The sequence below is a fragment of the Lapidilactobacillus salsurivasis genome (assembly GCF_054785215.1).
The window spans coordinates 230687-346029 of the sequence record NZ_BAAABI010000001.1 but is presented as its reverse complement, the minus strand read 5'-3'; the positions used below and the strand labels follow the sequence as shown (position 1 = coordinate 346029).

The following is a 115343-nucleotide window of genomic DNA, read 5'->3' as shown; positions in this document are numbered from 1 at the left end:
TTTGATCAGCGCCTTGACCATGATTCGCTCTTTTATCAGCTCGCTCCTAGGTCACCAGCCGGAAGACGCCTTGCTGGCGAAAATGACCACTCTTTTGGACGACTCCGAGGCGATCCTGGGCTATCATGACCTGATGGTGCACCAGTACGGTCCCAATAGTATTTTCGCCACGGTCCATATTGAGTTGGACAGTGGTTGGTCCTTGAACCACGCCCATAAGGTGATCGACAAAATCGAACATGATTTCTGGCATCAGCAACACATTCATATGGTCTGCCATGTGGATCCCATCGATATTCGGAGCCGGAAATCCGCTCAGATCTATGAAGCGGTCCAAGCTGTCATTGGTCATTATCAGTTGGGCTTGCAAACCCACGACTTTCATGTGGAGCGGTTAGTCAACAGCGATCATCTGATCCAGTTTGATGTGATCGTTCCCGATTCTGTCAAGGTTAGCGATGATGAATTGCTGGTGGGCATCAACCACGATCTGCGGAAGATCCTCGGCGATGTTACCGCCGAGATCACCTTTGACCACAATTATGCGATGCATGATCATACCTTGATTTAGCATGTTGATTTAGAACGGTTGAGCCATTTTGGCCGGGGTATGGTTAGAAGTGTGTGTGGTTTGTCAGGTGCGGCGGGGTAGCATCGCGCTACCGCCGTCTGAGGACGTTTGTCAGGGCTGAGGGTTGTTTCTTGCCCGTTAGACAAGTAAAATGAAAAGCGGATAGATATTTTTAGGAGGACGAGAGATGGAACGCGAAGCAATCAAACAATACGCTGATTGGTTACAAACCAATACTAATGAAATCGTGGCGCAAAAAATCAAATTTGAGGCCGACAAGGTTTATCAACTGATCGACACGCTGCATATTTTCGAACAGCCCGTGACGACTTATTTGACCATGTCACAGGAGACCTACTATCGGACGGTTTCCGATCACAAGCTGACCTTACCAGGTGAGCGCGACACCATGAGCAAATTACAGGACCGGGTGCTGGTCAATCACGTTGACGGCGCCTTAGCCGATGGTGAGATCCAGTTTGAATATAATCACGAGGATAGCTATTCCGAAGGCTACTCGCCGCGTAAGGACCTGCAAATCATCGCGTATAGCTTCAAGGTGTTGGGCGCGGTCGTGGCCATCAGCAGCACGGAGCTGGTCCGCCAGAACTTATCGAAGGATGCGGCCATCAGTATCGCGCTAGCGGCCGATGCGTTGACCCAGTGGCAAGCGGCTTAATTGAAAAATGTGCATCAATCAGACGTCCCTGGTAGGGGCGTTTTTTTGTTGCTGGGCTAATGCTCAAAGTCAAACCCGTTGTGTTCCGCACTCTGAAACGTGGTCGGCATTGTTTGCTTTCTGTTCTTGAATCCGTGTTTAATTGCAGGCTTTTGGTGGGTGTTGCGCGTGAGCGCAACCGGCTGGGACTGCTGTTGCGGACTGGAACGTGGTGGGCGTCGTTTGAAGCCAATCCGCAGGCCCAGCGGCTTGTCTTCAAATCGAGCCTTGTCCTAAGCGGCAAAGCCGCCAAGGACAATTTCACCACTGAGCCGCGCAGTCCCAGCCGGTTGCTAGGCAGAATTGCGATTATCAGCAATCGAAGCGAAGGATTTGGCGAAGTGCTTTTGCAAGCTAGAGGTCAACCAATTGCCCACTTTTTGGTGGTACTGTAACACCAACGGATTTGAATTAGGTGGTCGGTATATTTGGGTAGTCTGAACATCTCTATTTGTTTTCGCAACAAACCATGGGTGATGGATCGGTTGTTCTAAATCTTTTGCTTGATTGCAGGTGCGGGGGGTGGATGGGGACGCAACCGCCTCAGGACGTTTGTCGTGGCTGGAAACGTAGCTCCCTGCGCTTAGCTACGTAACTATTCCGGGAGGCATAAACCCGCCTCCAAAATAGTTGCTAAGCTAATGCTCAGAAACTGACCAGGTCCGCTCTCACTCTAGATAGAGCCACACGTCCTGAGGCGGTTGCTAGGCAGAATTGAGCCGATCTGCAATTGAAGTTGGGTATCTGACGAAGTGCTTTGGCAAGCTAGAGGTCAAACAATTCCCACTGTTTTGGTGGTACGGCAATATCAACTGACTCGGATTGGGAGACCGGAATACTTTGCGTAGGCTGAACGTGTCAACTGTTTCCTTAACAATCTGTGGGTGGAAACCGACCGATTCAGTTGATTCACTGAGAACTAGGTTTGTTCATCAGACAGACTGCACTGGTGTCACCAATTTAAAGCTTGTAACCACTAGCCATGGTCGTCATTTGCGTGGCTCCCCATCAAGTAGCCATAGCTTGCCAGTTGGCGTGAGTGCTCAAACGTCTATTATAATGTTGAGCGGCTGGAGCGGAGAAATTCGGGGTGAGATCGCCGTGAAATTGTCCTTGGCGGCTCTGCCGCTTAGGACAAGGCCTGATTTTGAGACAAGCCGCGCACTTTGAGGATTGGCTCAAAACAGCGCCCACAGCGAGCTCACCCCGAATTTCGCAGCGCAAGCTGCGGCCAACCTACTTTTGCTAGGCAAATGCTCAGGAGCTACCCGGATCGGTTCTCACTCTGGATAGAGCCGCACAGTCCCCGTCGGTTGGTATAGTTTGCGTTGGTTGAACATCTTTACCTGCCCCCTAGATAATCCTCGATGAAACCGACTGATTCAGTTGATTCTCAAGAACCTGCCCCAGTTCATCAGACAGACTGCACTGGTGTCACCAATTCAAAGCTTGTAACCACTAACCACGGTCGTCATTTGCGTGGCTCCTCATCAATTGGCCATAGCTTGCCAACTGGCGTGAGCGCTCAAACGGCTGTTATAACGTTGAGCGGCTGGAGCGGAGAAATTCGGGGTGAGATCGCCGTGAAATTGGCCTTAGCGGCTCTGCCGCTTAGGCCAAGGCCTGATTTTGAGACAAGCCGCGCACTTTGCGGATTGGCTCAAAACAGCGCCCACAGCGAGCTCACCCCGAATTTCGCAGCGCAAGCTGCGGCCAACCTACTTTTGCTAAACAAATGCTCAGGAGCTACTCAGATTGGCTCTGAACAAAAAAAGCTCGTCAGAGGAGTTCTCTGACGAGCGGGGGAAGCATTCAAAATTTACTCACCGAGATTGTATTCTTCGGCGGCGGCTTGATAACCGGCGACTTCTTCCTCGGTAGCGAGGACAAAGTGCCCGGGAACGATTTCTTGCAACGAACGAATCTGGCCATCATTCTCGATACTATTGTCATAGTTCTTGCGATGACGATTCCGTTCGTAAAACGGATCAGGCAAAGGTACAGCCGAGAGCAAGCTCTTGGTGTACGGATGCAGGGGGTGATTGTAAACCTCATTGGCGGTGGAAAGCTCCATCAAGCGACCATTATGCATAACCGCGATGCGATCACTGATGTATTTAACCATTGATAAATCATGGGCGATAAAGAGATAAGTTAAATTTTGCTCTTTTTGGATGTCGCGCAGCAAGTTGACAACTTGCGCCTGGATCGACACGTCTAAAGCGGAGATCGGCTCATCAGCGATGATAAAGCGTGGTTCCACCGCTAAGGCGCGGGCGATCCCGATCCGTTGCCGTTGTCCACCGGAGAACTCGTGGGGATAGCGGGTGGCGTGATCGTGGCTTAAACCAACGAGATCCAGCAGTTCGTTGACGCGCGCATCGCGTTCTTCGTCGGTTTTGACCAGATGATGGATGTCCAAGCCTTCAGCGATAATGTCCTTAACCTTCATTCGTGGGTTCAGTGAGGCATAAGGATCTTGGAAGATCATTTGCATTTCCCGTCGGAATTGTAACATATCTTTATGCTTGATCTTGCTAATGTCGGTACCGTTGAATTTGATTTCACCGCTGGTTGGATTATACAGCCGGATGATACTGCGGCCGGTGGTGCTTTTGCCGGAGCCGGATTCACCAACAAGCCCGAAAGTTTCACCTTCATAAATATCAAAACTGATATCGTCGATGGCTTTGACTTCATTGCGGCGACCAGCGTTGAAGTATTGTTTGAGATGCTTGACCTCAATCAGCTTCTTGCGCTCGTTAGGTTGCGGATTATTCTGCATCGTCCTTCACGCCTCCTTCGTCATTTTCAGGTTGAGTGATCTTACCTTCAGCGACCAAACGTCGGAATTCTTCCTGGCGCTTTCTAATGGCGACTGGCGGTTCGGTCTTGGGTGCGTCGGGATGAAGGAGCCAAGTTGCCGCATAATGAGTATCAGAGACCTTAAAGAAAGGTGGCATGGCCTGATAGTCGATTTGCATCGCATAAGGATTACGTGGTGCGAACGCGTCACCCTTAGGTGGGTTCAGCAAGTTCGGCGGCGTCCCGGGAATCGCGTATAAACGATCGGAATCAGTATCCAGGGTCGGCATAGAATTCAGCAGCCCCCAAGTGTAAGGATGTTGCGGATTGTAGAAAATCTCGTCAACGGAACCATATTCGATGATCTTGCCGGCGTACATGACCGCGACCCGATCGGCGATCCCAGCAACCACACCCAGGTCATGGGTGATGAAGATGATCGATGTTTCGATCTTGTTTTGTAATTCTTTCATCAGGTCGATGATCTGCGCTTGGATCGTCACGTCCAGAGCGGTCGTGGGTTCATCGGCGATCAGGATCTCTGGGTAGTTGACAATGGCGATGGCGATGACGATCCGTTGCCGCTGCCCACCAGAGAATTGGTGCGGATAGTCCTTCATCCGATTCTTCGCGTTGGTGATCCCAACCAGTTCCAGCACTTCTTCAGCGCGGGCCATCGCCTTCTTCTTCGACACATTGCCATGGATCAACAGTGGCTCCGCGACTTGTTTGCCGATCGGCATGGTCGGATCTAACGAGGTCATTGGATCTTGGAAAATCATCGAAATATCGTTCCCGCGAATCTTTTCGATCTCACGATTACTTAATTTCAAAATATCGCGGCCCTTGAAATCGATCGAGCCACTGGCGATTTTGGCGTTGTTGGCCAATAAGCCCATGATACTACGGACTGTGACCGATTTGCCAGAACCGGATTCACCAACGATTGCCAAAGTTTCGCCTTTGTTTAAATGAAAATTGACGTTACGAATAGCTTTCACTGAGCCGGCGAAGGTATCAAAATCTATTTGTAAGTCGTTCACTTCTAGAATTTTTTCCATCTTGTGCCGCTCCTATTCCTGTGTTTTTGGATCAAAAGCATCACGTAAGCCGTCAGCTAACAAGTTGAAAGCAATCATAATGATACTGATGACTGCCGCTGGATACCACATTTGATAAGGCAAGAAGCGGAAGGTCTTTTGCCCATCTGATAATAAGGTACCCAACGAAGCGTTTGGCGCTGGGATCCCGATCCCAATGAAGCTTAAGAAGGCTTCAAAGAAGATTGCCGTGGGAATCGAGAACATCGTCTGGATAATGATCGTTGAGGATAGATTCGGGATCAGATGCTTTAGGGCAATCCGGAAAGGCGATTCGCCCAAAGTTTGCGCCGCCAGAATGTATTCCTGGGTTTTCAAGGTCAACGTTTCTGCCCGGACTAGCCGGGCCATGGTGATCCAGCCAGTGATCCCCATGGCGACTACGATTGAACCTAGTCCTGGTGTGAAGAGTAGCAACATCAAGATCACCACGACCAAGTTCGGGATCGAAGAAATGATTTCAATGATCCGTTGCATGATCGTATCGGTTTTGCCGCCTTTCCACCCGGAAATGATTCCGTATGGCACCCCGATCACCAAGTCGAACAAAGTCGCCAGTAAACCGATCAACAGGGATAAGGCCACACCTTTCATTAGCCGCGAGAACAAATCACGGCCTAAATAGTCGGTGCCTAAAACATAGTAAGTTCCCTTAGGAACCTTCGCCGCCGCATATTTATCGACGATATTGCCGCCGACATTGGCCTTCCCGGTGAAACCAGGGATGTTACCATTCGCGATTTTCGGTGGTAAGTTCGCGTAGGCGACATGCTGCGCGTTGGGATCGCTAGGGGTCCACCAAATCGAGACGATCGAAATGAAAATAATGATCGCCAACAACCAGAAAGAGAAAACCGCCGCTTTGTTTTTCCGTAGCCGGCGGATCGCGTCTTGGAAGAAGGTCAGGGAAGGCGCAGAAATCTTCTCTTGTTCGTCAACGTTATTGGCCGCGACAGGTTTGAAACTGTCCGCGTTTAGTTTGATATCAGAAGTATTATCAGCCATTAGTTAGAGCCCTCGTTTCCGCTAAGTCTGATTCGTGGGTCGATGAATCCGTAAAGGATATCAACGATCAGGATCACAACAACCAACATGAATGAGTACAACAAGGTCAGTCCCATGATTGTTGGATAGTCATTGGTTGTGATTGATTTGACGAATTGATCGCCGATACCAGGAATCGAGAAGATATTCTCGACGACCATTGAACCAACCATCAGATCGACCGCCATCGGTCCGATGATCGTGATAACAGGAATCAGCGAATTACGTAATGCGTGCTTAGCCACGGTTTGCCAAGGGGTATTCCCCTTAGCCCGCGCTAATTCAATATAATCCGAGTTCAAAACATCGACCATTTCTGTCCGCATGAACCGGGCAGTTGTTGCCAGTGGGGCCATTGACAAAGCAATCGTTGGTAGAATACTCGAACGAAATCCTTCATCCCACAAAGCGATCGGGAAAATTTTGAGCTTGAATGCTAAGTAGAACTGGAGTAAAACGGCGAAAACAAAGTTCGGGATCGAACGTCCCAAAATCGCGAAAAAGGTGGCCAGTGTATCGACCCAAGTATTCTTCCGGATCGCGGCTAACGCGCCCAAAAGAATGCCCAAGACCGTACCCAAAACAATCGCCTGAGCCCCAATTTGCATGGAAGGCCCGATCCGACTAGAAATCAAGAACGACACTGGTTGGTTATTGAATTGGAATGATGTCCCAAAGTTACCTTGGACGATTCCAATCAAATAAATGAAATATTGCTGGTAAACGGGTTTATTCAGCCCATATTGCGCATCCATGATCGCCCGTTGCTCTGCCGTCATTTTTGCTTGGTTCGCGTAAGGCGAGCCCGGCATCAACTTCATTAGAAAGAAAGTTGCCGTCGCAATGATAAACAGGGTCAAGATCATGTACATGATACGTTTGAAAATATATTTCCTCATGTTTTACACTCCCTATATGCCTCAATAAATAAAATGATCGCCGAATCACCTGCTACTTAATTCGCATGTTCCTATCTTACAGTAAAACGATCAAATTGTAAATTGAGTTTTTAATTAATTTCTCATCTGATTTCGGATTGATTGGACGAAGTTGTGCTGTGACAAAGTTTAAATGAGCGCGCCAGACTAAGTGAATAATGAGAACCGCCATTTTGACGCCTGATCGGTGTGAAAATAAAGCCCGCTCCACCAACGCGTTGGCCGCCCCCGGGGTTGCCGCAAAAGTCTCCACCTCTTATATAGGTAGAAAGAAAGGCAACTTCGCGTCGTTGGCCGTGCTTGTCAGCGGTGGCGCTGGCGGACGAACTACGCGCCAACTTTTAAAACAAAACCGCAAACTGGCGGTGTCCAGCTTGCGGTTTAGGAGAGGTTTAGGAACTAATTGGGAAGTCAGCTCCTGAAGCAAAAATGCTTTGCTTGTTACTTGCCAGCAATATAGGTGTGTACGAAGTTGTACATATTTGCTGGCGAGTACGCCAAGTTCTTGATCTTTGAGTTGATCAGGTGGCCTTGAGCACGTTGATAAATTGGAACGATCCCTTGTTCTTTCGTCAAGATCTCTTGTGCTTTCAACAGATCTTGGGCACGAGCGTCTTCGTCAGTGACATCAGTGGTTTTGCTAGCTTGGATCAGCTGATCATATTCAGGGCTGTTCCATTTACCATTGTTGTATGAGTTGTCGCTGGTAAACAAGTCGAGGAAGGTGATTGGGTCTGGGAAGTCAGCGCCCCAAGCGGTCATGACAATGTCGAAATCGCCGTTTTCAGAACGGGTCAAGCGGCTCTTGAATGGCACGGTGGAGATCGTCAGCTTCAAGCCAGGGAGATTCTTCTCTAATTGACTTTGGAAATATTCAGCGGATTTCTTAGCGCCTTCAGAATCATCGGTTAGGTATTCCAAGTTCAAGCTTGACACACCGGCTTCTTTCAAGCCTTCTGTCCAAAGCTTCTTGGCTTCGGCGGCGTCATACTTCGTTGAGTTGCCGGCGTTTTTGGCGGCTGCTTTCGAGAAGTCAGTGCCGTCTGGCGTTTGGGCCAAATTCTGCGGCGTAAGGTTAGCGGCAGGAATCGAAGAATCACCTAAAACGTTATTGACGAATTCCTTACGATTGATTGCTTTGGAAATAGCTTGCCGCACTTTTTCGTTCTTGAAGGCGGGAACTTTCTTCTCGTTGAGTTCGAGGTAGAAGACGGTCGCTTGCGCCAATGGCTTGTAACTTGGATCGTTCTTCATTTGTTGCGCGGTTTCGCCGCTGATGGTGACGTCATCCATCTTGCCACTTTGGAACAAGTTCAAAGCGGTTGAGCTGTCTTTGACAACTTGGACTTTAACTTCATCCAATTTAACAGCTTTCGCGTTCCAATAGCTCTTGTTCCGCACTTCACTCCAACTGTTATTGGTTCCAGTCCACTTAGTCAACTTGAATGGGCCATTGTAAACTGCCTTATCGGAAGAAGTACCATATTTATCACCGTACTTCTCAACAACCTCTTGATTTTGTGGGAAGAAGGCTGGGTTCACGACCATCGTCTTGAAATAAGGAATAGCGTGTTCCAATTCGACTACCAGCGTGTGACTATCCTTGGCGCTGACGCCCAAGGTGCTGGCTTCCTTCTTGCCGTTCATGATATCGTCGGCGTTTTTGATACCCGAATACAGATAAGCGTATTGTGACTTGGTCGCGGGATCAACGGTTCGCTGCCAAGCGTAGACGAAGTTCTCCGCGGTGACCGCGTCGCCATTGCTCCACTTGGCATCCTTCCGCAATTTGTACGTGTAAGTCTTGCCTTCATTGGTGGGCTCAACGATCTTGGTCGCGATCGCCGGTTCCAACGTGGCACCGTTATAACGATAGAGACCATCCATCGTATCGACCGCTGCCTGTCCGGAAATCGCGTCTGTCATGACTGACGTGTCCATCGTACTGATGACATCGCCTTCCATCCGCGTCAAAACTTGTTTGGCGGCGGAACTACTTGTTGATGAGCTACCTGAGCCGGAATTGTTCGATCCACAGGCAGCCAGAATGGTTGCCGCAGCCAGGGCCACGGTTGTTAATTTTGCTAATTTTTGCCACTTCATCATGATTCCTCCTGTAAATAGTACTTCGAATCTGAGAGAAAGAAGAATAGTTGTCCAGGCTATTATCATTCTCTCATCTGTTTATTGGACATTTACCTTGCCAAGCCTGATTTATCACGCTGAACTAATGTGATTAGGCAATATCATACAACATCGAGATTAAAAAGTAAATAATAAACTTCAAAAATATCTCATTTATCTTTTTATTTACGGTAGAATCACCTGATTATGACGCAAAATAGCAGTTTCTTTCTGAGAAAACAAAAAGAAACCCCGAGCATGACCATACTCGGGATTTCCTTTCAGCATTAAGGAGATATAAATAATTATAAAAATAATTATTTATCAAAAATAAGGAGAAAACGGATAACGAAAGATGTGGTTTAAATCAGCGGTAACGCACACCCTTTTTTTAAGCACTTCAACAAAATGAAATGGGCTCTCATTTAAACGTCCAAGGCTTAAAGCGTAATCAGGAAATTGATTACGTGTTTTTATAATACCCCGCTTTGATTAAAAAGTAAATAGCATTTTCATATTTTCTTAATTTTAACAAATGGCTTGGTGGCGCACGTTTGGATAAATGAAGCACCTGAATTCATCCTTTTCACAAAACTAACGAATTCTATTATGAGAAGAAATTAGGCCGCAACATTAATTAGCCATTTGTTACTAGCTGGCACTGCGGTTGATGCGACCACTAGTTTCGTTCCAGTTTTAAACGTGTTCGCCACCCCCTGATCCCTCTGCTTAGCTTCGTAATTGTTCCGAAAGTGAAACCCACTTCTAAAATCTTGGCTAGGTTAATGCTCAAGCGCTACCCGGGTCGGTTCACACTGTTTCGAACGCGGTGGTCAGGAAATTGCGCACTTTTAAGGTGGGACGGTAATGCCAACGGATTCCAGCAGTCTGTGCTTGATTGCAGGTTTGCTGGGTTTGGATGGGGACGCAACCGGCTGGGACTGCTGATGCGGACTGGAACGTGGTGGGCATCGTTTGAAGCCAATTCCAAAAGCAGGAATTGGCTTCAAATCGAGCCTTGTCCTAAGCGGCAAAGCCGCCAAGGACAATTTCACCACTGAGCCGCGCAGTCCCAGCCGGTTGCTAGGCAGAATTGAGCCTATCAGCCATCAAGTTGATGGATTAGACGAATTGCTTTTGCAAGTGCGATGGTCAAACGATTACCCACTTTTAAAGTGGTCCGGCAGTGCCAACGGATTCAACCAGACTTGCCTTAGTTCATCAAGCAGACTTTTTGGTGTCACCAATTTAAAGATTGCAACCACTAACCACGGTCGTCAATTCCGTGGTTCCCAATCAATTGGCCATAGCTTGTCAATTGACGTGAGTGCTCAAACGGCTGTTATAACGTTGAGCGGCTGGAGCGGAGAAATTCGGGGATAGCGCCCACAGCGAGCTCACCCCCAAATTTCGCAGCGTAAGCTGCGGCCAAGCTACTTTTGTTAGGCTAATGTTCAGGAGCTAATCCGTTATGTCCTGCACTCTGTTTTCCCCGGATTACGAAATAATTGCAATGATGGCTTTCTATTTGTGCTGAGCTTAAGCGATCGCATGAATCATTCGGATACATTTATTTATTATTGGAAAATAACATTGATAATATAAATGGGTATGTTATCGTTATTATTGTAAACGTTCACAAAAAACGTTGGGGCGCAGATTTAGTGACTATCAACTGCAAAAAGTTTAGTTAGGAAAGCAATGGGCGTCACAATACTGGCATCGGCATTACTCGTATTTATGACGCCAGCAGGTGTTCAGGCTACATCTGGGAATTGGAACTCGGTCACCGGCAAAGATATGAGTGGCATCTCCGAAGAAATGACTGTAAATCGGGCGGAAACTACCATTTTTTCGGGTTTTTTATTACAAATGGAAGTGGGGAGCAGTTAGAGATGGAACTAGAGCTGGTAGGATTAACCAAAAGATATGGCGAGAAAGTTGTCTTGAGCAACTTGAACCAAAAATTCGATTTAAATGGTAAAATTACCGCAATCGTCGGAAAAAGCGGGGAAGGGAAATCAACCCTACTAAATATTCTTTTCGGAATTGACCAAGATTACGAAGGAAAATATTTGATCGATCAGAAAGACGCACGTAAATATTCTGATCGTGAATGGGACGATTTGCGACGCCAGCAAATCCAAATCGTTTACCAAGACTTTAAACTACTGGAAAGCTTTACTGTGCGGGAGAACTTATCCTTTTCAAATAATAGCGACCAAGATTTTCTGCCACGCTTCACCAAGCTAATGAAATTGCTTGGTTTGGAAGATATCAGCAACACTCAAGTTCGCAACATCAGCGGCGGACAGAAACAAAGAGTCGCGGTGGCTAGAGCTTTACTCAATGAGCCTAGCGTTATTTTGATGGATGAACCAACCGGGAACCTCGATAAGACACATACAGAAGAGTTATTAGTCTATCTCGAAAAAATCAAACAGACTGGGATCAGTATCGTGATTATTTCCCATGATGATCGTGTTCTACCATTTGCGGATAATATCTACCGCCTGACAGAAGGAAAGCTCGATTTGGAGCAGCAGGCCACAAGTGGGACCCCGGCCAATGAAGATCATTCAAAGCCGATTCTGAAGAAAACAAAGAAATCGCTGCTGACTCTGGGGAATTATTCGCGACTAGATGTTCTGCACAACCTCAAAGAATTTATCCTGATCAGTCTCCCGATGGTGCTTATTTTGGCTGTCTTTATGCTGGTTTTATCGGCCTACAAACAGGTGTCATTAGATAGTTTAACCGATATTTTTAAAGGATTACCCGACAATGTCATTTATTTAGATTCACAGACGCTTAAGGAGCCATATCAGAAGAAACTAAGTAAACAGCACATTGAATCCAGCACAGATGGCGCCCGAATCTATTTCTCAAAACAGGATTTAAAGGACGTCAAGACAATTGCCCAAGTAAAGAAAGTATTGGCCTTTGATACAACCATTTCCATCTTGGACCGTTCTGACAATGAGTTACAAGAGCGACTGGAAAAGAAAGACCTGCCTGAAATTTTCAAATCCTATCGTAGCTACGGTTCTGTTCCTGAGCAAACGCCGATCGTCTTTCAAAGTATCATGCTACCAGCGCAGGATTTAAAGGACTATAATCCTCAAGAAATCCAACTTAGTGAAGGTGAGTTTCCTAGCAAGAATGACGATGTGCTGATTCCTGACTTTTATAAAATTTACCTCACTCAGAAAAAGCAAAATACGAAAAATATTTCTCTGAAAATCAGAACGGAACATGACGACTTTCGCGAAAAAAAGTATCATGTTTCGGGCACGTATGTAACGGATTATCAAAATGATCTTAGGCCAGCGACCAAATTTGGCGGCACTAATGTATTCGCTTTTTATACAAAGTTTCATGACCTCACAGATCTCACCGCGATGAAATCAAAAGAATCATATAAGAACTATAAGACGTCATTCTCTGTTAATGAGGCCACCAAGAATTACTCGCAGCAGATTATTGGCTCTTATCAACAATATCGCAAAAGTGTTGGAGTTGGTAAGCCTGGTCTGCTAGTTGTTGCCAACAATAAAAGTGATGTTGCGACAATATCCAAACAATTAGAGAAAATGTTTCCGTATTACCAACAAAAGTCGCGTTACGCGTTAAAGAATGGTGACTTTTCCGCTATCTACCGCAAGCTAGTCCTGTCCTTAGTTTTGGGCGTTTCGGTTGTTGCTGTGTTGTTAACGGTCATCTTCGTTTTATTGAATAAACAGACGATTTCGCATAAGAAGAAAGAGTTGGCGATTTTATTTAGTCTGGGCTATTCAAAAAGTAACGTCAAATCAATTCTATCGATGGAAATATTCACCCAATTCATCGTCATTTACCTTGGTTCTATCGGAATTCTAGCATTAGCGCGATATTTTATTTTGGATCATCTTTCATATCGTCGCTTTTTCATCAACCTCTTCTCGGGGTCAAACCAGTTGCTTATGCTAATTATTATTATTCTCGCCACACTTGTGTCAGTTGTTTGGGGAACGGCCAGTATTAAGAAAAACAAATTAATCGAAAGTCTTAAGTAGAGGAATGAAAATGAAAAAAACAATTATCATTATTACCACGATCATTGCTTTAATTGCCGTGTTTGTCCTCTATGCCCAGAAGACAACCAAGCTATCCGTGGCTAACCGTAATGATGTGACTATCAGTGTTGTCCAAAAGGAAGATGAAACAGAAATTGTGATTAAGCCAAAGAAAAAATTTGTTTATTTAACAACGGCGACCGACGATTCAGATAACTATTTAATTTACCAAAGCGGTCGTTTCTTCTGGGAATTCTCCGCGAAGAACAATATCGTTTTAAGCTATAAAAATAAAAGTGATGATTTCGTCGAACGTCCGAGTGGCTCAAAAGTAAAAGCAAGCGAGATCAAGAAAATAATCATCGAGTTTTCAAAGAATGAATCAGAAGAATTGGCGCTAACACCTGAATCCTGAGTGGCGTGATTGGAATTTGGGTTTGGGATTGGAATTTGGAATCAAAATTTGGGATCGAAGCGCGAGTACTTTTACGGTGGCCGCGATATTAGCAGGATAAGCAGAGTCCAATGCGGCTTTAAATAGTGTCAAATTTAAAAGAAGATCAAGCTGTCAAGACTACTCCGGACAGCCCAATCTTCTTTTCTGCTATATCTGGCGAAAACCGACATCTTGGCCTGGCGCCAAATCCTGGCATGGTCGTTAAGACATAAGCACCCTTTAAACTTCGGCGGGACATCAGTAACTGCTTTATAAAAACTGGGTATCGCGTGCTTTAACACAGCTTTTTTGAAGTAATCTCGGTAGCTGGAGACACTCATTTGCACGACCTCAATAAATTGCTGTCTTTTTTTCGTCCAAAAAAGCACCGCGGCTTTTTTACCACGGTGCTAACTGGGTCTGTTACATTCGCAGATCTGCTTGAATTGCGATTATTTGGCGATATAGGTGTGGACGAAATTGTATTGGTTTGATGGTGAGTAAGCGACATCTTTGACATTGGGGTTGACCAAGTGAGCTTGGGCAGTCTGATAAACCGGAATGATCCCGGCCTCATCTGTCAGAATGTTCTGGGCTTGCAATAGATCATTGAACCGCTTCTTTTCGTCGGTTACATCGGTGGTCTTGCTAGCTTGGATCAATTTGTCGTAGTCTGCGTTGGACCATTTACCATTGTTGCTTTGGTTGCCGGTGGTGAAAAGATCCAGATACGTGATCGGATCAGGGAAGTCAGCGCCCCAAAGCGTGATACAAATATCGAAGTCGCCACTTTCAGAGCGCGTTAGCCGCGATTTGAACGGCAATGAGGTGATCTTCATTTTCAGGCCGGGCAGCACACTTTCCAATTGACTTTGGAAGTATTCAGAGGACTTCTTAGCGTTTTCTGAGTCGTCAGTCAAGAAATCAACGTTAAGACTGGTGATCCCGAGCTCCTTCAAGCCTTGCTTCCAAAGCTTTTGGGCTTCTTTCTTGTCGAAAGTTGTTGGGTAGTCATGACCCTTAGTCGCCGCTTTTGCGAAATCGGTCCCGTCAGGCATTTGCGCCAGATTCTGTGGTACAGCTGTGTGGGCCACCAGTGAAGAGTTACCCAGAACTTGGGTGACAAATTCTTTCCGATTGATGGCTTTAGACATGGCCAGCCGAATATTCTTGTTACGGAAAGCGGCCACTTTCTTTTGGTTCAATTCTAAGTAGAACGTTGAGGCTTGCGGTTGCGCCTTGAAGGATGGGTCCTGCTTCATTTGCCGCGCGGACTCGCCACTTAAAATAGCGTCGTCCAATTTACCGCTCTGGAAGAGGTTCAAGGCGGTGGAAGGCTCCTTGACGACTTGCACGTCGATCCGGTCTAACTTCACGGCTTTCGCGTTCCAGTAACTCTTGTTTTTGACTTCGCTCCAACTTAAGTTCGTTCCGGTCCATTTAGTCAGTTTGAAAGGACCATTATAAACAACTTTATTATAGGCGGTGCCATATTCGCTGCCATATTTCTTAACGGCTTTTTCGTTTTGTGGGAAAAAGACGGGGTTGGTCAGCAGGCCATCCATATAAGGAATAGCGTAGTCTAGATCAACCTTTAAGGTGTGGGCATCGACAGCGGTGATCCCTAAATTCTCAGGCTTCTCGCTACCTTTCATAATGGCGTCCGCATTCTTGACGCCAGCGAACAGGTAGGCATACTGTGATTTAGTCGCGGGATCAACGGCCCGTTTCCAACCATAGACAAAATCTTGAGCTTGGACAGGATCGCCGTTGCTCCATTTCGCGTTCTTGCGCAGGTCGAAGGTGTAGGTCTTGCCATCGTTGGTCGGCTTGACCACCTTGGTTGCCACGGCCGGTTCTAGTTTGGCGCCGTTGTAACGATAGAGCCCATCCATCGTGTCAACTAATGCTTGTCCCGAGATCGAATCGGTGACAGCGGCGGAGTCCATGCCGCCAATCACGTCACCCTCCATTCGGGTGAAGACCTGTTCACTCTTGCCCGTACTGCTCTTTTTGCTATTGCCGCCACAAGCGGTCAGCAAAGTTAAGGCCACGAGGGAGGTCAGCCCCACTTTAGCCCAATTTGTTAACTTCATATTCAGTTTCCTCCTTAATGCGATGTAACACTTGCAATTTTACCTGTTTTCACGGTGTTTGTAAATCGTTGGTGGATAGTCCACATGCGTGCTTTGACAAAAAGTAGCTTGGCCGCAGCTTGCGCTGCGAAATTCGGGGTGAGCTCGCTGTGGGCGCTGTTTTGAGCCAATCCGCAAAGACCGCGGCTTGTCTCAAAATCAGGCCTTGGTCTAAGTGGCATAGCCACTAAGACCAATTTCACGGCGATCTCACCCCGAATTTCTCCGCTCCAGCCGCTCAACGTTTTAACAGCCGGTTGAGCGTTCACGCCATTTTGCGAGCTATCGTCAATTGATGGGGAGCCACGCAATTGACGACCGTGGTTAGTGGTTACCAGCTTTAAATTGGCGACACCAGAGCAGTCTGTCGGATAAATTGAGGCAAGTTCTTGATGAGTCAGCTGAATTGGTCGTTTCCCCCCCCAAACGGATTGTTACGAAAACTAGTAGAGATTTTCAGCCTATGCAAAATATCCCGACCTTCTGATCCAAATTAGTTGGCATTGCCGTACCACCCGAAATGGGAGTTGGTTTGACCGCTAGCTCGCAAAAACACTTCGTCAAATCCTTCGCCTCGATTACAGATAGGCTCAATTCTGCCTAGCAACCGCCTCAGGACGTGTGGCTCAGCGGTGAGATTATTCTTAGCGATTTATCGCTTAGAATAAGGCTCGATTTGAAGACAAGCCGCTGGGCTTGCGGATTGGCTTCAAACGATGCCCACCGCGTTCCAGCCACGACAAACGTCCTGAGGCGGTTGCGTCACCACCCAAACCCACCTACACCTGCAATCAAGCGCAACTCTTGTCAACACTCGACCAATCTTCACAAACTCGGAGTCAATGTTCGGATTGCCTGGTTGCGAGAAGGCCGCGGATCTTGAGATTATTAAAGCTTAATAAGGTCTTAATGCGGATGATTCGCTTTTTATAACGCCGGTGAATTTTATTTAACATAAAAAATGAATTCTGCGGGAGAGAAAAATAAAAAATAAGTACTCATTATCCTTGCTGTTGTGCTATGATTAGACTATTCATAATCATTTGGAAACAAGCAAAATCGAAAAATTTTAATCAGTACTGTGATTTTTTTCTTGCAAGAGTTGGTCTGCTTCAATTAAGATAAAAAGAGCAGTATTTTTTAGTATCATGGGTCACATATAAATAATGTTCAGGCGCTAGCGAACATTCACTGATCTTTATGAGAATTTGGAGGTAATTTTATGTCAATGATCGAATTCCACAACGTTGAGAAATATTACGGGAAATTTCAGGCGTTGAAAGCTATTAATTTAACGATCGAGCGGGGCGAAATCGTGACGATCATCGGTCCCTCGGGTTCCGGTAAAAGCACGTTATTACGGACAATCAATGGGTTAGAGCTGGTTTCTGGGGGGCAGCTGATCGTCGATGATTTCGACTTGGCTGATCGCAAGACCAATATGAATAAGATTCGCAAGAATGTCGGAATGGTTTTCCAGCACTTTAATTTGTATGCCAACAAAACGGTTTTGCAAAACATCACGCTCGGACCGGAGAAGGTCTTGAAACATTCAAAGACCGAGGCGGAAGCGGAGGCCATGCAGTTGTTGAAGCTGGTTGGCTTGGAAGACCAGGCGCAAAAGTTGCCGAGTATGCTCTCTGGGGGGCAGAAGCAGCGGATCGCCATCGCGCGTTCATTGGCGATGAAACCTAAGGCCTTGCTGTTTGATGAACCAACTTCGGCGCTGGATCCAGAAATGATCGGCGATGTTCTGGACGTGATGAAGAAGGTCGCGAAGCAGGGCATGACGATGATTGTGGTTACTCATGAAATGGGCTTCGCGCGCGAGGTCGGCAATCGGGTGATTTTCATGGCGGATGGTCAAATCCGCGAAGACAGTCATGAGCCGAAAGAATTCTTTGCCCACCCACAAGATATTCGCGCGCAGGAATTTCTCAGTAAAATCATTCACAACAGCTAGGAGGGCCAGCGATGCAACGGAAAAAGAAGAAATTGATCGCCCTTTGGTTGACCTTGGCCAGTTTATTGCTGGTTTTAGCTGGCTGTGGTGATGATCTGGCCAGCCAAGATGTGCTGACTCGGGTCAAAGCCAGTAATGAAATTTCTTGGGGCGTTAAAAGTGATACCCGTTTGTTTGGGTTGATGAGCATCAAAACCGGTAAAGTCGAGGGGTTTGATGTGGATATCGCCACGGCGGTTTCTAAGGAGATCTTCGGCGACCAAGTCCAGGTCAATATTGTCCCGGTGACGTCCAATACGCGGATGTCTTTACTGAAGAACGGCAACGTGGACGCCTTGGCCTCAACCTTGACGATCACCCCTGAACGTAAGAAAGAAGTGCTCTTTTCAGAAGTTTACTTCAATGCCGGCCAGGCGCTGATGGTCAAGAAGGGCAGTCAGATCAAAAGCGTTAAAGATCTGACTAAGGGCACCAAGGTTATTGGGCTGCAAGGCTCCAACTCGGTGGAGAACGTTAAAAAAGCCGCGCCGGAAGCGAAGATTTTGCAATTGCCTGATGCCGCGCAGGCCTTTGCCGCTTTGAAATCGGGTCAAGGTGATGCCATGACCAGTGATAACGCGATTCTTTACGGTCTGGCCGCGGATGATTCGGATTATGAAATCGTCGGTGGGACTTTTACCAAGGAACCTTATGGCTTGGGCATTAATTTGGGCCAAGAGAAGTTCCGCCAGGCGGTTGATCAGGCGTTGCAAACCATCGAAGCCGATGGCACCTACGCGAAAATCGTGAAAAAATGGTTTGGCAAGATCGACGGATTTGATGGAGGTGTGGTGAAATGATAACGATTTTAACAGATCATTGGGCTGATTTAGTCGCTGGACTGCGCATCACCTTATCCGCCAGCTTGTTAGCGTTGTTAGGCAGCTTGATCATTGGCGTGATTTTCGCGCTATTTGTGATCAGTCCGCTGAAACCATTGCGGGTGATCGGCAACATTTACGTTGAAATTTTCCGCAACATTCCTTTGCTGGTAGTGGCGCTGTTCTTCTACATTGTGATCCCACAATTTGTGGTGCAGATCGATGGCTTCACCGCCGGCACCATTGGGCTGACCATTTACACCTCGGCGTTTATTGCCGAAACGGTTCGCGCCGGGATCGAAAGCGTGGATATTGGGCAAATGGAGGCCGCTCGGAGTAATGGCATGACCTACTTACAGGCGATGGGGTATATTGTGTTGCCTCAAGCAATTAAAATCGTGATCCCACCTTTGGGCAACCAATTCGTCAACCTGGTCAAGAACTCGTCCGTCTTAGCCTTTTTGGCAGGCTTTGATTTGATGTATCAGGCCAACTTGATCGTGTCCTCAACCTTGAAAACCACGGATACCTATTTGGCGGTGGGACTGCTCTACCTGTTGATGACCATGCCGTTAAGCTACTTGATGCGCTATTTGGAAAAACGGTGGGCAAAACAGCCTGCCAATGATTAAGGGAGGACTTGTTGATGCAAAATTTTATTGACGCTTACAGTCTGCTCAACCTGCGCTTCCTCTTCGAAGGCTTGTGGGTCACCATTTATGTCTCCGTGATCTCGGTGGTGTTGAGCTTCATTATTGGCGCGATCCTTGGTTTTGTTCGCTATGTCAAAGTTAAATACTTGTCGATGATCGTCGGCTTTATCATTGACCTGATTCGCAATCTGCCGTTGCTGTTGATTATCTTCTTCATGTACTTCGGGCTGCCCAGCACGTTAGGAATTCGGTTAAACACCGTGACCGCGGCGATTGTGGCCTTGACCGTCTTTGAATCGGCGATGCTGGCGGAGATCATTCGCAGCGGGATCGCTTCTGTTGATCATGGCCAAATGGAAGCCGCCCGGAGCAACGGGATGACCTATCTACAGGCGATGTGGTACATTATTTTGCCCCAAGCGCTCCGCCGCATGGTTCCGCCAATCGTGAGCCAGTTCGTGTCGCTGGTCAAGGATTCCTCATTAGCGACGATCATTCTCTTGCCAGAGTTGATGTACCACGCGCAAATTATTTATGGGCAGAATAGTAACTATATGATTCCCATGTTTGTGGCTTTAGCGGTTTTGTATTTCGCGATTTGTTTCCTACTCAGCCGTTTGTCGCGGGCGTTGGCCAAGCGGCTGAAGTAAGTGGGCCGGCTAGTTTTGATTTGAAAAGTTGGATTTCTCTTTTTGAGTCTACGCTTGATGGCAGTAGAGTTGGGTGTTGCGCGTGAGCGCAACCGGCTGGGACTGCTGATGCGGACTGGAACGTGGTGGGCATCGTTTGGAGCCAATCCGCAAAGTGCGCGGCTTGTCTTCAAATCGAGCCTTGTCCAAAGCGGCAAAGCCGCCAAGGACAATTTCACCACTGAGCCGCGCAGTCCCAGCCGGTTGCTAGACAGAATTGAGCTCATCTGCAATTGAAGCGAAGGATTTGACGAAGTGGTTTTGCGAGTTAGATGTCAAACAATTGCCCATTTTAAGGTGGTACGGCAATGCCAACAAATTTGGATTAGTTGGTTGGTACAGTTTGCATTGTTTGGACATCTTTACCAGTTCTCTAGACAAGCTTCGGTGAAAACGACCGATTCAGCTGCTTCATCAAGAAGTTGCCTCAGTTCATCAGGCGAACTGTGCTGGTGTCACCAATTTATAGCTGGTAACCACTAACCACGGTCGTCAATGGCGTGGTTCCTCATCAATTGACCATAGCTTGCCAGTCGGCGTGAGTGCTCAAACGGCTATTAAAACGTTGAGCGGCTGGAGCGGAGAAATTCGGGGTGAGATCGCCGTGAAATTGTCCTTGGCGGCTTTGCCGCTTGGGACAAGGCTCAGCTTTGAGATTTTCGGCGCTCTTCCGAAAAGCTCAAAGTGATGCCCACAGCGAGCTCACCCCGAATTTCGCAGCGCAAGCCGCGGCCAACCTACTTTTGCTAGGCTAATGCTCAGAAGCTGCCCAGGTCGGCTCGCGCTCTGAATAGAGCCGCGCGGTCCCAACCGGTTCCTAGGCAGAATTGCGCCGTTCTGCAATTGAAGTGAAGAGATTACTGAAGTGCCTTTGCAAGGGTGATGGTAAAACCATTGCCCTTTTTTGATAGAGCGGCAACGCCAACAGATTTGGATGATTATGCCAACCGGTTTGAGAAGCGTTGATATCGTTGCTACTATTCCAAGCCAACTTTGGTTGAATCTGTCGACGGATTCAGATGTTTCAACATAACCATGCTTTCGTTCATCAGACAGACTGCGCTGGTGTCGCCAATTCAAAGCTTGTAACCACTAACCACGGTCGTCAATCGCGTGGCTCTCCATCAATTGACATAGCTTGCCAGCTGGCGTGAGTGCTCAAACGGCTATTAAAACGTTGAGCGGCTGGAGCGGAGCGTGGCGTTGGTGGGCTGTTTGCATGCCGGCGGAAGGTCGGGCTGGGGGTGAGTCAGCCGCGATATTATTGTTGGCGATTTATCGCCTACAATAAGGCCGAGCTTGAAGATTTTCGGTGCACTTCCGAAAAGCTTCAAGTCGTGCCCGCAGCGTTCCACCACCCCCAGCCCGACCTGGAGACCCACCACACCCGCAATCCACCAACGACACGCGCAGCGCAAGCCGCGGCCAACCTACTTTCGTCCAGCAAATAAGCAATTCCAACCAAAGCTGCCCCGCCGCAGCATTGCTGCGAGATCCTGTCCTTTTTTACAGAGAATCCAGGCAGAAAAAGTCGGACCAGCGCTTGAGTGTGAACCGGCGCCCATGATAGATTTATTCTCATTACGTGGTGAACACGAATGAGATATCAAGGGGGTGTCACCATGACACAATTAGCAAGCCAAGTGTTGGCATTGGTGGGCGGGGCAGACAATGTGGTCAGTTTGACTCATTGTGCCACCAGACTACGCTTTGTATTGAAAGATCCACAACTGGTGGCGTTCGCCAAGCTGCAAAGTTTCCCAGAAATCATCAGTGTGGTGAACCATGGCGGCCAATTACAGATCGTTGTTGGCGCGCAGGTGGAATTGCTGTATCGCCAAGTCAGCGCGTTGTTGCCGACTGCGGCGACACCAACTACGGCGGTGCCAACCAAGAGAAATTTGATTGCTCTGATCTCTACAATTTTCACACCGATGATCCCGGCGCTGACTGGCGCGGGGATGGTCAAGGCTGTCCTGTCATTGTTGGTTTTGACCGGGGGGTTATCCGCTAGTGGGCAGACGTATCAGCTCTTGAACACGATTGCGGACGCGGCATTCTATTTCATGCCGATGTTGTTGGCTTATGGGGCGGCCGTGCAATTTGCCGTCAATCCCGCGATGGCGATCACGGTGGCGGGAATTCTGTTACATCCCAGCTTGCAACAACTTTTCGCGTCGGGAAAAGCCGTTCATTTCTTGGGATTACCAGTGGCGGCCTCGGATTACGCGGGATCAGTTTTGCCAATCGTGTTCACGGTTTGGCTGCTGGCCCAGCTGGACCGTTTCTTAGAGAAAAACTTACCCGGATTCGTCAAATTCTTCGTCAAGCCGCTGTTGCTCCTTCTGATTATTGGCCCGTTAGCGCTGATCGCGATCGGGCCGGTGGGATTATTGTTGAATGATGGCATTGCGGCTGGCGCGGCCTGGCTCAATCAGCGGGTCAGTTGGTTGATCCCGTTGTTGATGGGCGGCTTGCAACCATTATTGATCATTACCGGGACCGCCTGGGCGCTGACCCCGATCGCCACGATGCAACTTAGCAAACAGGGATTTGAAACGATCAATGGCCCGGGAATGCTGGCCTCCAATATTGCCCAAGGAGGCGCGACATTAGCGGTCGCGTTGCGGACGCGTGATCATCAATTGCGGCAAACGGCCCTTTCTGCCGGACTGACCGCATTAATGGGGATCACGGAGCCCTCGCTTTATGGCGTGACCTTGGTTTTACGGAAACCTTTGATCGCGGCAATGATCGGTGGCGCGTTGGGCGGCTTGTACGCTGGTCTAAGTGGTCTGGTGCGTTATGCGTTTGTTTCGCCGGGACTGGCGGCTTTGCCGGCGTTTATTGGCGCCAAGCCAATGAATATCGTCCATGCGTTGATCACCGTGGCCATTGCTTTTGGCGCGACCTTTTTGATCACTTTCTGTTGGTATCGGCCGGAGGAGCAAGATTAACGCTCAGAAAATACTTCGGACTGCGGCAAAAAAGAAATCAATTCATTTTTCAATGGATTGATTTTTTGTTTGATCAAGAAAACAATTATTTTGGTGCGAAAATGTCAACGTTCATGAAGCTTTATCGTAATATAGGGTGTGCAAGGAAGGTGGAGGGATGAGATGGAAGAAGCAGAGTTGATTACTCGTTTGCGGGCCCAAGATGAAGCTGCTTTGACGGAGTTAGTCGTCAGCTATGGCGGGTTTATCAATCAAGTGATTTTACACAATTTACCGAACGATTTTCAGCGCGATTTCACTGAGGATATTGCTAACCGTTGCTTTTATCAAGTGTGGATGCATATCGGACAGTATGACGCGGATAAGGGCACTTTTAAAAATTGGTTGAGCGCGATCGTCAAGCACCAAACGATCGATTATCAACGCGGGTTGAAGGCGACAACGAAGGCGATCAGTCTGGATAAAGTGATCGTGCCGACACCGCCAGTCACAGAAGAGCTGGATTATGACAAGCTTTTTGCGAGCCTTTCCAAGACAGAACAGCAAGTTTTTATGCTGTTTTATCGGGAGGATTATCTACCAGAAGAAATCGCCAAGAAAATGCGAATGAGGCGTTTGACCGTCTATAAGCATTTGTCGCGTGGGCGCAAAAAACTACAGGAGGAGGGTGTATTTCATGGCTACTTTAACTAATCCGTTTGTGGCGGTCGTCGATCAAATCAATGGGTTTCCACAACGACCACATTCGCTGTATTTCAAGCAACTGAGTCCGGGCATCCAAGAACGGTATCGGGTCAAGAAAGTCAAAATGTACATCACCTTGCAAAAAGCCTTAGAGCAAGTGGGGAAAATCCTTGAGCCTGATGAAAAAATCGTCAATATGATGCCGATCACGAACGAGAATGGTTCAACTGCGGCAACAAGTGGCGTGATGGGTATGTATGCCGCCAAAACCGCAACAGCCACAGACTACATCAAGGAACAAGACAGTTTGCGGGATAATCGACTGTTGATTTTCACGGACCGGCGGATGATCTTCTTCGTGGTGATCGAGTTTATTGATGACCCGACTGTTTATTATTCCTACTATTACGATCGGATCCCGGCGCTTAAATTAAAGCAACATAAACAATCTATTCCAACCGATAATCATCGACCTTGGCGCCGCAATGTGCTGCACTGGTACACCTTAGACTTCCAGACCACGGATAAGCGTGTTTTTACGGAGATCCTCAACGCGGATAATGCGGATCTGTTCAAACGCAATCTCCTGATGATCCCTAAGATGACCGAGATTGAAGTCACCGATCGAGTAAAGCGTCGGAGCAAGTTTGATTTTGCGATGAGTAACGTCAATTTCAGTATTTGGAGTGGCAATGGCATGCTGATTGTTGGGGGAGTGCTTTTATTCTTATTAGTCATCCTGCCGAAGCTCGTGACCTATTTTCTCAAGTGACGATCATTTATTGTTCTTAAATAACAGTTAACCCATATTTTTAATTCGCAGCCAGCAAGTTGCCGCCTTGCTGGCTTTTTGTTTTAATCAAGGAAAATAATTATTTTGGTGTAAAATGTCAGACCTTAGGGGGTTCTATCGTAATATAGGGTGTAAGCGAGTATGACAGGGTTTGATTCTTGTCAAGGAAGGAGGAGGGTCAAGATGGAAGAAGCGGAGTTGATCGCTCGTTTGCGGGCACAGGATGAAGCGGCTTTGACGGAGTTGGTCGTTAGCTATGGCGGGTTTATCAATCAAGTGATTCTGCACAATTTGCCGAATGATTTTCGCCGAGATTTCACGGCGGATATTGCCAATCGTTGCTTTTATCAGGTGTGGTCGCATATCGGGCAGTATGACGCGGATAAAGGCACTTTCAAAAATTGGCTGAGCGCGATCGTCAAGCATCAAACCATCGATTATCAGCGGGGATTGAAAGCGATGCTGCAGAACACCACGCTGGATCATGTGGTTCTGTCGACGCCGCCGATTACGGAGGAATTAGATTACGAGACGATTTTCGCCTCGCTTTCGAAAACAGAACGGGAAGTTTTCATGTTATTTTATCGTGATGATCTCTTGCCTGAAGAAATTGGTAAGAAGTTACGGATGAAGCGCTGGTCCGTTTATAAGCATTTATCACGCGGACGCAAGAAACTACAAGAGGAGGGTGTTATCAATGACTACTTTACTTAATCCGTTTGTTGATGTTGTTAACCAAATCAATGGCTTTCCGGAACGACCCAAAGGCCGCTACTTTAACGGGTTGACCCCGGAGCTCCACGAACGTTATCGGGTCAAGAAAGTCAAGCTATATATTACTTTGCAGAAGGCGTTGCAGGAAGTTGATAAAATTCTGGAGCCTGATGAGAAAATCGTCAATATGATGCCGGTCACCAATGAGAATGGTTCGAACGCGGCGACCAGCGGGGTGATGGGCATGTATGCCGCTAAAACCGCAACCGCCGCGGACTACATCAAGGAACAAGACAGCCTGCGGGACAATCGCCTGATGATTTTCACGGATCGACGGATGATTTTCTTCGTGATGATCGAATTTATTGACGATCCCACGGTTTATTATTCCTACTATTATGATCGAATCCCTGTGCTTAAATTGAAGAAGCATCGCGAATCTATTCCCGCCGATAACAACCGACCTTGGCGCCGCAATGTGCTGCACTGGTATACCTTAGACTTCCAGACCACAGATAAACGCGTGTTCACCGAGATCCTCAATGTGGAAAATGCCGAGTTGTTCAAGCGTAATCTCCTGATGATTCCCAACATGGCCAAGATTGAAATCTCTGATTCTGTTTTTCGTGGGACTAAGTTTGATTACATCTTCAGTAATATCAACTTCGGGATCCGTGCCAATAACGTTATTTTTATCGGAATGGGGATCATCTTGGGAATCGCCCTCATTGTCTACTTGCTGATCCATTTTCTGTGATAAGCGCCGGACACCCAAGTTTTTCAAAATAGCAGTTAACCCATATTTTTAATTCGCCTGCCAGCAAGCTGCCTCCTTGCTGGCTTTTTTGTTGGCTTTTGCTGAAAATTGCTCACTTACTAAAAAGAAACTTTCACGAAAAAAGTGGCAACTTTACAAGATATTTACATAAATCATACTGAAAATTTATACTCACTGGGTAAACTGTGGTTGTATTCAAAATTAGGGATGACACAGAGCAGGAGTGTAGAGATATGAAGAGAAAACTTGCATTAGGTTCACTGATCGCTGCCGGATTAATGTTATTGGGCGCTTGTAGCGGATCAGGCAACGCTTCTAACGGTAGCAGCAGTAGCTCCAGTAGCAAAAAAGCAGAATCAGCTAAAATCATGGTCGTCGGCTCAACCGCGTTACAACCATTAGTCGAACAAGCGGCGAAGGATTTCCAAAAGGAAAACAGCAATATCGTTGTCAACGTTCAAGGTGGCGGTTCCGGCACAGGGTTAAGTCAAGTTTCGCAAGGCGCGGTTACCATTGGGAACTCGGATATTTTCGCTGAGGCCAAAGATGGGATCGACGCTTCTAAATTAGTCGATCATAAAGTTGCGGTCGTTGGGATGGGACCAGTCGTTAACAAAGAAGTTGGCGTGAAGAACATTACCATGGCGCAATTGAAGGATATTTTCACTGGGAAAATCACCAACTGGAAAGACGTTGGCGGCAAAGATGGCGCGATCACTGTGATCAATCGGGCAGAAGGTAGCGGGACCCGCGCGACTTTCGAAAACGCGGTGCTTGATGGCGCTAAGGCGGTTAAGTCGCAAGAACAAGATTCCAACGGGACGGTTCAACAAATCGTGCGCTCAACGCCGGGTTCGATCAGCTACTTGGCTTTCTCCTACTTCAAGGATGATATCCAACCGTTATCGATCGATGGTGTTGAACCGACTGACAAGAACGTGACCACCAACGAATGGAAGATCTGGTCTTACGAACATATGTATACTCAGGAAAAAATCGATAGCGCGACTAAGAAGTTTCTGGAATACATGGACTCAAAAGATGTTCAGTCTGGCCCAGTCAAAGATCTTGGCTATATCAGCATGCATGACATGAAAGTTGTCAAGGACGCGAAGAACAAGGTCAGCGAAAAATAAAGTAAGCGAGAAGTGAGATTATGAAAGAGGATAAGCTCTTTGCCCGCTCCAAGGAGATCCGTCAAGATAATTGGGGTCGGCTACTCTGCTACATCAGCGTCACGATCTTGTTGCTACTGGTTGTGACAATTGTCTACTTCATTAGTAGCAAAGGCCTACAGACGTTCACCAAAAATCACGTTAATGTTTGGTCATTTCTGACAACAGCAGATTGGAACACCAGCTTGGATGCCCACGGGCATGCGGACATTGGGGCCTTAGCCTTGATCACAACCTCGTTTTCGACAACTATGCTAGCGGCCGCTGTGGCGACACCGCTAGCTTTTGTTATCGCGATCTATGTGGTGGCGTTAAAGCCGAAATTCGGGCAACGCTTCGTCCAGCCGGTGATCGAATTACTGCTGGGAATTCCTTCAGTTGTCTACGGGTTCATCGGCTTGACCGTTCTGGTGCCGATCATTCGCGGGCGTTTCGGTGGCACAGGCTTTGGGATCTTGGCCGGGGCGTTGATCCTGGCCTTGATGATCTTGCCCACGATCACGTCCTTGTCGATCGAAAGCCTGCGCAGTGTGGATCCGAGTTACCAGAAATTTGCCTATACTTTGGGGTGCACCCATTGGCAAATGATCTATCACGTCATGTTGCGGATCTCCGCGAAGAAACTGATGATCGCCGTGATTTATGGGATCGCCCGGGCCTTTGGTGAGGCGCTGGCGGTCCAGATGGTGATCGGCAATACCGTTCAAATGCCTACCAGTCTGGTCTCGCCCACGGCAACATTGACCAGTAAATTGACCACCGATATTGGCAACACCATTGATGGTACCTTGCCCAATAACGCGTTGTGGACCTTGGCCTTGATCCTCTTGCTGATCTCTTTGGCCTTTAACTTGATCGTCAAAGGATTCACCCGAGGAGGCGAGGCCAAATGAATCGTTATCGAAATGACAAGTTTGCCCGCGGCCTGATCTACACCATTGTTGGCGCGATCATTGCCTTGATTGCTATCTTCATTGGCTATTTGCTGGTTCAAGGCTGGTCCACAATCAGCTGGTCGTTTCTGACCACCGCCAGCGATGATGGGCTGGGCATTCGCGATCAACTCTTCAACTCATTGTATTTGTTGATCTTGACGCTCCTGTTGTCCTTCCCCATCGCCTTAGGTTCCGCCATTGCCCTCACCATTTATGGCAAGAAAAGTCGGTTCGCCGCCATCGCGGAAATGGCGATCCAAGCCTTGAGCTCACTGCCTTCGATCATCATCGGGCTCTTTGGCTTCCTGTTGTTAGTTCTGAAGTTAAAAATTGGCTTTTCCGTGCTATCTGGCGCGATCGCGTTGACCTTCTTCAATCTACCGATCTTGACCCAAAGTATTTCCTTGGCGATCGCGACGGTACCCGAGGCGCGCATGACCGCCGGCGTTTCCCTTGGCGTTTCCAAATGGCATACGATCACCAAGGTGATTTTGCCAGAGGCGATGCCGGGAATGATCTCAGGCATCGTGCTTAGCGCCGGCCGGGTTTTCGGGGAGGCCGCGGCTTTGATTTATACGGCTGGGCAAAGCGCGCCGAAATTGGATTATCTGAACTGGAATATTTTCGACGCGAATAGCTTTTTGAATCCATTGCGACCTGCGGAAACATTGGCGGTCCATATTTGGAAGGTCAATACCGAAGGACTGGGCGCCAATGCCGAGGCGATCTCGAAAGGCACGATCGTTATTTTGATCTTGACCATTCTTTTGTTCAATCTGCTGGCGCGGCAACTGTCTCACCGACTACAACGAAAAATCTACCGCTAAGTGCTAGCCATCACCGTTGTGGCCGCGACTGTTAATGAGGTGTAATGATGTACGATACTGCAGAAACATATTTGAAATTTCCCGATTTGCCCAACGCCTTGGCGACCAAGGATCTGACCGTTAAATACGATGAAACCCTGGCCTTGCAGCCATGTTCCGCGGTTTTCCCGAAAAATCGGATCACGGCCTTGATCGGACCATCAGGCTCTGGTAAGTCAACCTTTCTGCGTTGTTTGAATCGGATGAATGATGAGGTCGCCGCGATTGGCGGCCAAATCATGCTTGATGGCATCAACATCAACGATCCCAAGCTGAACGTTTATCAATTGCGGCAACAGGTGGGGATGCTGTTTCAGCAACCGAATCCGTTTGCGCGCTCGATTCGGTTTAACTTGTCCTTTGGCGTGTTAGAACATCAGAAGATCAGCGCCAACGATTTGCGCCAGCGGATGGAGCAGGTGCTCAGCATGGTCGATCTTTGGACCGAATTGGATGGCGATCTGGAGCGCAACGCCTTGCAACTATCCGGCGGTCAGCAACAGCGTTTGTGTTTAGCGCGGACTTTGATGTCGATGCCGCAAGTTTTGCTATTGGATGAGCCGGCCAGCGCATTAGATCCAATTTCGACTGCCAAAATCGAAGCAAATTTGCTAGAATTAAGGCAGAACTATACGATCATTATCGTGACCCATAATTTGGAACAAGCGGCGCGGATCAGCGATTATACAGCCTTCTTCTACGATGGTCATTTAATGGAATATGACACGACCGCGCAGCTGTTTATCAAGCCACATTTGGCGATGACTGACGATTATTTGTCAGGGAATTTCGGGTGATGATCATGACAGAGAATAGTTTGACAACCAAAGATGTCAAAGTTAGCTATGGTCAGCACGAAAGCCTCCATGGCGTGACTTTGGATTTCCCTAAGAATCAAATCACGGCCTTGATGGGACCTTCCGGCTGTGGCAAGTCCACCTTTTTACGTTGTTTGAATCGGAGTAACGACCTGATTCCCGACGTGAGTGTTAGCGGCACGATCGAGTTTGAACAACGCGATATTTACGGGCCGAAAGTCAATGTGGTTGCTTTACGGACCCAGATCGGCATGGTTTATCAACAGCCCACGCCGTTTCCCTTCTCGATCTACGAGAATGTGATTTTCAGTCAGCGCATGATCGGCCTGCACGATCGCCAGAAAGCCGACGAAATCGTGGAGCGCAGCCTGCGCCAAGCCGCGATTTGGGATGAGGTCAAGGATCGACTCCAGCGCTCGGCCCAATCGCTATCTGGCGGGCAGCAACAACGGGTCTGCCTCGCCAGTGTTTTGGCCGGGGCGCCAGAAGTGATCTTGCTGGATGAACCGACCAGCGCCCTAGACCCAATCGCCAGCGCCAAAATCGAAGGCACCTTGCTAAGCCTGAAGGACAGCTACACCATCGTGATCGTCACGCATAATCTTCAACAGGCCAGCCGGATCTCTGATCAAACCGCTTTTTTACTGAATGGCGATTTGGTCGAAGCCGGCGCCACCAAGACGATTTTTATGACGCCGCGGGAACAAGCAACCAGTGATTATTTGAATGGGAAATTCGGATGATTTCGGATAGGAGACAATCATGGCACAACAATTTTTTGATGAGTTGAAGAGTTTGCAAACCAACTTCATGAACATGGGCATCACCGTCAGTGAACAAATCTATCAGTCGACCAAATCATTTATTGATCACGACAAGAAGCTGGCCCACGCGGTGATCAGCACCGATCATGACATCAACGAGAACGAGATCGACTTGGAGAAACAGGCCCTTTATTTAATGGCCTTGCAACAACCCGTAGCCACCAATTTCCGCGAAGTGATCTCGATCCTTAAAGCTAGTTCAGATTTAGAGCGAATCGGAGACCATGCAGTTGGCATTGCCCGCGAAACGATTTATATTAAAGGTAATCAACGGATCCCCAAAGTTGAAGAACAAATCGCCGAAATGACCAACAGCGTCCGCAAAATGTTGGAAGAAGCGCTGGATGCTTATTTCCACGAAGATGCGACTGTTGCAGAGAACGTCGCGAAGGCCGATTTGGGTATTGACCAACAGTTCATTACGATTCGCAAAGCCATCACCGATACCGAGTCGCAAACTGTTGATCTAGCGCCGGCCAGCGCCAGTTATCTGATGGTAGCGCGGTTCTTGGAACGGATTGGGGATCATATCGTCAACATTACAGAGTGGATCGTTTATAGCAAAACCGGAAATATCGTGGAATTGAGTAACGATAAGCGCCGCTGAGTGTGTGGGCAATGTTTGGCGCCGAGCTCGATGTTTCTATTCTTGGATGTTCGCTTGATTGCAGGTGTAGGTGGGTGTTGCGCGTGAGCGCAACCGGTTCGGGCCATTTGTGCGGCTGGAACGCAGTGGGCATCGTTTTGAGCCAATCCGCAAGACCCGCGGCTTGTCTCAAAATCGAGCCTTATTCTAAGCGGCAAAGCCGCAAAGAATAATTTCACTGCTGAGCCGCATGGCCCGAACCGGTTGCTGAACAGAATTGAGTCTATCTGCAATCGAAGTTGGATATCTGACGAAGTGGTTTTGCGAGATTGAGGTCAAACAATTGCCCTCTTTTGGATGGTACAGCAACACCAACGGAATTGGATCAGGCGGTCGCGACATTTTGCGTAGGCTGAACATCTCAACTCGTTTCCTGAACGATTCGTGAGTGAAAACCGATCGATTCAGTTGATTCACTGATAACTAGGTTTGTTTATCAGACAGACTGTACTGGTGTTACCAATTTGAAGCTTGAGACCACTAACCACGGTCGTCAATTGCGTGGTTCCTCATCAATTGGTCATAACTTATTGGACGGCGTGAGTGCTCAAACGGCTGTTAAAACGTTGAGCGGCTGGAGCGGAGAAATTCGGGGTGAGATCGCCGTGAAATTGTCCTTGGCGGCTCTGCCGCTTAGGACAAGGCCTGATTTTGAGACAAGCCGCGCACTTTGCGGATTGGCTCAAAACAGCGCCCACAGCGAGCTCACCCCGAATTTCGCAGCGCAAGCCGCGGGCAAACTACGGACGAACTACTTTCAATCAGCAGAAGCAATTTCAACAAAAAATGGTGCCAAGACAAGAAGCGAAAGTTTAGGTGTAGACTAATGCAAAATAAGATATTGGTCTTGACCAAACAGCTCAAAATTTTTATCATGCTTAACGAAAAACTCACCGAGCAGCATTTCTCGGTGTTCAACGTCACGTCCGCTTTAAGCGCGGCTCAAGCGATTACCAGCCAAGAATTCAGCGCTGTGATCCTTGACGTGGATTGTCTCGGTTTTGAAGCGTCCAGCCAACTGGTCGCGCAAAATCGAGACGCAATCAATGGTCCCATCGTGATTTTGGACGCCGCGCCCACGCCAGATAATTTACTGGCTTTGTTCGCGCTGCGAGTCGATGATTACTTGGCGACCCAAGTTTCTTTCGCGGAACTATCCGCGCGAATCCAACAGCGGATTTGGGTCTACAAGACCCATGAACACGAGCGACCGGTTCACCCAGAGTTAGCGAACGAGGTCAAATCGTCCGCGATCCACTTGGACGACCTGACCATTGACCTGCAACATTACCAGGTGTTGCGCCGCGGCGTTGATTTAGGGCTGACGCCAAAGGAATTCAAGTTACTGATTTATTTGATCAACCATAATGGTCAGGTTTTGAGTCGGGAACAAATTTTAAACAAGGTTTGGGGCTACGACGAGCTGGAATCTTCGCGGATCGTTGATATTCATGTCAGCCATCTGCGCGATAAAATCGAGTTGGATTCCAAGAATCCCCAAATCATCAAAACCGTGCGCGGCTTTGGCTATATTTTCGAGGATAAACACCTAAAAATCGACTTTCAAAAATAAACCGTCAGCGGCTCAACTGACGGTTTTTGAATTGCGGGCACCGCTTTTCGGTGCGGGACGGCAATGCCAACTGATTTCGGAAGTCTCAGTTCTTGAAACTCCACTCGGTTTTAGATGTGGTGGGGTTTGGTGGTGACGCAACCGCCTCAGGGCGTTTATGGTGGCTGGAACGCAGTGGACGCTGTTTTGAGCCAATCCGCAAGGTGCGCGGCTTGTCTCAAAATCAGGTCTTTGTCTAAGTGGCAAAGCCACTAAGACAAATCTCACCGCTGAGCCACACGTCCTGAGGCGGTTGCTAGGCAGAATTGAGCCAATCCGCAATCGAAGTGAAGGATTTTACGAAGTGCTTTTGCAGGTGTGGTGGTCAAATGATTGTCCACTTTTGAGGTGGTCCCGCAACATCAACGGAATTGGATTAGGCAATTGGTACAGTTTGTGTTGGTTGGACATCTTTACCTGCTTCCTAGACAATTCTCAGTTAAACCGGCCGATTGAGATGATTTATCAAGAACTTGCCTCGGTTTATCAAGCGGACTGCGCTGGTGTCACCAATTTAAAGCTTGTAACCACTAACCACGGTCGTCAATTCCGAGGCTCTCTATCAATTAGCCATAGCTGGCTAGCTGGCGTGAGTGCTCAAGCGGCTGTTAAAACGTTGAGCGGCTGGAGCGGAGCGTGGCGTTGGTGGTCCGTTTGTTCGTCTGGCGTAAGGTCGGGCTGGGGGTGAGTCAGCCGCGATATTATTGTTGGCGATTTATCGCCTACAATAAGGCCGAGCTTGAAGATTTTCGGCGGGTTTCCGAAAAGCTTCAAGTCGTGCCCGCCGCGTTCCACCACCTCCAGCCCGACCTGGAGCCCCACCACATCTGCCAACCACCAACGCCACGCGCAGCGCAAGCCGCGGTCAACCTACTTTTATCTGCAAAGTGCCGCTTTCCACCACCGCCATCGCGTCCAACGACATACCAATCGCAGGCGGACTTGTGCTATACTGAAAGCAATCAAATCGAGTTAGATAAGGGGTTGTTTCGTTTTTGAACGGAAAGAAAGTCCAACATTTAACCGCCACCCAGTTGATTGCGTTGAGCTTCGTCGGGCTGATTTTATTGGGCACGCTATTATTGAATCTACCCATCGCCAGCAAAGACCAGCAATCGGTGGGCTTTTTGAATGCGTTGTTTACGGCCACGTCGGCAAGTTGCGTGACTGGGTTGGTGGTGGTCAACACATTGGCGCATTGGACGTTGTTCGGACAACTGGTGATCATTTCCCTGATCCAGCTTGGCGCGCTAGGGTTTATTTCGATTTTTTCAGCCAGCTTATTGCTCTTCAATCGGCGCATTTCTTTGGAAAATCGGGTCGTGATCAAAACCGCCTTTGGTCAGGACCGCATTGGGGGAATGGGCGCGTTTATCAAGCGGGTCATTCAAATCACGTTGACCATCGAGTTGAGTGGCGCGCTTTTACTGACGCTTTTCTTCCATCAAGCGCAGTCGATCAGTTGGGGCAAGGCCGCTTATCAAGGCGTGTTCCACGCGATTTCGGCGTTTTGCAACGCCGGATTCGATATTTTGGGAAACAGCAGCTTACAACCGTTTCAAGGCAATTGGCCCATTGTGTTAACCGTCGGCGCCTTGATCATCCTGGGTGGGTTAGGCTTTCCAGTAATCATTGAATTCTTCAAACGTTTGCGCGCTAGGCGCCAGTGGTCAGTGCGGCGGCGGCTCCAAATGCTGTCAGTTCATAGCAAAATCGTGTTTGTTATGACCGGCAGTTTATTGTTAGTCGGGACTTTAGCGATTTTAGGGTTGGAATGGCAAAATCCGGCGACTTTAGGACCACTTTCTTGGGGTAACAAGATTCTTAACGCCTTCTTCCAATCGGTCACGTTGCGGACGGCGGGCTATTTCTCCATTGACCAAGCAGGATTGACCGACTTGAGTAAAGCCATTTCGTCGATGTTGATGTTAGTCGGCGGCTCGCCGGCAGGGACCGCCGGTGGGATCAAAACCGTCTCGGTTGCGCTGATCCTGATCGCGGTGCACGCGGCCATCAAAGGACGTTCGCAATTGATCGCCTTTCACCGCACCTTACCCTTGCAATTGCTTCAAAAGGCTTTGACCGTGGTTTCCATGTTTGTGCTTTTGGTGTTGGGCGCCGTCGTGATTCTAACGTTCTCTGAACAAAATTCTGGTTTCTCGCACAACTTGTTGGATCTGGTTTTTGAAGTCAGCTCCGCGCTGGGAACCGTGGGCTTGACCACCGGCATCACGCCGCATCTTAGCGAAATCGGGAAAATCGTCATCGCCTTGTGTATGTTCATCGGGCGCCTATCGCCAATTACGGTGATGGTGGCCTTAACGCGTCAAATGAATCAGCATGACGTGCGCTATCCCAGCGCGACCGTCATGATTGGATAGGAGTAGAGAAATGGATATTGATCGTACAAATCTACAATTCGCCGTTTTCGGCTTAGGCCGTTTTGGCATGAGCATCGTCCGCACCTTGGCCGATTATGACGCCACTGTTTTGGCTTGCGACATCAAAGAAGAACGCTTGAATGAGGCGGCGGACTACACCAGCCACCTGGTTCAGGCCGATGTTGCCGACGCTGATACGCTAAAGGGATTGGATCTAGGTGATTTCGACGTGGTTGTTTTGGCCATGGGCGAGAATTTCGAAGCCGCGATCATGGCGACGATGACCGCCAAAGAATTAGGCGTACCGAAAGTCGTCGTCAAAGCCCTAGGCCAGCGCCAAAAGAAAATTCTCGAACGCCTGGGCGCCGATCGGGTGATCCTCCCTGAAATCGAAATGGGTGAGAAAATCGCTCATAGTCTGGTTGATCCGGATATGATCGACATTTTGGAGCGCGCCGGCCGGCAAGCGATCACCGAGCTGCACCCCCGGGCTCAATGGGTTGGCCATACCGTGGCCGATTTGGATATTCGTAATAAATACGACTACAACATCATGGCGGTGATTCGTGATCAGAAAATCATCATTCCCGTCCCAGCCGATCTGACTTTGCAGGCGGATGATGTGCTGATCATGTTGAGCACGGAATAGGCGTTGGCGATGGTTATTCCGGATGCGGCGAGTTTGCATTGTACTCGTGTTTGATTGCAGGTGTATGTGGGTGTTGCGCGTGAGCGCAACCGGCTGGGACTGCTGTTGCGGACTGGAAACGTGCTCACCGACCCAGCTCCCTGCGCTTAGCTACGCCATTGTTCCGGAAGCAAAGTGCGGCTTCCAAAACAATGGCTAGGCTAATGCTCAGGAGCTGACCGGGTCGGTTCGCACTCTGTTTCGAACGTGGTGGGCATCGTTTGGAGCCAATCCGCAAAGTGCGCGGCTTGTCTTCAAATCGAGCCTTGTCCTAAGCGGCAAAGCCGCCAAGGACAATTTCACCACTGAGCCGCGCAGTCCCAGCCGGTTGCTAGGCAGAATTGAGCTTATCTGCAATCGAAGTTGGACATCTAACGAAGTGGATTTGCAAGCGAGAGGTCAAAACGATCGCCAACTTTTTTGGTGGTACTGCAACATCAACAGATTCAGATTCGTAGGTTGTTACATTACAGATGGCGGCGCTTGATTGCAGGTGTGGTTGGTTTGGATGTGGACGCAACCGCCTCAGGACGTTTGTCGTGGCTGGAAACGTGCTCACCGACCCAGCTCCCTGCGCTTAGCTACGCAAGGCTTCCGGAAGCAAAGTTCAGCTTCCAAAATCCTTGCTAGGCTAATGCTCAGGAGCTGACCGGGTTGGTTCGCACTCTGTTTCGAACGCGGTGGGCATCGTTTGAAGCCAATCCGCAAGCCCGGCGGCTTGTCTTCAAATCGAGCCTTATTCTAAGCGATAAATCGCTAAGAATAATCTCACCGCTGAGCCACACGTCCTGAGGCGGTTGCTAGGCAGAATTGAGCCTATCTGCAATCGAGGCGAAGGATTTGACGAGGTGCTTTGGCAAGCTAGAGGTCAAACAATCGCCCTTTTTTGGGAGTGGTACGGCAATGCCAACTGATTTGGATTAGAAAATCGGGATATTTTGTGTAGGCTGAACACTCTCTGCTTGTTTCCTTAACAATAATTGGTTGGTAGCCGACCGATTCAGCAGATTCATCAAGGACTTGCCTTAGTTCATCAGGTAGACTGTACAGGTGTCACCAATTTAAAGCTTGTAACTACTAACCATGGTCGTCATTTGCGTGACTCCACATAAATTGGCAACAGCTTGTCAGTCGGCGGAAGTGCTCAAACGGCTGTTAAAACGTTGAGCGGCTGGAGCGGAGAAATTCGGGGGGAGATCGCCGTGAAATTGTCCTTGGCGGCTGTGCCGCTTAGGACAAGGCTCAGCTTTGAGATTCGCGGGTTTTGCGAAGCTCAAAGTGACGCCCACAGCGAGCTCACCCCGAATTTCGCAGCGCAAGCTGCGGACTATATTGAAACGTATCCACTGACTAGGTCGGTTTGCACCCTTTTGTCAATCCAGCTCAAAGCAAGCTGCGGACAACCTGCTTTCAACCAGAGCCCGCAAGCAGTGCGCTGACAGGCATTCCCGAGTTTTTGGTAACAAAATGTAACTTGCCACTTGACAAGCACCCGTTTTTTCTGGAATAATAATTGTAACGAAATATTGCACGATCGGTTGGAGCTATGCTTTCAAGGTAAACCTTCTTGGGGTGAAGAAGGGCCTGTTAGGCATAGTTTTTTTGTCGGTCTGAATTGAAAAGGAGTTTACTATGTTTTATAACCAACATCGAAAAGAGGTCCTCGAAAAACTACAAACTTCCCGTTTTCGCGGGTTGACTGAAACAGAAGCGGCGGCGCGGTTAGAACGTGACGGCCGTAATGAATTGGTTCAAAAACAGCCGGATCCCGGCTGGAAAATCTTCATTCGCTCATTCAAAGAACCCATCGTGATTGTTTTATGGATCGCGGTTGCGCTGGCGATTTTAAGCGCGGTTTATGATTTTCAAGTTAACGGTGATTTTAGTCATGGGAAGGCGTCTTTATACGAAGCAATCGCGATTTTCGCCTTGATCATTGGTAACGCGGTGCTGTCCTATGTCCAGGAAACCAAGGCGCAGAAGTCACTAGATTCGCTGAAACAACTGGCCGATCATCAGGTGGCTGTGCTGCGCGACGAAGATTGGCAAAAAGTCGATGCCGCTGAATTGGTCGCTGGTGATATTGTCTCCGTGAAGATGGGCGACTTCCTAGACGCCGACTTGCGCTGGCTAGCCACCAATGAATTGCAGATCAACGAATCTCACTTAACCGGTGAAGCGGAGCCCGTCGCGAAAACCCGCTTTATGTTGGCGGATGACACGCAGTTAGGCGATCGCACCAATATGGGCTTCTCAGGCTCCACCGTGGTTAATGGTAATGGGGTCGGGGTAGTGGTCGCGACTGGGATGGCTACCGAACTGGGACATATCGCCAATCTGTTGGATAGCGTGGAAACGAAGAAGACGCCGATTGAACAAACGATGGCGAATTTGACGCGCAAATTAATGTACGTGGCGGCAGCAATCGTGGTGATTGTGCTGGGTTATGGCATCGCCAAAGAAATAATTGCCACTGGTCAGTTGACGGTCAGTGGCGTGGCGGATAACTTGTCCACGGCGATTGCTTTGGCGGTGGCGGCGATTCCTGACGCTTTGCCTGTCGTCTTGTCGATCGTGCTGACGATTGGCGCCACCAGTCTGGCTAAAAGTAAAGGCCTGATCAAGTCTTTGAACAGCGTGGAAACGCTGGGGGCGACTACTTTTATCGCGTCGGACAAAACCGGAACTTTAACCAAAAACGAAATGACTGTCACCGATTTCTGGGCCAATGGCATTGCTTATGAAGTCGATGGGAATGGCTACGAGCCCATTGGGGAGATTGAGCCCGTTGATGAAGCCGATGTGGGTCGTTATGATTACAAACGTTTCGTCCACGCGGCGGTCTTGAACAACGAGGCCAGTGTTTCGCAAAACGAGCACGGCCAATATCGCCCCTTTGGCAATCCCACCGATGTTTCTTTGATCGTTCTCGGTCAGAAGGACAAGGTTTTCCGCGATGATCTGTTGAACCAAACCGGTCAGGATGATTATGATATTTTGCGGGTCTTTCCCTTTGATAGCACGCGGAAAATGATGAGTGTGGTGGTCAAAGATGGCGCGCAATACAAAGTGTTGACCAAAGGCGCGCCAGATGTGATCCTGACCAAAACCGATCAAGTCTGGCTCGGCGATCAAATGACGCCGGTCGCGACAGCCAAGGAGCAAGTTGAAACGCAGATCCACCACTACGCGCAACAAGCGTTACGGACGTTGGCGGTGGCTGAGCGGACGATTTCGTTGGAATTGGCTGAAAATGGGACTCAGGCCGAATTGGAACAACATTTACAATTATTAGGAATCGCCGGAATCATTGATCCACCGCGGGCCGAAGTCAAACGTTCGGTGGCGGTGCTGGCTAAAGCTGGCGTCAATGTGGTGATGATTACCGGTGATCACGCGGAAACCGCGCGGGCGATCGCGTATCGGCTGGGGATCGTTCATGACGAACAAGCTCGAGTTGTCCAAGGTCGGGAGATCGAAGCGATGAGTGACGCGGAACTAGCGGCGGTGGTGCCAGAGATTCGGGTGTACGCGCGGGTTTCCCCAGAACACAAACAGCGTGTGGTCAAGGCGTTGCAGGGCCATCAAGAAATCGTCGCGATGACCGGTGATGGTGTCAATGACGCGCCAGCTTTGCGCGCGGCTGACATCGGGATCGCCATGGGCATCAATGGCACCGAAGTCACCAAAGATTCCGCGGATCTGATTCTGATGGACGATAAGTTTACGACGATCGAGAAATCTGTCGCCGCTGGTCGGACGATTTTCGGCAATATCAAGAATTTCATTCGCCATGAGTTGACCACCAATGTGGCGGAAGTGCTGTCCTTGTTGCTCGGCGTGTTCTTTATTACCGCGCCGATCGGTCAAGTCTCTGAATTGACCCCGACCTTAACTGCCTTGATGGTTTTGTGGGTCAACATGATCAGTGACGCGCTGCCGTCATTTGCCTTGGGCTATGATGAGGCGGAACGGAACATCATGAGTGAGAAACCACGGGACACGAAGCAATCAGTCTTCGCCAACGGTCTCTTGTCACGGGTCTTGATCCGGGGCGTGCTCATGGGTGGCTTGGTGTTCGCGGCCTTCGTTTGGGCCGCCCAAGCGGGTTATTCTGCCGCTGAGGCGCAAACGATCGCCTTCCTGACCTTGGTGTTTGGTCAGCTGTGGCACGTCTTTGACGCGCGGAGCACACGCACCTTGTTCCGCCGGAATCCGTTCAGCAATCTTCATTTGGTCGCGGCCGTTTCCTTCGCGGCGGTCGCTTCGCTGGTTGTGACCATGTTCCCGCTGTTCACCGCTGTTTTCGGCACGGTGACCTTGACTTGGCAACTGTATTTGGCCGTGATCTTCATTCCGGCCTTGCCGACGCTGATTCTTTCCGGGTTGAAAGAACTCTTCCCGAAGATCACGTTGTGGTAAGACCAGCCGCTAAATAAAAGTACGGCTCAGATAAAAATGTTAATCACAACTGGTCCAGCGCCTGCGTTTTCGCGGCGTGGGACCAGTTTTTTGCCTGCTGCTGGTGGCGAACAGTTTTGTCACATGGCCAGTAATTTATTGTTTATCGATAAATTGATGCTATAATCAAGATAGAATTTATCGATAATCGATAATAAAGGACGGCGAGGAAAATTATGAAACGCGAGACAAGGTTGTTGCAATTGGCCTTACTGGTGCTGACGCTGGGCTTGGTCGCGGTGGCGGTCATTGTGATTCCCCATTTCTTGATTGGCTTAGCGCGGCTCTTTCCTGGCGCTTGGTGGTGGCCGACGTTGATGGGAGTCGGGCTTTATCTAACCGCGCTTCTTTTCGCGGGGATCTTGTGGCAAGCCGGCCAACTGGTGCGGCGAATCCAGCGGCGCCAAGCCTTCGCGGTGGCGTCGGTGACCGCATTGGCGCGCCTGCGGAATCAAGCGCTGGCTATCAGTTTGATTTATGCGTTGGAATTACCGATCTTCTTCATTTGGGCCGATCGCGATGACGCGCCGGGGTTATTGGCGCTGGCCATCGTCTTTGTGGGCGCGGCCTTGGTGATCGGCGTTTTCGCGGGCGTCTTGAAGCAACTCTTACAACAAGCGCTGGAACTTCAAGAAGAACACGACTTAACCATTTAGCAGAGTGCGAACCACCCCGGTTAGCTTCTGAGCATTAACCTAGTCAGGATTTTGGAGGCTGGTTTATGCCTCCGGAAGCCTGACGTAGTTAAGCTGAGAGCGCTGGGGTGGCGAACACGTTTCAAAAGAAGGAGCTTATGATCATGAAAAAAAGTATTCGCTTTCTGCAAGTGATGTTGATATTGATCGCCGCATTGGCCGGGCTGATCCTAGTTGACCTGGTGCCCTTCGTCCTAGGCGATTGGCTTCGACTGGTGGGGTGGCTCCCCGGCGCAATCGGCCTAGGCGTTTTCATGTATTTGGCTGGGATCCTTTGTTTTATCGCGCTGGGGTTAACAATTATTGTCCTCCAAAGTTTGATTAAAACTAGTTTCGGCGCGCCCCTGGTGCGGCAACGCTTGCGCTGGATCCAAGGGTTACTTTGGGGCATCAATGGTCTGCAATTATTGTGTTTACCTGGCTGGTGGCGCTATGCTTATGTTAGCCGCACCCCCCAAGTCCTTACCTTCAACCTTGCGTTCTTCCTCGGCGTTTTTAGCTTAGGGGTGCTTGCTTATTTGCTCCGGCAGTTGAGTTTACAACAGGCCGCGTCCGGTTCAAATGAGGTGACCCGATGAAAATCGTCGTTGATCTGGATCGCTTGCTGGCCCAACGGCAAATGACCCTGACCGAACTCTCGGAACAAGTCGGCCTGACCTTGGCCAATCTATCAATTCTGAAGACCGGCAAAGCCCGGGCGATCCGCTTCAGCACACTAACGGCGATCTGTGCCGCCTTGGACTGTCAACCCGGCGATTTGCTCCACGTGGTCGCGGATGAAACTGAGTCACCAGATTAAGGATAAATGCCATTCGAAAAGATGAAAAAATAGCCCTAGAAATCAAATTTCGATTTCTAGGGCTATTGGTGATTTAAGACCAGTCAACGCTCACCGCCGTCACCGAAGCAATAACTTAGTTACGTTGGTCCCGACGTTTGCGGATGGTCAAGCCACCAACTAAGACAAACAGAGATAACAACGCCGTACCAATGACTTGAAGGCGCCGTTGTAGCGTTTGGCGATCACCGGTTTGGGGCAGCGCCGATTTCACTTGTTGCTTGACGGTCTGGATCGCACCAGTTTGGGGTAACTCGATGTTCTCATCTTCGTCAAGCCCGTCAGTTCCCTCAGCACCATCATTATTTGAAATACCATGATCATCACCAGAATCATCATGATCGTTGCCATTATCAGGGTTCACCGGCCGGCTGGGATTGCCTGGATCTTTGGGATCAGTTGGATCAGTTGGGTCCGTTGGATCGGTAGGATCAGTTGGCGCTTCTACATGGTTCAAAGTAAGGGCTGGCGCTGGTTCAATACTTAATTTTCCCAGATCTGTTTCAACGGTCTGACCGCCGAGATAATTCAATTTTGCTGGATCATTAATGTCGATAACAGTCGGTTCTGCGGTCAGCGTACCTTCAGCGGTTAACGCCAAGTCCGTGTTAGCTGCCGTCAAATTGGCGATGTCTTCAGCCGTCGGCATCGTAATGGCCGAAACCGTACTGGTCTGGCCCGCTTCATCGGTCTCTGTCTTCGTTATATTATCTGGTTCAGCCACATAATAGAAATAAAAGTCAGGATTCCTATTGAAAGCCGGCGCACTGCCCAAAAAATTATTGAAAAATTCGGTGATTGGATCTAGGGTCGTAAACGTATAATAACCGCCAGGTTTAGCCGGGTTAGTGGAATCAACATCTGTCCCCGGAACAAAGTAAGCCGTTAAATGATAAGTCTTACCATTGTCCACATAGGTCGGCAGTAATTTTTGCCTAAAAACACCCATCCAGCGGGCTTTATCAGCCTCAGTTAGCTTGTAAATTATATTGCCTTGTCCATCCTCAGTTTTCATTAAATCATATTTAGAGATTGTACCTAGATCGTCAGTGTTAAAATTTTTCTGACGAATGTTCAAGTTAACGAGACCCTCTGCCAAATCATCTTCCTTGAAAGGCTGACTGGCAATGCTCTCTAAGCTCGACCCGCCGACCATATAAATCGTTTGCGGAACAAATTTCGAACCCCCGTCACCGGTGTCTGCTGGTGTACCATCCGTTGACAGTTGGGTCCCATTTTTCAAACTAGCCTGAGCCTTTTCATTTGCGTCCTCATCAGGGGTATTAGCTGTAATGGTATTCATCAGCGTGTCATACGCCTTTTGAAAAGTATCCAGAGACGCCTTAAACCCACTGATACTGCTAGTAACGGTGTTTGCATCGGTGTAAGTTGACGCTACTAAACGATCCTTTTCGGCGACAGCATTATTATAAGCGATAATACTTGCCAAATAGTTGTTTGCCAACGTCTCATAACTCGTGCCCGCAGTTTGATAAGCTTTGCCGGTCGTCGATAATTGACTACCAATGGCCGCCAATTGCTCGGTCAATAAATTCCAAGCCCCGGTTTCAGCGCCAGCATCAGAAGTCGCCTGCCAAACCGCTTGCGTATTATTGATGCCTGTCACATAACCATTGATCTCATTGATCTTTTGTTGTAAAGCCCGTTCGGCATTTTTCACGGTGACTAACGCTTCAGCGCCAGCCATCGTCTGGTTGTTAGCGGTGAATTGCGTTTGCAAACTGTTATTGAAGGCTGTCAAATCTGGCAAATCACCGTCTGCAGCTTTTTGACCAGTCTTGTTGGCATCTAACGCAGCCTGATAAGCGTCTAAGGCGGTTTGGTACTTATCTTGGCTCGTTTGCAAGTCCGCTGTCGAATCACTTAACACCTTTTGTGCGTCGGCAACGCTTTGGCCTAAAGTCCCCAAATCCGGCATGGTCACGGTGACACCTTCAGCTGCCTTGGTTTTCACTGTGTCTAAATACGTCCTATACGCCGTATCCCAAGCCGTGGTATTCGCCTGCAAAGTTGCCAGTTTGGCCTTCAATTCTTTGGCTGTGCTGGCTAATTCGTCAGCGTCTTTTATATCGGCAGAAGTAGCCGCGTCATAGGCTTTTTGAGCTACGATCGTTTGTTCAGAAGCCTTCTGGACCTCCGCCTTGGCCGCTTCGACTTCAGTGGTATCTACGGCGGTGATACCTGACAAATCAATACCTTGTAACGTCTTCAAAGCTTCATTGTATTCATTGACCGCTTTTTGCCAAGCGGCCAAATTCGCCGTCACTTGGTCAGCTTTACCAGCCGTATCCTTGTAGGCATTCTGAGCTACGTCATAAGCCTCTTTTGCGTTCAAATAATTTTTCACATCTTCAAAGGCTTGCTCGCTAGGATTCTTACCATCAACGGTTGCGCCGGCAGTGTTTGTCTCGATGGTCGGAAAATTACTTGCCGCTTTGTCGTTGTAATCAGTCACGGCGGTATTGTAAGCCGTCAAAGCTTCGTCATAAGCGGCTTTCAAAGCAGTCAAGTTAGCGACTGTCGTAGTAGAGTCACCAATAGCAGTATTCAAAGCCTCCGCGGCAGTCTGTAAGGCAGTCTGGGCCGTATTGACGCCAGTAGCGTTAGCATAATTGTCAAGATTGTCTTGTAAATCCTTCAATTGCTGCTCAACCTGATTCTTGTAAGTAGCGACCAAATTGTCATAGTCAGCAATCGTGTTGCCTTTGTCATCCTCGCCTTGGGTTACTTTGTCGACAGCGTTCGGTTTGCTGACAATCAAGGCGTCAATGGCCTTTTGGTAAGCGGCTACGGTGGCGTTAGTAGTGGTGACAGAGTCAGTGAAAGTTGCGGCCTGGGTTTGGAAATCATTCAGGGCAGCTTGCAACTTAGCTTGCCAGCCGTCAGTTTGCGTTAGCTTTTCGTCAGCCAATAACGCTTGCAACGCGGCCAAACTCTTGTTGGCGGCATTGGCGGACTCATTTGCCTGGTCCGTTTGATCCTTAGCGTCAGTGTAAGTGTTGTTCAGATCCTCGGCCTTAGTCGGCGCGGTCTGCGGCTCGTCCGTGGATGTTGTCGATTGGTCGCTGGAAGTGTTACTAGCAGCACTGTTGGTCGCTACGTCGTTAGTATCATCAACGTCATCATTGGTGGCAGTTAGTGTTTCCGATGTAGCAGAAAAGAGCGAACCTGAAGAATCAGTCGCTACTTCTTGATTCGTTTTAGTTGTTGTGATTGCCGCCGGTGTTGCCACTGTAACAGTGGCCGCTTGCGCGGTTGTCGGCGTGATCGCCATGGACAGCCCTAGACTCAAGGCTGTGATGTTGGCGTAAACCCAGAACTTACCATCCTTATAAATTTTGTAACGTAAAACCGGTCGAACCCCCGTTTGACTTTTGTGCATTTTCTTATTCAAGATAAAACCCCCCAGTTTTGGTTGAATAGTCAGCTAATCTATTTAATTAGGATAAGATATTATTTTTCATAACTCGCTATAAATATATCACAATTAATTTATACTGCAAGCATTTTGCATCCGTTTTCAAATAAAATCCACTAGCTTGATTAAGACTAGATAATAATTGTGGAGGATTGGAACAGCAGTGTTTTTTAAGAACTCGCGGGTCGGGACGAATCTGTTCGCGCCATTTTGTTCGCGTGATTAATTAAGTGAGCAATTGGCGGCGCGCCCCAGGTGATGGGTGTCGAAACGCATCGCCCCAATCCAAAAAAAAGATGCGTCGATCGACTTGCGATCAACACATCTCTATTCTTTAAAATCTATTCTTTAAAAAGGGAAGCCAGTGGCGCGAGCGACTTGACTGGCCCATAGCGTTGTTTTCAGACGAGACTTGGACGCCCGTATAGATAGCCCTGATGGATGTTGATGCCAAATTCATGGGCCAACATTTGGTCACGCTCATCTTCGACACCTTCAATGACAACATCCAAGCGATACTCGTAAGCTTGCTTCGACCAGAATTTCAAATATTCTGGAATTCGCTCACCTTCGCCGCTTTCGCGCAAATTCTGCATGGCCAGTTTGATTTGGTCAACGTAAGGCAGGAAATGCTTGATATTCTCGTAAGTATTCGAGCCTGTGCCCACATCATCCAGCACCAAACCGATACCATACTGATGCAAGGTCAAGCTCAATTCTTTGACCTGTTGCAAGGTCGGCGCCTCCGTCAGCTCGATCATCAAAGCCGCCGGATCGATCCGTTTCTTCAAGGCGATCAACGATCCAAGGGTGAGAGGATTGTTGACTTGATCAAGGTTGATATTGAACGCAAGCACCCGATGATTGACCGCTGTCTTCAGCTGGTTAACGGTCGTTTCCAACATTCGCGTTTGCTCCTGAATCGAAACATCATTGAAGTCCTTAGGTAAATGCCAGATATTGCAATCTTTCTGGCGTAACAGCACTTCATAACCATACACGGAATTATCTTTTGCATTGATTTGTGGCTGGGCAAAAAACCGATACATCAAATCGCCTCCTCAGTCTTGGATTTGGTAGGGTCTACTTTGTAAAGTGGCAACATCTACTATCCATTCTAGTTCATCCTCAATTAAACCGCAATTGAATTGCATGTTTATTCGTGGAATGATCTCGTCATTAAGTTTGATAAATTTGTCCTAAATTATTTGAAAAAAACCTGCCCGATTTCTTAATTCGCGTCGACCTTGGCAATGCCGACCCGACTGTTTTGGAACTTTGTTGCAATCTATAAGTATATTAGTTGAAACGATTTATTAAGTCAATCACGAAATCGAACAAATTGAACAAGAAAGCGATTTAATTTGCTTTATTTTTTTAAATCATCAGTTTTGCTGTGAGTAAGCGCTTTTGTTACCTCAATCACTTGGTCACCATAAATCCAGTGATACCATGTCTGTTTGGGGGATTGGTCTAGACAGAAGTCGCCGAGATTTTTACATTGATTGGGCGAAAGGTTAAAGAACGGATTAACCGTGACCATTAATGTTTTCTAATTGGTCTGGGTATTTTTTGCCACAAGTAGGCCTGGTAAGTTCTTGGGGGGATACTAGTAAGTTCGCAATCGCGGTCGCCTTTCCCGTAGCACCTGAAACCCAGTTTCCCGTGAATCAGCCAAATACAAAAAAACACCTGAAGCCAAAGGAGCTTGTTTCAGGTGTTTGCACCAGCGCACGCGGTTAAGTGGTCGTCACCTGATGCGCCTTGAGTCTACGGCTGAACAGGATCGACCTGAAAAGCTGCATATTCTTTCAATTGCGTCGGCGATAAAGTAACATTCAACTGCGTCCCGGTTTCGGTGTAGTCTTTCTGGTGAACGTTGGCGCTGGCTTCGAGTTCAGCCACATCCTTGGCGCGATCAAAGGGGAGCAGTAGATTGACCGTTTGATAATCGGCGAAGATAATCGAGGTGATCAATTTCGCTAACAATTTAATGGAGTCCGGATCTTTGGCAGAGTACGTGATGTCATGGCCGTCCAGCTCAGGAAACTTGGTGTCGCCCTTGAGATCCGCCTTGTTGAAGGCGTAGATCATGGGCATATCGCTAATGCCAATTTCCTGAAGCGTTTGGGCAGTGGTCACCATCATTTCCTGATAGTTAGGATCAGAATAATCCACGACTTGGATCAACAGATCCGCTTGCGCCGCTTCAGCCAAAGTGGTTTTGAACGATTCAATCAAGTTGTGGGGCAAATTGCTGACGAAGCCCACCGTGTCACTCATCAGAAAGCGCTGATTCGTCGGTAATTGGATCTCGCGCACGCTGGTATCCAAGGTGGCGAACAGCATGTTTTTCTCGAAAACCTGTTTCTTGCTGCCAGCCGTCCCGGAGAAAACTTCCAACAGCTGGTTCAAAGTCGTTGACTTGCCCGCGTTGGTATAACCAACCAAGGCTACTTGCGGCAAAGCGCTATTGCGGCGACGCTCGCGCTTGGTTTGTTCTGTTTTCGTCATGGCGGCCAGCTGCTGTTTCAAATCACTGATTCGCTTACGGATCGTGCGCCGATTTAATTCGGATTTCGTTTCCCCGGCGCCACGGTTCATTAAACCGCCGCCGCCACGTTGCTGGTCTAAGGTGTTAGCCGAAGGATGGATCCGCGGCAAGGCGTATTGCAGCCGCGCGATTTCCACTTGCGCCTTGGCTTCCCGAGTATGGGCCCGGTCCGCGAAAATTTCCAAAATCAATTCAGTTCGATCAACGAAATGGAGCCCAGTTCTTTTCTCCAAATTAGCCAATTGTGAAGGTGACAGCTCATCATTGATAATGATCGTGCTCACGTCCAGGCCTTGCGCTAATTCCTTGATCTCATTGACTTTACCGGAACCGAAATAAGTCGCCGCGTCCACTCGGTCTAAATTCTGAGTAACTCGATCGACCACTTCCAGATTATCGGCCCGCGCCAATTCTGTTAATTCGGTCATTGTATATTCAAAGCTAGCCTTGCCATGACTCAGGCCGCCAATAATTACCCGCTGGCGGGTCGGGATCGTTTGATAAGTTTCAGTCATAAAGAATACCTCCTAGTTAAGAATAAGCATCTAGGCGAGGTTGACAGTCTGATTTTGGGCATAAAAAAGAGCCGACTCAAGCGGCTCTGGTAATTTTATCGATAAAAATAAAAGACCAAGAAACTGTCATCAATCGTGGTGAATGCTTATTTAGTTGTGTTCGAGTTAAGTTGTTTTGGGGCGATTCTCAAACGCATTCTTGACAGTCCTTTCTTTTGTAGATAAGTTCATCTTAACACGATTGTGCACGACCGTAAAGCAGAAAAAAGTTTGTCTTTGGCAGTAGGTGGTTGCTTGGGCTGGGTAAAAGTAGGGTGTCCGCGGCTTGCGCTGCGAAATTCGGGGTGAGCTCGCTGTGGGCGTCACTTTGAGCTTTTCGGAAGGGCGCCGAAAATCTCAAAGCTGAGCCTTGGTCTAAGTGGCAAAGCCACTAAGACCAATTTCACGGCGATCTCACCCCGAATTTCTCCGCTCCAGCCGCTCAACGTTTTAACAGTCGTTTGAGCACTCACGCCATTTTGCAAGCTATTGTCAATTGATGAGGAGCCACGTAAATGACGACCGTGGTTAGTGGTTGCCAGCTTTGAATTGGTGACACCAGAGCAGTCTGTCTGATGAACTTAGTCAAGTTCTTGATCAGTCAGTTGAATCGGTCGTTTTCACCCAGGGATTGTTAAAGAAACTAGCAAAACTGTTCAGCCTACGCAAAATATACCGACTGCCTGATCCAAATCCGTTGACATTGCCGTACCACCCCAAAATAGGGTAATTGTTTGACCTCTAGCTCGCAAAACCACTTCGTCAGATATTCATCTTCGATTACAGATGGGCTCAATTCTGCCTAGCAACCGCCTCAGGACGTGTGGCTCAGCGGTGAGATTATTCTTAGCGATTTATCGCTTAGAATAAGGCTCGATTTTGAGACAAGCCGTGGTTTTCGGATTGGCTCAAAACGATGCCCACCGCGTTCCAGCCACGACAAACGTCCTGAGGCGGTTGCGTCACCACCAAACCCACCACCCCTGCAATTACGCGAAAAGTCCAATCAAGCAGTCCCAGCCGGTTGCGTCACCACCAAACCCAGAAAACTCGCAATTAAGCACCAATCTTTGACTAGAAGTCGCCACTGAAAAAACCAAACGATCCAAGTAGGAAAGTTGCATCGCCTGAATAAGAACCCTATACTGGAGATGTACAGTTTAGAATCGTTAAAATCTGGCAAGAATCCTTAGGAGGTTTGTTTTAATGACTAAAAAAGTTGTTATTGTCGGTGCGTCCCATGGTGGGCACCAATCGATTTTGGAATTATTGAACCGCTATGATGATGTGGAGATCACCTTATTCGAAGCGGGCGATTTTATTTCGTTTATGTCTTGTGGCATGGAACTGTATCTGGAAAACAAGGTCACGGACGTTCACGACTTGCGCAATTTCAGCCCGGAGAGTTTCCCTGAAAATAATGTGCACATTCTAAGCAATCATTTGGTTACGGCAATCAATACCGCGGACAAAACCGTGACGGTCGTTGATCAAAAGACGCAGACGACCACCACCGCTCCTTATGATAAATTGATTTTAAGTTCCGGAGTCACGCCGAAATCGTTACCGGTTCCTGGCGCTGATTTGGAAAATGTTTACTTGATGCGCGGCTTGGATTGGGCGACAAAAATCAAGGCCAAGTTGGAAGATCCCGCAGTTAAGCATGTGACGGTCGTTGGCGCTGGCTATATTGGGATCGAAGCGGCTGAGGCCAGTCGGAAAGCGGGTAAGGCGGTCACGTTGTTGGATGTGATCGACCGGCCGCTAGGGGCATATTTGGATCATGAAATGACTGATATTTTAGCCAAGCACCTGGATGAAAAAGGGGTTCAGGTAATCACCGACGCCAAGATCCAAGCCTATCTTGGCACGGACCACGTGACTGCTGTGCAAACGGATAATGAAGAAATCGCCACCGATTTGGTAATCCAAGCCGCTGGTGTGCAACCGAATACCGCTTGGTTGCAGGGGACGGTTGCGTTGGATCGCCGCGGCTGGATCAAGACCGACGAGTATTTGCGCACCAATGTCCCTGATGTTTATGCGATCGGCGATGCGGTGCTGGCGTACTCGATTCCTGCGGCGCAGCCAATGCCGATTGCTTTAGCGACGGTTGTTCGCCGTGAAGCCCGCTATTTAGTCCGCCATCTTTTTGAAGAAATTCCGAGCGCGCCATTCAAGGGTGTGGTGGGCTCATCGGCTTTAAGCGTGTTCGATTACCATTTCGCGACAAGTGGGTTAAATACCACCACCGCGGCGAAGGCTGGCGTCGCTGTCAAAACTTCCTTCTACCAAGATTGGTTACGGCCGGCGTATGTGCCAGTTGGGCCAGACAATCCAGAAGTTTATGTGCAGTTATTGTTTGATCCCACCAGCCATCGACTGCTAGGCGGCGCTGTTTTATCGACTTATGATATTACCGCTCAGGGCAATGTTTTGGCTTTGGCGATTCAGCAGGGCTTACGTGTCGAAGACTTGGCCGAAGCTGACTTCTTCTTCCAGCCCGGGTTCGATCGTCAATGGAGTTTGTTGAATTTGGCCGCGCAACACGCGCTCGGTGAGCACAAGTTCTAATTGACCGGGCGAGTGTTTTGAAATAATTACCCACCAAGCAAAATCATTAAAAATACCGCTGACATCAGGCCGTGTCAGCGGTATTTTCTATCTTGATTTCTCGATTTCTTCCTCAGAATTAGCGTGAGTGTTTGGCTGAGAACTTGGCGTTAGGATTTAGCGCAAGTGTTTGACGCAAGAACTTTGCCTAAGAATTTCCACGAGAATTTCTTGGAGAATTTGCCGCTGCGGGTCTCAACGCCGCTGGGGCAGCTGGATCTGCGCTTGCAACATGGGGGTATAGAAACGTTGGTAGCCAGCCGCGTTGAGGTGCGTGCCATCGCCATCTTGGGGATGACTTCCGGAGTTATAGGAAAAACGCGCCGCCATTTTGGCATCGAAAGTGTTGATTTGGCCCGCGCCGTAAAGGTCGATGACCGGAATGCTCCACTTATGACACAGTTGCGCTGCCAGCGCCTGAACCCGGTCTTGTCGCGCTAACGGAATCGCTGGCATATGATGCACCGCCACAAAATAGCGGGGAACGAAAGGATATTTGGCCTGCATTTGGGCTAGGACGTTTTCGAAATGGCCAGCATAGGTGGTCAAATCGAAATTAGCTGGTTGGTAATCCGCCGCTGGGGCGCCCAGCGGATATTGTTGGTCAACATAATTAATGGCGTCATTGGTCGTACCGTCGAAAACAATCAGATCCGGAAGCGCAGCTGGGGCTTGCGCCAGTTGTTTGGCTAAATCAGGAATATGATTTTCGCTGGCCCAAGTGTGGTCGCTGGGTTTCGGGGGAATCATCGAGGCGCCATTGACGGCGAAATTTTGTAGCGTCAAATGTTCGCGCTGGGCGTAATCGTCCAGCAGGCCGATTTTTAGTTCGTGACCGGCAACCAACGAATCGCCGAAGCCGTAGAGTAAAAGCTGATGTTCTGTCATTTTTTCGAAAACTTCCTTATTAGTGCTTGTTTTTTTGAAACGTGTTCGCCAGCCCAGCTCCTTGCGCTTAGCTACGCAATTGTTCCGGAAGCAAGGGCAGCTTCCAAAACAATTGCTAGGCTAATGCTCAGGAGCTACCCGGACTGGTTCGCACTCTTTTTGGCCTAGGTGCTAGAGAGTCAACGTTGGGCGCGGCGCTGAGGTTGTTGGCTGTAGTTTTGCCGCGAGCCAATCGCAGATATAGCCAATCGTCGTTGGTTGGTACCAATCGGCGGAGCCATGGCCGGCGTTGGCCAACGTGACATAGTCGGCGGGCACACCCTTTTTCTGAAGCGCCGTGGCCATTTGCTGACTTTGGACGGGGGAGACGAAACCATCGGCAGACCCGTGTATCAATAAGAACGGTGCTAAACCAGCCTGCACGTAGGTGATGGGGCTGGCTTTCGCCGCCAGTTCCGGAACGGTGTTGATTGGGTGCGTCTGATCAGTGCCCAAAGAAACCCCATTGACCAATAAGGCTTCCGTCGCCGTCGCTGTTTCGTGAAATGGGGCGTCCAAACCCGCACCAATATTGCGCAAATCACTGATGCCATATAGCGAGACCGTGGCCGATACGTGAGTTTGCGCTGCCATAGCCGCGTCTGCGATAAACAAAGGACTCTCGCTAGTTGTGCCGAGAAATTGGGCCAAATAACCACCGGCGGAATCTCCAAGTACCGCGATCCGCAACGGATCGATCCCAAATTCAGCCGCATGTTGACGCAAAAATATCAAGGAGCTTTTGCCATCTTGGACTAACGCGGGGAATTTATCCGGAATCACTCGATATTCGGCTGCCGCTACTACCATGCCACGCTGGGCCAGCGCCAGGCGCAGCTGTAACAGTTTATGCGCTTCTGCTTCAACAAACCCGCCGCCGGGGAAGTAGAGGACTGCTGGCTTGGGTCCGGGGATGCGCGGAATCAAGAGGCTCATTTTCAAATCGCGATAATGGCTGTCAGTCGCGTTCTTATATGTAATGTCGCGGGTTTCGTCAACTATTGGGTCGGTCAACGGTACTGCTGGTAAAATTGTCATCTCAAAAACCTCACTTTATTGATTGATTGTGCACGTCTGCGGACGAACTCTTACATTGTAAGCGTTTTGAGAAAACAGGTCAATCATGGCGTGTGCTAAAGATTTCGCTTCGTTAAAAAGTAGGTTGGCCGCAGCTTGCTCTGCGAAATTCGGGGTGAGATCGCTGTGGGCGTCACTTTGAGCTTTTCGGAAGGGCGCCGAAAATCTCAAAGCTGAGCCTTGGTCTAAGTGGCAAAGCCACTAAGACCAATTTCACGGCGATCTCACCCCGAATTTCTCCGCTCCAGCTGCTCAACGTTATAACAGCCGTTTGAGCACTCACGCCACTTGGCAGGCTATCGTCAATTGCTGGGGAGCCACGCAATTGGCGGCCGTTGTTAGTGGTCATCAGCTTTGAATTGGTGACACCAGCGCAGTCTGCCGGATGAACAGAACTAGTTCTCGGTGAATCAACTGAATTGGTCTGTTTCCGCCCGAGAATTGTTTAGGGAACAGGTAAAGATATTCAACCAATGCAAACTGTACCAACCAAATAATCCGAATCCGTTGGTATTGCTGTACCACTCAAAAAAAGGGCAGTTGTTTGACCGCTAGCTCGCAAAAGCGCTTCGTCAGATACTCAATTGCGATTGCAGATAAGCTCAATTCTGCCTAGCAACCGCCTCAGGACGTGTGGCTCTATTCAGAGTGAGAGCCGACCTGCATTGCTTCTGAGCATTAGCCTAGCAAGGATTTTGGAAGCTGAACTTTGCTTCCAGAATCCTTGCGTAGCTAAGCGCAGGGAGTTGGATCGGTGAGCACGTTTCCAGCCACGACAAACGTCCTGAGGCGGTTGCGTCCCCATCAAAACCCAGCACACCTGCAATTAAAGCACAGACTGCTGGAATCCGTTGGTATTTCCGTACCATCCCAAAAGTGGGCAATTGTTTGACCTCTAGTTCGCAAAAGCACTTTGTCAGATACCCAACTGCGATTGCAGATAAGCTCAATTCTGTTCAGCAACCGGCTGGGACTGCGCGGCTCAGTGGTGAAATTGTCCTTGGCGGCTTTGCCGCTTAGGACAAGGCTCGATTTGAAGACAATTCCCGCTTTTGGAATTGGCTTCAAACGACGCCCACCACGTTCCAGTCCGCATCAGCAGTCCCAGCCGGTTGCGCTCACGCGCAACACCCACATACACCTGCAATTAAGCGCAACGGCATTCTGTCATCGGCCCAAGGACCGAGTCAAATCTTACGATGCTGTTAGTTCTACCAAGGTTTTGTTAGTTGAAGCGAATGACCCGGCCACTGTTCCTTGCTATACTTAATAGCGAAATAAGGAAACGGAGGAAGTCAACGTGACAAATGAAGTCGTAACAGTTCAACACCTAGTTAAGACATATGGTAAGGGCAACGAAAAGAAATTTACCGCTTTGAAGGACATCAATTTTACTGTTGAGAATGGTGAATTCGTGGGCATTATGGGGGCGTCTGGTTCCGGGAAAACAACGCTGTTGAATATTTTATCCACTTTGGATAAACCAACAAGCGGGCAAGTTCGGATCAATCAGCAGGATCTGACCCAACTGAAGGGCAATCAAATGGCGGATTTCCGGGGGCATGAGATTGGGTTTATTTTCCAAGATTTCAACTTGTTGGAGAATTTGACCGCGGCGGAGAATATCGCTTTGCCGTTATCCTTGCAAGGTGTCGCGCCTAAACAGATCCAACCCCTAGTGATGAAAATCGCCAAACGCCTGTCGATCGAAAGCGTGCTGGATCACTATCCGACCGAATTATCCGGTGGGCAAAAGCAGCGCGTGGCGGCGGCGCGGGCGTTGGTGCATCAACCGACGATTTTATTTGGTGACGAGCCAACTGGGGCCTTGGATTCCAACAGCGCTCGGGAATTATTGGAAACCATGTCCAGCTTGAACCGCAACGATCAGGTGTCGATCTTGCTGGTGACCCATGATCCTTTCTCGGCCAGCTATTGCCAGCGGATCTTGTTCATTAAGGATGGCGAGATCGGCTCCGAATTGCACCGGGGCGAACGCGATCGGGCGGACTTTTATCAAGAGATCCTTGATAATCTAGGCACCTTTACGGAATAGGAGGGACACCATGTTAAGAAAGCTAGCTTTTAGCAGTATCAAAAGCCGCTTGAAGGATTACGTGGTCCTTTTCTCCGGCTTAGTTGTTGCCGCCGCAACCTTCTATATGTTCATGGCCTTGGCGACCAACCAGGATTTCTTGGGTAAAAACTCAATGCTCAGCGCCAACAATACCATGTTCATCTTCATTTTCGGCGCGATTTTATTGGCGATCATTACCTTCTTCTATCTGATTTACGCCAATTCATTTCTGTTGACGATGCGCCAACGGGAATATGGGATGTTTATGATGCTCGGCGCGAAAACCGGCAAAATCGGGCAATTGATTTTCATGGAAACTTTCTTGCTGGGGATGGGCGCCACCTTGATCGGGGAAGTTATTGGCATTGGCCTGACTCAAGTGGTCGCGCGCTTGCTGGTGCAACAAATGGGGTTGACTTTGCGCCATTTCAACTCGTTTTACTGGCCGGCCTTTCTAATTACCTTGGCCTTCTTCCTCGTCTTGTTTATTTTCGCGGCGATTTGGAATAGTCACAAATTAATGAAAACACCAGTACTGAAACTCTTACACAGCGCGGAACAACCAGTGCGAGCTCAGGTCAAACCGATTTGGTTGGCCGTTCAAGCATTGTTGGGGGTGGCGTTATTAGCAGCCGGCTACTGGTCAATGATCAATATTGCCATGTTACAACTTTTGGCGATTCCATTTGCCTTAGTCACGATCGTTTTAGGCAGCTTCTTCACCTTCAACGCGACTTTCATTTGGTTACTACGCCTCATGAAAAAGCACCGCTCCTTCTCATTACGGGGGATCCGCAATTTCACGCTTTCACAGTTGAACTTCCGGATTCATGATTACACCAGAATGTTGGCGATGATTTCGATTCTGTTTGCCTTGGCTTTAGGCGCGATCACTGTGGGCCTAGGCTTTCACAATGATTTAAGTATGCTGGTCAACTCGGTTGATGCTTATGATGTGAAGCTTTATAACCATTCGGCAGGGATCGACGCTGAAGTCGCTAAGTTGGATATCAAGGAGCAGGCGACCTATTCCTATAAGGTTAAAGGCAACGAGATCTATTATCGCCAAGACCAATTGCAGGCCCATCCGTTGTATTATTTTCATTATCAACAAAGTGGTGGCATCTCAATGCGCATGCCACAGCAGTGCCGTTTCGCGGCGAAGGACTATCAAATAAGTCGTGATGAACCGAATGGTGCCGTCCAGAACGCCTATAATCAGCTGGCAATCAAGTCGATTTATGGCGGCAACACTTTAACTGGTCATTTGGTTACCGCCGCCGAGTTTGCGCGACTGCCTGGTAAAACGTCCCAGTTGACGCTGATTCGCGTCCGAGATTTCGCGGCCGCCCGGCAGAAGATCGCCAAGATCGAACAGGCGCAACTAGCCGCAGCTCCTGAGTTTAGCGAGGTTTTAGAGAGCTCGAAATATGCCAATGCTCAAGTGGGAACGGCGATGTATTCGGGCATGATCTTCATGGGCTTATTCCTAGGGTTGTCCTTCTTGGCGATGCTGGCCAGCTGCTTGATGTTCAAGATTTTGTCGGGCGCATACAGCGACGTAAAACGCTATGACATGCTGAACAAAATGGGCGCGCGAACCAGCGTGTTAAAAGCGTCAGTAGCTAAAGAAATTGGTGTCTTGTACGCGTTACCTGGTTTGTTAGGCATCATTCATGTGTTGTTTGGGTTGCAGCTCTTCAAATTATTGCTCCTCAACCCATACCGCGGGATCTGGTTACCTTTCCTGATTTTCCTATTGCTCTACGGCCTTTATTATTGGCTGACGGTCACCCTATATCGGGGCATCGTGATTCCCAAAGTAGAGATCGACAAATAAAAACTGATTTCAATTCAAAAACGACCGCGGATGTTGATTCCGCGGTCGTTTTTTCGCTGGTTGATGAGGAAAATTTAACGCCTATCTGCTTGGCGTGTTGCACGCCAAATGCAGCCTGATTGCTGTTTTTCTGTGGTTAAAAAACGTTCAACTGATTATAGCTCAACACATCGATACCTTGGTCAGTCAATTGGATTTTGGTGACGCTGGCATTGCGGGGCGCTACGGTGACATCGAAACGACCTTGGCCGAATTTCTCCACAATACTGCGGATCGTGGTGCCGTGGCTGACCAGGAGGACATTATCGCCGTTGCGATTTTGCTCCCGGAGCATTTTGAAGCCCTTGCCGATTCGCGTCCAATACTGGGTCGCGGTTTCCGCGTCATGGAAAGGGTCGATGGCGTTCATGAAGTCTTTGGATTTGTCGATGCCATATTGCGCCACCAATTCCTTGAAACTGGGAGCACCATGGGGCGCGCCGACTTCATACCACGTTTGCGCCGAGTCAGCGCCTTCGAAGTAACCGTAGAAGACCTCACGGAAAAACGGCGTGGTCGTATAAGGCACGGTGGTGTTCATGTTTTTGCCGAGAATAACCTCACAGGTCCGCATCGCTCGGGTCGTGTCCGATGAATAGGCGTGGGTGAAGGTCAAGTGTTTCAGCCGCTGGGCCGCTTCCTCAGCACCGGCGATGCCCGCTGCCGTCAAAGGAGAATCACTCCAGCCTTGCATCCGATTGAATTTGTTGAAATATGTTTGACCGTGACGAACAAGATAAACGGTAATTGTTTTCATTGATTATTCCGTCCTTAAGGTTGATAGTGGCCGCCTTCAACGTCTTTGAGGAACTTCGCCAAATGTTCGAAGTAAACGTCAGGGTTATCCATCATATGATGATGCCCGCCATTTGGTGTGGTTTCCAGCCGGGCGTTCGGGATTTGTTCCGACATCCGCAAGGCCGCTGAGAGGGGCATCGTTTCGTGTTGGCCAAATGTTAATAATGTTGGCACGGTGATATTTTGAATTTGTTTGCGCAGGTCGAAATCTTTCAACTTACCGGTCACCACGAATTCATTGTCCCCCTGAAAAGCGTTGTAAACGGGAGTCGCCATGGTGGAAATCAAATGACTGATTGCTGGTGGTTGCCGGCGATCAACGAAATTCCGATTGAGAACATCCACATATTGTTGGTATTGGGGATCATTCCAAGTGCCTTCCCGCTCGCAACGTTGCATATAGGCCACCGCCTCTACTGGCAGGGTCTCTTCGCGAACTTTATTGATGTGGACCACATATTCGTCAATATTGTCGATCATACTGGAAATGATCGCGCCTTTTAAATGTTGACCATATTTCAAGGCATAGAGCATGGTCAACGCCCCGCCCCAAGACTGCCCAATCAAGTAAAAATGATCCAGACCGAGTTTTTGCCGGACTTCCTCAACTTCATCAAGGAAGTAGTCAGTGGTCAAATATTTCGCGGCGATCTCTGGGTCACTGTAATCCGGTTGATCTGAATAAAATGAGCCCAGTTGATCATACATATGGACTTGGACGCCCAAATCGGCTAGTTTTTCGCCGAAATTCTCCCAATATTCGTGGGTGCCGCCAGGGCCACCGTGGAGGCAAAGTAAGTGAATGTCTCCTTGACCCTGAGTGTTGGTCCAAAGATGATAGCCATTATCGAGTGTGAGAATCGTTGTTCCTTGTTTCATGCTGCGCCACCTAGTTTCTTCTTATTTGTGGATCGGGTTGGTTGGATCATCGCGTGACAACCCCATTCTAACATGTTCCCGGGGACTTGTTGCGCTGATTTTATGACCGTTTTGTGCTGAATCACTTGCAGAAACCCAGCTTAGGCCAGGATTTCTTTGATCTGTTTGACCTCATCATTGGTGAAGGTCAGATGGTCGGCCACAGCCAAGTTGGCCAACAGGTTGGTTTCGCTGGTCGTGCCGATGATCACGCTGGCCACCGCTTGATCGCGAAGTAGCCAAGCTAAAGCCATTTGCGCCAAAGTCTGATCCCGCTTTTGCGCCACCGCCTCCAGCTGATTAAGTAAGTCGACCACATGAGCCTTCCCCTGGTTGAAAATCGCGGTGTTTGACCAATGAATCGGGAAATCATCGGGAATGCCCTTCAGGTAGCGTTCGGTCAAAAGTCCCTCAGAGAGCGGCCCATAGGCGACTAAACCCCGATTATAACGTTTGACCGTTTCCAACACGCCATTATGCGCAACCTCGGGACGTAACATATTATAGGAAGATTGATTGACGACAAACGGCACGTGGTATTTGGTCAACAGCGCGATCATCGTTTCGCTTTGCGCGGCGTCATAATTGCTAATGCCAATATACATGGCCTTACCTGCTTCGACGATCTGCCCCAAAGCCAGCGCGGTTTCTTCCGGATCCGTCTCCGGATCAGGGCGATGACTGTAGAAAATATCCACATAGTCCATCTGCAAACGTTGCAAACTATGATCAATACTTTGAAGTAAATTTTTCCGGGAATTGAAATGTTGGAAAGGACTCGGCCCCATTTCAAAGCCCGCCTTAGTCGTGACGACGAGCTCGTCACGATAGGGTTTTAAGTTACGTTGATAAACTTGACCGAATAATTTCTCGGCTGAGCCACGATCTGGTTTGCCATAATTATTCGCTAAGTCGAAACTGAAGACACCATGGTCGAAGGCCGACAGAATCAACTGCTCTCGGTCAGTAAAAGGGTCCGAACTACTGAAATGACGCCAAAGTCCTAAAGTAATGATCGGTAATTGTAAACCGGTATCGCCAACGCGACGAAACGGTAGGTGTTCATAACGATCTGTTGCTGCTGCGTACATGATTAACTCCTCCTTGAAGGCGTGGCGCCCAACGCGCCCGCTTTTTGTTGGTTCGCTCAAAGCAACGGCCATCTTAATTCTAGTTATAATTGGTATAGGTTGCAAGTCGTGATTGGCAAAAGTAGGTTGGCCGCAGCTTGCGCTGCGAAATTCGGGGTGAGCTCGCTGTGGGCGTCACTTTGAGCTTTTCGGAAGCCCACCGAAAATCTCAAAGCTGAGCCTTATTCTAAGCGGCAAAGCCGCTAAGAATAACGACACGGCGATCTCACCCCGAATTTCTCCGCTCCAGCCGCTCAACGTTATAACAGCCGTTTGAGCACTCACGCCGGCTGGCAAACTATGGCCAATTGATGGAGAACCACGCATTTGACGGCCGTGGTTAGTTGTTACAAGCTTTAAATTGGTGACACCAGGACAGTCTATCTGATGAACTAAGGCAAGTTCTTGATGAATCAACTGAATCGGTCGGCTTTCCACACGTGGCTTGTTACGGAAATGAGTAAAAATGTTCAGCCTACGCAAAATGCTCCGACCTCCTAATCCGAATCCGTTGGTGTTGCCGTACCACCCCAAAAATGGGCAATTGATTGACCACCACACTTGCAAAACCACTTCGTCAAATCCTTCGCCTCGATTGCAGATAGGCTCAATTCTGTTCAGCAACCGGCTGGGACTGCGCGGCTCAGTGGTGAAATTGTCCTTGGCGGCTTTGCCGCTTAGGACAAGGCTCGATTTGAAGACAAGCCGCTGGTCTTGCGGATTGGCTTCAAACGACGCCCACCACGTTCCAGTCCGCAACAGCAGTCCCAGCCGGTTGCGCTCACGCGCAACACCCAGCACACCTGCAATCAAACGCCGAACAAGATGTTATCATACCCAAAATCATACAAGCCAAGTTTTTAGCAATAAGTGACCGGCAGCCGCGCGCTGATCAGCAACATCATCGGCCGGCGGAATTCATCGCGCATACCCGGCTGATCCAGAAGCGCCTGTGGTGGTTGCGGTTCAACCACATGCTCGATTTGAAAACCATGGGCCAACAAAGTCTCCAAATAAGTGGTCAAGGTGCGGTGATACTTGGTCATGGTTGTGCCCAAGAAAGTCACTTCCCGTGGGCCTTCGTCGAAATAGCGATCGACGGGGAAATGATCGATCACACCATCAGCCCGGTAGATCCAATCTTGTTGGCCACTGGCGGTGAACAGCGGATGCTCCACTGAAAAAATAAATTGGCCGCCGGGCTGTAAATACTGTTCGATTTGCGACAAGACTTGGTCAAATGAGGGCAGATAGTGCAACGCTAAAGAACTGAAGACCAAGTCGAACCGTTGGCCGGGAAAAGTAACGGTCGCCAAATCACCCTGCCGATAGCTGATATTGTTGGCGTGGGTCAAACTGCGCGCCTGGGTTAACATTTTCGCGGAAAGATCCACGCCAATCACCTGACGCGCCCCGTGATCGCTCGCATAGCGACAGTGCCACCCATAGCCGCAACCCAGATCCACCATCGTTTTCCCTTCAAAGTCAGGAAGCAACGCCTGCAAAGCCGGCCACTCACCGGCGCCAGCCAAGCCCCGTTGACTCCGATTCATCTGGGCATACTGCTGGAAAATTTCGGATCGTCATAAATATTTGTCGCTGCCACTGAAATCACCTCGTTTGTTTTAAGTGCAGGCCAAACCTAATCGTGCGCGCCACGCAAAGAGACCCGGTCCGCTATTCAACTCCGCCAGTGCTACCACACCTCACCAAGGGAAAAAGAGAAAAGAAAATCGACCGCCAACCCACAAAGCAACTTCGTCAGCTCCTTCATCCTAAATACGAAAGAGTCACAACTTCCTAGCAACAAAATTGATTCAAAAGTTGACACGAAGATCTGTCTTGATAAACCCAGCAATCTATCCTGGTGTCACCAATTTAAAGCTGGTAACTACTAACCACGATCGTCGATTGCGTGGTCCCTAATGAGTGGACATGGCCTAACAGCAGGCGTGAGTGACCCAATGACTAAGATAACGTTGAGCGGCTGGAGCGGAGCGTGGCGTTGGTGGTCTGTTCGTTTGTCGGCGGAAGGTCGGGCTGGGGGTGAGTCAGCCGCGATATTATTGTTGGCGATTTATCGCCTACAATAAGGCCGAGCTTGAAGATTTTCGGTGGTTTTCCGAAAAGCTTCAAGTCGTGCCCGCCGCGTTCCACCACCCCCAGCCCGACCTGGAGCCCCACCACATCTGCCAACCACCAACGCCCCGCGCAGCGCAAGCTGCGGCCAACCTACTTTTGCCTGCCAAGTCCCCGCAACGCCGCGCGCTCATGATCAGTATACCGGATTTTGGGGCCAAGAAACTGAGTTCCTGGTTGTTTCAACACTTTTGCAAAACAAGTTCATTTTTCAAGACTTTTTCAAAGAATATCATGGACTTTTTCAGAAAATAATTGAATAATGTAAGCATTGAAAGAATCTGGCAGTGACACGGCCAAGTGGCGTGTGGGGTGCCAATCTGCGAGGGGAGTGGAACTGATGACAGATTTGATGATCGCGCTGTGTGCCTTTGTCGGCGGCGGTTTACGCCTAGGGGCCACTCAGGTGTTGCCATCTCCGTGGGCAACTTTAGCGGTGAATTTGTTGGGGGCGCTGTTGCTGCCCTTGTGGAATGATTATTGGGGTCCGGGATTACAATCGCGGCGGCAATGGTTGCATGTGGGCATCGGAACGGGATTTTTTGGTTCACTGACAACGTTCTCCAGTTTCTGCCTTGATGTGATCAAGTTGCTGGCGGCTGGCGCTTGGCTGACGGCGGAAATCTATCTGCTGATCAGCATGGTTGCCGGAATTTTATTGGCGTGGGCGGGGATCACCTTGGCCCAACATTTGAACGATCAAGGAGGTGTCCACTGATGCAAACATGGTTGTTGGCGGGCTTGGGCGCAAGTCTTGGCGCGTTAGGTCGTTATCATTTCACGGCGCTTTACAAGCGGGCTCGACCGGAGTTAGGGTATCAAGCCACGCTGTTGATCAATTTGAGTGGCGCCTTTTTACTGGGCTTCATGGCGGCCAGTACGGTCACGCAAACTTGGTATACCTTTCTCGGGACCGGTTTGTGTGGTGGTTGGACCACGTTTTCCACGTTGAACAGTGAATTAGGTGGTCAACTCGCCAGCGAGAATTTCCGCCGCGCCTTACGCTATGGTGGGGCCACTTACGGATTAGGTCTAGGCCTGTGCGCTTTGGGTTGGGTGCTGGGCCATCGTCTTTTTTGAGGAAAAATGTTAGAATTAATCAGACTAGCACAATGATAATTAGCAGAGTGAGAGCCACCCCGGGTAGCGGTTGAGCATTAGCCTAGCCATTGTTTTGGAAGCTGGGCTTTGCTTCCGGAACAATGGCGTAGCTAAGCGGAAAGCGCTGGGGAGGCGAACACGTTTCAAAAAGCAGAGTGCGAACCGACCTGGTCAGCTTCTGAGCATTAGCCTAGGCAGGATTTTGGAGGCGGTCCATGCCTCCGGAATACTGGCGTAGCTAAGCGGAAGAAGCTAGGTTGGCGAACACGTCTATAAGGAGCAAAACGATGACACGAAAATCAATCATCACCGGCCTAGCAGCCTTGATCGGGTTTCTGTTCGGCCTGTATTTCAAACATATTTTCATTTACACCATCATGGGTATGGCGGTGGGGTATTTGATTGTTTTCTGGATCCCTTATTTCCGCAACTGGTATCAACGCCGGCGCCAGCAGAAATAAAGCTGGCCGGACTGCGAATCGTGACAGCATCAAGGCCTACACCTTCAGGACTAGTTCGCGGAGGTCACGGCTAAAGGGGAGTTTTGACCGGATCTTAGGTGATCCGGTTTTTTTGTTGGGCAAGTGGATCAGCACTCATAAGATTTAGGCTATGCTTTTGATTGCATATTTGTTGACAGCAGAATACCCATCAGGTTAAAGTTAAGCTACCGATAAGTAATTATTGGTGATCATGTTTAGAAAGGGAGTGTGTTAGTGCTACATTTTGTTTGGGTATTGATCGTGGGCGCGGTCATTGGTTCCTTGGCCAGTGCGATCGTCAATCGCGATTTACCCATGGGTTGGCTCGGTAATATTTTTGGTGGTTTGGTTGGCGCCTGGTTAGGGGAGCGATTCCTCGGTACTTGGGGCCCAATCATTGGCGGCATGGCGATCGTTCCTGCCTTGATCGGCGCAATTGTTGTTGTGCTACTCACTTCTTGGCTCTTCAATAAAACCCGGCGCGCTTGATTCATCTTGTCCCCCCACAAGATCCCCCACAGCAAGCGTGCTGACCTCAACTTCCCCCTTGGCAGATCAATGACGTCCCCCCGTTATTTAATCAGATCAGCTGCGATCAGCTTCAATGAGAATAGGAGTGAACAACATGAGTTTCGCCAGTGAGAAAGATCAAGTCAAAGGTAAGCTTAATGAAACAGTCGGCAAGGTCACCAATAATGATCAACAAGAATTGAAGGGTAAAGCCCAAGCCGCGACAGGCAAAGCGAAAGAGAAATTGGACCAACTTGCTGAAAACGTCGCGGAGAAAGTCAATGAGAAACTAGATCAGCGACACAAGCATGAATAGCGTGTGATGATGGGCTAATTGACGGAAACTTGTTTAACACCAAGAACCGGCTCAGCGTCACGGCGACTTTAATATAAAAAATGGCTCAGCGAACGGACAACGCTTAACGGCGATCTCCGGTTGACTGGGTCATTTTTGTCGATTCATACAAATTAAATTGGACCAGCGGCGGCTACATTCTCGGTAAAAGACGAGGTCAGCTGGTTCACCCGCCAAGATTGACTGGCGGTCAGCGGCCCACCGCTGCGCCGGCCACCTGGTTACTTGGTGAGGATGAACAAGGGCTGCCTACCTGTTACTCCCGGCGGCGTGCTTGAATGGTTATTTGAAGGCGTTGATGATGGCGGCAATCAGCGTCTCCACCCCAATACCAGTGAAGAGCACCCCAATCAATAAACTGGTCCAGGTAGCCCATCCCCGAAAGGCATCCTTCGCTTTGCCAGCGTTACGAATGTATCTGACCACCGCGATCAATTGCCAGACGCCCACACCTGAGAGAATCACACCAATGATTGCCGGCGCGATAACTTCGCTTGAATCCATCCCTAATTCCTCCATTTTCTGCCAATTCCCAATTGGCTATCCTCAGTTTAGTAGACTAAGGGTCATAAAACAAGAGGCTTCACAAATGAATGGCGTCGCCGAAGCCGGCCTGCTGTACGCGCTGGTTGCGTATCGGCGCAGAAAGCAGTTGCGCGGAGCACGTTTCAAAATGCAAAGCGCGTGGTTTCTTAGCAGCGGGCTAACCGAATGACCGGTCACTAATGGCGGCTGCGGGTATCTCAGCGGGCAAATAGCATCCACCAGCTAAGAAGAGATAGGCTGAAGGTCTCCAGATCGAGGCGAACAAAAAGGCATCAAACGAGGGGCGAAGTGGAAGAATCAAGCTCAAATACTTTTGTTCGTTACGGTTTTGTGATAAAATTATTCAATACATTTTTGGCAATGACAGTGATATTCGAAAAGGTTGTGGGGAATTGACAAAAAATGAGAAGTTTATCCGTCAGACACAAGCGGCGGAACAGCGCCATTTAGATGAAGTGATTACGAAGATCGGGCGTGCGCAAACGAAGGCGCGCCAATCGATCGACCAGGCGAAAAACGATACGCAGTCGTTGAATCGACAATTCAATGAAGAAGTCCATTTAAGTTACGGTAGCGATACGACCAATTTGGAGACGGCGCTGTCGATTCGCCAGCAGCAACAAATGCTGCAAGAGCGTGAGAATAGTTGGCAACAGTCGGCGCGGCAGCTGAACACCTTGAAACGGTTGGCGAAAACGCCTTATTTCGCGCGCCTTGATTTCCATGAGCATGGTGAGCCTAGACGAGAAACGATTTATATCGGTCTAGGTTCCTTTAGCGATGAGCACGATCATTTTCTGATTTACGATTGGCGGGCGCCGATTTCGTCGATTTACTACGATGGCAAGTTGGGCCAGGTCAGTTATCAAACGCCTGATGGGGAACAGACGGTCAATGTGTTACTCAAGCGCCAGTTCCTGATCAAAGGTGGCGCGATCGAGTCAATGTTTGATACCACGGAAACCATTGGCGATCAGATGTTGCTGGAAGTGCTGGGGGAGAAATCCAGCACGCAGATGAAGTCGATCGTGACCACGATCCAACAGGAACAGAACAAGATCATTCGCAATGTGGCGGCGGATCTGCTCTTCGTTCAAGGCGCGGCTGGTTCCGGGAAAACATCGGCGATCTTACAACGGGTCGCGTTCTTACTGTACCGTTATCGCGGTAAACTAACGGCCAGCCAAGTGATCATGTTCTCGCCAAACCAGTTGTTCAACGACTACATCGAGAACGTTTTGCCGGAATTAGGCGAACAGAACATGGTACAAATGACCTACGCCCAATTCATTGGCCGGCGTCTGCCGAAAATGACGATCACGGATCCGGCGGCGAATTTCGAGGTGGCGCAAACGACGACCGCCAAAGCCATCTCGCGGGTTAAAACCGATCTGCGCTTTTTCAAGGCAGTAGGAATCTATGCGCGTCATCTTGAAAAACAAGATATGCGTTTCAAAGATTTGAAATTCCGCGGCAAGCCTTACTTCAGTAAAGAGAAAATGGCGGAAATCTATTACAGTTTCAATGAAAACTATCATTTGGCCAACCGGATGGACGCGACTCAAGAGCGCTTGATCCAGTTACTGAACAACAAAGTCGAGCCTGAGATCCGCAAGAATTGGGTCGCTAAAGCGGTGGAGAATTTAAGCGATGAACAGCTACAAAGCCTGTATGCCAAGGCGGATCAAGAGTTCGCTTCCAGTGACGCCGAGTTTAAATATTTGGCTCGGAAAATTGTCACCAAAGAATTACAGACAGTTAATCGGGGGATTCGTCGTTTCCGTTTTATCAATAGCCGCGCCCAGTATTTACATTTCTTACAACAGGTCCCTTATCTGATCGATTTGGCAAGTTTTGGCGTCACTAAAGAGGACTGGAACCAAGAAGTGGCCCAAGTACAGGCGGACTTCCGCGATAAACGGCTCCGGCTTGATGATGTGAGTCCATACTTATACCTGTTCGATCTGATCACCGGTAAGCAGGTCGACCGCAATATTAAGTTTGTTTTCATTGATGAGATCCAGGATTACACACCTTTTCAAGCCGCTTATTTGCAAGCGTCATTCCCGAAAGCCCGTTTCACGATGCTGGGAGATTTGAATCAAGCGATTTTCACCCACGCGACCAGCAGCTCGTTATTGAGCCAAGTTCAGAAGCTGTTTGACCCGGAAAAAACCGAAGTGGTCCAATTGACCCGCTCCTATCGCTCAACAAAACCAATCACCGAATACACCCGGGCCCTGCTGAGAAACGGCCAGAAGATCGATACCTTCGATCGCGCCGGAGACTTACCCAATATTGCGATCCGTGCCGACGAAGCGGCGTTACACGAGTTGCTGTTGCGCACATTGCAGGAGAACGATCAGCGCCAGTTGACCACCGCCATCATTGCCAAGACCAAGCAAGAAAGCCAGGATCTAGCCCAGTTTCTGAAAACGGCTGGTTACCACGCCACCTTGATCCGCTCAGAAAATCAACGCTTGGCCGCCGGCACCATTATCGTTCCCGCCTACTTAGCCAAAGGATTGGAATTTGACGCCGTCGTCATGTGGAACGCCTCGGCGACCAGATATCATGACGAAGACGAACGCCAATTGGTTTACACCATTGCGTCCCGGGCGATGCACCGCTTAACGATCCTGGCCCAAGACGAATTGTCCCCGCTATTAAGCGCCGTTCCGGCCACACTTTATACCGTGGAATAGCCGGTTCTGTTGCTCGATGGGAATTAGCTGGGACAAGCCCTTAAACACGCTGGCTAAAATTGGTGGAGAAGTGCCGGAAAAACGGCTTAAAGAGTCTTGAAATCATCAGGAAAATGTCTTAAAAGACTTAAAGTCGTTGAAGGTATTGAAAGGTGCTGGAAGTACTAGAAACGTTAAAAGTTCTAAAAGTTCTAAAAAGTGCTAAAAGTGAAAAAAACGTCAAAAGCGTCAAAAGCGTCAAAAGCGTCAAAAGCGTCAAAAGCGTCAAAAGCGTCAAAAGCGTCAAAAGCGTCAAAAATATCAAAAATACTGAAAGTACCCATAATACTAAACTCGCCAAACACGCCGAACGCGCAAAGTATCAAAAGTACCGAACGCGCCCCCAAGCATCAAAAGCATCAAAAGCACCAAAAGTGGTCCACCGGAATGGCGATTTTTTCGCGAAAACATCTGCGACCTCTTGGCAAAAGAACTGAATAGTGTAATAGTATGAATGGACTGTATTAGTCGTAGGGCGCTGACGGGGATCTGGTTTTGCATTGCGGTCGCCGTGATCTGCCAATAATTGAAGCGGGTCCACTTAGCACGACCGCGAAATTGTGATTGAAATACTGTTTTCAAGGAGTTATCCAAATATGGCTTTGCCAGAGAACTATGATTATTTTACTCGGGAACAATGGCGGAATTTTCATGGCAAGAATCAACTGAATACGGTCACCGGCGATGAGCTGGCCCAGATTGCCGCCCTGAATGACCGCATCTCGCTGACAGATGTGCAGGAAATCTACGTGCCGCTGCGTCATTTGATCCACGTTTATTTGCGGCGCTATCATCAACTCGTCGAAGATAAAGCGGATTTCCGCGGCGAAACGGTCGCGCCCACACCGTTTCTGATCGGGATCTCCGGCAGTGTCGCCGTGGGCAAAAGCACCACTGCGCGACTGTTACAATTACTACTAAGTCGGTCGTTGCCCAATCAGAAGGTCCAATTGATCACCACCGATGGGTTCCTCTATCCCAACGCGGAGTTAAACCGGCGCGGCATTATGGCGCGCAAGGGTTTTCCAGAAAGCTACGACATGGAACATTTGCTGACTTTTTTGGACCAGGTCAAATCCTATCAACCAGGAATCAAGGTTCCACGTTACTCCCATCAAGTTTATGACGTGCTGCCTGACAGTTACGATGTGATCGACCGCCCGGATATTCTGATCGTGGAGGGAATCAACGTTTTGCAACTGCCGACCAATCAGCAAATCTACGTCAGCGATTATTTCGATTTCTCCATTTATGTGGATGCGAAAGCGGCGCTGGTTGAAGAGTGGTATTTGCAGCGTTTCGGTGTATTGTTGGACACGGCCCTGCAGGATCCGCTGAATTACTATTACCCCTACGCGATTGGCGACCGCCAAGCCGCCTTCACGATGGCGCGGCAGGTTTGGCAGGATGTCAACTTGAAGAATCTCCGCGAGTATATCCTGCCCACGCGTAATCGCGCCGACTTGATCTTGCATAAGACCGAACACCATGTGATTGATAAAATCGGTTTGCGCAAGTATTGAGTAGAATCTAGCTGAAAAGTGCCGTTTCTGTTTCGGATTTCTCGCGTGGTTGCAGGTGTGGTAGGGTTTGGATGTGGACGCAACCGCCTCAGGACGTTTGTCGTGGCTGGAACGCGGTGGGCATCGTTTGAAGCCAATTCCAAAAGCGGGAATTGTCTTCAAATCGAGCCTTATTCTAAGCGATAAATCGCTAAGAATAATCTCACCGCTGAGCCACACGTCCTGAGGCGGTTGCTAGGCAGAATTGAGCCTATCTGCAATCGAACCGAAGGATTTGACGAAGTGGTTTTGCAAGCGAGAGGTCAAAATAATTACCAATTTTGGAGTGGTACAGCAATGCCAACGGATTTGGATTAGGAGATCGGGACACATTGTGTGAGCTGAACATCATTATCGCACTTGAACGGATTCTGGTTGGCAACCGACCGATTTGGCCGATTCATCAAGAATCTGGTCTGTTCATCTGACAGACTGCACTGGTGTCACCAATTTAAAGCTTGTAACCACTAACCACGGTCGTCAATTGCGTGACTCCCCATCAATTGACGATAGCTCGCCCAGTTGGCGTGAGTGCTCAAACGGCTGTTATAACGTTGAGCGGCTGGAGCGGAGAAATTCGGGGTGAGATCGCCGTGAAATTGTCCTTGGCGGCTCTGCCGCTTAGGACAAGGCCTGATTTTGAGACAAGCCGCGTACTTTGCGGATTGGCTCAAAACAGCGCCCACAGCGAGCTCACCCCGAATTTCGCAGCGCAAGCCGCGGGCACGCTACTTTTACGACTATCCCAACCAACATTATGGCCAAGATATTTTTACCAAACATTGCCGGATATTTTCCCCGCAGTGATTGCTTAACCGCGGGAAAATCGTTATGATAAGAACAGTGACTGGCCCCATCAGCGGGGGACAGATATTTTCAGAAAACCAGTTGTTGTGTTAAGCAGAACCAGCATTAAATTCAAAAATTGGAGTGTGACAAAGATGGCGACAGCCGACTTGAAAAGTGTCGACAAAATCATTGTTTTAGATTATGGCAGTCAGTATAACCAGTTGATTACACGGCGGATCCGCGAATTCGGCGTTTATTCGGAATTGCTGCCGAATACGATCACAGCCGCAGAAGTGAAAGCAATCGCGCCTAAGGGGATTATTTTCTCCGGAGGGCCCATGAGCGTTTACGACGAGAATGCCTTCAGCGTTGATCCTGAAATTCTTGAATTGGGCATTCCGATTTTGGGAATTTGCTACGGCATGCAGCTTTTGGCGTACAAGCTGGGCGGCAAGGTCGAATCTGCGGATAATCGCGAATATGGCAAGGCACAGATCGAAGTGACTGATCCGGAAAATGCGCTTTTCAAAGGCTTGCCTCAGGAACAGACGGTTTGGATGAGTCATGGCGACTTGGTCAAGGCCGTTCCCGCCGGTTGCCACGTGGTTGCCACCAGCAAGAACGCGCCGATCTCGGCGTTTGCTGACGACCAGCGCAAAATTTACGGTATCCAATTCCATGCCGAAGTCCGCAACACCGAATATGGCAACGACATCTTGCGCCACTTCACTTTTGACGTGGTCGGCGCGACGGCGAACTGGTCGATGACTGACTTTATCGACCAACAAATTGCCCAGATCCGCGCCACCGTTGGCAACAAAAAAGTTCTGCTGGGCCTCTCCGGCGGCGTTGATTCCAGCGTGGTCGGCGTGTTGTTGCACAAGGCGATCGGCGATCAGTTGACGAGTATTTTCGTAGATCACGGTTTGTTGCGCAAAGGTGAGGCTGACCAAGTCATGGCCAGCTTGGAAGGTAAGTTCGGCTTGAACATCATCAAAGTCGATGCCCGCGAACGCTTCCTCAGCAAGTTGCAGGGCGTTAGTGATCCTGAACAGAAGCGGAAAATCATCGGCAAAGAGTTCATCGAAGTTTTTGACGACGAAGCGACCAAGCTCAACGGCATCGATTTCCTCGCTCAGGGCACCTTGTACACCGATGTGATCGAAAGTGGTACCAGCACCGCCCAAACCATCAAATCCCATCATAACGTCGGCGGCTTGCCAGAAGATATGCAATTCCAGCTGATCGAACCATTGCGCACGCTGTTCAAAGACGAAGTGCGCGACCTGGGCGAAAAGCTGGGCATGCCTAGCGACCTGGTTTGGCGCCAACCATTCCCGGGACCTGGCTTGGGCATCCGCGTCATCGGCGAAGTGACCGAGGATAAACTGGCAATCGTCCGCGATAGTGACTTGATCCTCCGCGAAGAAATCAAAAACGCCGGCCTGGAACGCGAAGTCTGGCAATACTTCACCGTCCTCCCCGGCATCCGCAGCGTCGGTGTCATGGGCGACGGCCGCACCTACGACTACACCATCGGCATCCGCGCCGTCACCTCGATCGACGGCATGACCGCCGACTTCGCCAAGATCCCATGGGACGTTCTCCAAAAAATCTCCGTCCGTATCGTCAACGAAGTCGCCCACGTCAACCGCGTCGTGTACGATATCACGAGCAAGCCACCAGCTACGATCGAGTGGGAGTGAAAAGATACATGTGAATTGAAGCTGAAATGTTGATTTAGCGGCATTTTTTGAGGATACAATTGGCGGGGAATTGTTACGTACCCCGCCAGAATCCCCGCCAAGTCTGGGCCGAATGAGGGCTGAGTTGGCGGGGATTTTTCATAAATATATTGCGACTTGAAAGGCACTACTTCTACATCCTGGAATTTCATATAATAATGATGGATTGGATTGCGGCCGGGAATTGCTGGGAGTGGCTGGTGGATTTTTTTGAAAGAGTATTCGGAGGACTTTTTATGGCAAACGATAATGGCGGTGCAATTGCTCAGAAAGGATTCACGTACCAGAATGCGGTTATATCGTTGGTTGCAATTCGAAATTATCAGAAGCCGGGGTTTCAAATCTTTGTAGAGGCAGATGACGATTTTGAGATTGTTTCTGACAACAATTATCATGCATACATTCAGGTTAAGGGCCATAAAAGAGTGAGCTTGAAAACTCTATTGAGAAAATCGGCTGGTAAGAAGTCGATTCTCGAAAAGAATCTCGGCTCCGGCGATAATAATGCATTACATAAAATTGTAGTCTATAATTTTTCGGACAAAGATCTCAACTTGATGCAAGAAATCGATACTGACGAAATTTTTTGTAAAGCGTATTTGTTTAGTAAAGAACAGATGGCGATGATAAGTCACCCTCGTTCACAGACACTTTCTTTAATAAAAACTGATTTTAATTCTGATTTTTCTGCGGCTACCAAGTATTTAATCGGAGAAATGGCGGCTGAAGGCATTTCTGTCGATAAGAAAGGACAGATAGCTCTAGGCGAACTTTGGCAACTAATTTTGCAAAAGTCGGAAAAGGAAATCCAGAGTAGCGACGATCGTGAGCTGAAGAAAATAACTGCGAACGATCTAATTCCAATTTTCGAAAAAGTCGCTGCACTGGAACTTTTCGATGAAATTTTGAGCAAGTTTGGTTTTAGTCTGTTTAGAAATAAAAAAATCAAGCTAGAGAAGTCGAAGATTATTTTGCAGTATACCACTGAAAAAGCGGTGGCTCTGAAGTGGCTCGGCAACTGTGACCTTGAAAAGACTAATGAAGTGGATTTAATTCGAAACTTTTTGACCACAGGTATTTTACACGGTTTGGATGAAAATACTGTATATGCCATTTGTATTTCGGCTTATTGTGACGTGTTAGGGGGACTTGACGTTGAAACTAGTTATTAAACATATCATGATTATTGATCCTGAGCATGAAGTTGCAAATAAATTTAAATTTGGGAAGTTGTCAAACATATTCCTTAGTGATGATAATGAAGTTGGGAAATCAAGCTTATTAAAGTCGATTTATTATACTTTGGGTGGAAACGTCAAATCGTTTACAGCAGGGTGGGATTTTCAAAATTATATTTTCCAAATCGAATGTGATATTGATGGGCAATCCGTAACTATCCAGAGATTTAATAAGGTCTTTTTGGCGAAAAGTGCTGGGGACATTTATTCTTTTGCAAATGAAAAGGACTTTTCGATTTGGGTACAGGACAAAATGGGGATGAATTTAAAGCTTCAGACCAAATCCTCAGACAAGTATCACACCGCTCGTATGAACGCTGTGTTAGCACCATTTTATATTGATCAAGATCAGTCATGGGCGTCATTCTATCGGGACTCGTTTGAAAATCTGACAATGTATAAAGATCAACCTAAGGCAATCTTTGAATATTATCTTAAGCTTTCAAGTAATCAGCTGATTGCACTTGGGGAGCAGCTAAAAGCACTGAGTAACGAAAAGAATGAGGTTGACGGACAACTTCGTCAGGTGGAGGGTGTACGGAAATCGTATAGCAGCGAAGCAGAAACGGATGTCATGAGTCCAAAAGAGTTCGATGAACTCAGAACGGAACTAAATGAATACGTTGCAATTACTGATGATTTGCAGACCAAAATATCCTCCTATTCTAACCAGGTTTCAAAGACAAAGATGAAGCTAGACAATCATCGGCACGATTACGCGGAAATTCATAAATTGCTATTGGCTACTAATGCACGATTCCGAGACATTGAATATGAATGCACATATTGCCATTCACGGTTAACTAGAGAACAGTCACTAACTAGACTTGAACTTGGTGATAATGACTTCGAAATTCGTCAACGCGAGATAGAGGCTAAGCAGGATATAGAAGTGGATCAGGCCAATCTTGACAGTCTGTTATCGACGTTAACTAGTTTACGTTCTGATTTCGATGAAAAGAACAGACGAGTAAGCAGCCTCAGAAATGCCAGTAATATAGATAAGTATGTCGATCATCAGGTAATAACGAAACTTGGTCAACTCGCAGGCAAGTATCAGGTAAAATTAAGTCAATTGGAAGCGTCAATCGGCGAGAAAAAAAAGATCAGCGTGAGGAGCGTGCGACGCTTAAAGCGGCTCGCGAAAGCAATGAATTGAATTATGAACAGATTAAAAGTGATATTGCCATTGAACTTGGGGTACCAAGCGTGTCTAACAAACCGTTTTTAAACTTTCAGAAGGTGAAGGATGCGGGTACGGCTCTAAATAAGATACTATTGTGCTTATATTTAACGTATTTTGAAATCATGGTGTCGCGCTCAAATACAACATTTCCTATGGCAATGGATTCGTTTGTAAAAAATGAGATTACCGATTCGAATGAAGATAAAATGTTTATGGCTGTTCAAAAGCACTTTATGAGTCTTAATAACCAAACTTTCTTCTCTCTGATTAAACGAAATAAGTCTAAATTAGACTTGACTAATAGCCGGGTCACGATTCTTAAAAAGCCAATTTTAATTGATAGTGCATATAAGCAGTTGGTTTCCGAACTAATGGTTGCAGAAGACAATCCAGATGGTAATGTCGGTAATGAAAGGTGATTAGAGTGCAATGACAGAGCAAGACGTATCAAGGTCGGATGATATTTCAGAGACCCTCATTCGTGAGCGGATGCCTGAAGTACTCGACATTCTGTTGATAGACCGTACAAAATCAACCACCAGAAATATTCAGAATATCATCTGGGCAAATGATAATTATATGCAATTTGGAGCTAAGGCATATGCCCCAGAAGCGCAGATAAAGCCGGAATTGGTCACTGGTGTAATGGATAGCATTATTATGCCGCGTGCACTAAAGCCCAGTGATCTGCAAAAGGAGAGAACCAAGGCAAAAGCCGAGGTCTTTACGCCAACATGGATTGTTAAGAAGCAAAATGATGCCGTTGATGAAAACTATGCGAGCGATGATCTTGAAACTTATACAAATCGGACGTGGCTAGAGATCACTTGTGGCGAAGCACCGTACATGGTCAGTCGCTACGATATGGATACTGGTGACGGAATTCAATTGCTGGATCGGGTAGGATTTGTTGATCGTAAACTTCGTCGAATTAACGCTGAAGTCAATGACCAAGCGACATGGCAAATGCTTGTAGAAGCTGCTTATAAGGCAAGTTATGGCTTTGAATGGAGCGGTGATTCATTGCTCCTAGCTCGTGAGAACTTACTCTACACTTATCGAGATTATTTCATGGCGAAGTGGCGCGTTGAGCCGGACAGTGAGCAGCTGAAGACGGTTGCAGAGATTATTAGCTATAATGTTTTTCAAATGGATGGCCTGAAGTTCGTGGTGCCACTCAGCGAAACTCGGGTAAAGGTTGTCCAGCAGGAAATTTCTTTATTCGATGATCCAGCGGATGTCCAGGAAGAGTGGATTACAAAGCCAGGTAAGCGGGTTAAGGTTATGAATTGGAGTAAAAATAAGATGGAATTCTTTGATAAAGGGGTCGCGTAAGATGGTTGATAAAACAAAAATCAAAACTACAAGAGTGGTTTACCCACAGATTTATGCGTATACGTTACCACAGATAGCCAAAGACAACGGCTGGATTAAGATTGGCTACACTGAACGCGAAGATGTTGGTACCCGCATTCGTGAACAAACGCATACTGCGGCAGTTCGACTGAATGCAAATAAGCTGTGGTCTGAACCGGCCAAGTATTCAAGAGGCGATGGATGGTTCACTGATAAGAAGTTACATAAATACCTAACTTCGCAAAAAGACGTTAAACAACGGCTGAATACTGAATGGTTCTACTACGATGGGACGCCTGAGCGCGCACACGAAGATTTTGTAGACTTTCGAGATCGCAAATCGGATCAGTCTAAAGGTACCTCTGAATATGCTTTGCGAGCTGAACAGCAAGCAGCCGTTGAAAAGACTGTTGCCTATGCTAAAAATCATGTTGGTGGAGAATTTTTATGGAATGCTAAGCCGCGTTTTGGTAAGACGCTGACAACGTATGACTTAGCGCGAAAACTAAATGCTGAAACCGTGCTGGTTGTGACCAACCGTCCAGCAATTGCCAATTCATGGTTCGATGACTTCGAAAAATTTATCGCATGGCAAACAGACTACGCCTTCGTTTCTACGACTGATTCACTCAAAGAACGTCCATCTATGAGCCGCGACGATTATGTTGATCAGTCACTAGCTGGTGGCAAGCAGCGGATGATTGCCTTTATCTCTTTGCAAGACATCAAAGGTGCCATTCCATTTGGTGGTGGAGCGGATAAGCTTAAGTGGGTCAAAGATTTGCATTGGGATTTGTTAGTTATTGATGAGTCTCATGAAGGCGCGGACACCTTAAAGGCCGACGTTGCATTTGATAATATCAATCGTGATTTCACGCTAAATTTATCTGGTACGCCGTTCAAGGCCGTTGCCAGGGGCACGTTCAACGATGATCAAATCTTCAACTGGACGTATGCTGATGAACAGAACGCCAAAGAAAACTGGCCGGCGGATGATGAGGAACACAATCCATATCGGAGATTGCCGCGGCTGAACCTATTTTCGTATCAAATGAGTCGGATGATTACTGATCAAGTTGATGCAGGCGCTCAAATTGATGGTAAAGACGAGGATTATGCCTTTGATCTCAATGAGTTTTTCTTGACGAATGATTCTGGTAAATTTATTCATGAAGACGACGTCCGCAAGTGGCTACGCAGTCTTTGGGAAAATGAAGGCTACCCATTTTCAAATAACGAACTGCGTAACGAATTAAAGCATACGTTCTGGATTCTCAATCGAGTAGCTAGTGCTAAGGCACTTGAAAAGTTAATTAAAGGCATGCCTGTTTTTGATGGTTACGAGGTGGTCATTGCCGCTGGTGATGGCCGTACAGATGATGATCAAGTTCAAAACGTGCGGTCTCTTGATCGAGTTCGCAAGGCCATTGCGGAAAACGATAGGACAATCACACTGTCTGTTGGCCAACTGACAACCGGGGTTACCGTTCCAGAATGGACTGGTGTTTTAATGTTGTCGAATATGAAGTCGCCCAGTTTATATATGCAAGCCGCGTTCCGTTCGCAAAATCCTTGGACATATACCGAGAATGGTATTCGCAAAGAAAAAGCCAACGCTTACGTGTTTGACTTTGCTCCAGAACGAACGCTGACAATCTACGATGATTTCGCCAATGATTTGTCTGGTGAAACCACGAATGGCGGCGGTACAACCGAGAAGCGCAAAGCTAACCTTAAAACGCTGCTGAACTTCTTCCCAGTTATTGCAGAAGATACTGACGGTAAGATGGTTGAGCTTGACGTTAACCAAGTGCTAACGATTCCAAAGAGCATCAAAGCTAAGGAAGTCGTTAAGCGTGGGTTCATGTCCAATCTTCTGTTCCAGAATATTGGAGGTATCTTTGCTTCCACTGAGGCACGTGAAATTTTAGAGCAAATGCCGGCTGTGTCTGAGGGTAAGACTGTTCCTAATCAAAATGCTAATCCAATCGATACCAAGGAAGTTAAGGTGGATGATCAAGGTGATGCGGTGGTTGAACCAGAAACAGTTGCCACAGCTGTTGAGCATCACTTCGGAGAAAAGATTTACGCTGAAGTCGAAACAGTTGCTGAGGGTATCAACGTTGAAGACAGTTCACGAATTGCCAAGAACATTGCTGACACTTTCCGTGCGCAGACGCTTGATAGTATGAAAAACCTAGCCAAAGATAGCGGAATGACCAATAAAGCCGCTGAAGCAGTCACGAATCAAGGTGCAAATGTAATTGCCCGTGAAGTTGAGAAGGTTCAAAAGCAAGCTGAAATCAAACTGAATGAAGCGCAAGTTGAGTATCAAACTAAGGTTCAAGAGGCTGAACGCAACACCGCTATGGAAGACGCAGTAAAGCGTCAATTTGCGGAGGCAGCTAAACGCGAACTGGAACAAAAGCATCAGCAGATTCAAGAAGGCTTTCAGAAGAATGTGACAGCGACCATCGTTGATAAGTCAAAAGAGGTCATTCAGTCATCAACTGAGACATTGCTTAAGAAGGCTGAAGACAAGAAGAAGAACACTGTCGAAGATGATATTCGTTCCCGTCTTCGTGGGTTTGCTAGGACGATTCCGTCATTCTTGATGGCTTATGGTACTGTCGATACAACACTCGGCAACTTTGATATCACAATCAGTGATGATGTCTTCCAAGAAGTTACTGGAATTACGCTGGATCAGTTTCGTAAACTTCGCGATGAGTTCCAATTCTTTGATCCTATTGTTTTTAATGAGTCTTGCCTAGAGTTCTTGCGTAAGCGGGTTGAACTGGCAAACTACTTTGACGATACGCATGAGGAAGACATTTTTGACTATATCCCGCCGCAAAAGACCAACCAAATCTTCACGCCTAAAAAGGTCGTTAAAATGATGATTGATAAGTTAGAAGAAGAAACGCCGGGTATTTTCGAGAACCCGGATAAGACTTTTGCTGATTTATATATCAAGTCTGGGCTCTATCTAACGGAAATTGTTAAGCGCCTGTATACAGGGTTGGCTGAACAGATTCCAGATGAAGATGCCCGCATCAAGCATATCTTGGAGCACCAAATTTACGGGTTTGCGCCATCCGAGATCATTTACAACATCGCGCGAAACTTTATCTTTGGCTTTGATGCCAGTGCAAATGATATCGACGATTCACACGTTGTTTGCCTTGATACCACACCTTATGCGATGGGGAATGGTGATTTTGAAACCAGGTGTGATGAGTTGTTTGGAAAGGAGATCAAGTAATGAAATTTGACGTTGTAGTGGGTAACCCACCGTATCAAGAAGAAACACATGGTCGTGAAACTGCAAACGGTCAAAAACGAGTTAAGAGTATCTTTCCTGTATTTCAAGAGTTGGCGGACACTATTGCCCAAGACTCTGCATGTTTAATTTATCCGGGTGGGCGATGGATTCACAGATCGGGAAAAGGGATGACCAAGTTTGGTTTGGCACAGATCAACGATCCACACCTCAAAACATTGATGTTTTTTAAAGACTCTGGTGAGTTATTTGACGGGGTAGGTATTTCTGACGGCGTTTCAGTCGTTCTAAAGGACTATCACAAGAATGACAATACGTTTAATTATGAATATTTTGACCATCAAGTTCACGTTTCGGTTACCCGCCAGTTTCCAGGTGAAGATTTATTACAATTAAACCCACAAGATGAATCCGTTGTTGCAAAGATGGATGCGTTTGTTGCAGATCACGGTCTGAAATATTTGCACGACAGTATATTCTCGCAAAAGTTATTTCAAATTGAGAGTGATTTTGTTGAGAAGCATCCTAATGACGTTACGCCATATAGTGGTCAAACATTTGACGAAAAACATACGGTCAAAGTTCTTACTAATGATAAGGCTGGAAAATCGGGACGTGCGAAGTGGTTTTTAGTAGATCGAAGCAAGATCCCGGCGAACCACGAACTGATTGACGAATTCCAGGTAATTGTGTCAAGTGCTAACGCGGGTGGACAAAAGCGTAGCAATCAAATTGATATTGCGGACAATCATTCGGCATTCGGACGGGCCCGACTAGCACTTAAGTCGTTCAAGACTGAGGTTGAAGCAGAGAATTTTCTGAAATATGCAAGTAGCACTTTGATCAAGTTTGCGTTTCTGATGACTGATGAATCGCTGACATCTTTGGCGAAAAAAGTGCCTGATTTGATAGATTATACAAGCTCTAACAACTACATCAATTACTCATTGAACGTTGATGATCAGGTAAACAAATTGTTTGGAATTACAGATGAAGAGATAACCTATATGATGTCTCAAATTCCGGATCGTGATTAAATTGTTTCAAAAAACATCAGCTGTGTCGCGTAAAGTATACGGTCTGGCTGGTGTTTTTTGCCACTAAATAATAGGTTGTAGATAATAGGCGTTACCACCACAAAATAATCACCTTCACGAGTTAAAAATACAGCGCATAATTGCGTGATTTTAGTGAAAATCATTAGCGGACAGATTCCAAAGTGATGGGAAACAGAAAAGCTTAGGAGGCTTGCCAATGTATGGCGGACTGGTATTAAAATTTTTCGATGGACAATATCCGGAGCGAGGGAAGCAATTGCTGGACGGAAGATTCTATTGTGCTCCTTTAACCGATTTCAGAATGGGTGAAGCGAAAGAGGAAGTTTCGTTCATTAATGATCCGATGGAGGGATACGTAATCGCCAAGAATCCCAACTATCGAACGCTAAAGGGCGAAGTTGGGGATAAACAATTTCAGAGAATTACCCACACTTCTCTCGAAAACGTAGGGATTTGTTGTTTTGTCTATCTGGATTTGAATCGAGATTTTGTTCACGCTGGTAGAGGGCAAGCTGTGATTGACCCTACAGTCATTGAACAGTTACGCTATTCGTTCTCAGATGAACCAGCTGTAATGTGGTTTGAGAAAGAATTCTCTGAGATGATGGAAGGGATTCAAATTATTGACAAGGATGATATTTGTTTCGCCAATTATGCTCTGGTGAATTATCTTGAGGGAATCGATGGTTCGTATGCGCGTATGGGAACGTCACCTAAAGAAACGCTCGATTATTTTCTGACAAAGGCTGTGTTTCAGAAACAAGCAAGATTTTCCTTTCAACGAGAGTTTCGATTAGCTGCTCTCTCAACTAATATCCGCACGAGTAGTCGAACCCTTGTTAGCCAAAAGTCAGCAAGAGGACAGATCTTTCCGAACCTAGAAACATTGCGTGGTATCACTCTAGATGAAGTGTTTTGAGTAGTGTTTTTGCAGGCCCACGTTCTGAGTGTTAAGGGTGATTTGAATTCACTTTTTCAGTGCATAGCGTCGGCGTGGATGTGGGTGTGCTGAACATTTTGGAGCGATACAGATCTGCTTGTAACATTAAAAGTACATTACAGTTCAACTTTCAGTTTCAAATCGCGTCCTACAAACCGTCTGTATATGGTGAGAGCGAAAGTTCTCACAGATCTTCCGGAAGGGTCTTGCAACGCATCGCCGCCGTGCGCGGCGTGCAGCGCGAAAGCCACAAGCCCCCGGTCTCTAATAGGGGGGCAAATACAAGTAACAAGAAATACGACGGTAGGCATAAAGCGCCCGCGGCACGGCCTTGCCGCATAGGCAAAACACCGAATCGCTGTTAGTGCGCTTGGAAAGGAACTAACATGCTCAAAGACTTAAATTTAATTGGCGGCATGACCAACAAAGATTGACTTGATCAAGTCCACGACGAGATGCGCGATAATGGTATTACACAAGGCCAGCTCGCCGATATGGCTAATTACAGCCGGTCACACCTGAATCAACTGCTGGGTCGCAAGAAGCCACTCAACGATAAAGCCCGATTAGAACTGACGTTGGCGTTGCGTGCGTTGACCGGTCAGAATAATCTGGACGTCTGTATCGACTATCTCGGCGTCACCTTCAAGACGCACGACTACGAAGAACTGATTAACGAATTGTTCCAAATTAGTCCGACCCATTTCAATCTCCACGACGGTGCTCACTACGGCTATTCAGCAACCCTGATATGCGGTGAAATCAAGATGATGTTATCACCTTACCAAGATGTGGATGCCGAAGAGTACAACCCTAAAGAAGATAGTGGCACAATGATTGAACTTAAAGGACAAGGCTGTCGCTACGTCGAATCGTATCTGCGATCACAACATCGAACTTGGTACGATTTTCTAGAAACTTGTCTCAAACTGGATTGCCATTTCACCCGACTTGATCTAGCCATCAACGACCGCAACGGCTTGTTAGATGTGCCAACACTAATTGAGAAGTGCGACCATGATGAATTCACCTCACGTTTTCGCGGATTCAGGGACAACCGCACCAAACAGTGGCACGCGTCAGGACGCACCCTGTATCTTGGTTCGCCACAAAGCGAAGTCAATTTCTGTATCTATGACAAGGCGTTTGAGCAACATCAGAAACACCCAGAAATCGCCATTGAAGACCAACCAATCCGTACCCGCTTTGAAGTGCGCTTACGCCGCCAGCGTGCCGCAACAGCGGTTGAGCATCTATTAGCGACGCGTGATCCCGAGAAAGTCGTGTTCGGCATCCTCAATCAGTATCTGCGTTTCTTGACGCCAAGTCATAAACCCGAAAGCGAGTGGGCGTTAGATCCTCGTTGGGCGGCGTTCATCGGCGACAATCGGGATAAGTTGCGTCTGTCCACTGATCCGGAACCATTGAGTTATGAGCGAACCAAACAATGGTTGAGGAAGCAAGCCGCGCCATCGCTCAAAATGTTGCAGTTAATTGACCAATATAGCGGTACCAGTGAACTGCAAGCCATCATCAAAGCGGCAAGCTAGCGCAACGCCATTGGGATTTGATTCACCACTACCAGCACCAACGCCATGGTGGATTAATCGATTCAGAACAAAGTGAGCAAATCAAAAAGGATGACTATGCCGACCAAAGCAAGTAGTCACCCTTCACAGATAAGATTTGGGTCCTATCTGGTTTGATTATCTCACTTCAATCAACGAGAAGGAAGTGACGTAATTGGATAAGAGTTTTGTCTGCTATCAAGATCTGATGGCATTAGGCTTTAAGCAGCACACCGCGCGCGATATTATTAGACAAGCGAAGCAAAGGATGGTACAAAAGGGTTATCCCTTGTATCTCAACCGAAACTTAGGGCGCGTGCCGCGTTCTGTCGTTGAGTCCATTCTCGGATCACCGATGAATGGAGCTGTTGAGAATGAGTAAAACCAAATATCCAGGCGTGTTCATAGACGCTAAAGGTAATTTCTACTATGAAACTGAGTTAGGCACCGATAAGATGAGTGGCAAGCGCGTCCGCAAGAAAGGGCGGAAGGACAGTCAAGGAATGCCATTCAGTACCGCGTTTGCGGCGAACAAGGAACTCACGCGGGTGAAGCGTGAATATCATGAGGCGCATGGGTTTACGAACTTCCGCATGACCTACCGCCAGTTCATGAAAGATGCGTATATCCCGGCATACAAAACCGACGTGGAGGAAAGCACCTTCGCCGTCCGCAATCGCAGTTTTGATATCTGTATCGCACGCTTTGGCGACCAGCTGTTGCGTGACATCGATATCACCGACGTGCAGAACTTCCGCACGTGGCTGCTCACGGATGAAGATGATGGTGGCGCGGGCTACTCGCAAGGCTATGCTGGATTGGTGTTCGGCTGTTTCCGCAAATCTCTAGACCACGCAGTGCAGATGCAGTACCTGTCCAGCAATGTGTCAAAGCGCGTCAAGGCGATTCCCAAGGCCAAAAGCAGCGTGCCGTTTTGGACGAAAGCCGAGTTTGAACAAGTTATCGCGCAAATTTGCATTAATGATATCTATGGGCATCTGAACTTCGTGATGTTGTGGCTGTACTTCCTGACTGGCGTGCGGATCAACGAAGGAACGGCGCTGTGGTGGCGGGATGTTGATCTCGCCAAGAAGCGGCTACACGTTGATCACATGCTGGTGATGAAGAACCGGCATGACTGGGAACGCCACGACTACACGAAGACAGACAGCGGCAAGCGCATCTTGACGCACGACGATGACACCGTGGCAATTCTGCGGCGTTGGCGTGCCGTACAGACAAGTTTCGGGCTGGGTGGGGTTGATGACTTCATCATGACCTACGACGGCTTGCCGATGACTAAATCGACGATTTCGCGGATTATCCACCGCTATGCCAAATTGGCACAGGTGCACCCAGTCGAAGGCAAAGGACTGCGCCACAGTCACGCGTCGTATCTCATCAATGAGTTCAACGTCTCGGTGCTGGTGTTATCTAAGCGCCTAGGGCATTCGTCGCCGGAGATTACGCTGAAGCACTACTCGCACTTGTGGGGCGGGCTGGATGCAGATATCGCGGAACAGATTGCGGGTAATATTACGATCAAAACGGCGGGTCAGAATCAGGTGCGGTTCGTGGGGAATCAGGCGGTGAAGTACGATCAACTAAGCCCCGCCAAACTCCCCGCCAAAACGGCAGTTGAAGCATAGAAAGCTAGTGGTGACGCGGGTTAGCGCCGCTGAAGATACGCTTGAGTGGGAATAAGAAGAAAAAGCCTAGAAGCCTTTATTTAGTAGGGCTCTAGGCTCTTTTTAGGTGGGATTGCAACCATTTTGCAACCAATTCATATTATTTGTTATTGGTTAAACGTAAAATTCTTGTAAATCATCTAAACGAATTGCACCAAGTAAACCGCCATAACCACAACCGCAGTCAATTGCAATATGATTGTTTGCCTTAAAAATATTGTCGTATTCATGACCACTTTTATCAACGATTCCGCGAGGTAGATTTAATTCTTCTTCACGAATGTATCTTGTTGGAGTGTGCCCAGTCACTAAATATTTAGCATCAAAATATTTCAAGTAGTAGAACGGCTTATTGAAAATCAATTCTTCAATATTGTACTCAGATAATTCTTTTGTTTTAGAAAAATTGTCTATGCCAGCATGAACTAAAACAAATTGCTGACCGTTGATTGTTAACTCTGTATAGGACAAGAGTTCATTCAAATAAAGTAAAATATTCATTTGTTCATCATGATTCAATGATTGAAATTCGTTCATAGTTGATTGACCGCCAATGTTTAGCCATTCAATAAAATTTACAGTTAAGTTTGTGGGCATAGTATCAATCGTATTGTCAGCTTGCGAAATGTCATTACTTGCTAACCAGTTTAAAGGTTGAATTGCCATGTATTCATGATTACCCATGAGCGCAATAACGTTTTGGTGTTTCATAGCAAACTGCAATATTTTCAGTCCTTGACTGCCACGGTCAATCATATCCCCAAGCAAATAAAGTGTATCCGAATCATTGAATTCAATCTGTTTTAGTAGTTTCATTAATCGTTGATATTCTCCATGAATATCAGAAATGACGTAAGTTGCCATGTATTCGCTCCTTATTAGTTCAACTATAATCTATTGTTTCGTAATTCTATTTCTTTCTGTTAGACCATTGGAAGTATGATTTCTGCTTTTAAGTGTAAATCACCAACTAAAAGTGTTTTCATAAAGTACCTCACTTTCTATAAATTGGTATCTCTGATACACTTTGCCCATAGTTTAAGATATTTCTCTTTATTGTCTGAAATCTGCTTTTCGAACCATTTTTTATCATAAGGGGTAAAGTTTTCTGACTGATAATCATAATCGGAATTGTTGAAGTTCCAGATTGCCATGACTTCGCCGTTATCATCAATATATCTTATTTTAGGCATTTTAGGGTCTATCTTCATATCGTCTTCAGATAGGCTAATAGTAATCATGGAATTTCTAAACTCGTTAAAATCGCTCATTTTAATTATCCCGACTTTCATTCAAAATTTTAGTCTGAATATCATTGAGAAGCTTTATTTCTTGTTGACTGTAATCTTGCTCAAATCCGATAATTGAAAATTAGTAACATCATTGAGTAAAGCAGATGTTGTTTTATATATCAAGTTAAGTGTTGGGCAAAAATCGCCCGACTGGCCCCCTCGAAGCGAGCAAAAAGACTCGGACACTCCGTTTAGTCGCTGGAGCGATTACCTCCCTATTTCACTCGCTTCGAGGGAATTCGTTTGTTGTTGGTTGATAATTTTTTCTAGTTCAGTGATAAAATCAATGTCTTTCATAAATGGTGTTTTAAAGTATTTTTCTTCTCATTAGTCCGTCAATCTTAATATATCCGCCACCCTTAACAGAGATTGACTTATGTTCTACACTAGATGAACCGAAACACATCATATTTGCCTCTTTACTGGCTGAACCTAACAGAGTACGGTACCCTAACTGATTGCGTAATGCACCGTCCAAAATGGAACTATCTGGACGTTGTAGAATGATTTCAACAAAACACTGCTAATATTCTCACCTATCTTTTGAACACTTTCAAAATTGGTTTACTTTTCTAGCATTTTAAGTCTTGCGAACTTTCGAAAAGCGCGCGGTGCTGGAAACCAGTTCCTAGTCTAGGAACTACCTAGCTGGCCGTACAGCCAGAAGAGATTATCCAAATGTATGGTCGTCGATGGCAGATTGAATATTACTTTAAAGTTGCCAAACGGTATTTCCGTTTCGGTAATACACATGTTCAAAGTTACGATGGTCTTTGTGACCATCTGGCAATGGTTATACTGAGTTAGGATATTCTAGCACTTTCACAACATGAAAGTATCGATGACCGAACGCTCGGTGATTTGTTCTACGATTATAGTCGGCTCTTATCAGATATTAAAATTGCCACAGCCCTAAGTTGGCCCTTAAAAATAATCACTTGTCTAGGTAAACTAATGAATATGGGTGGAGAAATTCTGAATCAAATTTTTGATGAATTCATCAAAACACTACCAACAAGTTTTGGCAGTCTAATTGTAAGATCAAAAATAATAAGGAAAACTATTTTCGTGTGTAGGAAGTCGTATCAACGGTTGATATCTGTTTTTTTACTTTCAGCCTTTAGTAAAGATATAAACTCGGCGTCATTGCTAACCACTGAAAAGGCACGGTTCACTGCTTGGCATAACGACAATCTGGATTCAGCAGGGATATGACGGAATCAACATTAAGTGAATATATGCCAGATTATACAATTGAAAATCTGTCGGAAATTTTGGATATATTATAGATCGCAATCGTTTTTTCTATTGTTTCCATTGGAAAAGTATTCCAAAATAAATCCGCTGATTTAATAGTATTTTTGACAAAGGTAAAGGGTAATCCTGTGAGTTAAATTTTTGCAAACATTGAATTGTTGACCCAGCGTAATGCTGAGGAAATAGCCGATCATTTGCATTACAATGACGACTATCCGTTTTATGATATGGAAAATGATCGCGAGGATTATGAGGAAATCATTTCGCCGAAGCAACGTCGCGATAGGTACTTTCAAATTTTAAATGCGGCTGGGAATTTAGTAGCCTTCTTTTGCATCGAATCAGAAGATGCAGTGCGGGCTGAGGTTGGGTTGGAAATGGTGCCAGCTTTGATGGGCAAAGGTCTGGGATCAGAACTCATGCGAGTTATTGAGGAATATGTCAAACGCCACACTGATTTTAAAACCATCATATTGTCTGTTGCTAGTTTTAACCAGCGGGCTCTCAAAGTCTACCAACGCGCGGGTTTTGAACGGGTCGGTGTAGAAAACGAAGAGTCTAACGGTGGCGTATTTGAGTTTATCAAGTTATCTAAAAACGTGGTTGATTAATAGGAGACCAGTAAGTGGATAAGGTTCGCGATGAACTTTTCGAAAAGTTTTCTGAAGAAATCTTTTTGAAATCATCTGCGAGAAAGCTAGACAACCGCGAATTTAACGGGGGTTTCTGGAGAAACAATGGATATGATTGGCGGGGAACGGGTTAAGTTTTCCAGTCAAAATCCCCGCCATGCCTGGGCCGATTGTGGACCGAGCTGGCGGGGATTTTTTTGAGATTGTTTTAATAACCGGAATTAGACTTCACGGAGATGGTCCAGTGAAAGACAGAATAATAATGGAATGGTTTAAATCGTGGTTTGATCCTGATTGGCATAATTATGATGAATTTTTTGAATCTGATATTTTTTATAGGGAGTCGCGGGGACCAGAACATTACAATCTTGATGAGATAAAGCTATGGAAGAATAAATGGCATAAAAATTCATATTTGAATGATTGGACGATTATCAAATTGAATCATCTTAATAATACCTCCTTCGTAGAATGGCACTTCTGCTGTTCAAGTAATGAAGCGGTCAATGAATTCAATGGAATATCGGAGATTGAATAGGGAAGAAATGGTAAAATCCAATCTCTAAAAGAGTTCGCTTCTTCCTTGCCCAAATATGATCCGATGGAAATCCGTGATCATGATCTTAGTTTCGACAAAAAGAGTGACGACACTGCTCAAAGCAGGTAGTCACTCTTTTTTCGGATCAGATAGGAATTCAATCTGGCTTGATTAGCTAACTTCACCTCAAGATAAGAAAGTGATGGCATTGGCGAAGCACTTGGTCTTCTAGCATAATTTGTTGGTATTGTGACTTGGGGAAATCCTAGTTTTTTTGAATAATCTATTTCTAGTTTTTCCAATTCCATGGCAATAGGCGCCTAAGTAATCGCATTTTCGCTCATTTTGGCATTTCGACATTTCGGCCATGACAGACGTTAGAAATTGCGTCGAATCAATATTGTTTGCCTTACATGTTTCATCGATACCAAACAGAATTGTATTGGCTGTTGCGCTGGCCGGACTAGTTCTGAATATAAAGTTCTTGCCCCCCATAACTTTTCGTATTGCGTTCTGAATTGTTATTGCTCCAATCCATCGTGCCAATATCGATCATCCTCACAACATGTTCACGTTGGCGCAATGCATATTGTACTGCACGGATCATCGATTTCCTGACGCAAGTCGGTTCTTCCGCTGATATGATTGTAGATGATAAGGATACATTTTTAAACTGTCCTATAATGCCACCTTTTCATTTTTCAAATATATTGATAGATTTATCAGGATGCCCAAATTATTTATCATAAAAGGCGCTTGAATACTCTTTGGAGTACGCGACTAGTGATCATAATTGTGAGCTCAACACCAATGATAATCATCAGTAGAAACCAATATGTGAAGATTTGGGGAAAATAGCTGATGAGTAAAATTGGAATGAATGCGAGCCCACTAAGCAAGATGGTTTGTGGAAAATTTCCGAGTGCCAGTAAAAATGAGTTTTTGACAGTTTGTTTCCGGGAATTTTTGAACATCGATATCAATGGGAAAGCATAGATGAAAATAATTAACAGTAAAAGAGAAGCAGTAATTAGGAAAACTTTAGATACGTTTCCCATTATCCCCTGTATGTGCCCAATGATATTGAACTCAAAGGTCAAGAAGGCTCCCGTTAGCAACATTGATATCCAGATTGGCGTTGCTTGATGGAAATTCTGTTTAAATGCTAAAAAGAACTGCTTTATTATTCCCCCGCCCTTGCCTTTTAGAAGACCGAATGAACATTGGTAACAGGCCGTTAGACTGGCACCAATAGTGAAAATTGGTATGCTGGTAATCAGGAAAAGTATATTCAAAAGCACCAAGTCGCTGAACCTATCTAGAAAAATAAAGAGTTTACCATCAATAGAAAAAATGTCATCAAGTAAACGGTAGAGTCCCGTTTTTTTAGTATTCATCATGAAACAACCTCGTATATTGCGGTTCCAAACGGAGGTAAGGTTGACCTTCCTTTACTTTGTTTTCTTGTAAAAAAATCTAGCATCTCACGTTTGATCTCAAAGGTCACTTCCACCGGTTGATAATTCAATACAAACAGGTAGTTTTTTTTGTTCTTATTTCGCATCACAAGTTCTACTGTTTCAGGCGCATCCACAAAATCTATGAAAGGTCGAAGTATACCCGAATATGAAAGAAATTGTTTCATGTTTTCCCTGGTAAACGTGCTCCCAAAATGCAGTACTTTTCCTTTGCCAATACTATTTTCTGTTAAGGCAGCTTCACCTTGGTAATAGCTGTTTCCATAATTGGCGAGAACTTTTGCGCCGCCAATAGGTTTCAAGACATCATTAAAGATTGGCGCTTCAATTTTTTTACCCTTCCATTCCGCAAAGACCATCTCTTCTGCGGGACTACAAAATGTAAAATCGATAACGTCTGAACCAGTTAACTCAGCAAGTAGCCCAGGCTGAGGCATCATGACGCATTTTCCATTCATATCTTTGTAACCTGAGCGACAACCCAAAATCAAGATTCCACCTTGCTCAACATAATTCTTTAATAAGGTTACTCTCGGTTCGTTTATCAAAACTGGATGAGGGTAAAAAATTACTGGGTACTTTTGTAAAGATGCAAGGTCACTGTCGTTCTGCAAGAAGACAGTATCGTACGGCGTATGATTAAGCTCTGAGGCTATAAAGATTTCTTCTTCACTATATGACTGAACGCGTTTATGCCAGACATCTACCTGAGAATCCCAAACATTGTCATAATCTTTCATCAGAGCAAAGGACGCAGTGTACTCAGAGCCACACAAAGCATTCATTGATTTGAACTTCTCAGAAAAGGCTTTAACTTCAGCCAATTTACGGTTGTCTCTGCTGTCATAATCCAAGATGCCATGCCAATAGATTTCTGTACCGATACAGCTGGTCCGCCAACGAAAGAATGAAATAAAATCTGCTCCATGGGCGACACTTTGCATAGCCCACAGTGTTAGTTGCCCCGGACGCGGCGCAGGACACTCCATCCGATTTGTCCAGCCATTGGCCCCGGACTGCTGTTCCATAATACCAAAATGAGGACAAATGGAGCGGACATCAATCAGATTTTTTGACCAGTGACGATCGTTTAAGTTGTCAACCACCTTCTGCTCTTTGCCAAGCCCAAATGCAAAATTTGGATATGAATCATAGGTATATACATCAATGGCCTTTTTTTCCATCAAGTGATTATCTATGTTTCCAAATAAACCATTTGTGGTGATAAAATCTGACTCTTTTTTATATTTGCGAATGATATTTGCTTGCATCATGCAGAAATTTATAGCACTTTCAGAGATGAAACGGAAATATTCTAACTGTAAATGGGGATTGAGCCCGTTATTTAACGTTGGTCTGGGAACATATAGCTGGGTCCAATCAGTATATGTTTGGTTCCAGAAGACAGTACCCAATGACTGGTTCAAGTTCTCCAATGTGTCATATTTCTTCTTTAGAAAGCTTCTGAACGATCGAGAATCAGCTTCCGAGTAAAATTCATCAGTTTCACAATTTAGTTCATTGTCAATTTGCCAACCAACAACGGATGGGTGCCGCCCATAGTGAACTGCCATCTTAGTTACAATTCTTGAAACTAATTCTTGATATATCGGCGCATTGTAGTTGTAATGTCTTCTACCACCATGGAAATATGGCACACCATCTTTATTTCTATTTAGCACTTCTGGGTATTTTTCCGTCAGCCAAGCAGGGGGCGTTGCAGATGGTGTACCAACAATAACTTGCATATCTTCTTGCTGGCACAGTTTCAAAAAGCTATCGAAGAAATCAAATGTAAATTCGCCTTCCGATGGTTCAAACTTATTCCAGGCAAATTCTGCGATACGGATTACTGAAATTCCCACTTTTTTCATCCGTCGTAAGTCCTGCTCCCAGAGATTACTATTCCAATGTTCTGGGTAATAGCAGGTCCCCATTGTCATACTCTGCCACTGAAAATTCTGTTTAGTATCCATTTATTACGCTCCTTTAGATTGATATCAAGATTTTAAACGAGATGCTGGTACCTACGCCGAGCCTACTTCTTAAATGAAATTCGCATGACTCTCCATACAGCAGCTGTAAACGGCGATATACGTTTTGTAAGCCCAGTGAATCGCTCTCTTCCATCTCTTTGTATTGTTTCATGAGCCTGTTCACACTTTCTTCGCTCATGCCTTTTCCGTTATCGGCAACGGTCAAGTAAAGCCAGTTCCCTTTCTTGTGGATGGAAATGAGCAGAACGCCCTTTTCAATCTTCTCTTCAAGTCCATGTATAATACTATTTTCTATGAGCGGCTGTAGCAAGAAGCTTGGCATAGAACATGCCTCAGCTTCCTCATCAATATCATAAATAACGCTTATCTTGTCTTCAAATCGATATTCTTGGATTTTAAGATAATTTCTGGCAATCTGTACTTCTTCCTTGACGGGAATAGTATCCTTTCTGTTGAGGCTAGCTCTTAACAGGTTCGCTAGGGACACAGCGATATCAGAGATTTTTTCATTTCCATCCATATAACCCATCCAACTAATTGTATCTAAACTGTTGTATAAAAAATGTGGAGTGATTTGTGTTTTTAAAGCATTGATTTCTGCTTCTTTATTGGCCAACTCAAGTGAATAGACCTTTTTCATTAGTCTTTGGATATTCTCAGCCATCTGATTATATGCAAGTCCAATCTGTCCAAGCTCATCTTTCCCTTGAACTTCTACTCGAGAATCAAAATGTCCGTCTCCAAAATCGGACATAGTCTTGAGAACTTTTTGTGTTGGGCCTAATACTTTTTTGATAACCATAATAGTAATCAAAAGGGATAAAAGCAATGCGAGGGTTAATAAAATACCGATATCTCTTATGTTCGACTTAACTCCTTCATGGAATTGTTTCTCACTGACTGTGGAAATCAGATGCCAATCATTTCCAATGGTATCATTTACATAGAAATAACTATCTTCTTTACTATATGGGTCTATTCCGGTTTTCGAGTGTCTCCTCGGTAAAGGATATTTTTCTCCAATAATTTTCTGTTTATTTGATGCAATCACCTGGTCCGATTTGTTGACCAAATACACATTACTAGCGAATGCACCTGAATCCAATGACAATTCACTACTAAAATAATCGTTCTGGCAAACAATTACCATATAGCCAAGCGGAAGCATTGTGGAAGTGTCTAGGATAGCCCGACATAAACAAATGTAGTTCGTTCCTTTGATCAACTCCCAAAGAGTAGCACCATTTCTTTCATAAATTTCTTTGGGGGTCAAAGAAAATTTCAAGTACTCTCTGTTCGTTGTCCCAATAAACATTTCTTTATTGGTCAAGGAAAATATTCGGACTGAGGTGATTCCATTGATATTAAACATACTTCCTCTAACTTGACTAGAAATCTCGTTCTTGTTTCGGGACACACTTCCTTGCCCTGTTTGTTCATTGTGGCTTTGATTACTTTTATTAATGATTTTTAAATTGTCTTGAACAATTGGGTCCACCACAATAGAAACTGAGAACTGATCAAGCTGTTCGATTTTATTGGAAATATTTTCAGAAGACAATGAGGCCACATCCGCAATGTGTGAGTTTGCTTGCTGTTGATAAACTTTGTTGAAACGGATTGTAAAAAAGCCAAAAGCACAGCAACATACAAATATCATTAATGCCATGTATATACAGATAATTTTGAACTGAATACTATGAAATCGATTACTTGTTTTCATCATGACAACTCACGTTTTTCTTGGTAATGGCCTCCAAAATAAAATGAAGGCGCAGTTCTAAACTATCATGAGACTGGGTTTTGAATTCAGAAGGACTACAGTCGAATGCTCTGCGAAATACTTGGGAAAAATACCGTTGGTCATTAAATCCGGCTTGAAAGCAAGCCGGATTTACTTTTTGACCCTCAACTAGAAATTGTGCAGCATTCATTAAACGTATTGCCATAAGAATATCTATATAGGAGTATCCTGTTTCTTGCTTTATTTTTTTTGACAAATAATTTTTTGAAAAGTGATAACGATTGGCAAGTTCGCCCAAAGATATTTGGTCTGAGAACTCAACAGCTATATCTTCAAGTACGGATGAGATCGATTCCGAAACGTTTGAAAAATGATTTCTAACCTGAGAGACCGTATCAAAAACGCCGGTAACCTCTTCATACTCCCGCATGACTTTGGCCTGATATCTCTTTTGCTCAAGCGCAACCTTAGTCCTTTCGACTGTTTTCAATACTTCTTGAGGCTTTACTGGCTTAAGCAAATACTCACAAACATCGTTCTGAATTGCTTGACGAGCATACTCAAATTCTGAAAACCCCGTTAGAAGTACCACGGCTGTATCAAGTGACTGCTCTTTTATCATGGATGATAGTTCCAGCCCGGTCATTCCAGGCATTTTTATATCGAATATGGCAATATCAACGGGCTTACATGTTAAGATTTCGCGAGCTTCTAGACCGTTAGTAGCGGGCAATACTTCTTTAATTCCAATCGACTGCCAGTCAAGACTCAAAAGCCCCTTTCTAATAAATGATTCATCGTCTGCAATCAGCAACCTCATCATTATTCGCCTCTTTCTGAATACTTTATTCTTAGGGTAATTATGAGGTGAAAGATTTAAATTAGCGAGTACATACTATTATCCTTTTACAGCCCCGGCGACCATTCCCTCCATGATTTGTTTATGAAGTAGAATATAAACAATAATACTTGGTACAATCGTGATAATTACTGCGGCAATTTCTCCCACATAATCAGTCGAATACATGGCTTGAAAATTAGTTAATCCTACGGGCAGTGTCATCATTTTATTATCGGTCAAAAATATCCTTGGCAATAAGAGATCATTCCACACGTTGATAAATTGAACAACCGCTACTGTGACGATAGAGGATTTTGCAATTGGCAGTAATATTTTGACGAAGTATCGATAAATTGAGCAGCCATCCATAAATGCCGCTTCTTCCAACTCCTTTGGAATAGATTGCATGAACCCACACATAATGAAAATTGCCATCGGGAATCCAATTGCAATTTGTGGAATGATTACTGCTAAATAGGTGTTTAAGAGCCCCATAGACTTAAATACAGAAAATAGGGGAATTATTAGAGCGTAAATCGGAATCATCATTCCAAGTAGAAAGACATTGTAAGTGATCTTCGAAAGCTTCCACTGCATTCTAGTGATAGCATAGGACGCCATAGCCGATAATATCGCGGTGACTAATACAGATGAAACGGCAATAATCACTGAGTTCCCAAAATACCTAATAACGCCGCCTTTAACAATTGCATTCACATAGTTTGTCAACTGCCAATTTTCTGGTAATCCCCAGGTGTTTACATAGAGCTCCTGGTTTGTCTTAAAAGAAGCAAGAAAGAGCCAAAATATTGGATACAAACACATAATAGTAAATAAAATCATAATCATATATTTGATAATCAGCCATACTTTTTCTGGAACACTTTTTTTCATCGTTATCACCTTCCTTTAAGATAAATCTTTGGTTTTAAATACCGTATTGGAAAGACCCACCGAGAATATACATAAAATCATTAGGACAACCCCAATCGCGCAAGCGTAACCATATTTAAGCACATTGAATGCTTGATAGTACATATAAGTAGACATCAACTCTGTGGCGTGATTCGGCCCGCCTGATGTCATGACTGCAACTAAATCATAATACTTTAAGGAACCAGTAATGATTAGAACGGCATCTATCTTCAAGATAGGTTTAATCAAAGGAAAAGTGATGGATTTGAATTGCTGCCAAGGAGTCGCACCATCCATTTCTGCCGCTTCATAAAAAGAGGGGTCGATATTGCGCATGGCCGCCAGCTGAATTACCATGTGATAGCCTACAAATTGCCACATCACAACAATGATTATGCAGATAAGTGCTAAATGCTTATTCGAAAGCCATACCTGCTGCAAACCACCTAATCCAATCAATTTTAGAAAAGCATTCAGTAGGCCGTAATTACCGTTATATATAAATGTCCATGTTAGACCAACAGCGACACCACAAATGACGCTTGGAAGGAAAAATACAGTCTGGTAGAAGCGAGAACCTTTGATCTTTTTGAATATAGTATTAGCAAAGAATAACGCCAGTGGCAAATGTGCAATTAACGATCCAACCACCATTAACAAATTATTTCTGAAAGAGTGAATGAAAGTATCGTCTTTCAGCAAGTTGAAGTAGTTCTTTAATCCAACAAAAACGCTGGGAGACATTAAATCTGTATCAAATAGTGACATGTAGATGTTGTAGCCAATGGGAAATAGAACAAAAACTGCATAAATCAGGAATGCAGGAAGTACAAACACTGCGATACTTTTTTTGTTTCCTAAAACATTTTTCATGTTAGCCACTCCTTAATCTGGAAGAGCTGCCAAATGATCGGCAGCTCAAATTCTTTACTCTTGTCATTATTGTTACTTAGAAGCGGCATATTCCTGCAGTTTATCAAAAATTTTCTGTGGGTTGTCACCATTTGCAATCGCGATACTGCTATTGTTAAATTCGTTTCCTAAATCGGTATCCATACGATCAAACCACGGGGTCAGAGCCTTCTGCTCATCAAAACGGGCAAGAATTTCTTTGCTTAGAGCTGAGATTTTGCTCTTATCGACAGTAACGGATGTTGATGGCATTTTTCCATAATCGTAAAGTAGTTTAGTAGCATTATCTTCATTGCACCAGAACTTCAGAAACGCTACTGCAGCATCGACGTTTTTGCAGTTCTTGGTTATAGCGAATGAGTTGTCTAAAGAGCCAACTGAAACGTCAGCGTTCTTCTTAGTTACAGGAGGCATCGTAAAGCTGCGCACATCAGCCGCGACTTCGCAGATATCTGGATTATCAAGATTCGCGACTTCCCAAGTTCCATTGAAGTACATTGCCGTTTGACCAGTCTGGAACAATGCCTCGGCCTCAGTAGCACCCACACCGGTAAATCCGTCTTCATAGTATCCTTTACTGACTTCTTTTTGGAAAAGTTCGCCTGCCTGGACCATTGCCTTATCATTCCATTTTCCAGATCCAGCCTTGAGATTTTCGAATAATTTATTGCCAGCAATACCGTTTGATAATTGCTGAATATACTGCGATACCAACCAAGCGTCATCAGCTGTTGAAGCCAGTGCCACAGGTGTTACCCCATTATTCTTCAGAGTTTCACAAATCTTAAGATATTCGTCATATGTGTTGGGGATTGTAAGACCGTATTTATCGAATATGGCTTTATTGTAGTACATGACAGCAATACTTTGTGCAGTAGGTATTCCATAAGCATCCCCATCGTAAGTCAATTGTTCAATGGTTCCATCATTAAAGCTGTCCGCCCACTCTTTATCCTTATCAAGATATTTTTGCAGATTGACAATTTTTCCGCCATTAACAAAATTCTCTAAGTAGCCTAATTCATAGGTGAAAATGATATCTGACTCAGAATCAGAAGCCATCATTGTGGTTAGTTTAGTTTTATAATCAGATGAACTTAAAAATTCCGGCTTAACTGTTACGCCATACTCATTTATTTTATTAAACTTATCAATCATTTTCCTATAACCGTCTACAAAAGCATCAGATTCAGATCCGCTGAGCATTATACTTAGTTCTTCATTCTTAGCAGAATCATTACCTGCATCTTTACTCGAAGGACTACCTCCACAAGCACTGAGAAGTGTAGCGCCCAATATTCCAACTAAAAGTGCTGAAAAAAACTTTCTCTGCTTCATAATAATCTCCCTTTTATTTTTTCATAAAGAGTTTCTTGTGCCTCTTTATCTTCAATATAATAATAGCATCTTTGTGGAAGCGCTTTAAGAGAGTGAAATGCGGAGTTTTGTTAATTATATTATCTACTAAATCTGGTATATCCAAAAATGGCTGAGTTTCTCTCTACTTTTCCGTTTATTAACCTTTTCGAAAGATCATGGATTATTTGCAACCAGTTAAATTGCGATTAATCATTCGAGCGCATATACATTATTACCTAATCATAATTTTCTCGGTTACTTCTGTGGTGAATAGGAGAGAAATCTCTTATTTCCGGTCTGGTGAGATAACATCACACCTAAAAAGATTGGTTAGAATAAGGCATCCTGAATCAAAGCAGGCATTATCTGTAGTAGTAACGTTGGCAGTTATTTCATTTGCTATTTTTTGATGTGTACCTAAGTGGTGTTGTAAACTGATAGAATCCTTTTAAACTTTGGCGCAGCCGTGATCAACATTGATATAGCAGCTTTTATGACGGAGATTAAATACTCCAACTAAATCAATTAGAGGGATAGGGGATAGGTAGCCGGGCCAAACCAACCTATTATCTAACTCCGAGTGTTGCAAATTATCAAATTCCGGAAGCAAGACTCTCGATTATCGAGAATTTGAAAATAATTTGCCTAAACTGGAGAACGAACCGCTGATTCATGAGTAAAAAGCATCAATTAAATAAATGATATTACATAAGAACCGTCCTAAACATATTCATCCTGAGAACCTCCTCTCAAAATTGTTTAAAGGGAATCGCTATCTATACTAGAACTTACGCGTTGGTCTACGAAAACATTTGGAGGTAGACTGAGTTTCTTAAGTTTAAGGCCGATTATGCTGCGATTTCATGGAATATCATTATGGTTTTGACTTGGAAAAGATAATCCGTGACAAATATGTGCGAGATATACCATCAGAATTTCAATTGTAGGAGCGTAAGATACTTATATTTATTAAATGTCAGTGAAACCACCTTCGTGACTGAGCATCGGATGGCAGAGCAACACAAGCGCCGCCGCACAACAAAATGAAAAGCATTCTATTGAATGGTCTTTTACACAGGCGATGAATCGTCAACATAGGTACTTCGTGAAGATGTTTTGAAGCAACAACGAACTCATATATATGCGCTTTTTACATAATTCATAAAGTGTCAATTTATTCGGGTTATGGCCTGTATCGTAGTCGGTATATGTCTAGCGAGTCCTCTGATGTTGCGTTTACGTTTGTTGATTGGTAGTTATTGTGATATCTAAAAGCATACAAAAAGACAGCGATATTCTCGTAATTCAGGATATCACTGTCTTTTCTCATTATTGCCGATTAATAATTATGTTATAAACGATAAAGTGGAGAGGCTGGCATCTGTATCAATAATTGTCAAATAAACCACTATTTGCACTTTGGAAAGAATCAATAATTGTATCACTGGCCAGCTTACGTTTCTTGAAAACCTTGCTTGAATTGATCAATTGCGCCACCAAAATATCCGTGGCAAAGAGGTACATGGCTGAGTTAGAGAACAATAAGGGATGATCCGCCAGCATGCGGTCTGGAATGATTAACTTTACGTCTACCGAATCATTGATTTTAGTGCTGTCGTTTCCCGCTAGGAGAATCACATCGGCGTCGTGGTCTTTGGCCATGCCTATAAATGTTAAGACATCTCGACTGGCAACTGAAGGTACAATTAAAAAGACTAAATCATCGGCGGTAACGTTCTGCATGCTAAGTTGAATGTCTAGCATTTCGGTGTGAATACGGACATTCAGTCCTAGTTGCCGAAGTCTAAAGGAGAACTCATTGGCAACAAATGAAGTTGTATAAAGAGCAATGATGTGAATAACTGTAGCAGCCTTCAGGGCGGCAACCGCGTTATCAATGGCATCCAGTTCCAACATTGCTGAGGAGTTAAGAATCATCGCTCGATAATCGCTAGACATAGATTCGATCACATTGCTATCACGAATCAGCATTTGGTCAGCCTGTTCGCGTTGAAAATTACTTTGCGCTAATGCAACTTTGAAGTTATTGAAGCCTTTATACCCAATTTTTTTACAGAATCTGTTGATACTCGCTTCAGAGGTATCAATTTTTTTTGCCAAAGATGTAATCGTACTGGTGATAACGAACTCAGGATCCTTTATGACAAACTGAGAAATCTCGTTTTCACTAACTGTAAAACTTGATTGTAACGAATAGATCTTCATAATCACTGCTGATTGCATCATATCAGTCCTTAGTCATTATCGTGAAGTGAAATACAGTTGTAACCGAGATTTCAGTCGACACAACATTCATTGTACGCCAAACCAGTAATTTGGACAAGCTCAGTTACATTAATGGTGAAAATACTGTAGTTTAATTTCTCAACAGATGATTGATTATAAAAATTTTCGCCAGAAAGGTTGACATATTTTGAAAATGGCGTAATATTCTATTTGTGATAGCGCTGTCATGATTTTTTCGTAGGGAGGGTAACTATGATTCGAGTTAATCAGAAGGATTTTCGGTATGATGTTGTTGTTGTAGGCGGTGGTATGTCAGGTGTTTGTGCCGCAATCGCAGCAGCGAGGAATGGTGCAAAAACATTGATTATCGATCAGAACGGTTACTTTGGTGGTTCGCTCACAGCCATGGGCGTCGGACCAATGATGACGTTCTTTGCTGGTGAAAAGCAGGTAATCAAAGGGATCGGCCAGGAGATTGTTTCGAATTTGGTTGAACAGAACTTTTCTCCAGGTCATGTTCTAGATACGACAAATTACATTTCTTATGTCACACCGTTTGATGCGGAGGGACTTAAGTTAGTCTTGGATCAAATGATTGTGGCAGCTGACGTTGACGTCTTATTTCACACCTACCTCATTGATGCTGAAAGAACCGATCGACAAACGACAACGATATTTATTTCAAATAAAGACGGTGTCAGACGAGTGGTTGCTGATTATTATATTGATGCAACGGGAGATGCTGATCTTGCTACGGCCAGTGGTGTTAATTTTCAACTGGGACGGGAGTCGGATAACGCATCACAACCGATGACGATGAACCTAAAAGTGTATGATGTTGATTCCGCGGAATTGCGACATGCTGTCTTGGCCGACCCGGAACGTTTTCCAAGACTTAATCGTGATTTAGACGTCATGCGCAAGGTTCCATTCCTGTCGTTCGACGGGTTCCAGGAGGAGTTTAACGCCGCCAAAGCTCGTGGTGAAATTTCGATACCTCGAGAAGATGTTCTGTTTTTCGAAACGAATAATCCCGGAGAGTTTATTATGAATACTACTCGAATTATTGACGAAAATGGTGTTGATGCGCGTAGTCTGACCCACGCCGAAATGATCGGACGTCAGCAATGTAACGAGCTCTATCATTTCTTAGTCAAGTATATTCCGGGATTCGAACATGCAAAAATTGCGTTTTCTGGACCAAGTGTTGGGGTTCGTGGTTCCCGTCAAATTCGTGGTGTTTATACATTGACCGGAAGCGACGTGTTGAGTAGCAAGCCGTTCAAATCAACAATTGCCCACAATGGTTATCCTATCGATATCCATAATCCCAAGGGCGAAGGAACCTCTTCTGTTCATTCGAAATTGAAGACCGAAATGACTGATGATCATTTTGATCGATCGGTGATGGATAATTATTATCAGATTCCTTATGAGATTTTACTTCCCCGTGAAGTCGATAATCTTTTGGTTACCGGGCGATGTGTTTCCGCAACCTTTGAAGCACAGGCCGCAATTCGGACAACTCCTACGATGACTGCATTGGGTCAAGCGGCAGGAACCGCTGCGGCTCAAGCGTGGCATCATGGACAATCAGTTCAGAAGGTTGACGTTGCAGTATTACAGGATACATTGATCAGTCAGGGCAGTTACATTGAAAAATTAACGAAATAATTCTTTATATGGAGGATCAAAATGGAAACTCTACAAGTTGTGGGTATTCTTGCTGTATTTGCTATTATGGTGGGCCTGATGATGGCTCGAAAACTACCTACTTTGTTGGCGCTGCCAATTATGGCCATCCTCATGGCGCTAATTGCCGGTGTACCAATTTTTTCGACGGATGCCAAAGTTTACACGATTGCCAATAATGTTTTGGAGCTTGGCTCAATGCGAATGTCGACCGCCATTTCGGGTCTGATTTTTGGATCATTGTTCGGTCGGGTTCTGAGCAAAGTTGGCATTACAGAAGCAATTATTAAGAAGGCGGCTGAACTTGCAGGTGATCGAACACTTGCTATTTCCTTGGCCTTTCTTGCGGTTAGCTCAGTTATTTTTGCAGCGAGTAATGGCTTAGGAATGCTGATTTTAGTGGGAACTATCATTATTCCAATTATGATTTCAGCAGGGTTATCTCCTATCCTATCGGGGATTGTACTTCTGTTGGCCAATGGTATTGGGGTAACATTCTCGGTTTCGACATTAGCAGTCTATATTGATGTTTTGAAGTTACCTTTAGCGACTGTTACACATTGGTCTTGGATTTGCGGAATTCCGCTTATCATTATCGCGATTGCGCTCGTTGTCTACTTTACTAAGTTTTCAGGCAAAAAGCGACGTGCATGGGCAATGCCAAACCCTAACGCCGGAAGTGGAATGAAGCAGGTTAGGACAATTGCATTGTTATCCCCACTTGTTCCCGTCGTATTAGTTTTTGCATTTAAACTTCCTTTAGTAATTTCAATCATTATTGGAATCTTGACCGCGCTGATTCTGAGTACTCCTAAGAAGCCTGTTCATGTTGTTAGTAGTGCGTTTGTTGAGGGGATTCAGGATGTTGCCGGTGCACTTGGTTTGATGATGGGTATTGGCATGTTACTAAACAGTGTTATGGCGCCACAGGTCGCTGCAATTTTGAAGCCAGCGATTGAAATGATTGTTCCTCATGGTCCTATCGCCTTTGTTTTGATTTTCGGTCTGCTGTCTCCTTTAGCGATTTATCGTGGACCATTGAATGTTTGGGGACTTGGCAGTGGGATTTTAACGCTACTGGTTGCTGGAGGTATGAATCCTGTCGCAGCGATGATTGCATTGCGTCTTGACAGTAATGTTCAGGCCGTCTGTGATCCAACAAACTCACAAAATGTTTGGGTGGCCGATTTCACGAAGAGTGATGTTAATGATATTTTGAAGAAGACATTGCCATGGATTGCAGCTTCTACCTTTGTTGGTTTGATTGTTGCAGCATTTATGCTCTATTAATAGATTTTTGTAAAGGTGTGAATTGTAATGAGTCGCAAAGTTCGAATCGGAATCGATGTTGGTGGGACGTTCACAGATGCGGTTGCCATTGACAACGAAACGTATGAGATTGTTAGCAAAATAAAGATTCCAACGACGCATAAGGAAGGCGTAGCTGTCGGGATCGTCCGTATTGTCAGAGAATTACTTAAAGAAGGTAATATTGCTCCAGACGATGTTGCTTTCATTGCACATGGGACGACGCAAGCTACTAATGCATTACTTGAAGGTGATGTAGCCAGTGTTGGAATTATTGGAATGGGAACTGGTTTTGATGGTAAGGGAGCTCAGAAGGAGACTCAAGTGCCACCAATTGAGCTCGCTCCAAAAAAGTATTTAAGCACGAAAAGCCAGTTCTTAGATTCGGCGAAATTAACGGATCAATCCATTTCTGAGACAATTGAATCGCTTAAGGATGATGATAGTGAAGTAATCGTGGCGAGCGAGGCATACAGTGTCGACGATCCAACTAACGAATTGCGTGTCATTAAGGCTGCGCAAGATAAAGGAATCTATGCAACTGGTGGACACGAGATTTCAGAACTATACGGCTTAAAAATACGAACGCGGACAGCGGTCATTAATGCGTCGCTGATCCCCAAAATGATGCAGACTGCCAATATGACGGAGCAAGCTGTTCTTGATACCAAGATCAAGAGTAACCTAATGATCATGCGCTGTGATGGCGGTGTTATGAATATCAATGAAGTCCGCAAAAGACCAATTCTCACAATGCTATCAGGCTTAGCAGCAGGTGTTGCTGGTGCCTTGATGTATGAAAAAGTCAGTGATGGAATTTTCTTTGAGGCTGGTGGGACAAGTGTTGATATTTCAGTCATCAAAAATGGACAAGTCATGATCAAGTATGCTCAGGTTGGCGGATTCAAAACTTACTTGCGTTCGCTTGATGTCCGAACGTTGGGTGTGGCTGGCGGTAGCATGGTACGGATCGCAGATGGGAAAATTGTTGATGTTGGACCTCGAAGCGCACATATTGCCAACTTGGAATATGAGTGTTTTACGCCTACGGATCAATTTGATCATCCGACAGTTGACTATGTATCGCCAAGACCGAGTGATCCGGCGGAGTATGCTGTTATTAAGACAGATCAAGGCACATTTTCATATACATTAGCAGGTGCTGCAAATTTATTGGGATATGTCCCGGATAACGACTATGCCCATGGTATTGATGAAAGCAATCAGATTGCATGGGAAGTGCTGGGTAAGCATCTTGGCATTTCTGGTAAGGAAACCGCTCGACAGGTCGTTAATAAAGCAATTGAGAAGCTTCGTCCAACGGTTGAAGAATTAATTGATAATTATGACTTGGATCCAAATTTGGTTACTTTTATTGGTGGTGGTGGGAGTGCCACAGTAATTGCCCCAGCACTTGCCGAGGCGATGAAAGCTAAATTTAAAATTGCGAAGAACGCGCCTTATATTTCAACGATTGGTGTTGCACTTGCGATGGTGCGAGAGCAGATAGAACGGTCGATCACCAATCCGACGGATCAGGATATCAAGCAGATCCGGGCGGATGTCATTGATAAGATCGTTCAGTCAGGGGCTAATGAATCAACTGTTGATGTTAATGTGGAGATCGATTCACAGCGTAATGTCGTTCGTGCAGTTGCCACAGGTGCTACTGAACTGCGGCAAAAGAATTTCAATGAATTAACGTTGACCAACGATCAGATCATTAAGATTGCCTCGGATGCTTTAAATGCCGATCCTGCCACAGTTACAATTGCAGAAGCAACTGGACGTTGGAAATTAGTTAACTCAGTTACCACATCCGGATTCCTTTTTTTGAAGCGTCACCAGCAAAACAGCTGTGTGATCGATCGTGAGGGTGTAGTTAGATTCAAACAAAAATTAACATATAGTACAATGTGCACAAAATCAGAAATTCGGTCAAAATTGGTTCCCTTCATTGACGACTATACGACCTATTCTGACGCTAATGCGACAATTCCCAAGGTATTCCTTTTCTACAAGGAAAAGGCTTTGGATTTGACGGGGATGCAAACGATTGAGCAGCTATTGTCTATCGTTGATGTTGAAACGGAAATGATGAAGGATTCAGAAGAGCTGATTGCAGTTGCATACAAATAAGTGATACGAGGAGGTGTAGTCTTGAGCTCAAAATACTCTGATGAATTTTTGGGTGATCTGGAATTGAAACAGGATTTACTTTATGAACGGATTCCAATGGAGCAACGTTCTGAATACGTAGCAAGTGCACTAGAATTGGGACGTAAGTATGCCGAAAAATGCCCCAAGGCGTCAATATCCAAATTGCTTCAGGACGCCGGGGTCGAATTGGAGGAACAGGGGCGCTCTGGCAAACTTTTCTCGACGGAGATTCGCGCGCAATATGAGGATGATCGCCATGGTAAGTCAAAGATCATTTATTATCGTGAGTCGATCGAGGAAATCGCTTCTTCGGCTCAGATCAACTATGAAAGAGCACTCAACATTCACTTAGCACATGAGTACTTTCATTATTTGGAATTAAAGTCTGGAAAACCAATAAATGAGCAACTCCCCGTTGTGGCACTCCCTTCTATCTTTGGCTGGAAACGAACAGCAACAATTCTGCGAACAAGCGAGATCGGCGCGAATGCATTCGCCAAGTCATATCTTCAGCTACCAATTCTACCTAATTATTATGACTATCTCTACCTAATAAATAAAGGCAAGCTAGATTCAAATTGGCTCGATATTGCGCAGCAAGCATATGCTGATCAGACCGAATCGAATAGTTAATTGAAACATGGAAGGAGTGAAGGCGTAAATTCGTGTTCACTCTTCTTTTTTGGAGGGAATAAATTGAATGAATATTTTCTGGCATTTGATATCGGAGGTACGACCGTCAAATATGGGCTTGTCAATCAGGAATTAGAAATCAGCGAGCATTGGTATTATCCGACTCCTGAAAACAGCAAAGACGGTATCGTCTTGAGTATGGTTCATGTATGGAAAAAATTGAGGGACAGATACGATATTGTGGGAATTGGTGTGAGTACAGCGGGCATCGTTTCATCAGAAGGTACCATTGATTATGCGAGTCCCACTATTCCCAATTATGTAGGAACCGAAGTCCGTAAAATGCTTGAAGAGCACACCGCATTACCTGTTGCAGTGTTGAACGATGTGGATGCTGCCTTGTTGGGTGAATGTAGTAAGGGAGCAGCTTTGGGGATAGATTCAGTTTACTGTCTCACGTTGGGCACAGGCATTGGTGGCGCTTATTATTGTGATGGTCAATTGGTGCATGGGGCACATTCCCAGGCGAATGCGATTGGCTACTTGCCCGCTACAGAAAATCTGAATTTTGAACAAGCAGCGTCGACAACGAATTTGGCCAAAGGATTGATCAATCAAGGCTTGGAAATCAAGCAAGTATTTGAGTTAGCCCGAAAAAATGATCCACGTTGTCAAAGATTACTGGGATTATGGGCCAATCAAGTTGCCAAAGGACTTGTTGCAATTATTTTGATACATGATCCAAAAATGATCATTATTGGTGGATCCATTGCGCAGCAAGGGGATTTCCTAGAGAATCTTTTGACAGAAGCAGTTCTAAATAATTTGCCGGCTGGTTTTTTAAAAACTAATATTCGTGTGTCGAGTTTGGCGAATGACGCACAGTTGATCGGCGCAACAATGGCAATCATGGCGCATCAAGGCACCAAAATGGAGGATGTAACAATTGAAGAATGATTTTCTAAAACAGGTCAAAGGAAAGCTAATCGTTTCCTGTCAAGCATTACCTGACGAACCATTATACAGTTCGTTTATTATGGGAAGAATGGCCCACGCGGCCACTTTGGCGGGAGCGGCAGGTATTCGTGCAAATTCAGTAGTTGATATTGAATCAATTCAAGATGAAACAACTTTACCCATTATTGGTATTATTAAGCGTGAATACGCTGACTCACAAGTGTATATTACACCAACAATAAAGGAAATGCGCGCAGTTGCGACAACGGGTGTTTCTGTAGTGGCCTGTGATGTGACTCGGCGTGAACGTCCATGTAAGACAGACCTTTCAGAGATTGTATTGACAATGCGTGAGGAGTTTCCAGATACGCTACTAATGGCAGACACTGGTTCAATTGCAGATGTTGAGACTGCTATTTCACTAGGATTTGATATCATTGGAACGACAATGCATGGGTATACTTCGGAGACAGCAGGTATGAATATTGCGGATAATGATTTCTCCTATTTGAAACAGGTTCTGGCTACGTCAGATCGCCCGGTTATTTGTGAAGGTAAGATTGATACTCCAGAAAAAGCGCGCCGGGTTCTCGAGTTGGGGGCGTATGCTGTTGTTGTCGGTGGCGCAATCACACGGCCACAGGAAATCGCCAGTCGGTTTATTGATGCAATTCAAGCATAGATCAAGTTTTGGAGGCATTTCATGACAGTTAGATTGGCTAATTTCGGTAGTCAAAACGGACGCTCCCTATATGCCATAACAATCGAAAATGACAATGGCGTTAGGGTAACAATTATCAATTATGGGGCAGCCATCTGGCGACTGGAGGTGCCATCCAATCAGGGACACGAGAACATCATTCTTAGCCTGCCCAAAATAGAGGATTATTTGAATCAGCGAACTTACTTTGGAGCGATAGTAGGTCGAGTTGCTGGCCGCTTACCGATGGCAGTTTGGAAAATTGGTGGCCGCTCAGTTTCTTTAGAGAACAATGATAGTGGTCGACATAAACATGGTGGTACTGAAGGTTTAGATCGACGCATATTTAGCATCCAGTCACTAGGAGATAACTCTGTGACTATGCGGCTTCTTGATTCTGATGGAAACAATGGGTACCCCGGAAATATGATTATTTCGGTAACGTATAAACTAACCGATAATGATATACTGCAGCTCCACATCGAAGGATTGACAGATAAATTGACGCTCTTTAATCCCACTAATCACACCTATTTCTCATTGGATGGCCCGGGAACAAATATTCTTGATCAGGATATTGCCGTCAACTCAAGTTATATTCAACCGGTTAATCAAAACAACACACCAGTTTCTGGTTGGACTTCAGTTGCCGAAAGCGTCTTTGATTTGAAGAGACCCAATTCGCTTCGCAAAATATTGACTAGTCAAAATCAACAAATCAAGCTTGTTGGCGGGCTCAATCACGCGTTCTTACTTGATTCATCAGCGGGTGATGCCGTTACATTAATGTCTAGACGAAATTGTCGTCAAGTGACATTGCAAACTGATGCGCCTGCAGTTGTTATCTATACAGGAAACCATTTCAGGGAGTCTCTTACTAGTGCAATTCCACATTGGGGTGGAATTGCACTAGAAGCTCAGGTGGCACCGGAATACGATGAGGATTGGTCAGATATTTCGTTACTACCAGGATCCATGGCGGAACGAAACATCGCATGGCATTTTAAATATTAGCCCAGCAATAAAAATACGGCCAGTGCTTACCAATAGCAGAATATTAGGTAAACAGTGGTCGTATTTAATTTGCTTTTTTGAAGTGAAAATCATTGTGCTGGTAGTAGGTAGTAAGAATGTATGACAGTTGTTCGTATTGTTCTTGTTGGGTTGGACCGGCCAATGCCGTTAAAACTCATGTATAGTGGTTACCATGTTCGTAGCAGTCAAGCCAATTGAACGAAATCCACGTGGTAACTCACCATAACAATTGTATCCGGAAACATTTCCGTAGATTAATCTGTGACCCAAATAAACACCCTCGAAGTTATTATCATGATCATGCCCACAAAAGATTCCTAAAATGTGATGATTACCGAATATATGGCTAAATAGCCCCGTATTTAATTTTGGGGAGGAGATTCTTGGGTTTAGCTCCCAGAAATTGCCATCAATAATATGCTCGCTTGCCTGTTTATATTCAGGTAGAGGGATGTGAAGAAAGCATAAATCGTTGGTAGGGTTGATTGTACTTAGTTTTTTATACGTCTCCTCATACCATTGAATCTGCTCCAAAGAAACCCAATCGTAACTTTCGTAGTCAATCAAGGCATCAGCGCCGGAATCAATGAAATACAAAACATTAGATAGTCGATTACCTCGATTTATTTCAATTGTAAAACACTCTTTCTGGTTGGCATCGTAGAAACGATTGGTCTTGACGGCTAAATTATTAAAGAGTTTGGCCTCGAGCTCGTGCAGATCTGATCGGGTCAAGGATGCCTCAGAATCATGATTGCCATAGGTGATGGCCACAGGTATTGAATATTTGTTGAAAATCTTAGCTAATGAAGCCAAGCCTTTTTCTGGGGCGGTTACACCATCGGACCAGATTAAGTCACCGGTGATAACAGCAAGGTCGGCCGGAGTTGTTGCCAGTGTCAGGTCAATCATTTTGAGCGTTTTAAGATCTTCTTTATTCAAAGGTGTCTGACCAATATGAATATCTGTAAACTGCAATATTTCTAAAGATTTGTCGTCGATAACATTCATTTCCGAGAACCTCCTTAAGGCTATACCGTTAAAATAATTCATTAAGAAATTTAATGCAAGCGCTTCAATAACAATTTGATAATTGAAAGACATAAAAATTTGTTACCCGGAGCATTGAAAGCGTTTTATTTTTTTGCTAATCTCAGGTTGTGATTAAATGTCAATCAGAAGAGGGGCTTTAGAATGAAACAAGATTCATATACGGTCAAGGATGGAAAGGTGATTTTGTCAAAGCTGATTCTTGGATCAAGCGATTATCTAAAACTTGATAACATGGAGAAAGTGGATAAGATGTTTACGCTTTATGTTAGCAAGGGCGGACGTACATTTGATACGGCCAGGCATTATCGGGAAAGTGAGTCAGTAATAGGGAAGTGGCTCTCAGATAAGAAACGTGAAGATTATACGATTATTACCAAGGCGTGCCACCCAATTCGAGGAAAACTAGATGTTCCACGAGTTAATCCTGAAGCTATTTTGGCGGACATTGAGACAAGCTTGGAGATGCTACAGACTGACTATGTTGATGTGCTACTTTTACACCGAGATGATCCGACGCAACCGGTTGGGCCGTTGATGGAGACACTTAGCAAACTTGTGGATGATAAAGTGATTCGAGCATTCGGCGTTTCAAACTGGGAGCTACCGCGAGTGATTGAAGCCAAAAAGTATTGTGAAAATAACAATCTGAATCCACTATCTTTTAACAGCCCAAATTTCAGTTTAGCAAAGGTGAATGAGCCACGGTGGGAGAATTGCGTTACCGCTGATGAGACAATGCTTGCTTGGCATGAGGAGAATAACTTTCCACTCATTTCTTGGTCGGCTCAAGCAGAAGCGTTTTTCGGGAATAGATTTACACCTGAAGATGTCAATGACCCGGCTAAGAAGGAGTTTGTACAAGTCTATTTCAACGAAACCAATTGGAAGCGCTTAAGCGTCTGTGAGAAGCTTGGAAAGGAAAAAGGGGTAAAACCGATTCAAATTTCATTGGCATATGTGCTGAACCAAGCCTTTCCGTCATATGCAACTATTGGACCAGAAGAGGAATGGCAATTGCTTGAATCCGTCGAAGCAATGAATTTACCACTCTCCCCTGCTGAAATTGAGCAACTAAAAATGGGAGGAAACTAATTATGAAAAAAGCTAAAATTGCAGCGCAAATGTATTCTGTTCGAAAGGAATTGGAAGCCGATCCTGAGTTGACCTTCCGAACGCTTAAGGAGATCGGCTTTGAGGCGGTTCAATTGGATGGTATGCGCGGGCATGAACCGGAGGAAATAAAAGAGTTAGTTGATAAATATGATTTTCAGATTGCAGGTATGCATATCAAACATGATCGCTTTTTCAACGATTTAGATGGCATTATTTCTGAATCACTGCTATTTGGGTGCAAAACCATTTATGACAAATATATCGATGATGACGACCAATATTTGGAGGGTTATGTAAAAACAAAGAAGCAATTATTGGATGCTCAAACGTCATTACGCGGTCTCGGATTCAAAATCGGATTGCACTGTCCGGAATATGATTTCAATAATACGATAGATGGACGCACCGTGCTTGATTATGTCACGGATCCGGTTTATGGCATGGGGATATATTCAGAGCCAGATACCTATTGGATTTCCGTCGCGGGCAAAGATCCTGTCGAGGAGTTCAAGAAGTTCTCCGGAAGGGCCCCTATCGTTCACCTAAAAGACTATATCAAAGGGTTTGCGCCGGATGATATGGATCATAACCTGACAGAGTTAGGAAGCGGCGATTTGGATTTTAAGTCAATTGTTTCTTGGGGCGAAGAAAACGGAGTCGATTATTATTGCATTGAGCAAGACTATTCAAAAATCGGCGTTTTCAACAGTTTGTCGAAAAGTTTTGACTATTTGATGTCCATCTAACAAGGAGGAGTAAAAATGAAGAAGAGTCATATTCTGGTGTTAGCCATGTCCTTTATGGGGGGAGCAATGCTGGCCGGATGTAGTAACGGAAATGCTTCTAATACCGATAAAGTTGAATTATCAATTAATTATTATAACGGTGCGATCAGCAAGAAATCGATGGCCAAAGCAAAAGAAAAGTTTCCAAATTACAAATTAAGCTTCAAGCAAATTCCAGCAAATGATGATTTTGACACAAAACTAAAGGCGAGTTTAAATTCCAAGTCGGCTCCTGATATTACAGCTATTAATAGCAATATTTCTGACTACATGCCATACGCGGACAAATTTGTAAACCTTCGGGACTATGACACGGAAAAATTGGCAGATGATTTTGTGGAGTGGAAATGGAATTCCTGCTTTACAAATGACAAAAAGTCACAAATTGCGATGCCAATCGATATTGGCCCGACTGCTTTGTTCTATAACGTTAGTGCCTTTAAAAAAGCTGGGTTACCAACCGATGATAAGGAAGTCAGTGCGTTAATCAAAGATGACGACAGTTTGATGGCTGCAGCGAAGCAATTGAAAGATAAGACAGGAATGCCCTTCTTTCAATCGTCATTAGGATTACTCCAGGCCAAATCACGAACCATGACCAAATATATTTATGACGAAAATGGGAAACTTACATTTGGCGATGGTCAGCTTAAGGAAGTTTGGGATTATGCCGTAACTGCCGAGGAAAAGGGGTATGCGCTTGGTGCAAAAGGAAACAGCGCAGATGGTGCCAATGCTGTTCAAAAGGGACTATTTGGCGGAACGGTACAGGCTTCTTGGGGCATTAATGATCTAGGCGAAAATGGCGTTAAACCAGAACAATGGATGATTGCGCGTACACCATTAGGTGCTTCTAACTATGGCGGTTCATACTTGGCAGTCATTAAGACTTCAAGTCATCCGAAAGAGGCCGCAGATGTTGTCAAGTATCTGACGAATGAGGCGAGTCAACGTGCAAATTATGAAGAATTGGCATTATTCCCAGCTAATAAAAAAGTTTATGATCAGGCATTCAAGACAACCAAAAATAAATTGTTTGGGGACGAAGAGTTCAATCATTACTTTATCGAAGTTGCGAATAAATTAAAATATGTGCCATCCGATCCTCGTGAAACGGCTGCATTCAAGTGCTTTGAGGACCAAATCATTTTGGTTGCTGAGCAAGGAAAGAATTCAGATAAGGCATGGCAAGATGCCGTTAAAAAAGTAAAAGAGATGTCAAAAGAATAGAAGAACAGATACAAGAATATGGCATTGATCAAGCAAAAGAAGCAGATCAATGTCATAAACTTGTCTGGAGAGGCAAGGATGGAGAATAGTGAAATGATGAATTCTGAATCTAAATCAAAAAGAAAATTCAATTTTGATAAGATTGCTCCTTACGTTTTTATATCACCGTTTTATATTTTGTTTTTGATCTTCGGCTTATTTCCAATCATTTTTTCAGGTGTCTTGGCCTTTAGTAAGTGGGACGGATTAGGAAATATTAAATTTGTTGGTTTATCTAATTTTGCGCGTTTATTTCGGGATGCCGATTTCTTCTTGTCAGTGAAGAATACGCTGATTATTTGGGCTATTGGTACATTTCCAATGTTGTTTCTAGCGTTGATCTTAGCCTTCCTGATCAACCTAAAATTTATTAAGCATAAGGAACTTCTGAAATCGATTTTCTTTTTACCAAATATCACGTCGGTAGTTGCGGTCACAATCTTATTCGGCCTAATCTTCTCTAATTTGGATGGCCTGGCTAACTCGCTTTTACAGTGGTTTGGTCTGAAACCTATCAACTGGATCACATCTCCTTTTTGGGTTCGAATAGTGATTGCATTGATCAACTTCTGGATGTACGTCGGCTACAATATGATAATCTATCTAACTGGTATCACGAAAATTCCGAATGATTATTACGAAGCGGCCGTCATTGACGGTGCGACCAATATGCAAATATTCTGGAACATTACAATACCACAGCTTAAACCAATTATTTTATTTACCGTTATGATGTCAACTATTGGTGGGTTACAAGTGTTCTCGGAGGCACAAGTATTGGTGCCACAAGGGGCAACTCCTGAGGGAGGGGCCATGACAATTGTCTATTATCTTTACAATACTGCCTTTACCAATAACGAATATGGATATGGATCTGCTATTGCATGGGCATTAGTGTTGATCATTCTAGTATTCTCATTGCTTAACTGGTATCTAACGACTTATCGGATTAAGGGGGAGTGAGCGTGAACAACCGTTTATTCAAGTTTCTTGTCAGATTGTTTCTGGGAATCGGTGTTTTCCTTTCTATTTTTCCTTTTTACTGGATGATCGTTATGGCAAGCAAGGACAATAGTGAGATTTATCAGATTCCACCAAGCTTATTGTTGGGAAGCCAGTTACTAACTAACATCAAAACCGTTTTTACTGAAACAACATTCTTCAGCTCATTGTTTAATACATTATTTGTTGCTTTGACTTCTACCATTTTGATCTTATTCTTTGATTCCTTAGCTGGATTTGCGTTTGCGAAGCTTAAATTCAAAGGAAAGACGTTTCTGTTCATGTTTCTACTTGGAACGATGATGATTCCTGGTCAATTAAATATCATTCCTTCCTTCTATTTGATGGATAAAATTGGCTGGGTCGGCTCTTACAAGGCTTTGATTATTCCGGGGATGGCAAATGCATTTGGTATTTTCTGGATTAAGCAATACTGTGCCGATGCAATTCCTGACAGTCTGATCGAATCTGCGAAACTAGATGGGTGTACTTTATTTAAAGCATATTACAAAGTCATTTTGCCAATTATGCGACCAGCCTTAGCATTTCTGGCGTTGTACTCATTTATGGGAGCCTGGAATGATTATATGTGGCCATTAATCATTTTGAATGATGAATCAAAATATACATTGATGCTGGCTCTAACTCAGTTACAAGGATTATATAAGACAAACTATCCATTGGTAATTACGGGCACTTTACTAGCAACGCTGCCTCTATTGGTTGTATTTGCATTCTTTAGCAAACAACTGATCTCTGGTATCACTGAAGGGGCGGTTAAACAGTAGACAGGAGTATTCATGAAAGAACGATTTATTGCCCTACAAGCAAGATTAATGGATGTCATCATTCTCAGTGGGATAGTTTTGATTGGAGCATTGACCATTGTAGGATTCTTCTACGGAATTGTTGCTGCCCATGTTTATCTACAAGAGAATAAGACCGATAAGTGGCAAGTCCTAAAAAAACGTCAAACCATTATCACATGTCTCTTGCTGGAAATTTCAGCTCTGTTTGTTGGAATTATTTTTATACTGAATCTGAATTTGATACCACAATTGAGTGCCGGATTCACAATAGTTCTCACTTGTTTTTTGACGATGGGGATTTTGATTGTTTTACCTCTTTATTCGATTTTATTACAGGGATTGGCACAGGGACGAAGTTATTCGAAAGATGTCTTATTGGATGGAGTTAGATTGATTTTAAGTGGGATTCCAGTTTGGATCGGGGACATCCTGCTGCTCCTAGTTGCAGGTCTAATTACCTATCTCTTTCCTGCGTTAGCTATTGTTTCCATTGGGCTTCTTGTGATTTGGACTGACCGAATAGTTAATGCTCAGAGAGTCAAAATCTTCGGGTTCCAGGAGGAGCGCTAATGAAACTTGGTCAGCGAGAAATTGATCTTCTAAGGTTTGCTCTGAACGAAAATGAAAAGGTTACCGTAGCGAAAATCCAAAAGAAGTTGAAACTTTCTGCTAACCAAATTCACTACGCACTTGGAAAGATCAATTATTTCCTAAAAGAGAAGAAGTTGGGTCAGATTTTCATCATCAAGGATTGTTTAGTGATTGATCGATATGACGAGGTAAAGAAAGAAATTGAATTCTTTATTTCACATACAACTCCAGAACAGTTTAAATACACGGCAGAACAAATCAAGTATTTCATTGAGTTGAAGTTGTTGCTTGCAGACGAGCGGGTTCCGATTAATTACTTTGTAGAAACACTATCAGCATCACGAACAACGATTGTTAATACAATTGACCAGATTACTGATGAATTTGAAAACGAGAACATCTTGCTATCAAACGTTGCACGAAAAGGTTACTTGATTGAAAAATATGATTTTCGGCGTTTTTCATACTTTATCGAAGTTCTAAAAAAGATGATTAATATCCGCGAAATTTATAGTTTTTATTATCAGGACAATATATATTCCAAGACCGGGGATTTGGTTTTCTTTGATATTTTTGATTTGGATATTTTGTTTAGTTCGTTGGACCAGACGATTCTATTTTCACGAAAGTCATTGAGTGAGATTGACGATACAAATTTTCTCTTCTTGATGATTTTGAACTATAAGTATCTAGAATTGATTAAGCATTCAGAAATCACCGCACGCACAAAGAAACTACAGATAATTTCAGGGTTGATTGATGAAGCTAAGCAAAACAACCCTAGTCCACAAAAAAGTATTAATCTTGCTAGA

Annotated in this window: 114 protein-coding genes, 1 pseudogene and 1 other annotated feature (2 of these 116 running past the window's edge); of the genes and pseudogenes, 77 read left to right on the top strand and 38 right to left on the bottom strand. The window is 45.9% G+C overall.

Going from position 1 to position 115343, the window contains the following annotated elements:
• From ACYVSB_RS01615 to ACYVSB_RS01595, 5 genes are all read left to right on the top strand, one after another.
• Positions 1-571 carry the 3' end of a cation diffusion facilitator family transporter gene (locus ACYVSB_RS01615; protein WP_125599719.1) on the top strand. Its footprint begins 617 nt before the window's first position, so the window shows 571 of its 1188 coding nt (coding positions 618-1188); the start codon falls outside the window, past its left edge; the stop codon is at positions 569-571.
• A gap of 187 nt (positions 572-758) precedes the next feature.
• Positions 759-1250: a hypothetical protein gene (locus ACYVSB_RS01610; RefSeq protein WP_125599722.1), complete on the top strand. Its 492-nt coding sequence runs from the start codon at positions 759-761 to the stop codon at positions 1248-1250.
• A 155-nt stretch (positions 1251-1405) separates the two neighbouring features.
• A complete protein-coding gene (locus ACYVSB_RS01605) occupies positions 1406-1684 on the top strand; it encodes a hypothetical protein (protein ID WP_125599726.1) in 279 nt (92 codons plus the stop codon).
• Positions 1685-2129: 445 nt separating this feature from the next.
• Positions 2130-2459 (top strand): hypothetical protein, encoded by a 330-nt coding sequence (locus tag ACYVSB_RS01600; RefSeq protein ID WP_461218167.1) that lies wholly within the window; start codon positions 2130-2132, stop codon positions 2457-2459.
• A 197-nt stretch (positions 2460-2656) separates the two neighbouring features.
• On the top strand, positions 2657-3085 hold the full coding sequence (locus tag ACYVSB_RS01595; protein WP_461218166.1) for a hypothetical protein: 429 nt from the start codon (positions 2657-2659) through the stop codon (positions 3083-3085).
• 23 nt (positions 3086-3108) lie between these two features.
• Here ACYVSB_RS01595 and ACYVSB_RS01590 read toward each other — a convergent pair whose 3' ends face one another.
• From ACYVSB_RS01590 to ACYVSB_RS01570, 5 genes are all read right to left on the bottom strand, one after another.
• Positions 3109-4074: an ABC transporter ATP-binding protein gene (locus ACYVSB_RS01590; RefSeq protein ID WP_461218165.1), complete on the bottom strand. Its 966-nt coding sequence runs from the start codon at positions 4072-4074 to the stop codon at positions 3109-3111.
• The gene (locus ACYVSB_RS01585) at positions 4064-5155 is read right to left on the bottom strand and encodes an ABC transporter ATP-binding protein (protein ID WP_461218164.1); all 1092 of its coding nucleotides are present in this window, start codon (positions 5153-5155) and stop codon (positions 4064-4066) included. The genes ACYVSB_RS01590 and ACYVSB_RS01585 overlap by 11 nt, the downstream gene beginning before the upstream one ends.
• Positions 5156-5167: 12 nt before the next feature.
• On the bottom strand, positions 5168-6199 hold the full coding sequence (locus ACYVSB_RS01580) for an ABC transporter permease (RefSeq protein ID WP_125599738.1): 1032 nt from the start codon (positions 6197-6199) through the stop codon (positions 5168-5170).
• Entirely contained in the window at positions 6199-7137 is a 939-nt protein-coding gene (gene opp3b, locus ACYVSB_RS01575; protein ID WP_125599741.1) for an oligopeptide ABC transporter permease, read from the bottom strand. Before opp3b ends, ACYVSB_RS01580 begins: the two co-directional genes overlap by 1 nt.
• A gap of 480 nt (positions 7138-7617) precedes the next feature.
• A complete protein-coding gene (locus ACYVSB_RS01570) occupies positions 7618-9279 on the bottom strand; it encodes a peptide ABC transporter substrate-binding protein (protein WP_461218163.1) in 1662 nt (553 codons plus the stop codon).
• A 996-nt stretch (positions 9280-10275) separates the two neighbouring features.
• On the opposite strand from ACYVSB_RS01570, the gene ACYVSB_RS01565 reads away from it, so the two are divergent.
• From ACYVSB_RS01565 to ACYVSB_RS01555, 3 genes are all read left to right on the top strand, one after another.
• Entirely contained in the window at positions 10276-10683 is a 408-nt protein-coding gene (locus ACYVSB_RS01565) for a hypothetical protein (RefSeq protein ID WP_461218162.1), read from the top strand.
• Positions 10684-11195: 512 nt separating this feature from the next.
• Positions 11196-13355 (top strand): ABC transporter ATP-binding protein/permease, encoded by a 2160-nt coding sequence (locus ACYVSB_RS01560; RefSeq protein WP_461218161.1) that lies wholly within the window; start codon positions 11196-11198, stop codon positions 13353-13355.
• 10 nt (positions 13356-13365) lie between these two features.
• Positions 13366-13770 carry a hypothetical protein gene (locus ACYVSB_RS01555; protein ID WP_461218160.1) on the top strand — a complete coding sequence of 135 codons (405 nt, stop codon included), beginning with the start codon at positions 13366-13368 and terminating at the stop codon, positions 13768-13770.
• Between the two features lie 473 nt (positions 13771-14243).
• On the opposite strand, the gene ACYVSB_RS01550 is transcribed toward ACYVSB_RS01555, so the two are convergent.
• From ACYVSB_RS01550 to ACYVSB_RS01540, 3 genes are all read right to left on the bottom strand, one after another.
• Positions 14244-15887, bottom strand: coding sequence for a peptide ABC transporter substrate-binding protein (locus ACYVSB_RS01550; protein WP_125599745.1), 1644 nt, complete (start codon positions 15885-15887; stop codon positions 14244-14246).
• Between the two features lie 14 nt (positions 15888-15901).
• Positions 15902-16237 carry a hypothetical protein gene (locus ACYVSB_RS01545; protein WP_461218159.1) on the bottom strand — a complete coding sequence of 112 codons (336 nt, stop codon included), beginning with the start codon at positions 16235-16237 and terminating at the stop codon, positions 15902-15904.
• Positions 16238-16538: 301 nt separating this feature from the next.
• On the bottom strand, positions 16539-16664 hold the full coding sequence (locus ACYVSB_RS01540) for a hypothetical protein (RefSeq protein WP_263853211.1): 126 nt from the start codon (positions 16662-16664) through the stop codon (positions 16539-16541).
• A gap of 484 nt (positions 16665-17148) precedes the next feature.
• Between ACYVSB_RS01540 and ACYVSB_RS01535 the strand changes: the two genes are divergently transcribed.
• The 18 genes and pseudogenes from ACYVSB_RS01535 (at position 17149) to phoU (ending at position 31242) form a co-directional block, all read left to right on the top strand.
• Entirely contained in the window at positions 17149-17889 is a 741-nt protein-coding gene (locus tag ACYVSB_RS01535; protein ID WP_125599751.1) for an amino acid ABC transporter ATP-binding protein, read from the top strand.
• Positions 17890-17900: 11 nt separating this feature from the next.
• Positions 17901-18728, top strand: coding sequence for a transporter substrate-binding domain-containing protein (locus tag ACYVSB_RS01530; RefSeq protein ID WP_461218158.1), 828 nt, complete (start codon positions 17901-17903; stop codon positions 18726-18728).
• Entirely contained in the window at positions 18725-19381 is a 657-nt protein-coding gene (locus ACYVSB_RS01525; RefSeq protein WP_125599757.1) for an amino acid ABC transporter permease, read from the top strand. The genes ACYVSB_RS01530 and ACYVSB_RS01525 overlap by 4 nt, the downstream gene beginning before the upstream one ends.
• 14 nt (positions 19382-19395) lie before the next feature.
• Positions 19396-20052: an amino acid ABC transporter permease gene (locus tag ACYVSB_RS01520; protein ID WP_461218157.1), complete on the top strand. Its 657-nt coding sequence runs from the start codon at positions 19396-19398 to the stop codon at positions 20050-20052.
• Between the two features lie 57 nt (positions 20053-20109).
• Positions 20110-20328, top strand: coding sequence for a hypothetical protein (locus ACYVSB_RS01515; protein ID WP_461218156.1), 219 nt, complete (start codon positions 20110-20112; stop codon positions 20326-20328).
• A 289-nt stretch (positions 20329-20617) separates the two neighbouring features.
• On the top strand, positions 20618-20779 hold the full coding sequence (locus ACYVSB_RS01510; protein WP_461218155.1) for a hypothetical protein: 162 nt from the start codon (positions 20618-20620) through the stop codon (positions 20777-20779).
• Positions 20780-21229: 450 nt separating this feature from the next.
• Positions 21230-21382, top strand: coding sequence for a hypothetical protein (locus tag ACYVSB_RS01505; RefSeq protein ID WP_461218154.1), 153 nt, complete (start codon positions 21230-21232; stop codon positions 21380-21382).
• A gap of 307 nt (positions 21383-21689) precedes the next feature.
• A pseudogene (locus ACYVSB_RS01500) lies at positions 21690-23018 on the top strand (PTS transporter subunit EIIC); the annotation flags it as partial.
• A 192-nt stretch (positions 23019-23210) separates the two neighbouring features.
• Positions 23211-23741, top strand: coding sequence for a sigma-70 family RNA polymerase sigma factor (locus tag ACYVSB_RS01495; protein WP_164511149.1), 531 nt, complete (start codon positions 23211-23213; stop codon positions 23739-23741).
• Positions 23725-24504, top strand: a complete 780-nt coding sequence (locus ACYVSB_RS01490; RefSeq protein WP_125599775.1) for a hypothetical protein — start codon at positions 23725-23727, stop codon at positions 24502-24504. Before ACYVSB_RS01495 ends, ACYVSB_RS01490 begins: the two co-directional genes overlap by 17 nt.
• A gap of 204 nt (positions 24505-24708) precedes the next feature.
• Entirely contained in the window at positions 24709-25239 is a 531-nt protein-coding gene (locus tag ACYVSB_RS01485; RefSeq protein WP_461218153.1) for a sigma-70 family RNA polymerase sigma factor, read from the top strand.
• Positions 25223-25996 carry a hypothetical protein gene (locus ACYVSB_RS01480; protein WP_461218152.1) on the top strand — a complete coding sequence of 258 codons (774 nt, stop codon included), beginning with the start codon at positions 25223-25225 and terminating at the stop codon, positions 25994-25996. Before ACYVSB_RS01485 ends, ACYVSB_RS01480 begins: the two co-directional genes overlap by 17 nt.
• Before the next feature lie 254 nt (positions 25997-26250).
• Positions 26251-27153 carry a phosphate ABC transporter substrate-binding protein PstS family protein gene (locus ACYVSB_RS01475; RefSeq protein ID WP_461218151.1) on the top strand — a complete coding sequence of 301 codons (903 nt, stop codon included), beginning with the start codon at positions 26251-26253 and terminating at the stop codon, positions 27151-27153.
• 20 nt (positions 27154-27173) lie between these two features.
• Complete coding sequence (gene pstC / locus ACYVSB_RS01470; protein WP_125599787.1) at positions 27174-28085, top strand: phosphate ABC transporter permease subunit PstC; 912 nt, start codon at positions 27174-27176, stop codon at positions 28083-28085.
• Positions 28082-28954, top strand: coding sequence for a phosphate ABC transporter permease PstA (gene pstA, locus ACYVSB_RS01465; RefSeq protein WP_461218150.1), 873 nt, complete (start codon positions 28082-28084; stop codon positions 28952-28954). The genes pstC and pstA overlap by 4 nt, the downstream gene beginning before the upstream one ends.
• Positions 28955-29001: 47 nt before the next feature.
• Positions 29002-29790, top strand: coding sequence for a phosphate ABC transporter ATP-binding protein (locus tag ACYVSB_RS01460; protein ID WP_461218149.1), 789 nt, complete (start codon positions 29002-29004; stop codon positions 29788-29790).
• A gap of 5 nt (positions 29791-29795) precedes the next feature.
• Positions 29796-30554, top strand: a complete 759-nt coding sequence (pstB, locus tag ACYVSB_RS01455; protein WP_461218148.1) for a phosphate ABC transporter ATP-binding protein PstB — start codon at positions 29796-29798, stop codon at positions 30552-30554.
• A gap of 19 nt (positions 30555-30573) precedes the next feature.
• Positions 30574-31242 carry a phosphate signaling complex protein PhoU gene (gene phoU, locus ACYVSB_RS01450; RefSeq protein WP_125599799.1) on the top strand — a complete coding sequence of 223 codons (669 nt, stop codon included), beginning with the start codon at positions 30574-30576 and terminating at the stop codon, positions 31240-31242.
• Here phoU and ACYVSB_RS01445 read toward each other — a convergent pair.
• Positions 31191-31460, bottom strand: coding sequence for a hypothetical protein (locus tag ACYVSB_RS01445; RefSeq protein WP_461218147.1), 270 nt, complete (start codon positions 31458-31460; stop codon positions 31191-31193). The two genes, phoU and ACYVSB_RS01445, sit on opposite strands and share 52 nt — an antisense overlap.
• Before the next feature lie 285 nt (positions 31461-31745).
• Here ACYVSB_RS01445 and ACYVSB_RS01440 point away from each other — a divergent pair, with 285 nt between their 5' ends.
• The 5 genes from ACYVSB_RS01440 to ACYVSB_RS01420 all read left to right on the top strand — a co-directional run bounded on the left by ACYVSB_RS01440 (position 31746) and on the right by ACYVSB_RS01420 (position 35923).
• Positions 31746-32108, top strand: a complete 363-nt coding sequence (locus ACYVSB_RS01440) for a hypothetical protein (protein WP_461218146.1) — start codon at positions 31746-31748, stop codon at positions 32106-32108.
• Positions 32108-32854 (top strand): response regulator transcription factor, encoded by a 747-nt coding sequence (locus tag ACYVSB_RS01435; RefSeq protein ID WP_461218145.1) that lies wholly within the window; start codon positions 32108-32110, stop codon positions 32852-32854. Before ACYVSB_RS01440 ends, ACYVSB_RS01435 begins: the two co-directional genes overlap by 1 nt.
• Positions 32855-33350: 496 nt before the next feature.
• Positions 33351-33581, top strand: a complete 231-nt coding sequence (locus ACYVSB_RS01430) for a hypothetical protein (RefSeq protein ID WP_461218144.1) — start codon at positions 33351-33353, stop codon at positions 33579-33581.
• 307 nt (positions 33582-33888) lie between these two features.
• A complete protein-coding gene (locus tag ACYVSB_RS01425; RefSeq protein ID WP_461218143.1) occupies positions 33889-35274 on the top strand; it encodes a TrkH family potassium uptake protein in 1386 nt (461 codons plus the stop codon).
• Between the two features lie 10 nt (positions 35275-35284).
• Positions 35285-35923, top strand: a complete 639-nt coding sequence (locus ACYVSB_RS01420; RefSeq protein ID WP_461218142.1) for a potassium channel family protein — start codon at positions 35285-35287, stop codon at positions 35921-35923.
• A 207-nt stretch (positions 35924-36130) separates the two neighbouring features.
• On the opposite strand, the gene ACYVSB_RS01415 is transcribed toward ACYVSB_RS01420, so the two are convergent.
• On the bottom strand, positions 36131-36319 hold the full coding sequence (locus ACYVSB_RS01415; RefSeq protein ID WP_461218141.1) for a hypothetical protein: 189 nt from the start codon (positions 36317-36319) through the stop codon (positions 36131-36133).
• Between the two features lie 281 nt (positions 36320-36600).
• The gene (locus ACYVSB_RS01410; protein WP_461218140.1) at positions 36601-36747 is read right to left on the bottom strand and encodes a hypothetical protein; all 147 of its coding nucleotides are present in this window, start codon (positions 36745-36747) and stop codon (positions 36601-36603) included.
• 339 nt (positions 36748-37086) lie between these two features.
• Between ACYVSB_RS01410 and ACYVSB_RS01405 the strand changes: the two genes are divergently transcribed.
• From ACYVSB_RS01405 to ACYVSB_RS01385, 5 genes are all read left to right on the top strand, one after another.
• Positions 37087-37401: a hypothetical protein gene (locus tag ACYVSB_RS01405; protein WP_461218139.1), complete on the top strand. Its 315-nt coding sequence runs from the start codon at positions 37087-37089 to the stop codon at positions 37399-37401.
• 97 nt (positions 37402-37498) lie between these two features.
• Positions 37499-37544, top strand: a sequence feature (sodium ion sensor (DUF1646 type); this cis-regulatory element may regulate processes involved in with the transportation of sodium ions).
• Positions 37545-37594: 50 nt separating this feature from the next.
• Positions 37595-40384 (top strand): cation-translocating P-type ATPase, encoded by a 2790-nt coding sequence (locus ACYVSB_RS01400; protein ID WP_461218138.1) that lies wholly within the window; start codon positions 37595-37597, stop codon positions 40382-40384.
• A 215-nt stretch (positions 40385-40599) separates the two neighbouring features.
• A complete protein-coding gene (locus tag ACYVSB_RS01395; protein WP_461218137.1) occupies positions 40600-41079 on the top strand; it encodes a DUF2975 domain-containing protein in 480 nt (159 codons plus the stop codon).
• 143 nt (positions 41080-41222) lie between these two features.
• Positions 41223-41696 carry a hypothetical protein gene (locus tag ACYVSB_RS01390; protein ID WP_461218136.1) on the top strand — a complete coding sequence of 158 codons (474 nt, stop codon included), beginning with the start codon at positions 41223-41225 and terminating at the stop codon, positions 41694-41696.
• Positions 41693-41917, top strand: a complete 225-nt coding sequence (locus ACYVSB_RS01385; protein ID WP_461218135.1) for a helix-turn-helix domain-containing protein — start codon at positions 41693-41695, stop codon at positions 41915-41917. The genes ACYVSB_RS01390 and ACYVSB_RS01385 overlap by 4 nt, the downstream gene beginning before the upstream one ends.
• A 115-nt stretch (positions 41918-42032) precedes the next feature.
• Here ACYVSB_RS01385 and ACYVSB_RS01380 read toward each other — a convergent pair whose 3' ends face one another.
• The 4 genes from ACYVSB_RS01380 to ACYVSB_RS01365 all read right to left on the bottom strand — a co-directional run bounded on the left by ACYVSB_RS01380 (position 42033) and on the right by ACYVSB_RS01365 (position 48988).
• Positions 42033-45371 carry a KxYKxGKxW signal peptide domain-containing protein gene (locus ACYVSB_RS01380; protein ID WP_461218134.1) on the bottom strand — a complete coding sequence of 1113 codons (3339 nt, stop codon included), beginning with the start codon at positions 45369-45371 and terminating at the stop codon, positions 42033-42035.
• 425 nt (positions 45372-45796) lie between these two features.
• Positions 45797-46444, bottom strand: a complete 648-nt coding sequence (locus ACYVSB_RS01375; protein ID WP_461218133.1) for an EAL domain-containing protein — start codon at positions 46442-46444, stop codon at positions 45797-45799.
• A gap of 721 nt (positions 46445-47165) precedes the next feature.
• Positions 47166-48464 carry a GTPase HflX gene (gene hflX, locus ACYVSB_RS01370; RefSeq protein WP_461218132.1) on the bottom strand — a complete coding sequence of 433 codons (1299 nt, stop codon included), beginning with the start codon at positions 48462-48464 and terminating at the stop codon, positions 47166-47168.
• Positions 48465-48826: 362 nt separating this feature from the next.
• Positions 48827-48988, bottom strand: a complete 162-nt coding sequence (locus tag ACYVSB_RS01365; protein ID WP_461218131.1) for a hypothetical protein — start codon at positions 48986-48988, stop codon at positions 48827-48829.
• Between the two features lie 721 nt (positions 48989-49709).
• Between ACYVSB_RS01365 and ACYVSB_RS01360 the strand changes: the two genes are divergently transcribed.
• Positions 49710-51077, top strand: coding sequence for an FAD-dependent oxidoreductase (locus tag ACYVSB_RS01360; RefSeq protein WP_461218130.1), 1368 nt, complete (start codon positions 49710-49712; stop codon positions 51075-51077).
• A 234-nt stretch (positions 51078-51311) separates the two neighbouring features.
• Here ACYVSB_RS01360 and ACYVSB_RS01355 read toward each other — a convergent pair whose 3' ends face one another.
• From ACYVSB_RS01355 to ACYVSB_RS01340, 4 genes are all read right to left on the bottom strand, one after another.
• Positions 51312-52004, bottom strand: coding sequence for an SGNH/GDSL hydrolase family protein (locus tag ACYVSB_RS01355; RefSeq protein WP_461218129.1), 693 nt, complete (start codon positions 52002-52004; stop codon positions 51312-51314).
• A gap of 171 nt (positions 52005-52175) precedes the next feature.
• Positions 52176-53081: an alpha/beta hydrolase fold domain-containing protein gene (locus ACYVSB_RS01350; protein WP_461218128.1), complete on the bottom strand. Its 906-nt coding sequence runs from the start codon at positions 53079-53081 to the stop codon at positions 52176-52178.
• Positions 53082-53253: 172 nt separating this feature from the next.
• Positions 53254-53469: a hypothetical protein gene (locus ACYVSB_RS01345; RefSeq protein ID WP_461218127.1), complete on the bottom strand. Its 216-nt coding sequence runs from the start codon at positions 53467-53469 to the stop codon at positions 53254-53256.
• Between the two features lie 455 nt (positions 53470-53924).
• The gene (locus ACYVSB_RS01340; protein WP_461218126.1) at positions 53925-54188 is read right to left on the bottom strand and encodes a hypothetical protein; all 264 of its coding nucleotides are present in this window, start codon (positions 54186-54188) and stop codon (positions 53925-53927) included.
• A 232-nt stretch (positions 54189-54420) separates the two neighbouring features.
• Between ACYVSB_RS01340 and ACYVSB_RS01335 the strand changes: the two genes are divergently transcribed.
• On the top strand, positions 54421-55176 hold the full coding sequence (locus ACYVSB_RS01335) for an ABC transporter ATP-binding protein (RefSeq protein WP_461218125.1): 756 nt from the start codon (positions 54421-54423) through the stop codon (positions 55174-55176).
• A gap of 10 nt (positions 55177-55186) precedes the next feature.
• Complete coding sequence (locus ACYVSB_RS01330; protein WP_461218124.1) at positions 55187-57037, top strand: ABC transporter permease; 1851 nt, start codon at positions 55187-55189, stop codon at positions 57035-57037.
• A 136-nt stretch (positions 57038-57173) separates the two neighbouring features.
• On the opposite strand, the gene ACYVSB_RS01325 is transcribed toward ACYVSB_RS01330, so the two are convergent.
• The 5 genes from ACYVSB_RS01325 to ACYVSB_RS01305 all read right to left on the bottom strand — a co-directional run bounded on the left by ACYVSB_RS01325 (position 57174) and on the right by ACYVSB_RS01305 (position 61475).
• The gene (locus tag ACYVSB_RS01325; RefSeq protein WP_461218123.1) at positions 57174-57833 is read right to left on the bottom strand and encodes a histidine phosphatase family protein; all 660 of its coding nucleotides are present in this window, start codon (positions 57831-57833) and stop codon (positions 57174-57176) included.
• 14 nt (positions 57834-57847) lie between these two features.
• Positions 57848-58753: a proline-specific peptidase family protein gene (locus tag ACYVSB_RS01320; RefSeq protein WP_461218122.1), complete on the bottom strand. Its 906-nt coding sequence runs from the start codon at positions 58751-58753 to the stop codon at positions 57848-57850.
• A 140-nt stretch (positions 58754-58893) separates the two neighbouring features.
• On the bottom strand, positions 58894-59883 hold the full coding sequence (locus ACYVSB_RS01315; protein ID WP_461218121.1) for an aldo/keto reductase: 990 nt from the start codon (positions 59881-59883) through the stop codon (positions 58894-58896).
• Between the two features lie 174 nt (positions 59884-60057).
• A complete protein-coding gene (locus ACYVSB_RS01310; RefSeq protein ID WP_461218120.1) occupies positions 60058-60723 on the bottom strand; it encodes a hypothetical protein in 666 nt (221 codons plus the stop codon).
• A gap of 59 nt (positions 60724-60782) precedes the next feature.
• Positions 60783-61475 carry a class I SAM-dependent methyltransferase gene (locus ACYVSB_RS01305; protein ID WP_461218119.1) on the bottom strand — a complete coding sequence of 231 codons (693 nt, stop codon included), beginning with the start codon at positions 61473-61475 and terminating at the stop codon, positions 60783-60785.
• A 372-nt stretch (positions 61476-61847) separates the two neighbouring features.
• Between ACYVSB_RS01305 and ACYVSB_RS01300 the strand changes: the two genes are divergently transcribed.
• The 6 genes from ACYVSB_RS01300 to ACYVSB_RS01275 all read left to right on the top strand — a co-directional run bounded on the left by ACYVSB_RS01300 (position 61848) and on the right by ACYVSB_RS01275 (position 64470).
• A complete protein-coding gene (locus tag ACYVSB_RS01300; RefSeq protein WP_164511152.1) occupies positions 61848-62015 on the top strand; it encodes a hypothetical protein in 168 nt (55 codons plus the stop codon).
• A 386-nt stretch (positions 62016-62401) separates the two neighbouring features.
• Positions 62402-62779 (top strand): fluoride efflux transporter FluC, encoded by a 378-nt coding sequence (locus tag ACYVSB_RS01295; RefSeq protein ID WP_125599891.1) that lies wholly within the window; start codon positions 62402-62404, stop codon positions 62777-62779.
• Complete coding sequence (locus tag ACYVSB_RS01290; protein ID WP_125599895.1) at positions 62779-63141, top strand: CrcB family protein; 363 nt, start codon at positions 62779-62781, stop codon at positions 63139-63141. The genes ACYVSB_RS01295 and ACYVSB_RS01290 overlap by 1 nt, the downstream gene beginning before the upstream one ends.
• Before the next feature lie 308 nt (positions 63142-63449).
• Complete coding sequence (locus ACYVSB_RS01285) at positions 63450-63623, top strand: hypothetical protein (RefSeq protein ID WP_164511153.1); 174 nt, start codon at positions 63450-63452, stop codon at positions 63621-63623.
• A 255-nt stretch (positions 63624-63878) separates the two neighbouring features.
• On the top strand, positions 63879-64133 hold the full coding sequence (locus ACYVSB_RS01280) for a GlsB/YeaQ/YmgE family stress response membrane protein (RefSeq protein WP_125599898.1): 255 nt from the start codon (positions 63879-63881) through the stop codon (positions 64131-64133).
• 136 nt (positions 64134-64269) lie between these two features.
• Positions 64270-64470 (top strand): CsbD family protein, encoded by a 201-nt coding sequence (locus ACYVSB_RS01275; RefSeq protein ID WP_125599901.1) that lies wholly within the window; start codon positions 64270-64272, stop codon positions 64468-64470.
• A gap of 321 nt (positions 64471-64791) precedes the next feature.
• Here ACYVSB_RS01275 and ACYVSB_RS01270 read toward each other — a convergent pair whose 3' ends face one another.
• Positions 64792-65013, bottom strand: a complete 222-nt coding sequence (locus ACYVSB_RS01270) for a hypothetical protein (RefSeq protein WP_125599904.1) — start codon at positions 65011-65013, stop codon at positions 64792-64794.
• 434 nt (positions 65014-65447) lie between these two features.
• On the opposite strand from ACYVSB_RS01270, the gene helD reads away from it, so the two are divergent.
• From helD to ACYVSB_RS01195, 15 genes are all read left to right on the top strand, one after another.
• On the top strand, positions 65448-67760 hold the full coding sequence (helD, locus tag ACYVSB_RS01265; protein ID WP_225422184.1) for an RNA polymerase recycling motor HelD: 2313 nt from the start codon (positions 65448-65450) through the stop codon (positions 67758-67760).
• Positions 67761-67912: 152 nt separating this feature from the next.
• Positions 67913-68236, top strand: coding sequence for a hypothetical protein (locus ACYVSB_RS01260; protein WP_461218118.1), 324 nt, complete (start codon positions 67913-67915; stop codon positions 68234-68236).
• A gap of 159 nt (positions 68237-68395) precedes the next feature.
• Positions 68396-69322: a type I pantothenate kinase gene (gene coaA / locus ACYVSB_RS01255; RefSeq protein ID WP_125599907.1), complete on the top strand. Its 927-nt coding sequence runs from the start codon at positions 68396-68398 to the stop codon at positions 69320-69322.
• Between the two features lie 542 nt (positions 69323-69864).
• Complete coding sequence (locus ACYVSB_RS01250) at positions 69865-70176, top strand: hypothetical protein (protein WP_125600058.1); 312 nt, start codon at positions 69865-69867, stop codon at positions 70174-70176.
• A 126-nt stretch (positions 70177-70302) separates the two neighbouring features.
• Positions 70303-71856: a glutamine-hydrolyzing GMP synthase gene (guaA, locus tag ACYVSB_RS01245; protein ID WP_461218117.1), complete on the top strand. Its 1554-nt coding sequence runs from the start codon at positions 70303-70305 to the stop codon at positions 71854-71856.
• A gap of 239 nt (positions 71857-72095) precedes the next feature.
• Positions 72096-73067 (top strand): dsDNA nuclease domain-containing protein, encoded by a 972-nt coding sequence (locus tag ACYVSB_RS01240; protein WP_461218116.1) that lies wholly within the window; start codon positions 72096-72098, stop codon positions 73065-73067.
• Positions 73051-74292 (top strand): endonuclease, encoded by a 1242-nt coding sequence (locus tag ACYVSB_RS01235; protein WP_461218115.1) that lies wholly within the window; start codon positions 73051-73053, stop codon positions 74290-74292. Before ACYVSB_RS01240 ends, ACYVSB_RS01235 begins: the two co-directional genes overlap by 17 nt.
• Positions 74289-74738 (top strand): hypothetical protein, encoded by a 450-nt coding sequence (locus ACYVSB_RS01230; protein WP_461218114.1) that lies wholly within the window; start codon positions 74289-74291, stop codon positions 74736-74738. Before ACYVSB_RS01235 ends, ACYVSB_RS01230 begins: the two co-directional genes overlap by 4 nt.
• Before the next feature lie 10 nt (positions 74739-74748).
• A complete protein-coding gene (locus tag ACYVSB_RS01225; protein ID WP_461218113.1) occupies positions 74749-75654 on the top strand; it encodes a restriction endonuclease in 906 nt (301 codons plus the stop codon).
• Position 75655: 1 nt separating this feature from the next.
• A complete protein-coding gene (locus ACYVSB_RS01220; RefSeq protein WP_461218112.1) occupies positions 75656-78940 on the top strand; it encodes a DEAD/DEAH box helicase family protein in 3285 nt (1094 codons plus the stop codon).
• Positions 78940-79995 (top strand): Eco57I restriction-modification methylase domain-containing protein, encoded by a 1056-nt coding sequence (locus ACYVSB_RS01215; protein ID WP_461218111.1) that lies wholly within the window; start codon positions 78940-78942, stop codon positions 79993-79995. Before ACYVSB_RS01220 ends, ACYVSB_RS01215 begins: the two co-directional genes overlap by 1 nt.
• A 217-nt stretch (positions 79996-80212) precedes the next feature.
• Positions 80213-80935 carry a hypothetical protein gene (locus ACYVSB_RS01210; RefSeq protein WP_461218110.1) on the top strand — a complete coding sequence of 241 codons (723 nt, stop codon included), beginning with the start codon at positions 80213-80215 and terminating at the stop codon, positions 80933-80935.
• Positions 80936-81411: 476 nt separating this feature from the next.
• Positions 81412-82506: a replication initiation factor domain-containing protein gene (locus ACYVSB_RS01205; RefSeq protein ID WP_461218109.1), complete on the top strand. Its 1095-nt coding sequence runs from the start codon at positions 81412-81414 to the stop codon at positions 82504-82506.
• A 193-nt stretch (positions 82507-82699) separates the two neighbouring features.
• On the top strand, positions 82700-82906 hold the full coding sequence (locus ACYVSB_RS01200; RefSeq protein ID WP_003575700.1) for a DUF3173 domain-containing protein: 207 nt from the start codon (positions 82700-82702) through the stop codon (positions 82904-82906).
• Positions 82899-84173, top strand: a complete 1275-nt coding sequence (locus ACYVSB_RS01195) for a tyrosine-type recombinase/integrase (protein WP_461218108.1) — start codon at positions 82899-82901, stop codon at positions 84171-84173. The genes ACYVSB_RS01200 and ACYVSB_RS01195 overlap by 8 nt, the downstream gene beginning before the upstream one ends.
• A 153-nt stretch (positions 84174-84326) precedes the next feature.
• On the opposite strand, the gene ACYVSB_RS01190 is transcribed toward ACYVSB_RS01195, so the two are convergent.
• The gene (locus ACYVSB_RS01190) at positions 84327-85076 is read right to left on the bottom strand and encodes a metallophosphoesterase (RefSeq protein ID WP_461218107.1); all 750 of its coding nucleotides are present in this window, start codon (positions 85074-85076) and stop codon (positions 84327-84329) included.
• Between the two features lie 137 nt (positions 85077-85213).
• On the bottom strand, positions 85214-85453 hold the full coding sequence (locus tag ACYVSB_RS01185) for a hypothetical protein (RefSeq protein ID WP_461218106.1): 240 nt from the start codon (positions 85451-85453) through the stop codon (positions 85214-85216).
• 699 nt (positions 85454-86152) lie between these two features.
• Here ACYVSB_RS01185 and ACYVSB_RS01180 point away from each other — a divergent pair.
• The 3 genes from ACYVSB_RS01180 (at position 86153) to ACYVSB_RS01170 (ending at position 87931) form a co-directional block, all read left to right on the top strand.
• Positions 86153-86311: a transposase gene (locus tag ACYVSB_RS01180; protein ID WP_461218216.1), complete on the top strand. Its 159-nt coding sequence runs from the start codon at positions 86153-86155 to the stop codon at positions 86309-86311.
• Positions 86312-86919: 608 nt separating this feature from the next.
• Positions 86920-87372 carry a GNAT family N-acetyltransferase gene (locus tag ACYVSB_RS01175; RefSeq protein ID WP_461218105.1) on the top strand — a complete coding sequence of 151 codons (453 nt, stop codon included), beginning with the start codon at positions 86920-86922 and terminating at the stop codon, positions 87370-87372.
• 136 nt (positions 87373-87508) lie between these two features.
• Positions 87509-87931: a hypothetical protein gene (locus ACYVSB_RS01170; RefSeq protein ID WP_461218104.1), complete on the top strand. Its 423-nt coding sequence runs from the start codon at positions 87509-87511 to the stop codon at positions 87929-87931.
• 116 nt (positions 87932-88047) lie between these two features.
• On the opposite strand, the gene ACYVSB_RS01165 is transcribed toward ACYVSB_RS01170, so the two are convergent.
• From ACYVSB_RS01165 to ACYVSB_RS01120, 10 genes are all read right to left on the bottom strand, one after another.
• On the bottom strand, positions 88048-88239 hold the full coding sequence (locus ACYVSB_RS01165) for a hypothetical protein (RefSeq protein WP_461218103.1): 192 nt from the start codon (positions 88237-88239) through the stop codon (positions 88048-88050).
• A 155-nt stretch (positions 88240-88394) separates the two neighbouring features.
• The gene (locus ACYVSB_RS01160; protein ID WP_461218102.1) at positions 88395-88538 is read right to left on the bottom strand and encodes a hypothetical protein; all 144 of its coding nucleotides are present in this window, start codon (positions 88536-88538) and stop codon (positions 88395-88397) included.
• Positions 88539-88674: 136 nt separating this feature from the next.
• Positions 88675-89328: a YesL family protein gene (locus tag ACYVSB_RS01155; protein ID WP_461218101.1), complete on the bottom strand. Its 654-nt coding sequence runs from the start codon at positions 89326-89328 to the stop codon at positions 88675-88677.
• Positions 89328-91385 carry a beta-galactosidase gene (locus ACYVSB_RS01150; protein ID WP_461218100.1) on the bottom strand — a complete coding sequence of 686 codons (2058 nt, stop codon included), beginning with the start codon at positions 91383-91385 and terminating at the stop codon, positions 89328-89330. The genes ACYVSB_RS01155 and ACYVSB_RS01150 overlap by 1 nt, the downstream gene beginning before the upstream one ends.
• 13 nt (positions 91386-91398) lie before the next feature.
• Positions 91399-93129, bottom strand: coding sequence for a cache domain-containing sensor histidine kinase (locus ACYVSB_RS01145; protein ID WP_461218099.1), 1731 nt, complete (start codon positions 93127-93129; stop codon positions 91399-91401).
• Complete coding sequence (locus ACYVSB_RS01140; RefSeq protein WP_461218098.1) at positions 93116-93970, bottom strand: response regulator transcription factor; 855 nt, start codon at positions 93968-93970, stop codon at positions 93116-93118. The genes ACYVSB_RS01145 and ACYVSB_RS01140 overlap by 14 nt, the downstream gene beginning before the upstream one ends.
• 78 nt (positions 93971-94048) lie before the next feature.
• Positions 94049-94885 carry a carbohydrate ABC transporter permease gene (locus ACYVSB_RS01135; protein ID WP_461218097.1) on the bottom strand — a complete coding sequence of 279 codons (837 nt, stop codon included), beginning with the start codon at positions 94883-94885 and terminating at the stop codon, positions 94049-94051.
• A 15-nt stretch (positions 94886-94900) separates the two neighbouring features.
• Positions 94901-95779, bottom strand: coding sequence for a carbohydrate ABC transporter permease (locus ACYVSB_RS01130; protein ID WP_461218096.1), 879 nt, complete (start codon positions 95777-95779; stop codon positions 94901-94903).
• A 72-nt stretch (positions 95780-95851) separates the two neighbouring features.
• Positions 95852-97156 (bottom strand): ABC transporter substrate-binding protein, encoded by a 1305-nt coding sequence (locus ACYVSB_RS01125; protein ID WP_461218095.1) that lies wholly within the window; start codon positions 97154-97156, stop codon positions 95852-95854.
• A 1407-nt stretch (positions 97157-98563) separates the two neighbouring features.
• Positions 98564-99421 (bottom strand): MurR/RpiR family transcriptional regulator, encoded by an 858-nt coding sequence (locus ACYVSB_RS01120; protein ID WP_461218094.1) that lies wholly within the window; start codon positions 99419-99421, stop codon positions 98564-98566.
• A 255-nt stretch (positions 99422-99676) separates the two neighbouring features.
• Here ACYVSB_RS01120 and ACYVSB_RS01115 point away from each other — a divergent pair, with 255 nt between their 5' ends.
• The 7 genes from ACYVSB_RS01115 to ACYVSB_RS01085 all read left to right on the top strand — a co-directional run bounded on the left by ACYVSB_RS01115 (position 99677) and on the right by ACYVSB_RS01085 (position 107888).
• Positions 99677-101098, top strand: a complete 1422-nt coding sequence (locus tag ACYVSB_RS01115) for an FAD-dependent oxidoreductase (protein ID WP_461218093.1) — start codon at positions 99677-99679, stop codon at positions 101096-101098.
• A 21-nt stretch (positions 101099-101119) separates the two neighbouring features.
• The gene (locus ACYVSB_RS01110) at positions 101120-102406 is read left to right on the top strand and encodes a citrate transporter (protein ID WP_461218092.1); all 1287 of its coding nucleotides are present in this window, start codon (positions 101120-101122) and stop codon (positions 102404-102406) included.
• 27 nt (positions 102407-102433) lie between these two features.
• Complete coding sequence (locus ACYVSB_RS01105; protein WP_461218091.1) at positions 102434-104563, top strand: hydantoinase/oxoprolinase family protein; 2130 nt, start codon at positions 102434-102436, stop codon at positions 104561-104563.
• Positions 104564-104584: 21 nt separating this feature from the next.
• The gene (locus ACYVSB_RS01100) at positions 104585-105217 is read left to right on the top strand and encodes a hypothetical protein (protein WP_461218090.1); all 633 of its coding nucleotides are present in this window, start codon (positions 104585-104587) and stop codon (positions 105215-105217) included.
• Between the two features lie 63 nt (positions 105218-105280).
• Positions 105281-106174, top strand: a complete 894-nt coding sequence (locus ACYVSB_RS01095; RefSeq protein ID WP_461218089.1) for an ROK family protein — start codon at positions 105281-105283, stop codon at positions 106172-106174.
• Positions 106164-106856: an N-acetylmannosamine-6-phosphate 2-epimerase gene (locus tag ACYVSB_RS01090; protein ID WP_461218088.1), complete on the top strand. Its 693-nt coding sequence runs from the start codon at positions 106164-106166 to the stop codon at positions 106854-106856. The genes ACYVSB_RS01095 and ACYVSB_RS01090 overlap by 11 nt, the downstream gene beginning before the upstream one ends.
• 21 nt (positions 106857-106877) lie before the next feature.
• A complete protein-coding gene (locus ACYVSB_RS01085; protein WP_461218087.1) occupies positions 106878-107888 on the top strand; it encodes an aldose epimerase family protein in 1011 nt (336 codons plus the stop codon).
• A 168-nt stretch (positions 107889-108056) separates the two neighbouring features.
• Here ACYVSB_RS01085 and ACYVSB_RS01080 read toward each other — a convergent pair whose 3' ends face one another.
• Positions 108057-108920, bottom strand: coding sequence for a metallophosphoesterase (locus tag ACYVSB_RS01080; protein WP_461218086.1), 864 nt, complete (start codon positions 108918-108920; stop codon positions 108057-108059).
• Positions 108921-109103: 183 nt separating this feature from the next.
• Here ACYVSB_RS01080 and ACYVSB_RS01075 point away from each other — a divergent pair, with 183 nt between their 5' ends.
• The 7 genes in view from ACYVSB_RS01075 to ACYVSB_RS01045 are tightly spaced (at most 18 nt apart) and all read left to right on the top strand, a layout consistent with a single transcriptional unit that may run on beyond the window.
• Entirely contained in the window at positions 109104-110054 is a 951-nt protein-coding gene (locus tag ACYVSB_RS01075; RefSeq protein ID WP_461218085.1) for an aldo/keto reductase, read from the top strand.
• Positions 110055-110056: 2 nt separating this feature from the next.
• Complete coding sequence (locus ACYVSB_RS01070) at positions 110057-110821, top strand: sugar phosphate isomerase/epimerase family protein (protein ID WP_461218084.1); 765 nt, start codon at positions 110057-110059, stop codon at positions 110819-110821.
• A gap of 15 nt (positions 110822-110836) precedes the next feature.
• A complete protein-coding gene (locus ACYVSB_RS01065; RefSeq protein ID WP_461218083.1) occupies positions 110837-112090 on the top strand; it encodes an ABC transporter substrate-binding protein in 1254 nt (417 codons plus the stop codon).
• Between the two features lie 18 nt (positions 112091-112108).
• Complete coding sequence (locus ACYVSB_RS01060) at positions 112109-113092, top strand: carbohydrate ABC transporter permease (RefSeq protein WP_461218082.1); 984 nt, start codon at positions 112109-112111, stop codon at positions 113090-113092.
• Between the two features lie 2 nt (positions 113093-113094).
• Positions 113095-113919 (top strand): carbohydrate ABC transporter permease, encoded by an 825-nt coding sequence (locus tag ACYVSB_RS01055; RefSeq protein WP_461218081.1) that lies wholly within the window; start codon positions 113095-113097, stop codon positions 113917-113919.
• A 12-nt stretch (positions 113920-113931) separates the two neighbouring features.
• Positions 113932-114510: a hypothetical protein gene (locus ACYVSB_RS01050; RefSeq protein WP_461218080.1), complete on the top strand. Its 579-nt coding sequence runs from the start codon at positions 113932-113934 to the stop codon at positions 114508-114510.
• A protein-coding gene (locus tag ACYVSB_RS01045; RefSeq protein ID WP_461218079.1) for a PTS sugar transporter subunit IIA crosses the window boundary here: on the top strand, positions 114510-115343 show its beginning. Its footprint extends 1194 nt past the window's final position; the window shows 834 of its 2028 coding nt (coding positions 1-834); the start codon lies at positions 114510-114512; its stop codon lies beyond the right edge, outside the window. Before ACYVSB_RS01050 ends, ACYVSB_RS01045 begins: the two co-directional genes overlap by 1 nt.

Excerpts from the sequence above, each read along its gene's own strand:
- ACYVSB_RS01525 (WP_125599757.1), top strand. The coding sequence starts at position 18,725 with ATGATAACGATTTTAACAGATCATTGGGCTGATTTAGTCGCTGGACTG.
- ACYVSB_RS01570 (WP_461218163.1), bottom strand. The coding sequence starts at position 9,279 with ATGAAGTGGCAAAAATTAGCAAAATTAACAACCGTGGCCCTGGCTGCG.
- ACYVSB_RS01160 (WP_461218102.1), bottom strand. The coding sequence starts at position 88,538 with ATGATCCGTGCAGTACAATATGCATTGCGCCAACGTGAACATGTTGTG.
- ACYVSB_RS01150 (WP_461218100.1), bottom strand. The coding sequence starts at position 91,385 with ATGGATACTAAACAGAATTTTCAGTGGCAGAGTATGACAATGGGGACC.
- ACYVSB_RS01075 (WP_461218085.1), top strand. The coding sequence starts at position 109,104 with ATGAAACAAGATTCATATACGGTCAAGGATGGAAAGGTGATTTTGTCA.
- phoU (WP_125599799.1), top strand. The coding sequence starts at position 30,574 with ATGGCACAACAATTTTTTGATGAGTTGAAGAGTTTGCAAACCAACTTC.
- ACYVSB_RS01560 (WP_461218161.1), top strand. The coding sequence starts at position 11,196 with ATGGAACTAGAGCTGGTAGGATTAACCAAAAGATATGGCGAGAAAGTT.
- ACYVSB_RS01195 (WP_461218108.1), top strand. The coding sequence starts at position 82,899 with ATGAGTAAAACCAAATATCCAGGCGTGTTCATAGACGCTAAAGGTAAT.
- ACYVSB_RS01305 (WP_461218119.1), bottom strand. The coding sequence starts at position 61,475 with ATGAATCGGAGTCAACGGGGCTTGGCTGGCGCCGGTGAGTGGCCGGCT.
- ACYVSB_RS01475 (WP_461218151.1), top strand. The coding sequence starts at position 26,251 with ATGAAGAGAAAACTTGCATTAGGTTCACTGATCGCTGCCGGATTAATG.
- ACYVSB_RS01065 (WP_461218083.1), top strand. The coding sequence starts at position 110,837 with ATGAAGAAGAGTCATATTCTGGTGTTAGCCATGTCCTTTATGGGGGGA.
- ACYVSB_RS01125 (WP_461218095.1), bottom strand. The coding sequence starts at position 97,156 with ATGAAGCAGAGAAAGTTTTTTTCAGCACTTTTAGTTGGAATATTGGGC.
- ACYVSB_RS01110 (WP_461218092.1), top strand. The coding sequence starts at position 101,120 with ATGGAAACTCTACAAGTTGTGGGTATTCTTGCTGTATTTGCTATTATG.
- ACYVSB_RS01145 (WP_461218099.1), bottom strand. The coding sequence starts at position 93,129 with ATGAAAACAAGTAATCGATTTCATAGTATTCAGTTCAAAATTATCTGT.
- ACYVSB_RS01360 (WP_461218130.1), top strand. The coding sequence starts at position 49,710 with ATGACTAAAAAAGTTGTTATTGTCGGTGCGTCCCATGGTGGGCACCAA.
- ACYVSB_RS01395 (WP_461218137.1), top strand. The coding sequence starts at position 40,600 with ATGAAACGCGAGACAAGGTTGTTGCAATTGGCCTTACTGGTGCTGACG.
- ACYVSB_RS01350 (WP_461218128.1), bottom strand. The coding sequence starts at position 53,081 with ATGACAATTTTACCAGCAGTACCGTTGACCGACCCAATAGTTGACGAA.
- ACYVSB_RS01165 (WP_461218103.1), bottom strand. The coding sequence starts at position 88,239 with ATGGAATTGGAAAAACTAGAAATAGATTATTCAAAAAAACTAGGATTT.
- ACYVSB_RS01330 (WP_461218124.1), top strand. The coding sequence starts at position 55,187 with ATGTTAAGAAAGCTAGCTTTTAGCAGTATCAAAAGCCGCTTGAAGGAT.
- ACYVSB_RS01225 (WP_461218113.1), top strand. The coding sequence starts at position 74,749 with ATGACAGAGCAAGACGTATCAAGGTCGGATGATATTTCAGAGACCCTC.
- ACYVSB_RS01430 (WP_461218144.1), top strand. The coding sequence starts at position 33,351 with ATGATTTATCAAGAACTTGCCTCGGTTTATCAAGCGGACTGCGCTGGT.
- ACYVSB_RS01205 (WP_461218109.1), top strand. The coding sequence starts at position 81,412 with ATGCGCGATAATGGTATTACACAAGGCCAGCTCGCCGATATGGCTAAT.
- ACYVSB_RS01300 (WP_164511152.1), top strand. The coding sequence starts at position 61,848 with ATGAGTGGACATGGCCTAACAGCAGGCGTGAGTGACCCAATGACTAAG.
- guaA (WP_461218117.1), top strand. The coding sequence starts at position 70,303 with ATGGCGACAGCCGACTTGAAAAGTGTCGACAAAATCATTGTTTTAGAT.
- ACYVSB_RS01115 (WP_461218093.1), top strand. The coding sequence starts at position 99,677 with ATGATTCGAGTTAATCAGAAGGATTTTCGGTATGATGTTGTTGTTGTA.
- opp3b (WP_125599741.1), bottom strand. The coding sequence starts at position 7,137 with ATGAGGAAATATATTTTCAAACGTATCATGTACATGATCTTGACCCTG.
- ACYVSB_RS01185 (WP_461218106.1), bottom strand. The coding sequence starts at position 85,453 with ATGATTACTATTAGCCTATCTGAAGACGATATGAAGATAGACCCTAAA.
- ACYVSB_RS01535 (WP_125599751.1), top strand. The coding sequence starts at position 17,149 with ATGTCAATGATCGAATTCCACAACGTTGAGAAATATTACGGGAAATTT.
- ACYVSB_RS01520 (WP_461218157.1), top strand. The coding sequence starts at position 19,396 with ATGCAAAATTTTATTGACGCTTACAGTCTGCTCAACCTGCGCTTCCTC.
- ACYVSB_RS01375 (WP_461218133.1), bottom strand. The coding sequence starts at position 46,444 with ATGTATCGGTTTTTTGCCCAGCCACAAATCAATGCAAAAGATAATTCC.
- ACYVSB_RS01120 (WP_461218094.1), bottom strand. The coding sequence starts at position 99,421 with ATGCAATCAGCAGTGATTATGAAGATCTATTCGTTACAATCAAGTTTT.
- pstB (WP_461218148.1), top strand. The coding sequence starts at position 29,796 with ATGACAGAGAATAGTTTGACAACCAAAGATGTCAAAGTTAGCTATGGT.
- ACYVSB_RS01550 (WP_125599745.1), bottom strand. The coding sequence starts at position 15,887 with ATGAAGTTAACAAATTGGGCTAAAGTGGGGCTGACCTCCCTCGTGGCC.
- ACYVSB_RS01345 (WP_461218127.1), bottom strand. The coding sequence starts at position 53,469 with ATGACCACTAACAACGGCCGCCAATTGCGTGGCTCCCCAGCAATTGAC.
- ACYVSB_RS01105 (WP_461218091.1), top strand. The coding sequence starts at position 102,434 with ATGAGTCGCAAAGTTCGAATCGGAATCGATGTTGGTGGGACGTTCACA.
- pstA (WP_461218150.1), top strand. The coding sequence starts at position 28,082 with ATGAATCGTTATCGAAATGACAAGTTTGCCCGCGGCCTGATCTACACC.
- ACYVSB_RS01060 (WP_461218082.1), top strand. The coding sequence starts at position 112,109 with ATGGCATTGATCAAGCAAAAGAAGCAGATCAATGTCATAAACTTGTCT.
- ACYVSB_RS01580 (WP_125599738.1), bottom strand. The coding sequence starts at position 6,199 with ATGGCTGATAATACTTCTGATATCAAACTAAACGCGGACAGTTTCAAA.
- ACYVSB_RS01495 (WP_164511149.1), top strand. The coding sequence starts at position 23,211 with ATGGAAGAAGCAGAGTTGATTACTCGTTTGCGGGCCCAAGATGAAGCT.
- ACYVSB_RS01135 (WP_461218097.1), bottom strand. The coding sequence starts at position 94,885 with ATGAAAAAAAGTGTTCCAGAAAAAGTATGGCTGATTATCAAATATATG.
- ACYVSB_RS01590 (WP_461218165.1), bottom strand. The coding sequence starts at position 4,074 with ATGCAGAATAATCCGCAACCTAACGAGCGCAAGAAGCTGATTGAGGTC.
- ACYVSB_RS01190 (WP_461218107.1), bottom strand. The coding sequence starts at position 85,076 with ATGGCAACTTACGTCATTTCTGATATTCATGGAGAATATCAACGATTA.
- ACYVSB_RS01400 (WP_461218138.1), top strand. The coding sequence starts at position 37,595 with ATGTTTTATAACCAACATCGAAAAGAGGTCCTCGAAAAACTACAAACT.
- ACYVSB_RS01435 (WP_461218145.1), top strand. The coding sequence starts at position 32,108 with ATGCAAAATAAGATATTGGTCTTGACCAAACAGCTCAAAATTTTTATC.
- ACYVSB_RS01530 (WP_461218158.1), top strand. The coding sequence starts at position 17,901 with ATGCAACGGAAAAAGAAGAAATTGATCGCCCTTTGGTTGACCTTGGCC.
- coaA (WP_125599907.1), top strand. The coding sequence starts at position 68,396 with ATGGCTTTGCCAGAGAACTATGATTATTTTACTCGGGAACAATGGCGG.
- ACYVSB_RS01460 (WP_461218149.1), top strand. The coding sequence starts at position 29,002 with ATGTACGATACTGCAGAAACATATTTGAAATTTCCCGATTTGCCCAAC.
- ACYVSB_RS01390 (WP_461218136.1), top strand. The coding sequence starts at position 41,223 with ATGAAAAAAAGTATTCGCTTTCTGCAAGTGATGTTGATATTGATCGCC.
- ACYVSB_RS01290 (WP_125599895.1), top strand. The coding sequence starts at position 62,779 with ATGCAAACATGGTTGTTGGCGGGCTTGGGCGCAAGTCTTGGCGCGTTA.
- ACYVSB_RS01555 (WP_461218160.1), top strand. The coding sequence starts at position 13,366 with ATGAAAAAAACAATTATCATTATTACCACGATCATTGCTTTAATTGCC.
- ACYVSB_RS01085 (WP_461218087.1), top strand. The coding sequence starts at position 106,878 with ATGACAGTTAGATTGGCTAATTTCGGTAGTCAAAACGGACGCTCCCTA.
- hflX (WP_461218132.1), bottom strand. The coding sequence starts at position 48,464 with ATGACTGAAACTTATCAAACGATCCCGACCCGCCAGCGGGTAATTATT.
- ACYVSB_RS01480 (WP_461218152.1), top strand. The coding sequence starts at position 25,223 with ATGACTACTTTACTTAATCCGTTTGTTGATGTTGTTAACCAAATCAAT.
- ACYVSB_RS01210 (WP_461218110.1), top strand. The coding sequence starts at position 80,213 with ATGTATGGCGGACTGGTATTAAAATTTTTCGATGGACAATATCCGGAG.
- ACYVSB_RS01355 (WP_461218129.1), bottom strand. The coding sequence starts at position 52,004 with ATGACAGAACATCAGCTTTTACTCTACGGCTTCGGCGATTCGTTGGTT.
- ACYVSB_RS01420 (WP_461218142.1), top strand. The coding sequence starts at position 35,285 with ATGGATATTGATCGTACAAATCTACAATTCGCCGTTTTCGGCTTAGGC.
- ACYVSB_RS01130 (WP_461218096.1), bottom strand. The coding sequence starts at position 95,779 with ATGAAAAATGTTTTAGGAAACAAAAAAAGTATCGCAGTGTTTGTACTT.
- ACYVSB_RS01155 (WP_461218101.1), bottom strand. The coding sequence starts at position 89,328 with ATGAATACTAAAAAAACGGGACTCTACCGTTTACTTGATGACATTTTT.
- ACYVSB_RS01485 (WP_461218153.1), top strand. The coding sequence starts at position 24,709 with ATGGAAGAAGCGGAGTTGATCGCTCGTTTGCGGGCACAGGATGAAGCG.
- ACYVSB_RS01515 (WP_461218156.1), top strand. The coding sequence starts at position 20,110 with ATGGCAGTAGAGTTGGGTGTTGCGCGTGAGCGCAACCGGCTGGGACTG.
- ACYVSB_RS01585 (WP_461218164.1), bottom strand. The coding sequence starts at position 5,155 with ATGGAAAAAATTCTAGAAGTGAACGACTTACAAATAGATTTTGATACC.
- ACYVSB_RS01275 (WP_125599901.1), top strand. The coding sequence starts at position 64,270 with ATGAGTTTCGCCAGTGAGAAAGATCAAGTCAAAGGTAAGCTTAATGAA.
- ACYVSB_RS01215 (WP_461218111.1), top strand. The coding sequence starts at position 78,940 with ATGAAATTTGACGTTGTAGTGGGTAACCCACCGTATCAAGAAGAAACA.
- ACYVSB_RS01295 (WP_125599891.1), top strand. The coding sequence starts at position 62,402 with ATGACAGATTTGATGATCGCGCTGTGTGCCTTTGTCGGCGGCGGTTTA.
- ACYVSB_RS01315 (WP_461218121.1), bottom strand. The coding sequence starts at position 59,883 with ATGTACGCAGCAGCAACAGATCGTTATGAACACCTACCGTTTCGTCGC.
- ACYVSB_RS01320 (WP_461218122.1), bottom strand. The coding sequence starts at position 58,753 with ATGAAACAAGGAACAACGATTCTCACACTCGATAATGGCTATCATCTT.
- ACYVSB_RS01285 (WP_164511153.1), top strand. The coding sequence starts at position 63,450 with ATGACACGAAAATCAATCATCACCGGCCTAGCAGCCTTGATCGGGTTT.
- ACYVSB_RS01050 (WP_461218080.1), top strand. The coding sequence starts at position 113,932 with ATGAAAGAACGATTTATTGCCCTACAAGCAAGATTAATGGATGTCATC.
- ACYVSB_RS01070 (WP_461218084.1), top strand. The coding sequence starts at position 110,057 with ATGAAAAAAGCTAAAATTGCAGCGCAAATGTATTCTGTTCGAAAGGAA.
- ACYVSB_RS01270 (WP_125599904.1), bottom strand. The coding sequence starts at position 65,013 with ATGGATTCAAGCGAAGTTATCGCGCCGGCAATCATTGGTGTGATTCTC.
- ACYVSB_RS01610 (WP_125599722.1), top strand. The coding sequence starts at position 759 with ATGGAACGCGAAGCAATCAAACAATACGCTGATTGGTTACAAACCAAT.
- ACYVSB_RS01595 (WP_461218166.1), top strand. The coding sequence starts at position 2,657 with ATGAAACCGACTGATTCAGTTGATTCTCAAGAACCTGCCCCAGTTCAT.
- ACYVSB_RS01325 (WP_461218123.1), bottom strand. The coding sequence starts at position 57,833 with ATGAAAACAATTACCGTTTATCTTGTTCGTCACGGTCAAACATATTTC.
- ACYVSB_RS01385 (WP_461218135.1), top strand. The coding sequence starts at position 41,693 with ATGAAAATCGTCGTTGATCTGGATCGCTTGCTGGCCCAACGGCAAATG.
- pstC (WP_125599787.1), top strand. The coding sequence starts at position 27,174 with ATGAAAGAGGATAAGCTCTTTGCCCGCTCCAAGGAGATCCGTCAAGAT.
- ACYVSB_RS01080 (WP_461218086.1), bottom strand. The coding sequence starts at position 108,920 with ATGAATGTTATCGACGACAAATCTTTAGAAATATTGCAGTTTACAGAT.
- ACYVSB_RS01220 (WP_461218112.1), top strand. The coding sequence starts at position 75,656 with ATGGTTGATAAAACAAAAATCAAAACTACAAGAGTGGTTTACCCACAG.
- ACYVSB_RS01140 (WP_461218098.1), bottom strand. The coding sequence starts at position 93,970 with ATGAGGTTGCTGATTGCAGACGATGAATCATTTATTAGAAAGGGGCTT.
- ACYVSB_RS01490 (WP_125599775.1), top strand. The coding sequence starts at position 23,725 with ATGGCTACTTTAACTAATCCGTTTGTGGCGGTCGTCGATCAAATCAAT.